This is a genomic window from Olsenella sp. KH1P3, assembly GCF_900167315.1.
Classification (GTDB): Bacteria; Actinomycetota; Coriobacteriia; order Coriobacteriales; family Atopobiaceae; genus Olsenella_J; species Olsenella_J umbonata_A.
On the sequence record NZ_FUWQ01000001.1, the window covers coordinates 1 to 112442 of the forward strand.

Below are 112442 nucleotides of genomic sequence, written 5' to 3' on the forward strand. Positions count from 1 at the left end.
GTGGCTTTCGACCTCGTGGCGGCGTCGTACAAAGTTCTTCGGGTCATGAAAGAAGCCTCCCTTTTCTCATGTCCAAGAAAAGGGAGGCGGTTCAAAGGGGAGGGGGGCTGAGCCGTTGCCGTCTGTGAGGTCAGGCGATGGCGCCTGGTTCCTTACATGCGGTCGTGGCAGGTACGGGCGATGACGTCAAGCTGCTGCTCGTGCGTGAGGTCGATGAACTTCACGGCGTAGCCGGAGACGCGGATTGTGAAGTTGGCGTACTCGGGCTTCTCGGGGTGCTCCATCGCGTCCTTGAGCTTCTCGATGCCGAAGACGTTGACGTTGAGGTGGTGGGCACCATTGGCGAAGTAGCCGTCCATGACGTTGACCAGGTTGGTGACGCGCTGGTCCTCGTCGTTGCCCAGGGCGCTGGGGTTGATGGTCTGCGTGTTGGAGATGCCGTCGAGCGCGTACTCATAGGGGAGCTTGGCCACGGAGTTGAGGCTGGCGAGCAGGCCGTTCTTCTCGGCTCCGTAGGCGGGGTTGGCACCAGGGGCGAACGGGGTGAAGGGCTTGCGGCCGTCGGGCATGCCGGCGGTTGCCTTGCCGTAGACCACGTTGGAGGTGATGGTCAGGATCGAGGTGGTCGGCTCGGAGTTGCGATAGGTGTGGTGCTTCTTGATCTTGCTCATGAAGGTCTTCAGCAGCCAGACCGCAATCTCGTCGGCACGGTCGTCGTCGTTTCCATAGCGGGGGAAGTCACCCTCGGTCTCGAACTCGCCAGCGATGCCGTACTCGTCGCGGATGCACTTGACCTTGGCGTACTTGATGGCGCTCAGGGAGTCGACGACGTGGCTGAAGCCCGCGATGCCCGTGGCGAAGGTGCGACGGACGTCGGTGTCGATGAGGGCCATCTCGGCAGCCTCGTAGTAGTACTTGTCGTGCATGTACTGGATGAGGTTGAGGATGTTGACGTAGAGGTCAGCCAGCCAGTCCATCATGAGGTCGAACTTATGCATGACCTCGTCGTAGTCGAGGTACTCGGAGGTGATGGGGGCAAACTCGGGACCAACCTGCATGGGGAGGCCGGTCTTCTTGTCCTTGAACTTCGCGTCACGGCCGCCGTTGATGGCGTAGAGGAGGCACTTGGCCAGGTTGGCGCGAGCGCCGAAGAACTGCATCTCCTTGCCGGTCTGCGTTGCGGAGACGCAGCAGCAGATGCTGTAGTCGTCACCCCAGACGGGACGCATGACGTCGTCGTTCTCGTACTGGATGGAAGACGTGTCGATGGAGATCTTGGCGGCGTAGTCGCGGAAGTTCTTGGGCAGGCGCTTGCTGTAGAGAACCGTGAGGTTGGGCTCGGGAGAGGGACCCATGTTCTCGAGCGTGTGCAGGAAGCGGTAGTCGTTCTTGGTGACCATGTGACGGCCGTCCTGGCCAAGGCCAGCGACCTCGAGCGTTGCCCAGACGGGGTCGCCGGAGAAGAGCTCGTTGTAGGAGGGAATGCGCGCGAACTTGACCATGCGGAACTTCAGGACCATGTGGTCGACGAGCTCCTGGGCCTCGGTCTCGGTAATCTTGCCGGCCTTGAGGTCACGCTCGATGTAGATGTCGAGGAAGGTGGAGATGCGGCCGACGGACATTGCGGCGCCGTTCTGCGTCTTGATTGCGGCAAGGTAGCCGAAGTACAGCCACTGGAAGGCCTCGTGCGCGTTGGTCGCAGGCTTGGAGATGTCGTAGCCGTAGACCTCGGCCATGGCCTTCATGCCCTGAAGGGCGCGGATCTGCTCGGCGATCTCCTCGCGCAGGCGAATGACGTCGTCGGTCATGGTGCCGTCGCCGCAGTTGAGCTTGTCCTGCTGCTTCTGGGCAATCAGGCGATCGATGCCGTAGAGGGCAACGCGACGATAGTCGCCGACGATGCGGCCACGGCCGTAGGTGTCGGGGAGGCCGGTGATGATGTGGGAGTGACGGGCGGCGCGCATCTCGGGCGTGTACGCATCGAAGACGGCCTGGTTGTGCGTCTTGTGGTACTCGTTGAAGATCTGGTTGAACTTGTCGTTGACGTGATAGCCGTAGTTCTCGGCAGCCTGTTGGGCCATCTTGATGCCGCCATAGGGCATGAACGCGCGCTTGAGGGGCTTGTCGGTCTGGAGGCCGACGACCTTCTCGAGGTCCTTCATCGACTCGTCAATGTAGCCGGGGCCATAGGCGGTCAGGCCAGAAACGACCTCGGTCTCACAGTCCAGGACGCCGCCCTTTGCGCGCTCCTGGGCCTGGAGCTCCTGCACCTTACCCCAGAGCTTGTCAGTTGCCTCAGTGGGACCGGCCAGGAAGGAGTCGTCGCCGTCATAGGCGGTGTAGTTCCTCTGGATGAAGTCTCGGACATTGATGTCGTCGACCCAGTGCCCACCAACAAAGCCGTTCCACTCATCACGTAGATCCATGCATGCCTCCTTGGCACTTGTCATGTGGAGCTAGTCTGCGCAGCCGCGCAGAATCGCCTCCGCGTTTTTCACTCTATCTGCGGTGGGAGGTTCGACATCTTCCAGCGTGTAGGGGATGCCCAGCTCCTCCCACTTGTAGACGCCCAGCGTGTGGTATGGCAGGACCTCGATGCGCTCGACGTTCTCGAGCCCTGCTATGAAGTCCCTGGTTCGGTGCAGGTACTCGTCGACGTCGGTGATGCCGGGAACGAGCACGTGCCTGATCCAGACAGGCTTCTTGATGGAAGAGAGGTAGCGCAGGCAGTCAAGGATGTTGGCGTTGTCGTGGCCGGTGAGTGCCTTGTGCTCTGCGGGGTCGATGTGCTTGATGTCTGCCAGGATGAGGTCGGTGACCTCCATGAGCCGCTCGAACTTCGAGAAGAACGTGCCCTCGCGCGTGAAGGGGGCAAGCGAGCTGTCGAGGCAGGTGTTGATTCCGCGCTCTTGGGCCTTTGAGAAGAGCTCGAGCACGAAGTCGATCTGCATGAGGGCCTCGCCGCCGCTGACGGTGATGCCGCCCTCGCTGCCCCAGTAGTTGCGATAGCGCTCGGCCGCATCGAGCAGCTCGTCGGCGCTCTTCATGTCACCCTTGTTGAAGCCCCAGCTGTCGACGTTGTGGCAGTAGCGGCAGCGCATGGGGCAGCCCTGCAGGAAGATGAGGTAGCGAACGCCGGGGCCATCGGCCGAGCCGAACGACTCTGTCGAATGGATCCTACCGAGCATGGGCGTCACCTCTTTCGGGCCGATCAATTTCCATTGGTCAATCTAGCCTGAGGTGACGGGTAGTTCCTTGATTAGAATCAAGTAACGCTAACGATTCTTGAACGAGCAGCTCAGATGGGGTGCCCTTTGTGAGGAAGACGCTGAGGGTTTGCCGTCTGCCGAAATCATACTTGCATTTCTAGTATGAATCGTCAGTACTGCGCGATGCGTCCGCAATCGCTCTCAGCAGGCAATTCCTGGCTCTTCTCGGTGACTAATCGCTGAGCATCGAGATGGACTTGAGCCCCTCTCGGTCGACGACTTTGAGGCGCCCGCGTCCAAGGCGGGTGACATAGCCCTCCTGCTCCAGTGAGCTGAAGTTGCGCGAGACCGTCTCGGGCCTGAGCCCGATGGAGCGCGCGATGTCGTCGAGCTTGAGCATGATCTCCGAGCCGATGCAGCGGGCGTCGCGGTGGAGGAGGTACTCGGCAAGGCGTTGCTTGGGATCGCGGATGCTGAGCATCGTGATCTTCTCCTCGGCGTCGTCGAGCTCGGTCTCGATCATGCGGATGAGTCCCATGGCGACGTCGGGATGACTGGCGATCATGGCCTCGAAGTCGGTGCGATGGATGCTGCAGAGCTCGACCTTGCTCAGGCAGGCCACGGAGTAGTGGTAGCTGTGGTCCTTGAGGAACATGCCGTGCCAGATGGCCTGCCCCTCGTGGAGCACGTCGAGCACGTGTTCCTCGCCGGTCGCGTCGATGTGGAAGGTCTTGATGCGACCGGAGCGCAGGATGAGTATCGACTCGATGGGATCACCCTCGCGGACCAGGATGGAGCCATTGGGGTGCGTGGAGCGGCGCGCGTTGGAGATGAGCTCGTGCTTCGCCTCGAGAGGGAGGCCGGCGAACAGGCGGATGTTGCCCATGCACGCTGTTGCGTCCACGGCGAACGGGCAGTGCGTGCTCTCTGCGCAGTGATGCATTGTCGAAGCGGATTTCGTCATCGCCATCAACCCTCCCTGCGGCAGCGCGTTATGCAGGCTGCCACAGTTTCTAATGATAGCGGAGCCGACGTGGGGTGCGTGCCTTCCACGTCGGCTCTGTTGGGACATCTCGTATTCGGCCGGCTTCGCGCGACTAGCCTTCCATCTCGCCAAGGCGAGCCCTTCGGCTGCGACGGGCCTTGAGGTACTCGAGATACATTGCGATGTAGCTCATGACGCCCACGAATGCCGACAGGAAGGCGGCCGTCGAGGCGATGTCTGCCCAGGCGATTTTCTCCCATCCAACGACCTGGAACTCTGCCGCGGCTTCGGACAGGGTCAGGAGCGCGAAGAAGGCGATTGCGGACAGGAGGGCGAGAAGGGCAAAGTATGCGCGCGGGAACGTCTCGGTCTCGGCGAACCTGTTTCTGTCGACGTAGCCGGCCTTGGTGAATCGCGAGCAAGCCCAGGCTCCCGATAGTCCGGTGTAGACCAGAAGGACCATGCTGGGAATCAGGACCAGGGACACGCGTGGCCAGTCGTTCATGAGGTTTGTCCGCGTGGCGAGTCCCTCGAGGTGGAGAGCGTAGTAGGCGAGACAGAGGTTGGCGATCATCAGGAACTTGCCCATCCTCGCGAAGACCTCGTTCTCGTGTGCCTTGATGCGCTCGTCGGTTGGTCCCACGTACGCGCGCCACTTGCTCTTGAGTGTGGTAATCATTTCTCTAGTCCTCCCAAAACAGGTCGTTGAGCGTGACGTCCAACGCCTTGCAGATATCCGTGCACAGCTTGAGCGTGGGGTTGTAGCCCCCGGCCTCGATGAGCCCGATGGTCTGTCTGGTGACGCCGACGGCACGGGCGAGGTCGGCTTGCGACAGGTCCTTGGCCACGCGGGCGGCCCTCATGCGCAGGTTCTTCTTTCCCTCCACGTCTTCACCTCCAAACGCAATTGATATCTTACGTGATGTAAGAAATATATTGCATCGATTGGTGTATGTCAACTATATCTTGCATTATGGAAAGAATGTCTGTCGCGCTTGTGACCTCGCGTTTGGGTTGGGGCACGCGGCATGCCGCTCGAAAGAACGTGGCCTGCCGACGCCAGGGGGGCGTCGGCAGGCCGTGGGCTGCGCCTATGAGGTCCGCCCGGGAGCGGTCCAATGGGCGGGCTAGTAGCCCAGCTCGTCGTTGACCAAGATGACGTTCATGCGACCGGTGTGGCGCGAGTGGCGCGTGATGAGGAAGTTGCAGCAGATGGTGTCCGCCGACTTGCAGTTGGCACAGGTTCCGGTCTTGCGACAGGGCGTGTCGAGGTCGAAGCGCTGGGCGTTGATGGGGGCGGCGACGTTGCGGGCGCGCGCGACGGCGCTGTCGAGGTCGCCGCAGACCTTGTTCATGCCAACGACGAAGACGACCTTCCTGGGGCCTTGGGCGATCATCGAGACGCGGTTGGAGTTGCCGTCGATGTTGACCAGGATTCCGTCGCTGGTGAGGGCGTTGCAGCTGGCCAGAAAGACGTCGGCCGCATAGCCTGCGAGCATGGCCTCGCGCGGGTCGTCGTACTTGTCGCGGTCGATGAAGTGGTACTTCTCGCCTTGGACCGCGTCGACGAGGCCGATCTCGCGTGCGCTCATGCATCCGCCCATGGTGATGGTGCTTCCTTCGGGTATGAGCTCGAGCGCCTTCTTGAGGGCCTCCTGGCGGTTGGCGGCGTAGAAGCCGCTGATGTTTCGGCGCTCGAGGCCCTTGATGACGGTCTGGGCCAAAAGCTCGTTGCGCTTGAACAGGTTCTGATCCATGGTTTCCTCTCCCTTGGATGCGCGTTGGACGGGCAAGGCGGCGCGGGGCCGCGTCTTCCTACGCTGGTTGTACCCAAAAAAGCCCCAGGCGCAAGCCCGGGGCATGACGTGGTGCGCTACTCGAAGTCCTCGTCGGGCACCCACTCGACCAGGCAGTCGTCAAGGCCCTTGATGAGCGACTCCTTGTCCATGTGGCGGCCGATGAAGCAGAGCTTGGTCATGCGGTCTCCGCACTCGGGGTCCCAGTCCTTCAGGAGCTCGGGGTTCTCCCTGAGGATCCTCTCGCGCTCGCCGTCGGGTGCGGATGCGACGAACAGGCCGTTCTGCGTCAGGTGGACCTGGTGGCCCGCCTGCTCCAGGACGTAGCACATGTCCGGGTCTTGCTCGAACCAGCACATGCCCTTGGAACGAATGATGCTTTCCGGCCAAGTGCTGACGTAGTCGGAGAGCTTGTCGAGGTCAAACGGGGTGCGACGCTGGTAGATGAAGGTCTCGATGCCGTACTCGAGTACCTCGGGGTCGTCGTGCTCCTCCGGGTGCTCCATGGCGTCCATCCAGGCGGCGGAGTTGTAGGCACGGTTGAAGTCGAAGCGCCCGGTGTCAAGAAGCTCGCTCATGGGAACCTGCGCGTGCTCTGCCTCGACGATGACGGCGTCCTTCTGAAGGCTGCGGACGATGGCCTTGAGCTCGGCGATCTGGTCCGGTGTGACAGTGTCGGTCTTGTTGAGGACGAGGGTTGTGCAGAACTCGATCTGCTGGATCAGGAGCGACTCGATGTCGTCTTCGTCCACGTCCTTCTCGACGAGGTCCTTGCCGCCGTGGAACTCGTCGAACATGCGGGCGCAGTCGACGACGGCGACGATGTTGTCCAGGGCGAGCGGAGCCTGGCCTCCGCTCTTGCTTTGGTCGCAGAACGAGCTGATGGTGTATGCGATGGGGATCGGCTCGCAGATGCCCGAGGCCTCGATGATGATGTAGTCGAAGTCTCCGCTCTTCGCGATGCCGTCGAGCTGCTTGGCGAGGTCTGCAGAGAGGGTGCAGCAGATGCATCCGTTGGTGAGGGGGATGAGCGAGTCGGTCTCGGACAGTCCGCCCTCGGCAATCAGGCTGGCGTCGACGTTGACCTCGCCGATGTCGTTGACGATCACTGCAGCGCGGATGCCCTCGTCGTTGGCGAGGATGTTGTTGAGGAGCGTGGTCTTGCCTGCTCCCAGATAGCCGGTGAGCATGATGATCTTTACCGGCTGCTTGCTGTTGGGCATGCGCCCTCCTTTGCCTTGATGGTATTGCCGCGAACATATATAGCCCCTATCGCGCTCCCGTAGTCATCGCGGCGGAGCTTCTACACGCTAACAGCGTTTGTCGATGTGCAGATTGTGTCGAGGTAAACGGCATTTGTTGAACGCCTGCTCAACCATTCGTATAGTTGAGCGTCGATTCAACTATCAGGATGGGAGCTGCATGTCCAAGGTGAGCGAGGTTCGAGGGCTGGTGCGGGAGGGATGCTGCCAGCCCGTGCATCCCGAGGCCGTCGACTGCGTGCGTGCCGCGATGCCCCGCGACACGGTGCTTGACGGGCTCGAGCAGCTCTTCAACGTGTTGGGTGACCGCACGCGCATTCGCATCCTGCTTGCCGTCTCGCAGCGCGAGATGTGCGTGCAGGACGTCGCGGCGCTGCTGGGGATGACCAAGAGCGCCGTCAGCCACCAGCTTGCGAACCTCAAGGACGCACGCCTCATCTCGTGCAGGCGAGAAGGGCGCGTCGTCTACTACTTCAGCGCGGACGACCACGTGAATCGCCTGATCGAGCTGGGGCTCGAGCATGCTGCCGGCAGCTGCCATGCGCCGCGCGCCATCTAGGGACAAGACGAAAGAGGAACTAATACCATGGCACTTCTCATCACCTTCCTTGCGGGAATCTCTATGGCGGTTGGCGCCGTCGTGGTGAAGTTCTCGAACAACCCGGAACGCGTCAGCCACATGTCGGTTGCGGTCGCGCTTGGTGCCATGGGAGCTCTTGTGGTGCTCGACCTTGGCCCCGAGGCAATCGAGGCGACGGCGTACCATGGCGCGGTTCCCGCGATTCTGGTGGTTATCGTTGGGGCCGCGTTTCTGCTGGCGCTCGACCGCTTCATTCCCGACCACGACGACGAGGATGCCCACAGTCGCCATGCCTCGCAGGACGACATCGCCATCCACATCGGCATCATGACGGTCCTCGCCCTGGTCATCCACAACCTCGTCGAGGGCATGACCATCTACGCGCTGTCGAGCGCCGACGTCGCGCAGGGCGCGTCCTATGCGCTGGGCGTGGGTCTGCACAACGTGCCCATGGGCATGCTCGTTTTCTCGACGCTTCGCCACGAAAGGCGCCGCGCGAAGGCCATCGCGCTGAGCGGCGCAATGCTGTCGACGCTCTTGGGCGGGGCCGTCATGGCGCTCATGAGCCCCATCATGACCGAGCCCGTCAGGGGCATGCTCACCTGCCTGGCCCTGGGCATGATCCTCTACATCGCCCTTGCCGAGTTGCTTCCGCGCGTGCTCAAGAATCGTCCCGTCTGGCTTTCGGGCATAAGCCTCACCGTCGGGGTCGCCCTCGTCTTCCTGGCGACGCGCATCGCATAGGAAACGCAACGGAACGCGCATCGCAATCGCTTGCGTGGTACCTTCTTCGTGTCGCACATCAACCGAAGGAAGGTATGTATGAGCTACAGGAATTCCAAGGTGGTCATCGTCGGGGCGGGCAAGGTTGGCTCCACCACAGCGTTTAGCATCATTAGCCAGGGGCTTTGCGAGGACGTCTGCCTGATTGACGTCAACCGCGAGCATGCCGTGGGCGAGGCCCTCGATATGAGCGATTCCATCTTCTTCATGCACCGCAACGTGAGCGTCCACGCGGGTGACTACGACGACTGCGCCGATGCCGACATCGTCATCATCACGGCTGCGGCGCCCATGCCCAAGGACTCGACCGACCGTCTGGAGATGCTCAAGCCGTCTCTGGGCGTGGTGCGCGAGGTGGTTCAGAAGGTTATGGCATCCGGCTTCGGCGGCATCTTCCTCGTGGTGTCGAACCCCGTCGACATCATGACCTATTACACGTGGAAGGTCTCGGGCCTACCTGCCCAGCGCGTCATCGGCAGCGGAACCTACCTGGACACTGCGCGCCTCTCCCGTGCGCTCTCCGAGATGTACGACCTGGCGCCCGCGAGCGTCGAGGCCTACGTCCTGGGCGAGCACGGCGACTCCGAGATCGTCAGCTGGAACAGCGCGACCATCGGCGGCAAGCGCGTGGACGCGGTCATGCGCGACAACGCCGACCGCACCGCCGGCGTGACCCGCGAGGACCTTCGCAAGCGCACGGTGCAGGCGGGATGGGACATCTTCAGCCGCAAGGGCAACACCTGCTATGGCATCGCGGCCTCCGCGACGGCCATCTGCAAGACCATCCTGTTCGACGAGAACCGCATCGTGCCCGTCTCGGTGTACGTCGAGGGCCAGTACGGCATCGACGGCATCTACCTTTCTGTGCCGACCATCGTCGACCACACGGGTGCCAAGGAGATCGTTGAGATCGACCTCGAGAAGGACGAGCTCGACGCGCTGAGGAAGTCTGCGGACCTCCTTGGCGCGTTCTACGACCGGCTCGACGCCTAGCTGTGGACAACGTGGCCGCGAGGCCTCGTTACTTGGCCTCTGCCTCAGGCGCCTGGCTCTTCTCCAAGAAGGCCAGGTGCCTCTTTTCGTCTCCCGCTAGCTCGTGCAGAACCGAAGCGGCCATGGGTACGGTCACCAGTCCGGTGATGAGGTCGGTCATTGGCTGGGAGATCTGTACGCCGGTGAGTCCCAGCGCATGCGAGAGGACCAGGACGACGGGCCCCAGCACCAGGCCCAGCCTGCAGGCGCCCAGAATGGTCGCTCGCCACATCTTGCCTGAGGTCTGGAGCAGGAAGTTGGTGATCATGGCCGCGCCCGTCAGCGGCATGGTGAAGCTCACCAGACGCAGCGTGAGCGTTCCCACCCTGACGACCTCGGGGTCGTTGCGGAAGAACCAGATGAGCTCGGGCGCAAAGACGCAGGTGAGGGTGCCGATGCACAGCACCGTGCCGAAGGCCACCTTGAGCGAGAAGAAGTAGCCCTCGCGGATGCGGTCGTACTTCCTCGCACCCAGATTGAAGCCGATGACTGGCTGGAAGCCCTGCCCGATGGCAATCTGGACGTAGTTGCCGAAGCCCGTGATGCGCTGAACGATGGCGATTGCCGCTACGGCCGCGTCGCCGAAGGGCTTGGCCGCGTTGTTGAGCAAGGTGGTTGCGACACCTAGCATGACCTGTCGCACGAACGAGGGGAAGCCGCCGTTGAAGACCTCGCGCGCCAGCGCGGGCGTGAGCTGCACGTAGCGGGGCGAGAGCTTGGTCAGGCCGCTCTTGATCATGGCGCGCAGGAGCAGGCAGAAGCCTATGAACTCGCAGATGATGGTCGACAGGGCGCTGCCCGCGATGCCCAGGCCCACACCGAACACGAGGATGGGCGTCAGCAGCATGTTCAGCACGGCGCCGGTCATGATCGCGTACATGGAGTGGGATGCCTCGCCCTCGAAGCGCATCTGCATGTTGAGCATGAGCGACGCGCACATCCAGGGCGCGCCGATCAGGATGATGCCGATGAAGGTCTTCGCGTAGGGGAGGATCGTCTGGGTCGAGCCCGAGATCAGGCAGAGGGGCTCCAAGAAGACATGGCCAAGAATCGCTATCAGGAGGCCAAGGAGAAGTGCCGCGGCCAGGCCCGTCGAGCTCATCACGTTCGCACGCTCGTTCTGCTTGGAGCCTAGGTAGCGCGAGATGGCGTTGCCGGTGCCCTGACCCAGGAAGAACCCGGCGGCCTGGATCGTGGTCATGGCCACGAAGGAGACCCCGACGGCGCCCGAGGCGGCCGTGTTGATGTGCCCCACGAAGAACGTGTCGGAGATGTTGTAGATGGCCGTCACGAGGTTTGATGCAAGGGCGGGAAGCGCAAGCGATATGACAAGGGGCTTTACGGGTCGCTCGGTCATTTCCTGATACTTGGTGCCGTACTTCTGCATGCATCCCTCGGTTCTGTTCCTGCCTCACTCTCGCTTCGACTTATACACCACCCTTGTTCGAGGCGGCCTACGGCGCGAACGCCATGCACCTCTCGTCCACAATGCCGGTGGGCGCCGCCGCGCGCTTCTGGGGCGGAGGCGTTTTTTTGGGAACGGGGTCTCGTGGCGGGGTTGGTGGGTACCCTAGTGGTTAGGGCCGCCTTTGCGGCGAAGAAACGCTCGCCACGGGAGGTTGCGGGTCATGCCAGACAGAATCGTTACGCTCGCCTACATCGGCAACGGGAAGAGCACCAATCGCTACCACGCCCCGTTCGTCCTGGACAGGCCCGACGAGTTCCGCATTAAGACCATTCAGGCCAGGCACGTCGACCATTCCTCCTGGGATGCCTTGCCTGGCGTTCGCTACACCACCAACGTGGAGGACGTCCTGGGCGATCCCGAGGTGGACGTAGTCGAGGTGACCACTCCCTCCGCCCTGCACTACGAGATGGCGAAGATGGTCCTTGAGGCCGGGAAGAGCGTCGTCGTCGACAAGCCCTTCGCCGCGAGCTACGACCAGGCGGCCGAGCTCTTCGAGCTGGCGAGCGAGCGCGGCCTCATGGTCCAGTGCTATCAGAACCGCCGCTTCGACTCGGACTACCTCACGGCGAGGGCGGTCGTTGCGTCGGGCAGGCTGGGGCGCGTCTTCGAGGTGGTGACGAGCTACGACTACTATCGCCCCTGGCAGAAGGAGGGGCAGCGTCTTGACGTGGTGACCAGCGCCGCCTTCGAGCATGCCACGCACTGCGTCGACCAGCTCATCGACTGGTTCGGGATTCCAGACCGCAGCCATGCCGACCTGCGCCAGCTGCAGGGCGCGGGCATGGCAAACGACTACTTCGACTTCGACCTGTACTACGACGACCGGGGCCTCAAGTGCACGGCCCACTCCAACTACCTGAGCGCAATCCAGCGGCCGAGCTTCGAGGTCTATGGGACTAAGGGCTGCTTCATCAAGGTTCAGAAAGACCAGCAGGAGCGTGACCTCAAGCACTTCTATCTGCCCGTTGGCCATGACGACTTTGGCTTGGACGCTCCAGAGCAGTACGGTCTGCTCCGCTGCTACGACGACGAGGGGGCCTTCCACGAGGAGCGCGTCCCCACGGTGCGCAGCAGCTATGCGCGCTGGTATGACGCCCTGTACCGGACCGTGGTCGAGGGTTCCCCGCAGCTCGTGAAGCCCGAGGAGACCTTGGCCCAGATGCGAATCCTGGAAGACGGCGTCAGCCGGTTGAGCTAAGGCGGAAGGGCCAAAAAAGGGGCCTCCCGAAGATCTCTTCGGGAGGCCCCTGCCGTTCAGGCCTGCGGGCCCGCGATTAGTGGTGGAAGAGACGCATGCCGGTGAAGGCCATGGCCATGCCGTACTTGTCGGCGGTCTCGATCACGTTGTCGTCGCGGATGGAGCCACCTGGCTCGGCGATGTACTTGACACCGGACTTGTGGGCGCGCTCGACGTTGTCGCCGAAGGGGAAGAACGCGTCGGATCCCAGGGTGACGTCGTCGAGCTTGGCGATCCAGGCCTTCTTCTCGTCCATGGTGAGGACCTCGGGCTTGGTCGCGAACCACTTCTGCCACTCGCCCTCGGCCAGCACGTCGTCGTGCTCCTCCGAGATGTAGACGTCGATGGAGTTGTCGCGGTTGGCGCGGCGGATGCCGTCGACGAACTGCAGACCCAGCACCTTGGGGTGCTGGCGCAGCCACCAGGTGTCGGCCTTGTTGCCGGCGAGGCGGGTGCAGTGGACGCGGCTCTGCTGGCCGGCGCCGACGCCGATGGTCTGGCCGCCCTTCACGTAGCAGACGGAGTTGGACTGCGTGTACTTGAGGGTGATGAGGCTCACGATCATGTCGATCTTGGCGGACTCGGGGATCTCCTTGTTCTTGGTCACGACGTTGGAGAGGAGCTCGTCGTCGATCTTGAAGAAGTTATGCCCCTGCTCGAAGGTGATGCCGAAGACATCCTTGGTCTCAATCTCGGCGCAGACGTAGTCGGGGTCGATCTGGACGACGTTGTACCTGCCGCCCTTCTTGGAGCGCAGGATCTCGAGCGCCTCGTCGGTGTAGCCCGGCGCGATGATGCCGTCGGAGACCTCGTGCTTGATGTAGCGGGCGACGCGTGCGTCGCAGACGTCGGACAGGGCCGCCCAGTCGCCGTAGGAACTCATGCGGTCCGCGCCACGAGCGCGGATGTAGGCGCAGGCGATGGGGGAGAGCTCGCCCTCGTCGTCGACGAAGTAGATCTTCTTGTCGGTCTCGGTCAGGGGCAGGCCGACTGCGGCGCCGGCGGGCGAGACGTGCTTGAAGGACGCGGCTGCGGGAAGGCCGGTGGCCTCCTTGAGCTCGCGCACCAGCTGCCAGGAGTTGAGGGCGTCCAGGAAGTTGATGTAGCCGGGCTTGCCGGACAGGACGGTGACGGGCAGGTCGGAGCCGTCCTTCATGAAGATGCGGGAGGGCTTCTGGTTGGGGTTGCATCCGTACTTGAGCTGAAGCTCGTTCACGATGGCTCCTTTCGCGTGGGGGCTAGTCGCCCAAGTTCTTGTTGTAGATGCGGACGTCTTCGCCGACCTTGGCGTAGAGCGAGACCTTGTTGTCCTCGTTGAGCGCGGCCCAGACCTCGTCGGGCTCGGGCATGCTCACCTCGACGGGTTCGCCGGCGAAGGTCGGCAGCGGGCTGCCGTCTCCCTGGTAGGTGCTGATGAAGTAGCCACGGTCCTTCTCGACGCCCTCGTAGGCGAAGAAGTTGCGCTGGCAGCGGTTGGAGCCGTCGTGCTGGTTCTTGAGGATGGAGATCTCGAACGAGCCGTCGGCGTTGATGATCGCGCTGATGCGCGGCGTCCAGTTGGGCTCGTCGGGCTCGTACTCGCGGGCCATGCAGCCGTCGCGGAAACTGCCCCTCTGGACGATGGTGTCGGTCTGGTCGCCGTTGGTCACGACCAGCGCGTCGCCCATGGTGCGCACGGGGTGGTAGATAATGAGCGAGGGGTCCTCGAGCCTTGAGGGGTCGTGCGCCTCGGTCATGATGCCGTCCTCGGTCTTGGTGAAGACGCGGTTGCGGCTGTTTGCGCTGCGGCCCATGATCCAGTAGTAGACGCGGTCCTTGCCGACGACGATGCCGCGGCCGGGGTAGGGGTTGGTTCTCAAGAGCTCGATCAGGTCCTGCATGGTCTCCCTTTCCTGACGACGCATTCCAGGAGTGCCTGCATAAAAAGAGGCAAGGCACCTCTTGTGGATGCGCTTGCCCAGACGGTCGGCGGTATGGTCTCACGCTGCTTCCCCGTGGTGATCCACGATTATCCGTCAGTAACAGCGCGTTCCTAACAACAAGACTTTAGCACGCCGGCGGCGTGCCGCTCCCCCCGAATGAGGGCGCGGCCACGAGCTCTCCAGGAACGGGCGGCTTTCGCCCGTTCGACCATGCGCCCGCTATACTTGCAGGGATTTGAGGACGGCATGGGCCGCCCGCCTCCGGCTCCGCCGGTGCGCGGGGCGAGGCAAAAACGGAGGAGAAGGGCCTGCATGACGGGAAAGACGCACATTATGGTCGGGACGGCTGCGGCGCTGGCACTCGTGCCGCTCTCGCTGCCCGTCGCCTCGTGTCTCCCCTTTGCGATCGGCGGCGTCATGGGCTCCCTGGCGCCGGACACCGACATCGGCACGAGCGAGGGGAGCCGAGAGCTTCGTCGCGTCTGGGCGGGACTGTTCGTGGCCCTGGCCTCCGCGCTCGTGGCCGACGCCGTGCTTGGCACGGGCGTCTGCGACTACGCCCGCACGCACGTGGGCCTCGAGCAGCTTGCTGGTCTGGCGACGCTCGTGGCCGTGTTCGCGCTGGGGCGTGCCTCGGGCCATCGCGGCTTCTCGCACTCCGTGGTGGCGCTCGCGGCGTCGACCCTCGCGCTCAGGCTCGCCTATCCGCTGCTTGCGACTCCCTTTGCGATGGGATATGCGTCCCATCTGCTGCTCGATCTGCTGAACAAGAAGGACCAGCGCCTGTTCTGGCCCCTGGGCCGCGGCGTCTCGCTGGGCGCGTGCAAGGCCAGCGGCGTCGCCGACGCGCTGCTGTGCCTGGCGGGCTTTCTTGTCTGCCTCGTGCTGGTGCTGCTGCACCTGGACATCCTGCCGGGGGCCCTGGGAAGCCTGGCTGGCCTGCGGCTGCGCTAGGCCTACGCCCCGCGGGGGCCCGGAACATCTTCCTGGCGCAGCGTCCAGGCAAGCGCCTTGCGCATGCGCCGCGCAAAGCCCGTGAAGTGGTTTCCCGAGTTGAGGTCGAAGGTTGTCCGCACGCCGCGCTCCTCGACGAGCGATCGTATGCGGATCGTGTCGTCCTGCACCGAGCGCATCGTGCGATTGGGCACCTTCCTCTCGCGGTTTCCCACCGAGAAGTACATGCGCTCCACCGTCGGCGCGAGCTTGTGGTCGCGCACGTAGTCGACGAAGCCCGGGTACCAGAGCGACCCGGAGACGCTGGCCGTGCGCCTGAACAGGCTGGTGTTGAAGGCCGCCCAGGTGGCGAAGAGGCCTGCCAGGGAGTAGCCGGCGAGCACCAGCATCGGCCCGTCACCGGAATCCGCGGCGAGGGCCGCGAGCGCGCGCGGGACTACGTCCTCGGTCAGCAGCCTCAGGTGGTCGCGGGCTTCTCCGCCGTAGTCGGCCTGCCCCGCACGCGTGGCGGATGCGGGCCAGGGCGTGAGCTCGCGATCCCACGCGAGTCCGCTGACGGTCACGAGCGAGAAGGGCGCGCAACGTGGCAGGGGGTCGCCCCCGGTCCCGGGCTTGGCCGGGCTGCGACACGCGTTCCAGACGGTGGCACCATCGTCCTCGAACTCGTTCAGGAAGACGATGGGCACGCCCGGCGCGTCGGAGCGCCTGATCGTGACCGTCTTGTTCCCGCACGAAAACGCGTCGCTCACGTCGTTGCCTGCCATCGCCATCATCCGTCCCAATCGCCTGCGCCTGCGCGGGCGTGTCGGCCGCCCGCACGTCCATCACTGATAAGGTTGTGCTAGTTGGGGCGTCCGCGCAAGGGTGCGGCCGCAGTTTGCCATGACGGGAGGAGAAGGGCGTGGGGCAGTCTGCGACACGGGGGCCTTCGGGCCAAACGGGTTCGAGGCAGGCCGTCGTGGGCATGCTTGCCCACGTTGACGCGGGCAAGACCACGCTCGCCGAGGCCCTGCTGTACCGGGCGGGCGCCATTCGCAAGCTCGGGCGCGTCGACCATGGCGACTCGTTCCTGGACGCGAGCAGCATGGAGCGCGAGCGGGGGATCACGATCTTCTCGTCCCAGGCGGTGCTTGACCACGATGGGGTGCACCTCATGCTGGTCGACACGCCCGGCCACGTCGACTTTGGCGCCGAGGCCGAACGCACGCTCCAGGTGTTGGACTGCGCCGTGCTGGTGGTCGGCGCCAACGACGGCGTGCGGGGGCACACCCTCACGCTTTGGCGTCTGCTCGAGCGCTACGGCGTCCCCACCGTCATCTTCGTGAACAAGTGCGATCTGGAGAGCCCGGACCGCGAGGCGACCATGGTCTCGCTGCGCGACCGCCTGAGCCAGGGCTGCGTGGATTGCGCCTGCCTGTTTGATACCGAGGCGCAGGAGGCGATGGCCATCCTGGACGAGTCCGCGCTTGACGAGTACCTGGATGCGGGCGTGCTCTCGGTCGCAACAGTGCGCAGGCTGGTGGCCGAGCGTAGGGCGCACCCCGTCTTCTTCGGGTCGGCCCTGCGCCTGGAGGGGGTTGACGAGTTTCTGGATGGCCTCTGCGGCCTGGTCGCGCCGCGGGAGCACCCCAAGGAGTTCGCAGCACGCGTGTACAAGGTCACCCACGAGGCGCGCGGCGAGCGTGTCTCGTGGCTCAAGGTGACGGGCGGCTGCCTGCGCACGCGCGACCTGGTAAAAGGTGTGGGCCGTCGCGACGGGCGATCGTGGGCAGACAAGGTCAGCCAGCTCAGGATCTACTCGGGCGCCAAGTTCGACTCCGTGGACCGTGTGGGGGCCGGTCAGGTGTGCGCTGCGTGCGGCCTGGCCCATGCACTGCCGGGCGACGCCCTGGGTGCGGAGCCCCAGGGGAGCGAGCCGACGCTCGCGCCGGTCCTTAGCTACAGCGTCGAGCCCGGCCAGGTCGACGCCCATCGCGTGCACGAGGCCCTTGCTCGGCTGGCGGAGGAGGACCCGCTTTTGGGCGTCGTCTGGAACGAGCAGCTCCAGGAGGTGCGTCTGCAGCTCATGGGGCCCATCCAGCTCGAGGTGGTGCGCCAGGAGCTGGAGGAGCGCTTTGGCATGAAGGTGGGCTTTGGGCCGGGCAGCATCATGTACCGCGAGACGATCGCCGAGGCCGTGCGGGGCGTGGGCCACTTCGAGCCGCTGCGCCACTACGCGGAGGTGCAGCTGCTGATCGAGCCCCTGCCGCGCGGGTCGGGCGTGGTCTTCGGCACGCGCGCCAGCGAGGACGACCTTGACCGAAACTGGCAGCGCCTCATCCTGACCAATGCGATGGAGCGGCCCCACCTGGGCGTCCTTACGGGTTCGCCCCTGACCGACGTGCGCGTCACGCTGCTGGGAGGCAGGGCCCACTCCAAGCACACCGAGGGAGGCGACTTCAGACAGGCGACCTATCGCGCCGTGCGCCAGGCCCTGATGGGCGCAAGGTCCGTGCTGCTGGAGCCTTGGTACCGCTTCTCTCTCGAGCTGCCGCAGGACCAGCTGGGGCGGGGCATGTCCGACCTGCAGCGCATGGGCGCGAGCTTCGGGGCGCCCGCGATGTGCGGGGGCTTCGCGGCCCTCGAGGGGCGCGTCCCCGCCTCGGAGTGCCAGGAGTACGCGATCCAGGTGAGCGCCTACAGTAGCGGACGCGGGCACTTCTCGCTCGCCTTTGACGGATACGACGAGTGCCACGACGCCGACCGCGTGGTCGAGGAGGCCTCCTACGATCCCGAGGCCGACCTTCCCAACACGCCGGACTCCGTCTTCTGCGCGCATGGGGCGGGTTACACCGTCAAGTGGCGCGACGTGCCCGAACACGCCCACGTGCAGATCGACCCCGCGCGACTCAGACCGTGGCGCGCGGCGGATGCCGCGTTCTTCTCGTCCGGCGCATAGCCACGGCGGAGAAGCGCCTGGCCCCTTGCTCCTACCCGGCGTCCATCCCCGGGAAGCCAATCTGGCGAAGTGCCTCGTACAGCACGATGCCGGCGGAGTTCGCCAGGTTGAGCGCGCTGATGCGGTAGTCGTCGGGATCGACGAAGTTGCCGCAGATGTCGCGCCGCATCAGGGCGTCGTGCCGAAGGACGCTCGAGCCTCCGCCCAGCGCGTCGGCTCGCTCGCTCCACTCCTCGCGGTTGGTGAGGGTCTGGTCGTCGGGAAGCATGGGTATGCGCTCGCAGCTGTCGGGCAGGTCGGCGAGCAGCCGTTCGGGCAGGCCCGCGCTCTCCTTTCCGAACACCAGGAAGTCACCCTCGCGGTATTGGGCCTGCACGTAGGTCTTGCGGGCCTTCTTGGTGAGTAGGTGCAGCCTGCGCGCCCCCTCAGCCGAGATGTCGCCTTCCCTGTCCGCGAGTCCGTTGCGCTGGAGGAAGTCCTGCCAGTTGTGGTAGGTGGTCACGTCGAGGCTCTCCCAGTAGGCGAGGCCGGCGCGCTTGAGCTTCTTGTCGTCCACGCTGAACCCCAGGGGCTCGATCAGGTGCAGGCGGGCCCCGGTCACCACGCAGGTGCGGCCGATGGCACCGGTGTTGGAGGGGATCTCGGGCTCGAAGAGGACGATGTTAAACAACTTATCCAGCTTTCCAGAACATGCGCGCCGCGCGCGACTCCTGACGTATCGTATGCAGTATTGCATGAAATGGCCGCGACGCGGGCTGGGCCGGACGCGCGGCGCAAAAGACGAGGGGGCTACGTGAGGAAAGTGACCGAGGGCTCCATTCCCTTTATGGACTACCGGACCCACTATCGCATCGTGGGTGACCTGAAGGCCGGGCGGGCCCCGCTCGTGTGCCTGCACGGCGGGCCGGGCTCGACCCGCGCGTACTTTGAGCTGCTGGACGCGCTTGCTGACGACGGACGCGCCGTCATCTCGTACGACCAGCTGGGATGCGGAGAGTCCTACCTCGAGGGCCACCCCGAGCTCTGGTGTGCCCAGACCTGGCTTTCCGAGCTCGAGAACCTCATCGACTCGCTCGGCCTTGGCGAGTACCACCTGCTGGGCCAGTCGTGGGGTGGCATGATGGCCATCCAATATGCCGTCGAGAGGCGCCCGTGCCGCTGCCGCTCGATCGTCATCAGCAGCGGCCATCCCTCCTCCAGGCTCTGGAGCGACGAGGGGTGGCGCATGGCGCGCGAGCTTCCCGAAGACGAGTACGAGGCGCTTGTGCGCGCCAGCGAGAGCGGCGACTACGACGACGAGGGCTATCGTCGTACCATCGCCCACTACATGCAGCTGCACTGTGCGGACCAGGTTCCTTCCGACGACGCCCCGGAGTGCCTGCGCCGCCCGAGCAGGAAGGGGGCCGAGTCGTACCTGGTGGCCTGGGGGCCGGACGAGCTGACGCCGACCGGCACCCTGCGCGATTGGGAGTATCGCGACCGCCTGGGCGAGGTCGACCTCCCCACGCTCATCGTCAGCGGCACGAGCGACCTCTGCACACCGCTTGTGGCCAAGACCATGTTCGACGGCATCCCGCATGCGCGCTGGGAGCTCATGGCAAACTGCCGCCACATGTGCTTTGCCGACGACAACCCGCGCTATCTGGAACTTGTGGGAGCCTGGCTTTCCGAGCATGACTAAGGCGCCCATGTCAGATAATGGGCAGTCGTGAGAGAGCGCGGCGCCGGCGAAGGCGGCGCTCGCGGAGTTGAGGCCCTACAAGTTGGCCCGGTCGAAAGGACTATCCCATGATCAAGGATCTGGTTAAGGACGAGGCAATCCTCTCCCAGAAGTGCGAGAAGGCCACCGCAGAGGACGCCGAGCTTGCCCAGGATCTCGTGGACACCATGAAGTCGCTCGAGGATTGTGGCTGCCTTGCCGCCAATCAGATTGGCGTCGCCAAGGCCGTCGTCGCCTACCTGGACGAAAACGAGCAGGCGCACGTCATGTACAACCCCAGGATCATGATGGGCCTGGGTGCTCAGAAGGTCCAGGAGAGCTGCATGACCCTGGACGAGCCCTCCAAGGTGACTCGCTATGCGAAGGTGAAGGTCGCCTACGACGAGCTGGTCGACGGCGAGCTCAAGAGCAAGAAGCGTGACTTCATCGGCTGGACCGCGCAGATGATCCAGCACATGTGCGACCACTGCCGCGGCAAGCTGGTCTAAGGACCAGACAGACAGATTGAACCTTTGGAGGCCTTCGGGTCTCCTTTTTTGTGTCGCGCGGCATAAGGCTGCGGGGGGGGGTGCGGCCTCCTGCCGTCCTGGGGGGCGACGTGCCGCAGTGGTGGAAAATGATGGCATGAGGTGGTCAAACGCTGAAATGGACGGAGGCGCCCCAGTCTCACCCGCGAACGGTAGCAATTATTTACATAGGTTGTTAAACGTAAAAGAACATGTCAAATATGTATTAGAATTAATGAATAACGCGAGATGAGGTGCACGCAGCGAAAGAAATCGTTTTCAGAATTTATCGTCACGATAGTTTACCTATCGCTAGCTGCAGCGATAAGTTGTGGCGAAGATGCAGACGAGACGTGTAGGTCGCGTGTTCGAGGGAGACAGTAACGTGTTTTCGTGTAAAAATCTCTCACGACGTTTGAAATTGCTGGTTGCATTCTGACATTTACCCTGCGCTATTGCAGGGTTTCTTTTTGCAGGAGGAACATCCATGGCTTTTGGTATGAATGGTCTAGGCAAGCGACCTGTGAGCTCATATATCAAGGAGGACCTCTGGTGCGCGCGTGGCAGCGAGCGCATTCACAGCGTTCTCTTCGCACCGCGCGCCATGAACGGGTATGCGCCCGTCGTCGTCTGCGCGCACGCCTTTGGCGGCAGCTATCGTGACACCGTTGACTACGCCGAGAGCATGGCGCGCAACGGCTACGTCGCGGTCTCCATCGACCTCCGCGGTGGCTCCTCTCACTCCACCAGCGATGGCGATGTCATGAACGCCTCTGTCGCCACGATGGCGCAGGACATCGAGAGCGTCGTGCGCGCTCTTGTCATGCGCAGCGACGTCGACGTCGACAACATCTATCTGATGGGCCAGGGCGAGGGCGCCGTCGCCGCGACGCGCGTCGCCACCTCTGGTGCGGCTGACATCCGCGGCATGGTGCTTTGCTACCCCACCTTCAACCTCCAGGACCTCATGGTCAAGGCATTCGGTACCGCTAGCAAGATTCCCGAGAGCTTCGATCTCTGGCAGGTTGCCGGTCGTGCCTTCGGTCTCGATGCCATCAGCAACGATCCCTATGCCGGCATGGAGTCCTACGAGGGGCGCACGATCATCTTCCACGGCGACAGGGACAAGATTGCGCCGTTTGCCTATTCCCACAAGGCTGCGAGGCTGCTGCCCAACGCTCGCATCGAGGTCCTTTCCAAGGTCGCCCACGGGTTCTTCGGCATTGCCGCCCGCACCGTGGTCGAGGAGAGCCTGAACATGATTGAGGCTACGCGCGTCAGGAAGGCTTCCGCCGCTGCATAGCGTTTGCTGACGCAAGAAATTGAACTGCTATCTATATGGCACCCCATACGACGGCATGGGGTGCCATATTTGTATCTAGCTGCTGCTTCTTTTGATCGCTGGTCCTGCCATCCTGCATCATGTGAACAATCGTGGTGCCTTTAGAACGTCGCCGACGAGCGATGGTAGTGAACTTGTTCAATTTGTTCAATTTTGGTTTGAAGCAACTGTGACAAGAGGTATGAATCAAGTTCACTGCAAGTATATGTTGGCGCGTTGGTGTGATATTGGATGCGCCTTATCCTGCGACGACTTAGAATCAGCTAAGTTATCTGCGGAAATGCACATTATGACAATCACTGCGGCGAGCATGTGGACAGATGCTGAGGCAATGCCAGGCTGCCTATCGTAAATGACCGTTCGCAAGAAACATTTGCACGCAATTGAACTCAATGGGCTCCCGTGCGCTCTGGGCATGCTATTCTCAAATGAACTTGAACTGACTTTGAACTATCTCGGTTCCCGACCTTTGGAGGGCGAACATGGAGACGACGTTTGCAGACAGGCTCAGAAGTTCGATGGAGTCCAACGGCTTCAAGCAGATCGATCTGATTCGACTTGCCGAGGAGCGTGGGCAGAAGCTCGGAAAAAGCCAGATCAGTCAGTACCTAAGCGGAAAGACCGAGCCGCGTCCCGGAATCATGGAGCTGCTGGCTGACATTCTTTCCGTGAGCGAGGACTGGCTCGCGGGGGATGGCTACGGCTCTTCGTCTTACGCATCCTCTTCGTCGCTCTCCTATGCCACGCCGTCCATGGGGTCCGCGGGCGATGACGCCTCCCAGACCGACTCCGTCACGGGTTCGCAGGAAGGCGCCACGTCGAAGTCGAGTCCTTCTCCCGCGCCGCGTCCTCAGGCGCCCAGGCGCTCTCGCTCTCGCAGGGCATCCCGCCAACCCGAGATGGAGAACGGCGTGCGCATGTTCACCAAGTCTCACAAGCTCGACAACGTCTTGTACGACGTCCGCGGCCCCGTGCTCGACGAGGCGAATCGCATGGAGGACCAGGGCGTCCACGTGCTCAAGCTGAACATCGGCAACCCGGCGCCCTTTGGCTTCCGCACTCCCGACGAGGTCGTAAAGGACATGCAGGACCAGCTGAGGGACTGCGAGGGCTATTCCGACAGCCGCGGCCTCTTCTCGGCGCGCAAGGCCATCATGCAGTACGACCAGCTCAAGGGCATCCCCAACGTGGACGTGGAGGACATCTACACCGGAAACGGCGCCTCCGAGCTCATCAACCTTGCCATGTCGGCATTCCTGGACGACGGGGACGAGATCCTGATTCCCAGCCCCGACTACCCGCTGTGGACGGCTTCCGCGACGCTGGCCGGCGGTCGCGTGATCCACTACGTCTGCGACGAGCAGGCCAACTGGTACCCCGACATCGACGACATCCGCTCGAAGATCACCCCGCGTACCAAGGGCATCGTCATCATCAATCCTAACAACCCCACGGGCGCCCTGTATCCCAAGGAGGTCCTCGAGGAGATCGTCCAGGTGGCGCGCGAGCACCAGCTGGTGATCTTCTCGGACGAGATCTACGATCGCCTGGTGATGGACGGCAAGGAGCACGTCTCCATCGCGAGCCTCGCGCCCGACCTGTTCTGCATCACGTTCAACGGCCTCTCCAAGAGCCACATGATCGCGGGCTACCGCATCGGCTGGATGAGCCTCTCCGGCAACAAGCGCATCGCGAGGGACCTCATCGATGGCATCAACATGCTGTCGAACATGCGCCTGTGCTCTAACGTCCCCGCGCAGTCCGTCGTCCAGACCTGCCTGGGCGGCATCCAGCGCGCCAAGAACTATCTGGTTCCCGGTGGTCGCATCTACGACCAGCGCGAGTACGTCTACGATCGCCTGTCGCAGATGGAGGGCGTCACGGTCAACAAGCCGGACGCCGCGTTCTACATGTTCCCGCGCCTTGACCCCCAGAAGTTCAACATCCGCGACGACGACCAGTTCGCCCTCGATCTCCTCAAAGAGAAGCACGTCCTGATCGTGGGCGGCAAGGGGTTCAACTGGATGACGCCGGGCTACTTCCGCGTGGTCTACCTGCCGCGCATGCACACGCTCGAGGACGCGATGGACAACCTTGAGGACTTCCTGCGCTATTACAGGCAGTAGGGACTCGCGTACGGCGAGAGCGAAAGGCGGTTCCTCGGCAATGAGCGCACGCCCTTCTCCCCAAAATGGGGGGAGAAGGGCGTGTCGCGTTTGGCTTGAAAATTTCAGGAAGGCGTGCCTAGCGCTACTGCAGCGTGTCGCCGCCGGTCAGAATCTCGAGGAAGTCGCGCAGGGTATCCTGGTCGGTGTCGGTCGTCTTGAAGTTGAACTCGGGGTTCTTGGTCTTGAGCGCACGGTACTGCGACATGAACTCCCCGATGATCTGTCCCGTGGTGGGTGGGGTGTAGACGATGGAGTTCGCGCCGGCTTCGATGGTGGCCAGGATCGATTCGTCGGAGTTGCCGCCCGTCGCGATGATGGGGACCTTGGGGAACTCCTCACGAATCTGACGGACGACCTCGGGGGTCTTGGCGCCGGCCGCGACGTTGAGGATCGAGACGCCGGCATCCAGGCGGCCCTGGATGTCCTCGCCCTCGTCGGCGACGGTCGCGACGATGGGAATGTCGATCAGCCTGCGGATCAGGCGGATGTTCGAGTTGCTCATGGGCGTGTTCACCACGACGCCAAAGGCACCCTGGGCCTCGGCGTCCTGCGCGATGACGGCCGAGCGAACCCCCTTGGTCACGCCGCCTCCGACTCCCACGAAGACGGGGGCCATGGCGGAGTTGATGACGGCCTGCGAGATGGTCTGCTGCGGGGTGAACGGGTAGACGGCCAGGACCGCGTCGGCGTTGCAGTTGCGGATGATGGCGACGTCGGTCGAGAAGATGATCGTCTTGATGCGACGACCCATGACGACCATGCCCTTTGCCTTGTAGATGGTCTCGGGAAGCCTGAGCGCGTGAGCGCGCAGCGTGCCGGAGATGCGAGGGATGTGGTCGTCGGTGTTGGGCGTGCCCATTTAGGCCTCCTTAGCGACGTGCGGGATACGGCTTCGTTTCGGCCCAAGAATGATAGTTCCCATTCGGCGGCGCTGTAAAGCCTTCTTTTACGACAATGTGCCAGACGCATAATGGCTCTGGTGGGAAGCGACGCCATCGGTGTGGCCCGCGGCGTGCGCCGCACGTGCGACGGGTGTGGGGTGGGGTATAAGGAACGAAGGAGACGCTGTCCCGTCGCTCGAATGGCGGGCGCGGGTTCAAAGCTTTGGAAGGGGAGCCCATGAACGTCATCTTGGTCAACGGAAGCCCTCACAGGAGGGGATGCACCGCTCGCGCGCTGCAGGAGGTCGCCGTTCCGCTCAAGGATGCCGGCATCGACGTCGTTGACTTCTGGATAGGCTCGAGGGAGCTCGGCGGATGCAAGGCCTGTGGTTATTGCTCCACGGCCGGCAAGTGCGTCATGGAAGACAAGGTGAACGAGTTCAACGAGCTCGCCCTCGACGCCGACGGCTTCGTGTTCGGATCGCCCGTCTACTACGCCTCTATGGCCGGACAGATGCGCTCGTTCATGGATCGAGTATTCTATTCGTCCAACGACCCCCGTCGCTTTCACATGAAGCCTGCCGCCGGCATTTCGAACTCCCGTCGCGCGGGCAGCGTGACCACGTACGACCAGTTCAACAAGTACTTCGGAATCAGCAACATGCTCATCGTGTCCGGAAGCTACTGGAACGAGACGCACGGGTTCACTCCCGATGACGTCGAGAAGGACATAGAGGGCTTGCGCACGATGCGCGCCATCGGATTGAACATGGCATACGTGCTGAGGGCGAAGGAGGCTGCGGCCGCCGCGGGCATCCAAGTGCCCGAGCGGCTGTCTGGTCCCAGCACAAGCTTTATGGATGGCAAGTAGGAGCCGGCCTACTCCCAGGTCTTCCAGACGTCGGGCTCGAACCCCACGGTCGCCTTCTTGCCGTTGCGTACGATGGGCGTGCGCATGACCTGCTGGTTTTCGAGCAGGACGTCGACAAGCATGGACTTCGGCGTGTGCTGCACCAGGGCGAGTGCATAGCCGTCCTTGCACTGTGGGTTCAGAAGCTGGGCGATTCCGCCGACGGCAGACGCGACGGAGTTCAGCTCTCCCTTCGAGAGCCCCTTTTCGCGCATGTCGATGTACTGGAACTTGATGCGGCGCTCTTTGAACCAGCGCTCGGCCTTCTTGGAGTCGTTGCTCTTCTTGCTGCCGAAAATCTGAACGTTCATCGTGACTCCAATCTTGTCTTGTGACCCGGTCGCGCGTCGGCTACCTGCGCCTGCTCTTGAACGTCTGGTCGAGGGCGACGTGGCCGCAGCTGCAACGAGCCAGATAATCAGGCTGCGTCCCAGACTCCCGTGCAGAAGTCGACGCCAAGGCAGAGGGCGGTCGCGGCGATTCAGAGCACTGCCTTCCGGCCGTTGGCTTCGGTGGATGCCCTGCCCGCGCGGCTTTGGTCATCCTGCTCCAGAATCATGATGCACTCCTTGTTCGGCGCGCCTGCTACAAACGTATCAGACTATCCCCGTGTCGTGCGGGGCCGGCGCGCCGGGGCTCCCGTCTGGACACGAACGTAGCTCCCGGTGCCCGGTTGCCGCCGCCAACCGGGCCCGACTTTTTGACAACCAGCGGTTGCGTCCGTCAAAGTCGCAGCTAGATACCTATACTAGTGGCAAAGGCTTTAGCCTCGGATTAAGGGGTGGTGGCGCATGCCGTTCGATTTCCAGGAGGTTTGGGAGGCTCGCGAGCGCATTCGCGGCTACGTGCGGAAGACCCCGCTCGAGGAATCCTATTACCTGGGAACGGGCCTGGGCGGCAGGTTCCCGAAGACCGGGCGCCGCTACTTCTTCAAGCTCGAGTGCCTTCAGCGCGCGAAGAGCTTCAAGATTCGTGGTGCCCTGAACAAGATGCTGACGCTCACGCCCGGGGAGGTCCGCCGCGGGGTGGCTGCGGTCTCGTCGGGAAACCACGGCAGCTCGGTCGCATACGCCGCGTCCATCTTGGGCATCAAGGCGCCCAAGATCATCGTGCCCTCAACCACGCCTCAGTCGAAGCTGGACAAGATTCGCTACTTCGGCGGCGACGTCCTTCTGATGGGAGACAACTACGACGGCGCGCACGTTCAGGGGCTCGCCTACATCCGCGAGCATGGGCTTACGCTGATTGACTCGTGCGACGAGGATCCGAAGGTCTACGGCGGGCAGGGCACGGTGGGCCTCGAGATTATGGAGCAGAACCCCGACATCGACACCATCATCTGTCCCATGGGTGGCGGAAGCCTGGCCACGGGTGTGGCGACGGCCGCCAAGCACGCAAGGCCCGGCGTGCGCGTCTTCGGCGTGCAGACGGAGGCCTCGCCAGCCTTCGTGGCATCGTATCGCGATGGCGTGATGTACGAGGAGTACCCGACCATTGGCGAGACCATCTGTGACGCGACGGTTGGCGGCGTCGGCAGGCTTGCCTACGAGCTCGACCGCGATCTTCTGGACGGCATACTCGTTGAGCCGGAGGAGACCGTGCGCCGCGCGGTCGCGTTCATGGCACGGGGCGAGAAGTTCCTATGTGAGGGGGCTGGCTGCCTCGCCGTGGCTGCAGTCATGAATCATGCCGAACAGATTGGCGGAAGGAACGTCGCCCTGGTCGTGAGCGGCGGAAACATCGACGGAGATGCCCTCGCGCGCGTGCTGAACGAGTTCCCCGACGCCTAGTGGGATTCCCTGCGCACGGAGCGTCACTGCCCGCTAGCCCCTCGGGGTGAAGATGGGAAGGCTTTCGACCTTTCGGTCTCCCGTGGGACGGCTGCGCATGGCCAGACCGCGCTCGTTCTCCTCCTCGCACATGAACTCCGGCATCCTGCCGTCCGCGGTGGCTCGGGCAATCTGTGCGATGGCGTCGGCCACGGCGTCGTCGGCCGACGCGCCGATGTGCCAGCGGGCGGCCCTTGCCACCTCGTCCGTCGCGTTCGCAACAGCCACGGAGTTGGGGTACAGGTCAATCAGCTCGAGGTCGTTCTCGGCATCGCCGAAGACCGCGACCTCCTCGGGCTCGAGCCCCAGGTGCCTGCGCAGGACCTCGGCGCCCATGGCCTTGCTCCAGTTTTCGGGGGCGATGTCGAGCAGGGGAACCTGCGGGCCGGGCGAGAAGAACCTCAACCCCCCGACGTGCTCGCTCAGGCGCCGGCGCATGGCCTCCATGCGCTCGGGGTCCGCCAGGACGCGGATGTTCGCCTTTACGACGGGTGCGTCGGGCAGCGTGGTGCAGACGGTTATCTCGTCGCCGCCCTGCGAGACGGCGTGGCGCGCGTCCGTGGGGTCGGAGGAGATGACGAACCTCTGGGCGTGCTCGCGCTCGACTCCCAAGGTGAGGCACATGACGAAGTCGGGCTCGTCCCTCAGGAGGTCGGCGACCTTCTGCAGGCCTGCCGGGTCAAGGGTCTCGCGATGCAGGATTTTGCCGTCCGCGCGCACGACCTGGCCGTTCGAGAAGGCTGCCGTTGCGCAGCAGCGCTCGTCTCCGTCGAACGCGCTGAGGACGCCCGCGAAGACGCGCCCGGTGATCGCCGAGAAGTGAACGCCCGCGTCAAGTGCCGCGTGGATGCCGTCTAGCGCGTGGTCGGTCGCGTGCTCCAGGCCAAAGTGGATGAGGGTCTCGTCTAGGTCGCTCAAGATGAGCTTGATCACGTTCTTCTCCTCTGCTTCTTCGGTGTGACGAGGCTCATTATGGGCGAAGATGAACTTTTGCCTCACGACAACGGCCTGCGTGCGCTATCTCCATGGACAGAACTATTAAAATGTCAGTCAAAACGTCAATTCCCCTGCCAGCAAAAGGAGAGTCGCATGAAGGCTCAGATGTTCACCCTCGAGAGCAAGGACCTGCAGAAAAGCTTCGACGTCGCCGTGTTTGGTGAATCGGGCACGCCCGTGTTGGTCTTCCCGGAGGGGGATTCGTCGTTTGCCAGCTGGCAGGAGGCAGGCATGATCGACGGCCTTGCGAGCCTGATGGACGACGGCGCGGTCCAGCTGTTCTGCGTCGACTCCGCCGACGACCTTGGCTGGTACTCGCGCTTTGCCATCGACGAGTACCGCGTGGACAACATCGAGGGCTACCTCTCGTTCGTTAAGGACGGGCTCGTGCCGTTCGTCCGTGCGCACGCGGCCTCGCCTGCGGCGCCTGTCGCGCTTGGTGCCGGCATGGGCGCCCTCAATGCGACGCTCGCCGTGCTGCGTGACCCCGCGTCCTTTGGTGGCCTACTCGCGCTCTCCGGAAGCTACGACGTTCGCGCCTTCGTGAACGGTGAGCCCTCGGCCCTCTGGGAGAAGGTCTCGCCCCTCTCGCTGGTGGACGCTCTTGGACCGCGCGCCAAGGCGACTCAGGAGCTCAAGAGGCTTCGCCTGGCGTTCGTCTGCGGTCAGGAGCAGAGCGAGTCGGGCATCGCCTCCCAGAAGACGCTCGAGGAGGCGCTTGCCCAGAAGGGGGTCAAGGCGACCTTCGAGTACTGGGGTTATGACGTCTCGCACAGCTGGGGCTGGTGGCTCGAGGAGACTAGGCAGCTGCTTCCCGCGATCCTGAGCCCGGGTGGGCTGGAGGAGCGCAGGGTCTCGGCCCGCGTCGCATATGCGGCAAACGAGGACGAGCATGCCCGTGCCGCGCTGACGGATGCGCGCGAGCGCCTGGCCGCAGCCCGCGACGCACTCAAGATTGCCATCAAGGACGCCGAGGCCACTGCGGCGCGCGTCCAGCGCGAGGACGCCTCTGTCGAGCAGAAGCGCGGGCGCGAGGCCGACCTGATGGCCAAGGCCGCGAAGCTCTGGGAGGAGCGCGACCGGGTGGCCGCCCTCCTTGCGGAGGCCGAGGGCAAGGCGCGTGACGTCCAGGGCCAGGCAGATGCTGCCGCACACGACCGCGCCGACGCCGAGTGGATTGCCGGCGAGGCGAAGGCCGCGGTCGAGCACGCAACCCAGAACAGGCTGTCCGCAGAGGCGAGGATCGCCGAGTGCGAGGCGGCCGTCGAAGCGGCCCAGGCGGCGAGTGCCGCTGCGGCCAGCGCGCTGAGCGCGGTCAGGGCCGAGGCGGACGCAGAGGTCGCCGCCGCGAAGAGGCCCGCGGCCAAGAAGGCCGCCGCGAAGAGGCCCGCGGCCAAGAAGGCCGCCTCGAAGAAGCCCGCGGCCAAGAAGGCAGCCACGAAGAAGCCCGCGGCCAAGAAGGCCGCCACGACCAAGAAGACAACCGGCACCTCGGGCGCCAAGGGCGGCAAGGCTTCGCCCAAGGCAGCCAGGGGCGCAAAGTAGCGCGCCCGCTCGAGTGAGGAAGAGACGATGCTGAGGCAAAAGAGGCTGCGACTCGTCTCCCGGAGCTTCCGGGACGTCTACCGCCTGCTGAGGGCGTCGTTTCCGGCGACCGAGATGCTGCCCTTCTGGCGGCTGCGGCTCAACACCATCCGAAGCTCGGTCCTCCTGCTTGCGTTCTACGAGGACGAGACGTTCGTGGGCTTCGTCTACCTGGTCAACTGCGACGACGGCATGTACATGCCCTACCTCGCGGTGAGCGACACCTGCAGGTCGCAGGGCTTTGGCAGGAAGATGATGACGCAGGTCAAGATGATCGCCTGCGAGAAGCCCGTGGTCGCCATTGTCGAGGAGCCCGACGAGGATGCGCGCAACTCGGAGCAGCGACGCAGGCGCAACGCGTTCTTCAGGAGAAACGGGATGCGAGACACCGGCATCAGGACCATCGAGCCGGACGGACTCCACTGCGTGATCTCGACCGATCCCGACCTGGCTCCCGACAGGGTGCGCCGGCTCATCCTGCTCCTGTCTGGCGGCCTCTACAGGCCGACCTTCGCGTGCCAGGACTCGGATTGGACGCTTCACCCTGAGGAGATGCATGCATCCGGTCGCCGATAGGGGGGCTGCCGTTTGGGGCGGTCATTTGACCGTCGCACAGACGCATTTGCCCTAAGGGGAGAGAAGTGCCCTCGAGGTGATAACATATCGTAGAGCGAGGCAGCTTCCCTTTGGAAACGAAAGAGGTGGACCATGGCTGATGCGGTCGGGCAAGGCTACGTTGAGTTTCGCAACGGCAATCGTCCCAACAGGGCGGACCTGCCCTCGTGTCCTGTGCAGGTCTGCGCCCAGTTGATGGGAACGAAGTGGAAGATCCTCATTCTGCGTGACCTTCTGGAAGGTACGAAGCGCTTCGGCGAGCTGCGCAAGTCGGTGACAGGCATCTCGCAGAAGGTGCTGACTGGCAACCTTCGCGAGCTTGAGGACGCGGGACTGGTCGCGCGGCGCGTGTACCCGGAGGTTCCGCCTCGCGTCGAGTATCTCCTTACCGAGACGGGCGAGAGCATCAGGCCCGTTATCGAGAGCATGCGTTTGTGGGGCGAGTCCTACCTCGCGTCGTCCTTGCGGGACTAGCTCCCGATCGGGCCGTTGGCCGCCGTGTCCGACCGGAGCTCCTGCGCCTCGGCGTGGCCGAGCAGCCAGAGGGACGTGACGACCAACACGATCAGGCCCAGTGCCAGCATCTCGTTGGGGTTGAGACCGAAGAGCGACATGAAGGTGTTGATGGTGCCGTGGAGGATGGCGCAGTAGGTCGCCGAACCCGTCGTCGCGTACAGGGAGCAAAGCGGGAACGACAGCGCTATTGCCATGAGGGCGAACGCCCAGAAGGGCGTCGAGAGGTGCGGGTCCCCTGGCGTGAACCAGAACGGCAGGTGCCAGATTGCCCAGGTGGCGCCCGTCCCCATGGTCGAGAGAAGCCACGATCCCGTTATGTGCTCGAGCAGGGGCTGCATGGTTGCCCTCCAGCCGACCTCCTCGTTTCCGCCCGCCCAGACCGTCGCCGCGAGCCAGATGAGGGGGAGCAGCGCGGGCGAGACGTTTGGGTTGATGCGAAACCCGGCGGAAAGGGCGAGCGTTGCGACGATGATGACGGCGAACATGATGAGGCGGTTTGCCGTCTTGGGCCGCGCGCTAAAGAACAGCCTGTGAAGCGTCGACTTGTCGCGCCAGGGAAGGGCCGCGATTGCGCCGATGGCGGGCCCGAACCCGCCTACAAGCCAGAGCGTGCTCGGCAGCGGGTCTGCTATGGATGCGACGCCGAGGTTCGAGATGATGGCCCTGAGGCCCCAGCACGACCAGGTTATGGCGAAGGAGGTGGCTATATAACGGGCAAGTCGCGCCGGGCTTTTGAGTTCGGGCGTGGAACGCATGCACTTCTCCGTGGTGATGGTTGGGGACCTATGCGATTGACTTGATTGTCGGGAACGGCTTGAACTTGGGCGCGGGAATGACGTGGCGTGCGATGACGCGCTCCATCCAGACCATGTCGTACCAGCGGCCGAACTTGTTCTGGCATCCGTCGAAGCGACCGACCATGCGGTATCCCATGCGCTCGTGGAAGCGGATACTCGCGTCGGTCAGGTATGGGTCGTCCTGCGCCTGGGTGGCAGAGATGCACGCGCACATGTTGGTGACGTTCATCGAGGTCAGAATCTTGACCAGCCTGTCGTGCAGCGCGCGTCCCACGCCCCTGCCGCGTGCATCCCGGCTGACGTAGATCGAGGTCTCTACCGACTGGTCGTACGCCGCCCTGGTATTGAGGGGGCTGACGTAGGAGTATCCCAGGATGCGTCCCTGACTGTCGACGCCTGCGAGATCAGATTCGTCAGAGACGGCGACGAGGTAGGGATAGCGCTCGAGCGTGTGGGCGATGCGCCCGCGGAACTCGTCTTCTGTGGGTACCTCGTACTCCGCCGTGATGGCCGTTCCCTCGACGTAGGGCGCATATATCGCTAGGAGCTCCGGCGCGTCATCCACCGTGGCGACTCTGATGTGCATTCTTCTCCGATCGACAATAAGCAACCTACACATGATATGCCACGAGCGAAAGATTCGTGGGGATGCGCGTCGGGATGAAACAAAGGAGTCGGGTGCGGCGGGGGGCGGGAGGTGCGCGGTGCCGGCAGGCGCGGTCTCCCCACCTGTGTCATCATGTTGTTCGTTAGCTATGAACGTCGTCTTGTTCTCTTGGGAGGTGGGGCCATGTTTTGGTCACTTGTCAGTCTCTTGCTCCTGGCTGCGGCCCTTAGGGTCATCTACAGCCTTATAAGGGCTTTCTTCGCGTGGCTTGGGCGTGGCAAGCCCATCGAGCGCGCCGCCGTGAACCGCGATTTGCCCGAAGACGTTCGCAAGGCGGCCGCCGGACTCGACTACTACTACCGCCTCAAGGGATACCGAGAAGAGATTGGCAAGCCCACCAGGCTTACGCGCGCGCAACTGAAGGTCATTGCCAGGGCCGAGCGCCTGGTCCGAAACGACCGCGTGAACCACATGATGATAGGCTGGTACCAGCTTGTCATACTGTTTCTGGTGGGATCGGTCGCGGGCCTCGCCCTAGAAGAGGTCTGGATGTTCATCACGACGGGCCTCACCGAGGGGCGCTACGGTCTTGTGTGGGGGCCCTTCTCGCCTTTGTACGGAGTGGGCTGCGCGCTGCTGACCATCATCTCGCTCAAGCTGCGCCGCAGGAATGCGACGTGGTGGCAGACGTTTCTTGCCGCGATGATCGTCGGCGGGCTTCTGGAGCAGATCACGGGATGGGGAATGGAGACCCTCATGGGCGCCGTCTCGTGGGACTACTCGGCCGTGCCGGGCGCCATCACCAAGTGGGTGGCGGTGCCGTTCCTGTTGTTCTGGGGAATCCTGGGGCTGATCTGGGCCGACGTCGTGACGCCGTGGCTGCTTGACCTGATTGGCGAGCCGACGACGAGGCGCCAGGTGGTGTTCGTGCTGATTCTTGCCGTCTACCTGGGTCTGGACGTGTTTATGACCACGGTGTGCTTTGCGAGGCGCGCGGCACGAGATCACGGCATCCCGCCGGCCAACGGGTTTGAGGTATGGATAGACACGCACTACTCGAACGAGTTCATGAGCAACCGCTTCGAGAACATGGTCATAGAGGGCGAGGACTAGTCGGATGTCCCCCTCGTGCCCCGGGACGGTTCCTGCGAGTTGTCTCTGCCGATGCCGTAGTTTTGACATATGTTAAAAAACGTTTCCATTTAGGCGCGCGCCCAAGACTCAAGTGACCCGCGAGCTGCAATTTGGCTACTATTTTCATATCGGAGTGTGCGAGTGGACGCCCCACGATCCGCTCGCCGTGTAGCGAGGAGTGGATTGAGTATGCGCAAGACTAAGACTTTCGAGGGCAAGCGTCACGTGTACGATACCGCCAAGGCCGAGGCCGTCGGAAACCGCTGCTTCGGAGAGTTCGGCGATCCGGCCGGCTATGAGGAGACGCTGTACAAGACCAAGGGCGGCCTGTACTTTATCGACGGTGTCGGCGGTCCCGATTCTCCGTATCCCCAGGAGGACATTCGTCCCCTGACCAAGGCGGAGGGCGAGTCCTTCTAGCCGTTGACCCCATGCTTTGACTGTCTACGGACTGGGCGCCTGCCGCCCAGTCCGCGTTTTGTATTATGGTTAGCTGCGAAACCGGCGCGTGCGAATCGACTGCCTCCGCCAGGCGGCGTGCGCTCGCGCGTATAGCGCGTCAGCAATAAGGAGCGAGCTTTCATGGCAGACGAGCGCAGAGACGTTATCTCTTGGGACGAGTTCTTCATGCGTGTCGCGATTGCGGCGCAGCTTCGCAGCAAGGATCCCAACACGCAGGTGGGGGCCTGCATCGCCGACACGGACCACCGCATCCTCACGGTCGGCTACAACGGGACGCCTCACGCCATATCGGACGCCGAGTTCCCCTGGGGCACCACCGACGACCCCCTGAACGACAAGCACAGCTACGTCGTCCATGCCGAGGCGAACGCCATCTTGAACTTTCGCGGCAGCCTGAAGGACATGCAGGACGCGACGGTCTATGTCACGCTGTTTCCCTGTCACGAGTGCGCGAAGCTCTTGGTTCAGGTGGGAATCGGCGAGGTCGTCTACCTGGATGACAAGTACGACGGAACGGTCGACAACCAGATCAGCAAGCGCGTTCTCGATTCCTGCGGCGTCAACTATCGCAAGGTCGAGATGACCCACGGCCTTGGCTAGGGACCCTTCTTCCGTTTGCGGCCTCGGTGCAGGTGAGGGGCGAGGTGCTATCATGCGCGTGCTGATGCTGGGCAACAGCCTGACGACCGCCCATGACCTGCCTCGGCTGCTCTTGGCACGACTGTCAGAGCGCTGCGGCGCCAAGGTGGAGGTCGTCGTCCACGCGCGCGGGGGAGCGAGGCTGTCCGAGCACCTCAACCCGAAGACCAAAAACGGGGCGCGTACGCTTCGCGCGCTCGGTCGGCTGTGCGGCGAGCGGCAGGCTGGCCTTGACTTCGTGGTGCTCCAGGAGATGTCGCATGCCCCGGCGACGACGCCCGAGGCATATCTGCGCGCGGCGTCCGGGCTGTGCGAGCTGGCGCGATCTGCGGGTGCGCGTCCCGTCATCTATGGCACCTGGGCCTACGAGAGGGATTCTGCGGCGCTCGCGAGGCTGGTGGAAAGGCATCCGGAGGCCTGCGGGCGAGCCTGCATCCACTGCCCCCATAGCGACGTCCGCCGTGAGGGGCCTGGCGTCACGGACGGCTTTGCGCCCTGCATGGGGATGCACGGGCTGATGCACAGGGCCTTCGCTGCGGCCGCGCGTGAGGGCGGGGCGGTGCTGGCAGACGTTGGCTCTGCGTTTGTCGAGTACCATGGCGTCGGTTCGCCCTATTCGTCCGATGGGGTCCATCCCAGCGAGGTGGGGGCACTTCTTGCCGCGGACGTGATCGCGCGTGCGATTGCCGGCGCATGGCGCAACCCGCCGGCGTCTGGGGGGCTGTCCCAAGGGGCTTCGGAGCCGCTAAACGTTAAGAGGGGCCGCCGCACCAGGTGATGCGACGGCCCGCTTTGGCGCCTGGCGCGTTGCGTCGGGGCTAGGCGAGGTTGTAGAAGGCGTTCTTCCCGAGGTACTCGGAGGAGTCGCCGAGCCCATCCTCGATGCGGAGGAGCTGGTTGTACTTCGCCACGCGGTCGGTGCGGGCGGGGGCGCCGGTCTTGATCTGTCCGGCGTTGGTCGCGACGGCGAGGTCGGCGATGGTGGTGTCCTCGGTCTCGCCGGAGCGGTGCGAGACGATGGCGGTGTAGCCAGCGCGCTTTGCCATCTCGATGGCCTCAAGGGTCTCGGTGAGCGAGCCAATCTGGTTGACCTTGATTAGGATGGCGTTTGCGGCGCCCAGCTGGATGCCCTTGGCAAGGCGCTTGGTGTTGGTGACGAAGAGGTCGTCGCCCACGAGCTGGACCTTCTTGCCAATGCGTTGGGTGAGCTTCACCCAACCGTCCCAGTCCTCCTCTGCGAGGCCGTCTTCGATGGAGATGATGGGGTAGGTGGAGACGAGCTTATCCCAGTAGTCGACCATCTGTTCGCTCGAGAGGGTGCGTCCTTCTCCCTTGAGCTCGTACATGCCGGTCTCCTTGTTGTAGACCTCGGAGGTCGCGGGGTCCATGGCGAACATGAAGTCGACGCCTGGCTCGAACCCGGCCTCCCTGACGGCCTTCATGAGGTACTCGAACGGCTCAGCGTTGGTCTTGAGGTCAGGGGCGAAGCCACCCTCGTCACCGACGCCGGTGTTGAGGCCGGCCGCCTTGAGGACGCCCTTGAGCGTGTGGTAGACCTGCGAGCACCAGCGCAGCGCGGTGCTGAAGTCGGGTGCGCCGACGGGCATGATCATGAACTCCTGGAAGTCCACGTTGTTGTCGGCGTGAACGCCGCCGTTGAGGACGTTCATCATGGGGACGGGAAGGGTGTGGCCGCCCACGCCGCCAAGGTACGCGTAGAGGGGCTGGCCTGCACTCTGGGCGCCGGCGCGCGCGACGGCGAGGGAGGCGCCCAGGATGGCGTTGGCGCCGAAGTTGCCCTTGTTGGGGGTGCCGTCGGCGGCGATCATTGCGTAGTCGGCACCTCGCTGGTCGGTGGCCTCGCGACCCACCAGAAGCTCGCGGATCTCGTTGTTGACGTGGCCGACGGCGGTCTGGACGCCCTTGCCCTGATAGCGCTTTGCGTCGTCGTCGCGCAGCTCGACGGCCTCGAACTCTCCGGTGGACGCGCCGGAGGGAACGATGGCACGGCCGAAGGAGCCGTCTTCCAGGGTTACCTCGACCTCGACGGTGGGGTTGGCGCGGGAGTCCAGTACCTCTCGCGCATAGACGCTTGCGATCTTGCTCATGTGATGCCCCTTTCGGATGCTTGGCATGGCTCGCTTTAAGTAAGCCACGGTTTACTTACATAAGTATACCCAAGCTAACTTCCTTTCGCGCGCATGGAGAGAAATGCGTCCCGCGCGACCCAATGACCACGTTGCGGTAGACAATGGAGAAGGACGTACCGTGCGAGGTTGGGGAGGCGCGATGGCTGAGCGAGAGCTGCAGGTGGGCAAGATCTACCGGCATTTCAAGGGAGACCACTACCTGGTAGAGGGAGTTGCGCGGCACAGCGAGACCGGCGAGGAGCTGGTGATCTACCGAAAGCTTTACGGCGACTGCTCGCTCTGGGTGCGCCCCAGGCAGATGTTCATGGGTGAGGTCGATCGCCAGAAGTACCCGGACGCCAGGCAGCGCTACCGCTTCGAGCTCCAGGAGATCCCGAGCGTCGCGGGACATTAGTTGGGGCCGGTCTTGCGGCCGGCCCCCATGGTCTGATCTGGGCTACTCGGAGTCCATCATGTCTCGAACGAGGAACTTCGTGCCCGACGCCTCGATCGCCTCGCGCGGCCCGAAGACCACCAGCGAGCGGGAGTCGTGCAGACCCGCTAGGGAGGCCGCGGCACCGCGAACGTCCTCGGCGCTCACCGCAAGCTCCTGGTCGCGAACGTCGGCGCGCCAGGTCGCGGGCCTTCCGATGAAGTGCTCGCCGTCCTGCCTGCGGGCGATGGCTCGGCTCTTGGCCGGTGCGTCGTGCGCCGCGACGACGGACACGACGTAGCCGTCAAGCTCCGTCGGCGAGGGATTCCAGCCCCTGAGGTAGGACTCGGCGGCCTCGTAGCGGTCGAGCGTCGCGTCGACGTTGGGGTCGCGATACGACCAGAACTGGTCGAGCTGCGAGACGGTGTGGCGGAAGCCCGTGCCGTAGGCGCCGCCCTTGACGCGAACCTCGTTCCACAGGTAGTCGAACGAGAGGGCGCGCGCCGCGACCTGCCAAGTGCCCACGCTGGCCACCTTGGGCCGTGCGCCGGCGCCCTCGGCCACGTAGCTCACGTTCGAGGGGATGACGAACGCCTCGTCATCGGCGACGGGCTCGGGAACCTGGAGCGAGCGCCTCTGCCCCTGGAAGGACTTGAGGCCCAGCGCGCCCGCGGACTTCCAGAACGCCTCGAGGTCCTCGCGCGACCCAGTGAAGCTGACCAGCACGTGGTCGCTGGTGAAGATGCGCCTCGAGAGGTCGTCGAGCCTTGCGCGCAGATCGTCCTTGCGCGCGTCCCAGTTGGCGAGCAGGTCCTTCAGGAAGAAGTAGAAGTCGATGCCACCAAGCGCCTCGGCCACGACGGCCGACTTCGCGTAGTGCGCGGTCAGGCGCTTCATGGCGGCCGCGTGCCCGGAGCCGACGAAATACTGCGAGAGGGCGATGCGCTTCTGGGTCAGCAGGGCAAGCATGCGATCGGTGTCTGAGAACTGCGTGCTCGACCAGACCTCGCTAGGAATGGTCGCCGCGGAGTCGATGCGCTCCGAAAGCGCGCTGGTGCCGACCACGAGATAGGGACGGGCGTCATCCAGGTCATCGTCTGCGGCGTAGGTCTCGCTGAAGAAGTCGAGGTTGCCCAGGTTCTTCTCGACCAGGGTGTCGAGCTCTGCGGCGCTGCGGCTTGCGGTGTCCAGGTTGCCCAGCAGCGCCGAGAGGACGCCGACGTAGGGAAGGTCCTCGAAGGCGAGGTCGTCCAGTCCGAAGTAGTGGTAGACATAGTCGATCTTGTGCGTGGGCAGGGCGTGGTAGAGGCAGGGGAGAGGTGCCTCGACCTTCGTCGCGTGCGCCTCCTCGGGTGCGTCCTCGATGTCGGCGACCGTGAGCTGGGGGAGCTTGGCGAGGTCCTCGGGAGAGTCGGGGGCCTCCTGCTCCGCGCGAAGCGCCGCGACCTCGCTCGCGACGTGGTCGAGCTCGGCCTCGCTCATGTGCGACCTGAGCTCGGCAAGCTCGGCCGCCTCTTCCGTCGCGGAGCCCTCCTGGACGGGCACCAGGTCGACGAGGGCGTTGTGGGAGCTCTCGCAAACGAGCTCGCGCAGGAGCCTCTCGAAGTACCCGTCGTCGAGCCCGGCGCGCATTGAGTCCATCGCGTCCTCGTAGCGCAGGTAGTCGACGGGGCGTTCGTCGTCGTAGAGCCAGCTGGCCAGCGACTGCATCGAGAGGGCAACGCCGTCTCCGTACGAGCCCCAGTCGTTCTCGCGCAGGTTGAACTCGCACTGCGCGAGCGACGCGCTCAGGCGCTCGCGGTCGATGCCCGAGTCTGCCATCTGGGCGCAGGCCGACTCGACAAGCTCGCGGAACCGCTGCGCGACGCCGGGCTTGGCGCCCTTGAGGACGAACAGGACCTGCGGCTGAAGCTCGCTGTCGATCAGCGTCGCGCTGAAGTCGTCGCCCAGGCCGGAGTCGAGCACGACGCGCTTGAGGGGAGACTCGTTGGAGCCGGCGAGCGTGTCCAGAAGGACGTCGGTGGCAAGCACGCGCTCGCGCTGGTCTGCGGTGCCGATGACATAGGCGAGCCCGACGCTGGCGTTCTCCGGCGCGGTCGCCATCTCGATCCGCTTGAGCGCGGGCGTGACGGGGCGCTGCAGGACCAGAGGGTTGGGCGCGCCCGCCGTACGGACGGGCGCCTGTGCGAAGCGCTCGCCGATAAAGGCGAGCTCCCGGTCGATGTCCAGGTTGCCGTACAGGATGGTGTAGCTGTTCGCCAGGTTGTAGTGGCGCGCATGCGCGTCGAGGAAGCCCTCGTAGCTCAGCGTGGGAATGGCACGCGGGTTACCGCCTGACTCGAAGCCGTATGCGCTGTCCGGGAACAGCTGGGAGCCGATTGCCTGGAACAGCACGTCGTCGGGATCGCTCAGGGCGCCCTTCATCTCGTTGAAGACGACGCCGTTGTAGCTCAGGGGACCGTACTTCTCGTCCGCTCCCTCCTCTGCGGGGGCGAGCTCAAGGTGCCAGCCCTCCTGCTCGAAGATGCGCGGGCGCTTGTAGATGGCGGGCTGCAGGACGGCGTCGAGGTAGACGTCCATGAGGTTCTCGAGGTCGGCCGTGTTCGTCGACGCCACGGGATACATTGTCTTGTCGGGGAAGGTCAGGGCGTTCAGGAAGGTCTGCATCGAGGTCTTCAGCAGGTTCACGAATGGCTCCTTGACCGGGAAGCGCTCGCTTCCGCAGAGCACCGAGTGCTCGAGGATGTGGAACACGCCGGTGTTATCCGCCGGGGGAGTCTTGAAGGCTATCGAGAAGGACTTGTTGTTGTCGTCGATGGCGAGCCACAGCGCGCGGGCCCCCGTCGCGTCGTGGCGCATGACATAGGCCATGCCGGAGAGCTCGGGCAGAGGCTCGACCTTGGTCACGGTGAAGCCGGCATGGTGCGTGCCGACGGCAAGCGCGGGGTCTGCTGCGGTGTAGGGGACGGTCTGTGGGGTGTCGCTCATGTGCGCTCCTTTGGGGCGGTGGTGTCATGTTCCAGGCACCAGATTCTGTGCCTCGTGTCGATTCGTTTCTGACGCTAACTTTACCCGTCTTGTGTGATTCAATGCTCTGTGCATGACACATCGTACAAGTCCACAGAACGACCCATCCAACTGCGGATGGACAGGAGAGTTGGGTAAGAGTGAGCGAAACCGCCATCGTCGGGAAGACCGAAGTCGACAAAGATATTGATGCATCTTCGGATGTCTTGGGCGAGGCCGAAGGCACGCCTGCGGCAGAGTCTGCCGAAAAGCCTAGGAAGGTGTCCGACGGCCTGGTGCGTGGCATCGTCTTCACGGTCCTGGGCGGTGCGATGTGGGGCATGAACGGGACGATCTCAAAGGTCCTGATGGACGGCTACGGCGTGGCCCCGCTGTGGCTCGCCTGCGTGCGCGAGCTCTCGGCGTGCTGGCTCTTTCTGATCGCGGCGGGAGTCCACTCGCCCAATCGCCTCAGGGGCGCCCTCTCCGACGGCCGGTCGCTCCTGTCGATTCTGAGCATCGCGCTATTCTCGATCCTCTTCTCGCAGGTTGCCTATCTTGAGGCCATCCACTGGACCAACTCGGCGACGGCGACCATCCTGCAGAGCCTCGAGGTCGTGCTGGTCATGGTCTACGTGTGCCTCGTCAACCGCCGAAGCCCGCGAAAGAGGGAGATCGCCGGCCTGATGCTGGCGCTCGCCGGAACCTTCCTCGTTGCGACGGGCGGAGACCCCAGCAAACTCCAGCTTCCGGTCGAGGGACTGGCGTGGGGCTTGGGCTGCGCCGCCGCGGCTGCCGTTTTGGCCATCCAGCCCATCCGCATGATCGACCGATGGGGCAACTTCACCGTAAACGGCCTGGCCTTCCTGTTCTCCGGCCTGATTCTTGCGGCGTTTGTCCAGCCATGGGCCAACGTGCCCCAGATCGATCCCGCGGGCATCGCCCTTTTGTGCTGCTCCATCCTGATGGGGACCTTCGGCGCCTATGCGCTGTTTCTGCAGGGGACCAAGATGGTAGGGTCCGTCCGCGGCTCTATGCTGGCGACCACCGAGCCCATGATGGCGACGCTGAGCTCGATCGTCTGGTTGGGTGCGGTGTTCAGCCCTGCCGACCTCCTTGGATTTGCGATGATCATCGTGATGGTGTTCCTCACCGCATAGCCCCCGCTCCGTCCGCCCCGCAGATGTCGGGCACGTGAGGCCGGCAAACATACGCTAAACGAGAAGGGCGACCCCAGCGGGCCGCCCTTCGTCATGCATGGACAAGGCGCTACGAGCTGCGTCGCTACTTGAGTACCAGCGTGTCGCACTTGGCGTTGCGCGTGAGGAAGGTCGAGATGGACCCCAGAAGTGCGTACTTGATGGACGATAGCCCGCGCGCTCCGCAGATGATGAGCTCGGGCTTGATCTCGTCGATCATCTCGTCCTTCAGGGTCTCGCGAATGCGGCCCGCCTTGACGACCACCTCGATCTTGGGAATCTTGCCCGTTGCCTCTGCCCTGGAGATCTGGTCCTCAATCGAGGCGCGGAAGTCCTTCTCGAGCGAGGCGACAAGGTCCATGGGGTAGGTGCCGGCGGTCTCGAGGGCCGTGGAGTCAATCACGTGTCCGACGTAGAGCTCCGCGTTGTTGTTGGCGGCAACGATGATTGCGCGGTCAAGAACCTCATGCTGCGCGTCGGTTCCGTCGAGGGCGACGAAGATCTTGTCGTATCCCAGGTCCTGAAAGCTTGTCATGGGGACACCTCCTGTTTCGGATGTAGGGTCACCGGCTTGGTTTGAGTCTACCCATGACTCTGGCAACGTAGATGAGCAGCGCTTTATCTTTTTGTGAACGGTTTCTCACGCGAGCGTTGCGCGCGATTGCCCCGCGCCTGCGACGGTTTTCTTGTGGGCCGAGCCCCCGTGATGGCGGACGCTCGCATAATGATGCAAGCACCGAATCGCAAGCACGCTGTCGTCCGGCCGTCGCACCGCGATGGCCGTCCGCTCGCTAGGAGGTTTTTGTTTTGGAACTCGTCGAGCTGCTCAAGGCCGCCCTGTACGGCCTGGTCGAGGGCATAACCGAGTGGCTGCCCATCTCGAGCACCGGTCACATGCTGCTGCTGAAGCCCTTCGTCACTCTGGACGTCAGCAAGGACTTCTGGGATATGTTCCTGGTGGTCATACAGCTGGGCGCCATCCTCGCCGTGTGCGTGTTGTTCTTCTACCAGCTGAATCCCCTCTCGCCCGGGAAGACGCCGGACGAGCGCAGGGGCACCTGGGGGCTGTGGGCGAAGATCGTCGTCGCGTGCCTTCCCGCCGCCGCCATCGGCATCCCGCTGGATGACTGGATGGAGGACCACCTGGGCGGCCCCCTCGTCATCGCGACGACGCTGATTGCCTACGGCGTGGCGTTCGTCGTTATCGAAAACCTGCGCTCCCGCAGGGCCCGGAGGGTGGCGCAGGAGATCTCTTCCGCGGCTGCCCCCAGACACATGAGCGTGAGCTCCGCCGCGCCGGAACGCTCCCTGGCAGAGCTTGCCGACACCGACGCGCGCGTGCAGGACATATCGGAGCTCGACTGGAAGACCGCCATCGGCATCGGCCTCTTCCAGGTGCTCTCGATGGTCCCGGGCACCTCGCGCTCCGGCTCGACTATCATCGGCGGCCTGATTCTGGGCTGCTCGCGCACGGTTGCGGCCGAGTTCACCTTCTACCTCGCCGTCCCCGTCATGGTCGGCGCCAGCGGACTTCGCCTGGTCAAGTTCTTCCTCAAGGGCAATTCATTCACGGGGGCCGAGGCTGCCATTCTGGGCGTCGGCTGCCTGGTGGCCTTCCTGGTCTCGATTGCCGCCGTCCGCTTCCTCATGGGCTTCATCAAGAAGCATGACTTTAAGCCCTTCGGCTGGTACCGAATCCTCCTGGGCATCGCGGTCATCGTCTACTTCGCCCTGAATCCCATCGCCTAGGGACCGCAGCGCATGGCCTTGTTACGCCTTCGCCGCACTCTGGCCCGCAGACCCCTGCGAGTCCGCGTGCGGCGATATACTCTCACAAACCAATGAGTGGAGAAGAACACAGATGGCCGAGCTCATAGACATCTACGACGACAACCGCCAGCCTACGGGCGAGCGCGTCGAGCGAAAGGGCGCCTTCCTGGGCGAGGGGCAGTACATGCTCTATGTGCTTGCCATCCTTGAGGACCTCGACGGACGCGTGCTCATAACACGTCGCACGCTGGACAAGAAGTGGGCCGCCGGCTGGTGGGAGGTCACCGGCGGCGGCGTGAGTGCCGGCGAGACCTCGGCCCAGGCCATTGCGCGCGAGGTGCGCGAGGAGGTTGGCCTGAGCGTGGACGATCTCGTCAAAAAGCCCATACACGGCTACAAGAACATCGATCTCCCGCGGGGCGACAACTACTTTGTCGATATCTATCACCTGCGCTTTGACTTCTCGCTAGCCGACGTTAGCCTGCAGGCGCGCGAGGCCATCGACGCGCGACTTTTGACATGGGACGAGATTGCGCAGCTTGACCAACAGGGAATATTCCTCCATTATCGACGGTTGCAAGATGCGCTGGCTGCCGAGAGGGAGGCTGCGCGCGCGTAGTGCCGGCGGTTGCCGGTGTCGATGGACGCGAGCGAGGATTTGGTTGATGGAAGCATATCTGCCCATGGTGGTCATTCTTGCGGCGGGTCTCGCCGTTGCCGCCATGTACCTGATCATGGGCAGTACGGTCAGGCGCGCTAGGGCTGCCCGGGAGGAATACTCCGACTACGTCAGCAGAGAGCTCACGTTCTACAGCGGAGACATCCTCGAGCGCGGCATCACGCACGACCCCTGGGGCAGCCACGAGTACCTCGTGTACATCGACCGAGGCAACGGCTCGGTTCATGTTTGCGCGGAGTGGCACCGCGGGCACGCGAAGGGACTCCTATCCTGTTTGGCGACCTATGAGGCAAAGCTGGCTTCCTCCGTCGAGTCGTATCGAAGCCTTGACCACCAGACTGTCGAGCGGTCTGCCTACAATGCCTGGGTGACGGGGTCGCGTTCGTAGCACATGAGGGGGAACACCATGGGTTGTACCAGCATTCTGTTTGTCTGCCATGGCAACATCTGCCGCTCGACCATGGCGGAGTTCGTCATGAGGCACCTTGTCGAGCAGGCTGGTCTTGCCGACTCCATTCGCGTCGACTCCGCGGCGACCAGCAAAGAGGAGTTGGGGAACGACGTGCACCCTGGCACGCGCGGCAAGCTCGGCCAGATGGGAGTTCCCTGTGGCCACCATGTCTCCCGACAGATGGGGCCGGCAGACTACGAGTCGTTCGACTACATCGTGGGCATGGACCAGGACAACATGGATGGCATCTACCGTCTCCTCCTGGGCGAGAAGGGCTACGGATGGAGCTGGGATCCGGTGTCCGGCGCCGAGATCTCTCGTGCCGATCCCGAGGAGAAGGTCTCGCGTCTTCTCTCGTGGGCGGGGGTCGACCGAGACGTTGCCGATCCGTGGTATACGGGCAACTTCGACGTTACCTACGACGACGTGCTTCTGGGCTGCACCGCATTGCTGAAGGAGATAACGAATTAGGAGCGTAACGAAGTAGGAGCGGTGGCTTCGACTGTGCCCGCAACAGATGCCAAATGCAGAGAGCCTCCACACGGACTAATTCGGGGGAGGCCCTCTATTGATGGTCGCGCTGTCGTTACGCCTTGCTTGCGGCGGCCTGCGCGTCGACCGTCGGCTCCTCCTGCGGGGCCTCTACCCTGCGGAAGGCCAGGCGGAACGCGAGCCTGACTACGGGGCCGCACACCACGAACTGCCAGAGGAATGCGGCGGGCAGGTTCATGGCCCAGGTCTGCGCGAAGGTCGCCAGGCTGGGCTGCTTGAACAGGAACGTCGCGATGAGGCTCATGAGGGGGCACATGAGCGAGCAGATGCAGAACGAGATCGCGTAGGTGATGAACTGCGTTCGGTCGGACGGACGCATGAACGAGAAGGCGAGCATGGGGGCGATGCGTCCCACGACGAAGAGCTCCAGCACGAAGGCGACAGGCCACATGATCTTGAGCTCTCCCAGGGCCATGACGAACACCTCGTTGGTCATGGCGCCAAGGTTGAGGGCGATGTTGTAGCAGATCATGCCGTACACCATCAGGAGTGCCATGAGCGCGGTGAATACTGCGTTTTCGAATTTGTTCTTCGGCATTGCTTGAGCAGTCCTTTCTTTTGTCGCAGGGAGCCTGGACACAAAAAACGGCTGACCGAGGATCTTTCATCTCGATCAGCCAAGCTGTCTGCGACTACCAATAATTGAAGGAAACCCTAGCAGAGAAGTGCGCGTCTTCGTAAGCGCGTTCACAAATACGCGATAAGTGCCGGCGCCTCAAAGGCCTATTTCGAGCTGACGTAGCTTTGGTCGATGGTAATCACGCAGTTGTATGTGGGGTGCTTCTCGCGGACCATGCCGTTGATGGTGCCGCGCAGCTCGTCGTCGGACATCTCGAGCTCGTGGGGTCGGACGCAGTCGAAGATAACGTTGGTGTGCGTGGGACCGGGGACGGTGCGCAGGTCGTGGATCGTGAGTTTGGGGTGAATCATCGTCACCTGCTGGGCGATCCAGTTCCTGAGGTTCGTGACCTTGGGGTCGTCCGTTACGATGGGATCATAGTGGAGGACGACATGCAGGTTGTCCTGCGATAGGAATTCCTGCTCGATGTTGTCGATGGTGTCGTGACTCTCCATGGGGTCGACCTCCGCAGCCATCTCGACGTGGGCGCTGGCGAACTGGCGACCGGGTCCGTAGTCGTGGACCATGAGGTCATGGGTTCCCAGCACGCCGGGGTAGCTCAGGATCTTGTCGTGGATGTGCCTGACGAGCGCCGGGTCCGGGGCCTCGCCCAGCAGCGGGTTCAGCGTGTCGCGAACCAGCCCCACGCCGCTTGCGACGATGAAGGCGCCGACCACCAGACCGGCCCAGCCATCGAGGTCGAATCCCGTCAGCGCCGAGACGACGGCCGCCCCCAGGACCGCCGCCGTGGTGATGACGTCGTTGCGCGAGTCGACCGACGTCGCCTCGAGCGCGACGGAGTCAATGCGTTGGGCGAGCACGTGGTTGAAGTGAGCCATCCAAAGCTTTACCAGCATCGACCCAATGAGGATCCCAACAATGACGGGGGAGAAGTCCGTTGGCGACGGCTCGGCAATCTTCTGGGCCGACGTCTTGATCAGCTCGATGCCGATGAACATGATCAGCACGCTCACTGCCACGCCGGCAAGGTACTCTATGCGCCCGTGGCCATAGGGGTGCTCCTCGTCTGCGGGCTTGCTGGCCAGGCGAAACCCAATCAGGCTGATGATGTTGCTGGAGGCGTCCGACAGGTTGTTGACGGCGTCGGCTACGATGGAGACCGAGCCGGACAGCACGCCGACGACCCCCTTGCCGACGCACAGCAAGACGTTGCAGACGATGCAGACGATGCTGGCGAAGGTGCCGTACGAGTTGCGCACGGCGGGCAGCTCGGTCTGGTCCGCGTTTGGGACGAACGTGCGAATGAATGCCTCGAGCATACGAAGACTTCCTTCGGGCGGGTCCTCGGCGGACCCATTGGCGATGTTCAAATGCCGCTAGGGGAAAACCACTAGTGGGGTTGAGTCTACCCACTTTTGGGTGCTTGCACTCATCCTCTGGAACTCTCCCCGCGAGCGAGTAAGTGTCGGAAACCCGCGCTAGACTCTTGTAGTCAAACACAAGCCCAGGGAGAAGTACATGCAATCTGACCAGCAGCAACTGTTCTCGTTCGGCACCCCTGCTCAGGACCGCGAGCCTCAGGTCGCGACTGTGCCCGCGGCTCCCGCCGTCGAACCCGAAGCCGCGCCTGCGGCCGCGCCCGTGGTGGACCTCACCACGCTCAACCCGGCCCAGCGCCAGGCGGCCGAGTGCACGCACGGGCCGCTGCTGGTCTTGGCGGGCGCCGGCTCGGGCAAGACCCGCGTGCTCACCTACCGCATCGCGCACATGATCAACGACGAGGGCGTCCGTCCCTGGCAGATCCTGGCCATCACCTTCACCAACAAGGCCGCGGCCGAGATGCGCGAGCGTCTGGGCAAGATCCTTCCCGACGGCACGCGCGGCATGTGGATATGCACCTTCCACGCCATGTGCGTGAGGATGCTGCGCGAGGACGGCGAGCTTTTGGGCTACCAGGGCAACTTCACCATCTACGATGACGATGACTCGAAGCGCCTGGTCAAGTCCATCATGAGCGACCTCAACATCGACCAGAAGCAGTGCCCCATCAACTCGATCCGCTCCAAGATCAGCCAGGCCAAGAACGGCCTCGTCTATCCGGACGAGATGGAGGGCTCCGCCAAGTCGCCCGTCGAGCACGCTGCCGCGCGCGTCTACCGTGCCCTCCAGCAGCGCCTCGAGCGCGCCAACGCCATGGACTTCGACGACCTGCTGGTCAAGACGTATGAACTTCTCTCCAAGTACCCGGAGGTGCTTGACCACTACCAGGAGCGCTTCCGCCAGATCAGCGTCGACGAGTACCAGGACACCAACGGCGTTCAGTACGCCATCACCAACCTGCTCGCGCGCAAGTACCAGAACCTCATGGTCGTCGGCGATGACGACCAGTCCATCTACAGCTGGCGTGGCGCCGACATCAAGAACATCCTGAGCTTCCGCAAGGACTATCCCAACGCGACGGTGGTCAAGCTCGAGCAGAACTACCGCTCGACCGGCCACATCCTCAACGCGGCCAACGCGGTCGTGCGCCACAACATGCGCCGCGAGGCGAAGCGCCTGTTCACCGATAGGGGAGACGGCGAGAAGGTCCAGCTCTTCCAGGCGGCGGACGAGCGCGACGAGGGGCGCTGGATTGGCTCCGAGATCGAGAAGCTGCACGATGCGGGCACCAGCTATGACAGCATCGCGGTCTTCTACCGCACCAACGCGCAGTCCCGTACGCTCGAAGACATGTTCCTGCGCGCGGGCGTCCCCTACAAGATCGTGGGCGGCACGCGATTCTTCGACCGCGCGGAGATCCGTGACGTGACGGCCTACCTCAAGCTGGTCGTCAACCCTGACGACGACGTGAGCGCGCTGCGCGTCATCAACACCCCGCGCCGCGGCATCGGCACCACCAGCGTCAACAAGATCCGAGACTACGCCGCCCAGGCGGGAATCTCGTTCTTCTCGGCCGCCCAGGCCTGCGCGACCGAGTCGGGGATCCTCTCGACCAAGTGCCGCAACGCGCTTGTCGAGTTCACCAACACCATCGAGACCGCACGCCACATGGACGGCGAGCTCTCGCGCGTGGTCGAGGCCATCATCGACCGCACCGGCCTCATCAGGTCGCTCCAGGCGGAAAACTCGGTCGAGGCGGACAGCCGCGTCGAGAACATCCGAGAGTTCTTCAGCGTCGCGCAGGAGTTCGACGAGACGCACGACGACGTGGCCGAGACGCTCGAGAGTCTGCGACAGCTGCGCGAGGCCGGCATGGCCGACGCCCAGGCGGACGAGGTCCCCGAGGTCTCCGTGCCCCAGGGCTACTTTGCCGACGCGCTGGTGACTCCTCCCGCGGCCCCGGGCGCCCAGGCGAGCCTCGCCACGCCCGAGATGGCGCGCCCGGAGGTCGCCGCCGAGAAGCTCCCCGCCTTCATGGAGTGGCTCGCCCTGCGTTCCGACCTCGACTCCCTTGCGGGCCAGTCGAGCGCCATCACGATGATGACCATCCACTCCGCCAAGGGCCTCGAGTTCCCCGTCGTCTTCGTCGCCGGTATGGAGGAGGGCATCTTCCCGCACCGTGCGCACGAGGAGGACCCCGCCTCGATCGAGGAGGAAAGGCGCCTGGCCTACGTCGCCATCACGCGCGCCGAAAAGAAGCTCTACCTCACCTACGCGGTCACGCGCCGCATGTTCGGGTCGGCCCAGGCCAACCCGCGCAGCCGCTTCGTGAACGAGATTCCCGAGCAGGAGATCAACGCCATCGGCGTCGGGTCGTCGGGCTTCTCGGGCGTCGGCTGGGAAAAGCGCGGTGACCGCCACGGCACCTATGGCTCGGGTCGCGGCTCGGAGGTCTACGGCGGCCACGTCTTCGGCAGCCGCACGCGCTCCACCGGAGGCGCTCGCCCAAGTGCCGGTCGTCCCGCCTCGACGGGAACGGGGTTCCCCTCCTGGCCGGGAAGGCCCACCGGCTCCACGGCCACCCGTTCCTCCGCCGGCGCCTCGGGCGCGGCGAGTGCGCCCGTCAAGCGCGACCGCAGCAAGGAGGCCGAGTCCTTCTCGGCGGGGGACCGCGTCTCGCACAAGACGTTCGGTCCCGGCGTGGTCAAGGCGGCCTCGGGCGACACCATCGAGGTCTACTTCACGCGCACGGGCAAGACCAAGAAGCTCATGAAGGGCTTTGCCCCCATCGTCAAGGTCCAGTAGGGAGAAGTGCATGGACTTCCTAGGCTCAGAGATCGTCTGGAAGTGCGCGTTTCTGGCAGTCGTCGCGGTTGCGGCAGCGCTGGCCGCCCGCCTGCTCTCGAGGATGCTCAGGCGCATGCTCGACGCGTCACGGGTGCCCTCGGCGTCCATCTTCGTCAACCTGGCGAAGGGCGTCGTGTGGGCCTTCGCGCTCCTGGCGGTGCTCCAGCCCGTCTTCGGCGTCCAGCCGACCGCCTTCGTGACCGCCCTGGGCGTCTCGTCCGTCGTGATCTCGTTTGGCCTGCAGGACACGGTCTCCAACGTGGTTGGCGGACTCAATCTGATGGTCAGCAAGGCCGTCGTGCCTGACGACGTCGTGAGCGTCAACGGGGTGTCGGGCGTGGTGACCGACGTCAACTGGCGCGCCACGGTCGTGCGCACGCGCGGAGGCACCACCGTCGTAATCCCCAACTCGGTGCTCAACAAGAACGCCGTCACCAAGCTCGTACCGTGGGACGCAAGTGACTGCGCGGTCAAGCTGGTCGTGCGCGCCGACGCGGACCTCGCCGAGGTCGAGCGCACCATCCGCAGCAAAGCCCACAAGGCGCTGCGCGACGTCTTGGTTCCTGGACACACGGTGGAGGTCTACTTTACCGAGCTCACCTCGATGGGCATTCGTTGTACGGTACACCTGCACGTCAAGGGCGGTATCGGCCTTGACGCGCAAAGGGACAAGCTGGTGCGCGCGCTTGCCGGAAGCAGCTGGCTGGCATCGGCTACGCTTGCCCTCGAAGAGGAATAGCGCGTCCACAATCGTCGCGACTGGCTCGGCCGGCGCGGGACAGACGTAAGGAGGACCATGAGGTTCACGCATACCAAGATCGGCATCATCGGCGCCATGGAGGTCGAGGTCGAATACCTCAAGGAGCAGCTTGAGGACGTTAGGGTCACCAAGCGCGCCAACATGGAGTTCAACGAGGGCGTCCTCGGCGGCGTCCCCGTCGTCGTGGTCAAGTGCGGCATCGGCAAGATCAATGCCGGCATCTGCGCGCAGGTTCTCTGCGACCTGTATGACGTCACGCACGTCATCAACACGGGCGTTGCGGGCTCGCTCGACAGTGCCATCAACATCGGCGACGTGGTCGTGTCTGTCGATGCCGTTCACCACGACTTTGACCTGACCAACGTGGGCTACGAGCCGGGCCAGGTGCCTGACATCGACGTACTGGCGTTTCCGGCCGACCCCGAGCTCCGTGCGGCCGCCGTCGAGGCGGTGCGCAGCGCGGCTCCCGAGATCGGCGTGTTCGAGGGCCGCGTCGCGTCGGGGGACCAGTTCGTTCACACCGACGAGGAAAAGCGTCGCATCGTCAGCGCCTTCGGCGGCCGCTGCTGCGAGATGGAGGGTGCCTCCATCGCTCATGCCTGCTACCTCAACGGCGTCCCGTTCGTAATCGTTCGCGCCATCTCCGACAAGGCCGATGGCAGCTCGAGCGTCGACTACCCCACGTTCGAGAAGGTCGCGGCGCGCCACTGCGCGCAGATCGTCGAGCACATGCTCGCGAAGTTCGTCCGGCGCTAGACGCACACTCTTCTCGCCCGGCGTTTCGTCTTCCAGAAGAAAGGGTCATCCATGGAGAAGATCGCAAGCTTCACTATCGACCACATCAAGCTCGAGCCTGGCGTCTACGTGAGCCGCATCGACAAGGATGCGGCGACCGGTGCCGTCGTGACCACCTTCGACCTGCGCATGACCGCTCCCAACCGCGAGCCGGTCATGAACACCGCCGAGCTGCATACCATCGAGCACCTCTGCGCGACGTTCCTCCGCAACGACGAGGAGTGGTCGAGCCGTGTGGTTTACTTTGGTCCCATGGGCTGCCGTACTGGCTGCTACCTCGTGCTCTTCGGCCAGTACGAGTCCAAGGACGTCATTGGTCTGGTGACGCGCATGTTCGAGTTCGTGCGCGACTTTGAGGGCGAGATTCCCGGCGCCAAGCCTGACGAGTGCGGGAACTACCTCGACCAGAACCTGGGCATGGCAAACTGGCTTGCCCGTCGCTACCTGGACAGCACGCTCTACGGCATCGACGAGGCACACATGACCTATCCGACCAAGGACTAGGTCGCCTCGCATTCACGCAAGCGCAAGCTAGGGGGCGCCGCCCGTCGACAGTGACGAGCGGCGCTCTGCTTGCGGGCGATGGGGCCCGTTGGCTAGACGGCGGCGTTCTGCACGCCGACGCCCACGATGTTGGGGCCGGTGTGGACGACGAGGTCTGCCTTGATGTCGCGGGTGAACATCTGGGCCACGTGCGGAATCGCCTCGCGCAGGCGCTGCTCGAGCGGCTTGTAGAGGGCCTTGGTCGCGGTGGAGCAGCACAGGCCGATGCGCACGGACTCGTATTGGGCGGCGTTGTCGGCGACGAGCTTGACAATCGTGTCGAGGCAGCGGTCCCATCCGCGGGCCTTCTTGGCGATGGTGTAGTAGCCCTCCTCGTTGCAGGTGAGGACGGGCTTGATGTTGAGCGCGTTGCCGATGCGATAGATGTGCTTGTTGATGCGCCCGCCCCTGTACAGGTTGTCCAGCGACCTGACGCCGAAGTAGATGTCGGTCTGGGCGACCACGACCTGGAGGCGCGCGTCGAGCTCCTCGAAGGGGGCTCCCCGCTCGATGTAGTCGACTGCGCGCTCGACCACCATGCCTGCGACGAGGCCGATCGAGCGGGTGTCGACTACCAAGGTGGGGATGACATCCGTCATCTGGTCGGCGATCATCTGGGCGGTCTGGTTGGTTGCCGATAGCGCGGATGCGATGGTGACGATGACGGCCCTCTGGTAGCCGTCCTCACGTGCCTGCTCGAGCGCGTTTTTGATCTGCTCGGGCGAGGGGAGAGAAGTGCGGGGGATTTCCTCCTCGAAGCGAGCGACGACCTCGTCCGCCGTGATGTCCACACCGCTTTGGAACGACGAGCCGTCCGAGTAGTTGATGCGCAGCGGCACGACGCGGATGTCGTGCTCGACGCAGTACTCGCGGTCAAGGTCGGTACCCGAATCGGTGATGATGGCAATGCGCTGGTCGTTCATGCTTCCCCTCCGAAGCCGTCTCATCCGTGATCGCGTGCGGCGACGCCTGAGGTATTGGTACCCCAAAAGCATCCGGGCCACACCTCCGAGGGGCCAGCGTCGCAAAAAGCATGTCGCACAGCGCCTGGCCAGGGCTCGAGCGTAACGCTTCCCCGGGTGGTCTGGTCCCCTTTGCGAAGGAGGCGTTGTTTGGGCGACGGAACACCGCATTGACCATGCCCATGCCGTATTCTCTTAGTAGGACAAAAGTGCCGCGGCCCAGCAGGTCACTTGGGGACCTGGCCGCGAGCTGGGAGGAGAGCATCGTAGCATGAGCGAGGTACGAAAAAAGAAGATGGGCAAGCGCAGGCGGTATGGCCGTCGCAGCTCCAAGCAGACGAAGAAGTCCGCGATCATTCGCGAGGACGCCGTCGTCAGCAGGCTTGCGGTCAGGAGCGTCGTGTCGACCGTCACGTCGAACGGCACCATATCCGCGGCCGTAATGGTGGGGGCCGCTCTCCTTGCGGTGGTGGTTGCGAACTCGCCTCTCTTTGAGCCGGTGCACCATTTCCTGTCGATGCCGCTCGGCCTCGACATCGGTTCCGTCCACATGGGAATCTCGCTCGAGGGCTTCGTGAACGACTTTCTGATGTCCATCTTCTTCCTGCTGGTGGGCATCGAGCTCAAGTACGAGATGACCGTGGGCCAGCTGCGCAAGCCTCGCCAGGCCGCGCTGCCCATGCTCGCGGCGGTCGGCGGCGTCGCCGTTCCCGCCCTCATCTTCCTGTTCTTCAACCATGCCGGAGCCGCCAACGGCTGGGCCATCCCCATCGCCACCGACATCGCCTTCGCCCTGGGCGTTATGTCCCTTCTGGGCGACCGTGTTGCCCCCGAGACCAAGGTGTTCTTCCAGACCCTGGCAATCGCCGACGACATCCTGGCCATCGTGGTCCTGGCGGTCTTCTACGGGCAGAGCCCCAACGTTGCGTGGTGCGCGCTCTCCCTGCTCGTGATCCTGGTGCTTGCCGGAATCCATCGCGCCCGCGTCTACACGGCAAAGTACTACGTGCTCATCGGTCTGGTGCTGTGGTTCTGCATGTACAATTCGGGCATCCACGCCACGCTTGCCGGCGTCATCCTGGCGTTCTTCCTGCCTGCGAAGTCCGACGTGCGCCTGAGCAACCTGCGCGACTGGCTCAACAGCAAGGCGCGCGACCTCGAGGACGACTACGACGACACGGCGCACGTCCTGGGCCAGCACGACTTCACTGAGGCGGCCAACCAGGTCGAGCGCGTGATGCATCACGTGACGCCGCCCCTGCAGCGCGTCGAGCGCTACATCGCGACCATGGTCAACTTCTTCATCCTCCCGGTGTTCGCCTTCGTGAACGCACAGGTTCGTCTGGTTGGCGCCGACCTGGGCATGATCGTGCACGACCCCGTCACCCAGGGCGCTTACCTCGGCGCGGTGGTCGGCAAGCCCATCGGCATCATCCTGGTGACGCTGCTGCTGGTGAAGATCGGCTTTGCCAAGCTCCCGAGACACGTCACCTGGGACCAGATCATCGCGGTGGGCATCATGGGAGGCATGGGCTTCACCATGTCCATCCTCATCGCGGGGCTCGCGTTCCCCAACCCGGCCGAGGTCATGGCTGCCAAGTGCGCCATCCTTGCGGGCTCCTTCACGGCGGCCCTCCTGGGCATCCTGTTCGTACGCGTGCATGACCTCATAAAGGTTGGCGCGACGCCGAAGGGGCGGGCCCAGAAGGAGGCTTCCGGCGAGGGGGCCGCGGCCAAGCAGACCGAGCTGCCCGCGCGCAAGGAGGTCGACCTTTCCCCGAACGACGACTTCTTCGACGAATAGCGAAGAGGGCGAGAAGGACATGCGTCCTTCTCGCCCTCTTTTCCTATCCCGCGTTCTTGTCTTGCCCGCGGCCCCTCACTCTACGGTTCCGTAGACGTAGGCCCATCCGTGAGCCGTGATGATCGAGTTCATCTGGTCGCACAGGGTGGCGCGCTTGTATTTGCCGCCGGGCAGGAGGTCGATCACCTCGCGCAGGTCGTCGTTGAGGTCGTCGATCTCTGCGCGCTCGATGGCTTCGAGCTTGGTGACGTAGCCCGAGGGCTTGCGTGCGTAGAGCTCGTTCACGAGCGTCTGAAGGTCGCCGTACTCGGGCGCGGGCGTGCTGCCCGAGGGTGCGGGTGTCCTGGTGGCCATGGCTTTCCAATCTCTCTGGGTACGCATTCGATTGTAGCGGGTCTGCGGCTACGTGCCTGCCCGCATGGGGCCACGAGCCGCCGCGCGCGGGCTGGGCGCGTCGGCTGAATGCGAGCTTTCCTGATGCTGCGCACCGGCGTGTTGCATATGCGCCTTGATGCCTTCCATCTGATTACCGTATGTTTGTTCGCGCGGGTATGGGGATATACTCACTCATACAACTATGTAATCGGGAGGTAGCATGGCTAACGTGTACGAAGACATGACGACTGAGGCGCTCGATGCCGAGATCGAGCACCTTCAAAAGCAGGCTGACGAGATTCGCGCGCAGAACGTCTCGCTCGATATGGCTCGCGGCAAGCCGTCGGCAGAGCAGACGGCGCTCGCACGTCCGATGCTCGACCTCCTGACCTCCGAGACCAAGCTGGAAGACGGCGCGGCCATCGTCGACAACTACGGAACGCCCGACGGACTTCCCTCTGCCCGTGCCCTTGCGGCCCAGATTCTGGGCGTCGAACCCGCGAACATCGTGGTTTCAGGCTCGTCCAGCCTCAACCTCATGCACGACGTCGTGACCCATGGTTTCACGAACGGCGTCGCCGGCAACAAGCCCTGGTGCCAGCAGGGCCAGGTCAAGTGGCTGTGCCCGGCCCCCGGCTATGACCGCCACTTCACCGTGACGGCCCACCTGGGAATCAAGAACATCCCCGTCCCCATGCATGAGGACGGTCCCGACATGGACATGGTGCAGCGCCTTGTCGAGAGCGACCCCTCGGTCAAGGGCATCTGGTGCGTCCCCAAGTACGCCAACCCGACGGGCGTCACCTACTCTGACGAGGTGGTGCGTCGCTTCGCGTCGCTCAAGCCCGCCGCCCCCGACTTCCGCATCTACTGGGACAACGCCTACTGCGTCCATGGCTTCGGCGAGAAGGACGACGCGCTTCTGAATGTCTTTGACGCCCTGGCCGACGTCGGCGCGACCGACCTCGTGTATGAGTTCGGCTCTACCGCAAAGGTGACCTTCCCCAGCTCCGGCATCGCGTTCGTCACCGCCTCCGCCTCTGACATGGCCGAGGTCCGCAAGGCCTTCGGCGTGTCGCGCGTCAGTCCCGAGAAGTTCTCGCAGCTCGCCCATGTCCTGTTCCTCAAGGACCTCGATGGCGTCAAGGCCCACATGGCAAAGCACGCGGCAATCGTCGCGCCTCGATTCGCGCTGGTCGAGCAGAAGCTTACCGACGGTCTGGCCGACCTCGGCATCGCCAAGTGGACCCACCCCCACGGCGGCTACTTCGTGTCGTTTGACGGCCCCGAGGGCTCTGCCCGCAAGATCGTGGCCCTCATGTCCGAGCTTGGGGTAAAGCTCACGCCGGCGGGCGCCACTTGGCCCTATGGCGACGACCCGCACGACACCAACATCCGAATTGCCCCCACCTATCCGTCCCTCGAAGAGCTGGGGCAGGCGCTCGACATCTTCGTCATCGCGGTGAGGCTCGTCTCGGCCCGCCTCGCACGGGCTAAGCGCGCCTAGCGCGGAGGGGTCAGTGCACATCTGCGCTCGCCCGAAGCGGAGCTTGACGCGCGACGAGTTTTTGTAGAATGTGCAGCTGTGTGAATGGGTTAAGAAAGGTGTCTCTTATGGCTAGCTCCAAAAACGGTCGCCGCGCGAAGTTCTCGTCCTCTGCCAAGGTCCTGCGCCCTGGCGAGAAGCGCCCCAAGAAGTCCGAAGCCAAGGCCAAGGCCAAGGGCGAGGGCAACAATGGCGTCAGCGTGTTCGACCTCGATGCCGGGGAACCTGCGTCTCGAAAGAAGCAGTCTTCCAAGCAGCGCTGGATGGCCGTTCTCGTTGTTGTGTTCGGCGTCGTGATGGCCATCTCGATGATGCTGCCGTCGCTGTCGGCCATCTTTGCGAACAGCGGGTCTACCGCGAGCCAGGAGCAGAGCCAGACCTCTGACGACGGCGGGTCGGATGATGGCTCCTCCAAGCAGTACGACACCAGCACCATGGATGGCCTCGACGCCGCCTTCACTGACGTCGCCAAGCCGCTCGAGGACAAGCTCGCGAGCGATCCCCAGAATCTTGCCGCCCTTCTCAACCTGGGTAACACCTATATGAACTGGGGCTACAACGCAAGCCAGCTCGCCGTGAAGAACGGCGTCCCCACCGAGACCGACGCCAGGCACGTCCTGGACATCTTCGCGAAGGCTATCGGGTACTACGACCAGTACCTCGCCCTCAATGACTCCGCCTCGGTCAAGGTCAACCGCGCGTTGTGCGAGCTGTACTCGGCCCAGTCCGACCAGGCCATCGCCGACCTCACCCAGACCACGATCGACAACCCAGACTACGGTCCCGCTTGGGCCAACCTTGGCCTTGCGTATGAGGCTACCGGAGACCAGGGCAAGGCGAAGGAGGCCTACGAGAAGGCCAAGGAGGTCGACGCCAACGACGAGTACGGCGCCAAGTCCTTCGCGGGCAAGAGGCTCGTCGCCATGCAGCAGAAGCAGAATCAGGAGACCGAGCAGACGCTCGGCATCGGCCAGACCTCGCAGGGTCTTTCCGACGCGCTCAATGGCGCCGGATCTCTCTAGCGCGGCTCTGCCAATAGGAAAGCGAGAAGAATGAGCATCAAGATCAACGCCGTCGAAAGCGGCAAGACCATTACCGTCCACGCCGAGGGAGAGGTCGACGTGTCCAACGCCTCCGAGCTCCGTGACGCGATCGATGCGGCGCTCAAGAAGGCGCCGGAGCGCATTGTGGTCGACCTCGCCGAGGTTCCCTATATCGACTCCACCGGCATCGGCGTCCTTGTGGGCGCTGCCCACCACGGACGCGACGAGGGCGTGGCCCTCAGCGTCACCAACCAGCAGAAGAACGTCGCGCGCGTTCTGGGCATGCTGGGGGTCGAGGGCGAGCTGGGCGCAGGCGACTTTGCCGAGTAGGCGTCCGGCGCAATTCGTTCATCGTTTGTAAGTAAGTGACTACACCGCGGGAGGTGTGCGCGTGTTTGGTATTGGCGAGACAGAGCTCGTGATCATCGTGGTCTTCGGCTTCTTGCTGTTCGGCCCCGACAAGCTTCCTGGCATGGGCAGGACGATTGGGCGTATGCTCAGGCAGTTCAGGGAGGCACAGGAAGGCTTTACCGAGGTCGTTCAGACCGAGGTGATGGATCCTCTCAACCAGGCCATGAACGAGCCGCTCGATGACAAGCAGCGCGCACGTGCCAAGGCCCGCGCCGATGCGTTCGACGAGGATGCCGACCTCGACGACGACGCCGAGGAGACTTCCACCAAGAAGACCGAGACCTTCGCGGAGCGCAAGGCGCGCCTCGCAAAGGAGAAGGCCGAGCGCGAGGCGGCTGAGGCCGCCGCGGAGGCCAAGGATGCTGACGGCTCCGAGCAGGTGGGCTCCGACGGCGCTGACTCTGATGCCGACGCCGACGATGCCGCTCCCGCCGCAGAGGCTCCCGAGCCGGCAGAGCCCGCCAAGCCTGACACGAGTGCGGCCGCGCTCTACGCCATGATGCCGAAGGCGCACGCGCCCAAGGCCAAGGAGGATGAGGCTGACGCAGAGAGCCAGGACGCAGAGGGAGGCGAGCAGTAATGCCTATCGGACCAGCACGTATGCCCCTTATGGATCACCTTGGCGAGCTGAGGCGCCGCCTCACGATCATCGTGGTCTCACTGATTATCACGGCCGTAGTCGTCTATGCCGCTACGCCCACGCTGATCGACATCATGATCGACCCCATCCGCTCCTCGCTTCCCGAGGGCACCTCGCTCACGGTCCTGTCCGTCTTGGGCGGCTTCACGATCCGCTTCAAGGTCGCGCTCTTCTTCGGCATGATCATCTGCACGCCGATCATCATCTGGGAGGTCATGGCCTTCTTCCTTCCTGCGCTTAAGCCCAACGAGCGCAAGTGGGTCGTGCCCACGGTTGCGGCCATGGTCGCCCTGTTCTTCCTGGGTATGATCTTCTGCTACTTCATCATCCAGAACGCTGCGGTCGGCTGGATGATTGACCAGTCGACCGAGTTCGCCGGCGTCATCGCCGACGCCGTCGACTACCTAAACATCATGATGATGCTCGAGATTGGCTTCGGCCTTGCCTTCCAGCTTCCCCTTGTCATCTTCTACCTGTCCATTCTGCACCTGGTTCCGTACAAGACCTTCCGCTCCCAGTGGCGCTACATCTACGTCGGACTGATGATCCTCTCCGGCGTCGTCACCCCGGACGCCTCACCCGTGACCATGGTCCTCATGTTCGCGGCGCTCATCTCGCTCTACGAGGTCGCGCTTGCGGTTGCGCGCTACGTGCTCATAGCACGCGATGGCAAGGAGTCGCTCAAGTGGACCAGAGAAGAGTACTCGGACCACAAGTACGAGCAGGAAATGGCAAACATGTAAGCTTCGATTGGCGCCGAGAGGCGCCAATCGGGTATAAGAGGAACCATAAGGAATTGATTCGACAAGAAGGTTTGGTGTCCCGTTGAAGCTTGTAGTCACCGAGAAGAACGATGCTGCCCAGCAGATTGCGAGGCTCCTTGCAAATGCAGGTAAGCCCAAGCAGGACAAGGTGTATGACACCCCCGTCTATCGCTTTACGGTCGATGGCGAGGAGTGGGTCAACATCGGTCTGAGGGGTCACATCCTGGCCCCCGACTTTGCCCGCGAGCTTCACTACAGCAAGAAGGAAGGCTGGACCGCCGTTACCGCTGAGGGCGAGATTCTGCCCGCTAGCCTACCCGATACCCTGGCGCGTCCTCCCTACGACACCAAACGCAAGCCCTTCCTCAAGGATGGCGTTGACATCAAGGGATGGAAGGTCCCCAGCCTGCCGTATCTCATCTGGGCTCCCATCGAGAAGCAGCCAGCCGAGAAGGGCATCATTCGCGCGCTCAAGAACCTTGCCAAGAAGGCGGACTCCATCGTTATCGCGACGGACTTCGACCGCGAGGGCGAGCTCATCGGATCCGACGCCCTGCGCCAGATGCGCGAGGTCGCGCCCGACACGCCCGTCTCGCGCGCCCGCTACTCCGCCTTCACCAAGCCTGAGATCGAGCATGCCTTCAACAATCTGGTCGATCTCGACCAGAACCTCGCCGATGCCGGCGAGTCCCGCCAGTACATCGACCTCATCTGGGGCGCCGTCCTGACGCGCTACCTCACGATGGCCCGCTTCGGTGGCCTCGGCAACGTGCGCTCGGCAGGCCGCGTCCAGACGCCGACGCTTGCCATCGTGGTCGAGAAGGAGCGTGAGCGCAACGCGTTCGTCCCCGAGGACTACTGGGTGCTCTCCGGCGCGCTCGCCCCCAAGGGCTCCGACGACGACGGCTTCAAAGTCACGCATGCCACGGCTCGCTTTACCGACGAGCAGAAGGCGAACGCCGCCTTCGACCACGTGCGCGACGCAAAGGTTGCCACCGTCACCAATGTCGAGCGCAAGAGCCGCACCAACAAGCCGCCCGTGCCGTTCAACACCACGTCGCTGCAGACCGCCGCGGCAGCTGAGGGCATCGGCCCCGCACGCACCATGCGTCTTGCCGAGTCCCTCTACATGGACGGTCTCATCTCGTACCCGCGCGTCGACAACACGGTCTATCCCAAGTCGCTCGACCTCAAGGATGTTGTCAAGACGCTCTCGGCCGTGCCTCAGTACCGTCCCGTCTGCACGGACCTCCTGTCGAAGGCGAGCCTGACCGCAACCCGCGGTAAGCAGGAGACGACGGACCACCCGCCCATCTACCCCACCGGCGCAGCCGATCCCGACAAGCTCGAGGGTCCCGCCTGGAGGCTCTACAACCTGATTGCCCGCCGCTTCCTGGCGACGCTCTCCGAGCCGTCGGTCACCGAGAGCACCAAGTTCTCCTTCGACGTGGAAGGCGAGCCCTTCTCCGCTTCGGGCACCGTCCTCGTCAAGCCGGGATTCCGAGCGATCTACCCCTACGGAATGAAGAAGGACGAGCAGCTTCCTGCCCTCGAGGTGGGGGACTCCTGCGACGTTCGCAAGATGGACCTCGAGGCCAAGCAGACCGAGCCTCCGGCGCGCTACAGCCAGGGTCGTCTCATCGCCGAGATGGAGAAGAGGGGTCTGGGCACGAAGTCCACGCGTGCCTCCATCATCCAGCGACTCTACGATGTCAAGTACCTCAAGAACGACCCGTGCGAGCCCAGCCAGCTGGGCATGGCCATCATCGACGCCCTCACGAAGTACGCGCCTCACATCACGAGCCCCGATATGACGGCCGTCCTCGAGTCTGACATGACCAGGGTGGCCGCCGGCGAGGACACGCAGGACGACGTCGTCAGGCACTCGCGCACGCTGCTGTCCGGCATGATCGACGCCCTCATCGAGCACAAGGACGACCTGGGCGACGCCATCGCCGACGCCGTCACCGCCGACGCCAAGGTGGGCGTCTGTCCCAAGTGCGGCAGGGACCTCGTCATGAAGACCTCCGCCAAGAACCGCTCGAGCTTCATCGGCTGCATGGGCTGGCCCGACTGCGACGTGACCTATCCCGTCCCCAGCCGCGTGAAGGTCATCCCCATCGAAGGGGAGCAGGGTGTCTGCCCCGTCTGCGGCGCGCCCCGGATTAAGTGCCAGCCCTTCCGCAGCCGCGCGTACGAGATCTGCGTCAACCCCGCCTGCGAGACCAACCGTGAGCCCGACGTCAAGGTGGGCGAGTGTCCCGTCTGCGCCGCCGCCGGCAAGCACGGCGACCTCATCGCCCACAAGAGCGAGCGCACGGGCAAGCGCTTCATTCGCTGCGAGAACTACGACGTCTGCAGCGTCAGCTACCCGCTGCCCCAGCGCGGCGAGCTCCACGCTACGGGCGAGACGTGCCCGGATTGTGGTGCCCCCATCGTCGAGGTCGTCACCCAGCGTGGCCCGTGGCGCATCTGCGTTAACATGGACTGCCCCGGCAAGGAGAAGAAGGCCGCGGCCAAGGGCCGTGGCACGAGCCGCAAGACCAAGGGCGGCTCCAAGGGCACGGCCAAGAGTTCGTCGAAGAGCACCTCGAAGAGTGCCTCCAAGGGCGGCAAGCGCTCCTCCAAGTAGTCGGGTTCTGAGGGGAGAAGGACTTGAGCTCTGCTGCTGACACAACCAGGGGTGCGTTTGTAACGCTCGAGGGCGTCGACGGTGCCGGGAAGACCACCCAGGCCGACGCGCTCGCACGCTCTCTCGAGGCCATGGGTCGCGAGGTGGTGCGCCTGCGAGAGCCTGGGGGAACGCCGATTTCCGAGAAGATCCGAGCCATCCTGCTCGACCCCGACAACGTCGCCATGACGGACGAGTGCGAGCTTCTGCTCTATGAGGCTTCCCGCGCGCAGCTGGTGAGGCAAACCGTCGTGCCTGCCCTCAAGCGCGGTGCCGTCGTGCTGTGCGACAGGTTCTACGATTCCACCTATGCATACCAGGCAGGCGGGCGACAGCTTGACGAGACGCTGGTCGACCGCTGTAACGAGCTCGGCAGCTGCGGCGTCAAGCCCGACGCCACCGTCGTGTTCGACATCGATCCCGCCCGCGCCTTCGCACGAGCCACCAAGGACGGTGCCGATCGACTCGAGGAGGAGGGGCTCGCGTTCCAGCGTCGCGTTCGCGAGGCCTACCTGAGGCTCGCCGAGCGCGAGGGCGGGCGCCTGCGCGTGATCGACGCCTCGGGAAGCCCGGATGAGGTCTTCTTGCGCCTGCGCGATGCGCTCTCGGATGTTCTTTTGGTGACAGACGACGCAAGGGGCGCCTTCGAAAGGGGTGTCGGCGATGTCCGCTAACGTCTCTGCGGCCGCGGCCCCCAAGGCCCTCGAGGCCCTGGCACAGCAGCCCCGCGTACAGAGGTTCTTCTCGGCTGCGGTGGCCGAGGGGCGCCTGAGCCACGCCTACCTGTTCGTCGGTGCGCCGGGCTCGGGCATGAAGGAGGCGGCCTGCGCCATCGCGCAGTGCGTGGTCTGCCCCAATGGCGGAGACGCCAGCTGCGACGAGTGCATTCGTGTCGCGCACCGCACGCACCCCGACGTCCGATGGCTCTCCCCGCAGAGCGTCTCGGGCTATCTGGTCTCGCAGGTGCGTGATCTCATCGAGGACGTCTCGCTGGCGCCCGTGCGTGCATCGTCGAAGGTCTACGTTCTCGACGACGTTGGCATGCTTCGGGGGACGGCTGCAAACGCCCTGCTCAAGACTATTGAGGAGCCGCCGGCGGGCGTCGTGTTCATCCTCATTGCGCGTACCGTGGCGAGCGTCCTGCCCACCATCGTCTCGCGCTGCCAGGTCATTCCCTTCTCGATCGTTTCGCCGGACGCGGCCGAGAAGGCCGTCGAGCTTGCCTGTGGCGCGACGGCCACCGAGGCCAGGATCGCGCTCTCCGTGGCGCAGACCCCGGAGCGTGCGGCGGAGTTCCTGAAGTCGATGGATCGCCGACAGGTCCGCAGGATCGTCGTCAGGGTCCTGGGCGAGCTTGAGCGTGACGACTCCTGGGACGTGCTCAAGGCGGCCAAGGAGATAGTCGAGGCAGTTCGCGTTCCGCTTGGCGACCTGAGGGACGCTCAGGAGAAGGCTCTCGACGAGAACTCCGACTACCTTGCCAAGTCGGCCATGAAGCGAATCGAGGACGCGAACAAGCGCGAGCTAACCGCGCGCGAGCGTTCGGGTATGATGGAGGCGCTTGCGGCCGCGGACTCGCTTCTGAGGGACGTCCTGCTGCGCTGCGAGGGCGTCTCGACCCCAATCGTAAACGAGGACGCCGCCGACGTGGTCGATCGCATAGCGGCCTCGTCGTGCACCGAAGCAACCGTCAGGGCGCTCGACGCCATCACGCGCGCGTCTCACAACCTGACCAGAAACGTATCGCCACAGCTGACCCTCGAGGTCATGCTTCTTTCCGTCAAGGAGGCACTTGCATGCCCACCGTCATCTCGGTGAAGTTCAAATATGCTGCTCATGACCTGTGGTTTGACCCCAGGGACACTGGCGCCCAGGAGGGTGACCACCTGATCTGCGCGACGGAGCGCGGCCAGGAGATCGGCCTTGCCACGATGGACGCGCGCGAGGTGAGCGAAGAGCACCTGTGCGAGGTCATCGGCGAGGGCGGCAAGCTCAAGGCCGTCGATCGCATTGCGACCGATGCCGACCTCTCGCGCGCGGAGATGCTTGCCCAGAGGGGCGAGGACGCATTCCCCACCTTCCGCGCGCTCGTGCACGAGTCGGAGCTCGACATGAAGCCCATCGGCGTCGAGTACCTCTTTGGCGGCGGCAAGGTCGTGTGCTACTTCTCGGCGGAGGAGCGCGTCGACTTCCGCCAGCTCGTTCGTGACCTGAGCCGTGAGCTTCACGAGCGCATCGACATGCGTCAGATTGGCGTTCGCGAGGAGGCCGCCATCGTCGGCGGCTTTGCGCACTGCGGGCAGGAGCTCTGCTGCTCGCGCTTTGGCACGCAGTTCGAGCCGGTCTCGATTCGCATGGCCAAGGAGCAGGACCTGCCCCTCAACTCATCCAAGATCTCTGGCGCCTGTGGTCGCCTCATGTGCTGCCTGCGCTACGAGTTCGAGGCCTACCGCGACTTCAAGCAGCGTGCGCCCAAGCGCAACGCCGTAATCGAGACGCCCCTTGGCAAGGCGAAGATCGTCGAGTATGACACGCCCAAGGAGCAGATCTGCCTTCGCCTTGAGAACGGCAAGCAGGTGCGCGTGCCGCTAGCCGACATGGAGGCCTCCGAGGCCGCCCACAAGAAGAGCCGCGATTTGGGCTGCGCCTGCCGTCCCGACACCGTGACCCGCCAGGCGCTCGAGAGGCTCGATTCGCCTGACGTGCAGATGGCGCTGGCCGAGCTCGACCGCCAGATGGGCGTCACTCCTGCAGAGACCTTCGACGCCGCCGACATCTTCGTCGAATCGAAGCCCAAGCGCCGCCGCTCGCGCAAGTCGCAGGACGAGACCGGGTCCAACGACCAGTCGGGCGCATCTAGGCGCGCGCGCAAGTCGGGCGAGGAGGGCGCTTCCGAGGCTCCCGCACGCCCGCGTCGTCGTCGCAAGAAGAGCACCGTTGCTTCCGCCGCTGCCGATCAACAGGGAACGGCCGAGAAGAGCCAGCAGCCCAAGGAGGCTAGGTCCCACCGCAGGCGTCGTCACCACTCCGCCTCGGGCGACCAGGCCTCGCAGGCGTCGCGCGCGCAGCAGCGCAGTGACGGTAAGGGCCGCGGCGAGCAGGGCACGTCTGGTTCCCAGGGCGCTCCCAAGAGGCGACGTCGCCCTGGAGACCACGGTGGGCAACAGACGACTCAGACCGCCCACAAGGGTTCGGGACAGGGTAGCAAGCGCCAGCAGCCGCAGCCTGCGGAGGGCGCCGAGAAGCCCAAGAGGCGTCGTCGCCATCGCGGCCATGGAAGGGGCTCGCAGGGTGACGGAAACGCCAACGGCGGTGGCAAGGGCGCGTCCCCTGCCGAATAGGCCGGCTCGTCCGATTGTGCCCTGACCGCAACGACATAAGGCCTCGCGGGACGTTCTGCGTGGCTGCGAGGGAGGTCGCCTTTGCGGGCGGCCTCCCTCTTCGTGTCTGCTCGCGGGACTCCACACCCCCGTTGTGGCGCCGTCTTGAATTCATGTCCTTCTCGTCTGCAATACTACGAACATATGTTCTTATATGAGGTGGCGTCGCGAGGCGGATGCTCGTGCGCCGCGCTTCGGGAGGGCGAGGACCATGGGTTACGACGACAGAAGGAAGCACTACGTCAGGGTCGTCTCGTCGACCGACGTCGACGGACGCGTCGTCCCGCTCTGCATCGTGTGGGACGACGACACACGCTACGAGGTCGACCGAGTGCTGGGGGTGCGCCATGCGTACTCTCGCCGAACCGGTGCGAAGGGGCTGCGCTACAGCATCCAGGTCGACGGCAGGCAGACCTACCTGTACTACGAGGATCCCCGCTGGTTTGTGGAGGCGAAGGTCAGGCCGAGCTACCTGGGCTAGGCATGGCACAATGGTTGCGTACAGACGGGTGCGCGCCGCGGACGGCCGCGGCGCGCGGATGCGGAGCGGACATGTTTGGACTCAAGACGGAAGCAAGCTTTGACGGCGCACACTTTCTGGCCGACTACTATGGCAAGTGCGAGAACCTCCACGGCCATCGTTGGCGTGTGGTCGCCTATGCCCGCCAGGAGTCCCTTCAGACGGAGGGAACGATGCGCGACATGGTGCTGGACTTTGGCGTCTTCAAAAAGGCGCTGCGTTCCATCGTCGGCGAGTTCGACCACATGTTCCTGGTGGAGGAGGGCACCCTCAAACAGGCGACCGTCGACGCGCTGGAGGGTGAGGGCTTCACCCTCAAGATGCTTCCGTTCCGCACCACCGCGGAAAACCTGGCGCGCTACTTCTACGGACGCCTGGAGCAGGAGGGCATCCCCGTCGCGCAGGTCGACGTGTACGAGACGCCGCTCAACTGCGCCAGCTACTTTGGAGAATAGCGTCCGCTAACCCTCGTTGCCCAGGATGGGGTGCTCGTCGTCCGCGCTTGCGAAGTTCTGGGGAATCAGGACGTGCTCGAAGCGCGTGAGCCACTTGCTGAAGAGGTGGACCATGGTGCCGGTAAGCGCGGCCATCACAATGGTGCCCTCGCGGATGCAGAGCAGCCTGTGGAAGGCTACCAGGTTCATGGCGAGCGCCGTCGCCGCCATGCTGGAGTCCGTAATGACGCGGATGCGGCCAAAGTCACTGTGGGTGACCTGCGTGAGCACACGGCAGAGGCCGTCTGCGGCCATAAGTCCCACGTGACTGATGAGCTGCAGGTACGATCCGAAGGCCTGGCTTGCGATGGCGAGGGCCAGGATCACGACCTGCAGAGGATAAACGCTGGGGCTGAGCCACGAGATGATGAGCATCGCGGCGTCGACGAAGCTTCCAAATATCGCGCACAGCACCAGCTGCTGGGCGATGTCGAACCAGTTGCACTTGGAACGCAGAATCAGGACTTGCGCCAGGGCGAGAAGCGCGTTGAATCCTCCGACGTAGGCACCATAGCTCGCCTGCGGCAGGAGAGTGCTGAGCGTGTAGGGTATGGCCGAGAGGGGTGACGTCCCAAGTCCCGCTTTGGTGCTGAAGGCGACTCCCAATGCGATGAAGAAGAGTCCCGAAACCATGATGACGTAGCGCTTTACTCTCTCGGCAATGCTCATATAGCTCCTCTCTACATTCAATTGTTTTTTAAACGTTAACAAATCAAAGCTCTAAAAAATGGAGCAAGTATGTGGTCTTTCTCTTCATACAATGCATTGATTTATGTGTTTTGGTGACATAAAAGGGGCGCCGGACACTGTCCGGCGCCCCTGCGTTTCTCTTGCGGAAGGCGCATGCCTTCCCACGTTTGGCGCTAGCTACATGCAGGTGTAGCCGCCGTCGACGGGCAGCTGAACGCCCGTGACGTAGGACGAGGCGGGAGACGCCAGGAAGAGGGTGGCGGTGTCGAGCTCGCCCTCGTTGCCGTAGCGTTCCTCGGGGATCATCGTCTTGGCGTTCTGCTGGAAGAACTCGGAGTCGAGCGTCTCCTGCGTGAGTGGCGTGTAGAAGTAGCCCGGGCAGATGGAGTTGACGGTGATGTTGTACTTGCCCCACTCGGCCGCGAGTGCGCGCGTCAGGTTGACGACGCCGCCTTTTGCCGCGTGATAGGGTGCGGAGCCCGCAACCTTGTTGCCCACCAGGCCGTACATGGAAGCGATGTTGATGATGCGGCCGTAGTTGGCGGGAATCATGGCCTTCTTGGCAACCGCGCGCGCAACGCGGAAGGTGCCGAACAGGTCGATCTGCATCTCGTTGCCGAACTGGTCGTCGGTGATGTCCTCTGCGGGGGCGACGGCGCCGGTGCCGGCGTTGTTGACGAGGATGTCGATGCGCCCGAACTTCTCGTAGACGGCGTCTACCATCTGGTTAACGACGTCGGTGTCGGTGATGTCGCACTTGTAGTACCAGGTGGGAACGCCAAACTCTGCGGCGATCTCCTCTGCGACCTCCTGAACCTTGTTCTCGCGGCGAGCGGTTGCCACGATGGTCGCACCCTGAGAAGCGAGCGCCTTTGCCATCTGGACGCCCAGGCCTCCAGAGCAGCCGGTGACGATGGCGACGTGGTCCTTGAGGTCGAAGTAGTTACGATCCATGGATAATGCCTCCTTGCTGATTGCCGACCAATGATGGCACGATTGTGTCAACGCTCACAGGCTACCCGTAGGTCTTTCATTCATTCACGGGGATTCTGGTGGGCGAGCTGCTTTGCCCTACGGGCGCAAACGCTGCCTGCAATGTGATGTTTTGATGACACGTCCGTTCAAAAAAGGCTCCGTCTGGTGGCGACCGCGCATTACTTGCCTCATCGAGTGCGTATACTCGAACTACTCAATTCGTGGTCGCAGGGGGGGATGGCTATGGCTTCGCGGGCGCTGCACGGCGTGAATCTGTCTGGTTGGCTCACGCTGCGCATGTGGGTCACCCCCTCCCTGTATGTCGATTCGGGCGCCTTGGACGAGGGCGAGCTGGTGCGGTCCATCGGGAAGGACGAGTACCGCGAGCGCATCGACCGTCACCGCGCGTCGTTCATCACCCAGTCGGACTTCGTCCAGATCGCGTCCAGGGGATTCAACTGCGTGCGCCTCCCGGTGCCCTGGTATGTCTTTGGCGAGGCCGGTCCCAACCCCGGTCCCTACATCGGCTGCATCGAGCTCGTGGACGAGGCCTTCGACTGGGCCGACGAGATCGGGCTCAAGATCATTCTGGACCTCGACATCAAGCCCGGGGCAGAGGACGCGACCGACTCCATCGTCCGGGGCCACGACGACTTCTCGCACTACAAAGATGACATGGTCAGCGTCATAGCGGCCCTTGCGAAGCGCTACGGTACCCGCGCGGCGTTCAGAGGGCTCGAGGTTGCCGACGCGCCAAAGCTCCAACTGCGACGCGGCCTCAGCGTCGAGCCGGGCGTTCCCCTCCACCGCCTGCGCAACTACTACCGTGAAGCCTACGACGCCGTCCGCCAGGAGGCGGGAGAAGACCCCGCCGTCGTCATCCACGACGGCGGTCGGGTGAACGCGTGGGACGGCTTCATGGCGCCCAGGCGCTACAGGAACGTGTGGATCGACTCCGCGCTGTTCCACTACAGCGACAACATCAAGAGTGCGGGTCCTGCGGCCATCCGCGAGCTCTCGCGTCGCTCGCGCGAGTCCATCAAGTCGCTGGCGCGCAGCGGCCTGCCCGTGATGGTTGGCAGCTGGTCCGGGGCCATGCCCTTCTCTGATACCATATCGACGCCCGAGGGACGCATCGCCCTCGAGCGCATCTATATCTCAGAGCAGATCTCGTCGTTCTCGTCCTGCGCGGGATGGTTCTTCCAGACGTGGAAGACCTCCGGGCGCCTGGATGGATGGGACGCGCGAGTCTCGCTCGCGTCGTTTGAGCGGAGGATGCTCGCGTGACGGTACAAGCGGAGCCCAGCTGTGGCGTGCTTTCCATTGTCGGGACCCCCATTGGCAACCTTGGTGACGCCTCGCCCCGCGTGGTCGAGACGCTTTCGTCCGCCGACCTGCTTCTGTGCGAGGACACGCGCGTCACCAGCAAGCTGCTGACCCGCTTCGACATTCACGTCTCGCTCGAGCGCGCGGACGAGAACGTCCTGGCGCAGAAGGTCGACTCCGTCCTGAGGCGCCTCGAGTCAGGCCAGCGAGTGGCGTTCGTGTCCGACGCGGGCATGCCGGGCGTGTCCGATCCCGGCCAGCGCCTGGTTGACGCCGCGCTGGACCACGGCGTCAAAGTTGAGGTCATCCCCGGCCCGTCTGCGGTCACGTGCGCGCTCGTCGCTTCGGGACTGCCCATGGACCACTTCTTCTTCGAGGGCTTCCTGCCCCGCAAGGCTGGCGCGATGACCGCGCGCCTCGAGGCGCTGGCGATGGTGCCCGGCGCGCTGGTCGTCTACGAGTCACCCCGCCGCGCGGCCGCAACGCTCGAGCGCATCGCCCAGGTCTTTCCCCAGCGCAAGGTTGCTTTGGTCCGCGAGCTCACAAAGCTGCACGAGGAGGTCGTTCGCGGGACTTCGCCCGAGGTCTCGAAGGAGATTGGCGCGCGCGAGTCGCTCAAGGGGGAGTGCGTCATCGTCATCGGCGCCCCTGGCGCTGTCGAGCTCGACGCACGTGCCCGGCAGGTCTCCGCCGCTCCCGCCTCGCTCGAGGAGGCCATCACCGAGGGGCTCGAGGCCGGTGAGCACAAGAGCGCGCTGGCAAAGCGCCTGGCAAAGCTCTTCTCGATGAGCAAGGCCGAGGCCTACGACGCCATTCTTGCCCAGGAGCAGGCCTCCTACAAGTAGACCCAGCGCCCTGCGCCGTTCGGCTGACAGGCGTCTTCGGGCTTCTGCGCCGCGAACTATGATGGGTCAAAGGCCCGCGTCACGCCGCCCATAAGGGATGACTCGCTCATGTGCGTGGGCACGGCTTCCACGGGTGAGGAGCTCCCATGCTCGACGGTGACAGGATTTGGATGGCCCAGGGAGAAAAACCCTGCTACCTGCTTCTTAGCCAGGCGAACCGGCACGGCTTGATCGCCGGCGCGTCCGGCACGGGAAAGACCGTCACGCTCAAGGTCATGGCGGAGGGCTTCTCGCAGGCGGGCGTGCCCGTCTTCGTGGCCGACGTGAAGGGCGATGTCACGGGTATGGCCGAGGCTGGCCAGATGAGCGACTTCATCCGCAAGCGCTGCGAGGACAGCTTCGGGCTTGCCCCCGAGCGCGTCTCGTTCGAGGGATGCCCCGTGCGCGTGTGGGACCCGCTGGGTGGCGAGGGCATCCCGGTCCGCGTCACCGTGAGCCAGATGGGTCCCATGCTTCTTGGAAGGCTGCTCGGCCTTACCGACGTGCAGCAGGGCGTGCTCAACATCGTCTTTCGCGTGGCTGACGACCAGGGTCTCCTCCTGATAGACCTCAAGGACCTGCGTGCGATGCTGGGCTTTGTGGCCGAGCATCGCGGCGAGTACACTGTGACCTACGGCAATGTCTCGACCCAGTCGGTCGGCGCCATCCAGCGCGCCCTGATTGCGGTTGAGGACCAGGGAGGCGACGTCTTCTTCGGCGAGCCCTACCTCGATCTGGATGATTGGTTCCAGTGCGACCCGCGCGGCCGCGGCTACGTGAACATCCTCAACGCGGCCAGGATCGTCCAGACGCCGCAGGTGTACGCGATGTTCCTGCTCTGGATGCTCTCGACGCTGTTCGAGACGCTCCCCGAGGTGGGGGACCCCGACAAGCCGCGCTTCGTGTTCTTCTTCGACGAGGCTCACCTGCTCTTCGACGACATGCCCAAGCGGCTTGGCGACAAGATCGTGCAGGTTGTCAAGCTTATCCGCTCGAAGGGCGTGGGCGTGTACTTCATCACGCAGAGCCCCAGTGACGTTCCGGGCGAGGTGCTCGCACAGCTCTCGAACCGCGTCCAGCACGGGCTCAGGGCATACACGCCGGCCGAGCAGAAGGTCGTTCGCGCGGCCGCCGCGTCGTTCAGGGCCAACCCTTCGTTTGACAGCGCGGCTGCGCTGCAGGAGATCGGCACCGGCGAGGCCTTGGTGAGCTTTCTGGACGAGAAGGGCACGCCCTCGGTTGTCGAGAGCGCCCGGGTGCTGTTTCCCCAGTGCAAGATGGACGCGGCCGACCCCGAGGTTCTGCGCGGCGCGGTGACGGCGCAGTCTGACCTGATGGGCAAGTACGGAACCGCCATAGACAGGCAGTCGGCCTTCGAGGACATCAACGGCATGAAGGCCGAGGAGGCGGAGTCCCAGCGGCTCGCCGCCGAGCGCGTCGAGCTCGAGAGGGAGCGGGCCGAGTTCGAGAAGGAGCGCGCCAAGGTAGCCGAGAGGGAAGAGAAGGAGCGCCAGAAGGCCGCCGAGAAGGCCGAGCGCGCCCAGGAGCGCGAGATGGAGCGCCAGCGCAAGGAGCTCGAGCGCCAGCAGCGGACCCTTGAGCGACAGCAGGAGCGCAGGGATGCCCAGATACGTCGTACGGCCGGCTCCATCCTGGGCGCCATCGGACGCGAGGCGTCGCGCCAGCTGGTGCGTGGCATCTTCGGGACGCTTCGGCTCTAGCGCGCCGGAACGACGGCATTTGGCGCGGTGGCCCATTTTTTGAACTTGTACACGATTTTTTAGTTATCTTGTACATGAACGGTGTTTGACGCCTTCTCGTTGCAATTGGGGTGCGTGGTACGTGTCTGAGCGTGTGACAGCAAGTGGAATGTCGGCAGGAGGCTCGCCTTCTGCGTCGGGGCGTGCGGACGGCTCTTCATTCGTTCCGCGCTACGTTACGGTTGCCGACTTTCTCCGCAGGATGATCTACAACCATGAGCTCGAGCCGGGGGAGAGGATTCCCTCGGAGCATCAGCTGATGGACAAGTTCGACATCGCGCGTGGCACCGCCCGCCATGCCATAAAGATCCTCGCGGAGGAGGGCCTGCTCAAGCAGGCGCACGGCCGTGGCACCTTCGTCTCGGAGCCAGACATCACGCACAACGTCGGGAGCTTCCCCCTTTCGCTCGCACAATCCCTCACCGAGCAGGGCAAGTCCTTCAAGACGCACGTGGTGAGGGCGAAAGTCGAGGTCCCGCCTCCTGCGATGCAGATAGCCCTTGACATCAAGCCGGGCTACGGCGCCTTCTACATCGAGCGCGTGCGCATTGTCGACGGGGAGCCCATGCTCTGCCAGGAAAACTGGATCTCCACCGTCGAGTGTCCCGGCATCGCCTCGCACGACTTCGAGCACGAGACGATGTTCGATGCCATCGAGCACTGCTCGGGACGCAAGATCAAGAAGTCGAATATGACATACAGCGCCCGAAGCGCTGGTCCCAAGTACGCATCGATATTGGACTGCGACGAGACCACGGCCATCCTCGTTCTTGAGCAAGTTGTCATGCTGAGTGACAACCGTCCCGTCTCGTGGGGAAGGACCTGGCTCAAGCCTGGACAGACAGTTACGGGTACAACGGCAGTCTAGCTGCGATGATTCAGAATAACAGCAGGTATGAGGGCAAGTTCGCCAAGAAGGACTTGTCCTCATTTTTGTAGACAGAATCTACCGCTGGGGAACAGATGGCTACCGTTGGGGCGGTTGGCATGGCTAGATGTCAGGTAAATTTCAACTAATAAAAATCTGGAAGTATTAGATATGAATTACTGTTTATGTGGCTGTTTACAAATTGATTTGTGATATCCGAATACACGCATGCGCATCACCAAGGTGACTGACGGCCCCCATGACTTGTACAACTTGAGTTGAACAACTTTATGATGAGTTTGTGATGTTCAGTTCGTTACATGGGAGTTCGGTATGGAAACAATCGTTCTGCGTCGCCCGTTTTTCGTCGTCAATCCCAAGTCGTACCTTTACGGCGAGGAGCTGCGCAAGCTCGCCAAGAAGACCGACGAGCTGTGCGAGAGGTACAACTTCCAGAGCCTCTTCACCGCTCAGCTGATCGACCTTGCCTGGGTGGCAGAGAATTGCCCGCACCTCATTCCCTGCGCGCAGAACATGGAGAGCCTCAAGCCTGGCCGCGGCATGGGGCACATCCTTCCCGAGGCGCTTGCTGCAGCTGGCGTTAAGGCAACCTTCCTCAACCACGCCGAGAATCCGATGACCGTCGGCGAGCTCGCCAAGACGATCAAGCGTGCGCGCGAGGTCGGCATCCTCACCTGCGTCTGCGCCGACTCCGTCGACGAGGCTCGCGCCATCGCCGAGCTTCATCCCGACATCATGACCTGCGAGCTCAACGAGCTCATCGGCACCGGCAAGATTGCGGGTCCCGACTACATCCGTCAGTCAACCGAGGCCGTGAAGTCCGTCTCGCCCGAAACCATGGTCCTTCAGGCCGCCGGCATCTCTTCCGGCCAGGACGTCTACGACGCCATCATCTACGGCGGCGACGCGACGGGCGGCACCTCCGGCATCGTCGCGGCAGACGACCCGTTTGCCGTCCTCGAAGAGATGTTCGAGGCGCTCGACCGCGTCCGCAACGACATTCAAAAGGAGGCCTAGGCCATGGCAGTCTACAAGGATCGCGTTGTTGTCGAGACCCTCGAGGGAAAGCCCACCTACGTCGACGTGACCGATCAGGTTCGCGAGATCGTTAAGGCCAGCGGCATCAAGGAGGGCGTGGTCAACTGCATCTCCCAGCACACCACCTGCGCGGTGTTCACCGAGGAGTTCGACCACGACTACAACCCCGCGGGCGACACCTTCCTCCAGGTCGACCTCAACAACGGCCTCCAGAGGGTCTTCCCCGAGCAGCATGACTGGACCACCTACAACTATCCGGGAATGCGCCACTTCGACGAGGTCGAGTCCTGGCCCAACGTCGACTCCTACCTTCCCGGCGGCGACCGACGCTATCTCTGGAACGGTGACGGCCACCTGCGCAGCACCCTCATCGGTGGCAGCGTCACCCTCGAGGTTGAGAACGGCGAACTCCAGATGAATGGTCTCGCGAGCATCTTCTTCGTCGACTACGACCGCACGCGCGAGCGCACCCGCAAGCTTCGCGTGATCGTACTCGGAGAGTAGTACCGCGCTTTCCCGCGGTTGCGACTGCGGAATGCGTGTGAGCCTACTAATTGGACAAGTGACGAACGTTTGTAGAGAGGAGGAAGAAATGGTCAACATTCTTCTGGCATGCGGCTCTGGTATCGCAACTTCTACGGCGGTGGCCGCAAAGATCAAGGACCTGCTTAACGACAACGGCTACAGTGGCAAGTTCAACATCACCACCTGCTCCATAGCCGACGCCGTCGGCAAGTCCGCCAGCGCGGACCTGGTCATTGCCACCACGGTCAAGCCCGGCGGAATCGACTGCCCCTTCATTTCGGGCATTCCCTTCCTGACCGGCATGGGCCGCGCTTCTGCCGAGAAACAGGTTCTTGATTTCATGGCGCAGAACGCCTAGCGCCGCCGAAGTCTAAGGGGGGCGGGGGCGTGCAGCGTCCTCGCCATGAGTAGAAGGCTTTCTATCATGGATGCAATCGTTGCTTTCTTTACTGGCTTGTCCAGCTTGGGCGTCTCGGTCGTCATGCCGATCGTCCTCACGATTATCGGTTGCCTGTTTGGATGCGGTTTCGGCAAGAGCCTTAAGGCTGGCCTCACGGTCGGCATCGGCTTCATCGGCCTTAACCTTGTCATCAACCAGCTCATGGGCACCGACCTCGCCGGCGCGGTTACCGCAATGGTAACGCGCTTCGGCCTCTCCCTGTCCGTCATCGACGTCGGATGGCCCGCGGCCTCCGCAATCGCCATGGGCTCGGTCGTCGGCACCATCATCATCCCGCTCGGCCTGCTCGTTAACATCGTGATGCTGGTCACCAACACCACGCAGACGGCTGACGTCGATATCTGGAACTACTGGCACTTCGCCTTCACGGGCGCTCTCGTTGCCATCATCACCAACAACGTTGCCTTCGGCATCGCTGCCGCCATCATCAATGAGGTCATCGTCCTCATCATCGGCGACGTCACCGCTCCGCTCGTCGAGGAGTCCCTCGGCCTTCCCGGCGTCTCCATCCCTCACGGCTTTGCCGGCGCCTACGCGCCCATCGCCTGGGCCATGGACAAGCTCCTCGATAAGATTCCCGGCCTGAACAAGATCGACATCAACGTCGAGAACATGCAGAAGAAGTTCGGCGTCTTCGGCGACCCGATTCTCCTCGGCTCCATCATCGGCCTCATCATCGGCATCCTCGCCGGCTATGGCTTCCTGCCTGGCGTCGACGCCGAGGGCGCTGCCATCCCGTCCTTCCTCGGCACCGCCGTCTACATGGGCGCCGTCATGGTGCTCATCCCGAAGATGGCCGCACTCCTGATGGAGGGCCTGCTCCCCATCTCCGACGCCGCCTCCACCTTCATCTCCGAGCACTTCCAGAACCGTGGCAAGATCTACATCGGCCTCGACTCCGCAGTCGGTACCGGTCACCCCGTGACCCTGACGATGGCGCTCATTCTCGTCCCGTTCTGCATCGCCCTGTCCTTCGTTCTTCCTGGCAACAAGGTCATGCCCCTTGCTGACCTCGCCTGCATTCCCTACATGCTCGTTCTCGTGACCCCCATCGTTCACCAGAATGGCTTCCGCGGCATCCTCTGCGGCATCGTCGTCCTGGCGGTTGGCCTCTACATCGCGACCGACCTCTCGCCGCTCATCACCCAGGCTGCCGCAAACGTCAACTTTGACATGGGTGGCGCGGCCGCCATCTCCTCCATCTGCGATGGCGCAAACCCGCTCACATGGGTCATCGTTCGCCTTGGCCAGCTCGGCAACGGCATCGGCCTTGCCGTCCCCGGCGTCGCAGTCCTCGCCCTGGCTCTCTGGAACCGCAAGCGCATCATCGCTGAGGCTGCCGAGATTCACGAGGAGGCTGCCGAGGCCAACGCCAAGTAGCGAAGGGACTCGCTACATCGTTCGGTTTTGATCACTCGTCCGTTTCACTTGCTCCAGCAGAGGCGGGACTCTGTACAGGAGTCCCGCCTCTTTCTTTATGGGAGATCGAATGAAGAGATACAGGTATGACCAGGCGAAGTTCAACGTCTCCGTGACCGCTACGGGAGCGTTCTGCCTGGCACTATGCGTCATCTCCATCTTGAGCATCATTGGTGTCATCTCGCTGATCCCTGCGGCGCTCGGCGTCCTCATCTTGATCGTCGCGGGCTATCAGACGTGGAACACCTTCGTTGCCATCGCCAACCCGCAGGACGTCATCGTCGACGACGACTCGATTTCCTTCTGCGCGTTCGGCAGGACTGACCGCTATGCCTTCGAGGACATCAAGTCCTTCAACGTTCGAGAGGTCGGTGGGGACGCGAAGGTGTACGTCCGCGTCAACGGCGGCGGCCTCCTACGTGGCAGGTATTGGCTGCAGCTGCTCTATATGAACGATGGCAAGGAGCTCTTCCAGTGGATCGAGGACTTCGAGTACAAGCTCGATCCCAACAGCCTCAAGGCTCGCGCGCGCCGTTCGAGCGAGGAATACCGCACGGTCCACGGGGACTCGAACGGCAAGGTCCCCGCCCGCAAGAAAAAGAAGACAAAGCGCGGCTAGGCTTCGCGCCGCCGTGCCGAGATAGAGACAGTTTTCGACCATCTACCTGTTAGGGGAACGACATGATTGTGAACCTTCGCGACATCTGCGCCATTGCCGAGCAGAACAACATGGCAATCGCGTCATTCAACGTCCCGAGCCTCGAGGCGACGCGTGCGGCGCTCGACGCCGCGGAAGAGACGGGCTTTCCCGTCATCCTGAGCCACGCCGAGGGGCATGAGCCCTTTGCTCCTCTCGACTACATCGGACCCGCCATCGTTGCCCTGGCAGAGCGCTCGAGCGCCATGGTCTGCGTGCACCTCGACCACTGCGAGAACCTCTCGTACATGCGCCGTGCGCTCGAGATGGGCTTCACCGGAGCCATGTTTGACGGCTCGATGCTCCCGTACGACCAGAACGTTGCCAACTCCGCCCGCGCTGCCGATATGGTTTCGGCCTTCGACTGCGGCCTCGAGTGCGAGCTCGGCTCCATGGGCACGCGCGAGAACGGTGTCGGCCACGAGAACGACCACGTCTCCGAGGCGGTCTACACCGATCCTGACCAGGCGAAGGACTTCATCGCGAGCACGGGACTCGACATCCTGGCCTGTTCCTTCGGCACGTCGCACGGCATCTACAAGGGCGAGCCACACCTCTCGTACGACGTGCTCGAGCAGATCCGCGAGCGCGCCAACGTCCCTCTGGTCATGCATGGAGGCTCCGGCGTCTCCGACGAGGACTACCACCACTCCATCGACGCCGGCATCCGCAAGATTAACTACTACACCTACGGCGTGAAGTACGCGGGCGACGCCGTGCGCGACGTCATCGCCGACTACGAGGCCAAGAACCCGGGCGAGGCCGTCGTGTACTGGCACGACATGACGATGGCCGCGTACGAGCGCATGTACGAGGACTTCAAGCACGTAATCGAGGTATTTGCAAACGGTGCCAGGCCCATTGCCTAGGCCGGCGCAATCAGGAGGTTACACATGGCACAGGTAGACACTTCTCTCTTCAGGCCCGAGCTTGTCTTCTTTGACTTCGAGGCTACTGACGAGTGGGACTTCTTCAAGCAGATGCAGCGGAAGCTGCAGGATATGGGCTACGTCAAGGAGGGCTGGTACGACGCCATCACGCAGCGCGAGAAGAGCTTCCCTACGGGGCTCCAGTTCGAGAAGATCGGCATCGCCATTCCTCACGTCGATCCCGAGAACATCGTCAAGCCCTACATCGCGGTCATCAAGCCCAAGACGACGATCGACTTCGCGCCCATGGCCGACATGGTGGACCATCCCGTCCACACGGAGCTGATCATCAACCTCGGACTCCTCGCCCACGCTGAGGACCAGGTTGCCGTGCTCCAGGCTATGATGGGCATCTTCATGGACGAGGAGGCTACGGCCGATATCATGAGCCGGGACAGCGCAGAGGGCATTATCGAGGCCATCACCAAGCGCTGCTAGGCTCGGCGCCACCGCACCAGATTCCTCCGCCGGACGCCCCGCTCGCCGGACGTGGTGCACCCGACCCGCCCCCGCGCCCGGAGACTTCGCTTCACCTTTCGACTGGTTGTTCCCTCAGCAAGCACAATGTGGCCCCCCATCGCAGCCAGCCTGCACGACCCCGTGCACACCCCATCGCGGTCCCTCCTCCATGGGCCGCGACCCGCGCGACCCCATCCGCGCGGGATTGCATCGACGCACCATCGCCTCAGGAACCGGGGAGAAGAGCATGTCTCTTCTCCCCGGTTCCGCCTTTGATTGTTGATGTCCGCCGTGAGTGAACGTCGCGCCAACCAATGCGACAGACCGCATACTTGATGTCGCGACATAGTGACAGGTATAAGAGAGCGCGCGACCCCCATCGGTATGTGCTGCACGACATGGGCTAGGATAACGATGCGACATAGTGTCGCACGCGTGTCGCGACACTGTCGTACGGTGTGTTTTCTTACTGCGGAGGAGAGCATGTTGGCTGATGTAGACGAAGAGTTCATCGACAAGGTGGCCGACATCGTGCAGCGGCACTTGCGTGTCAGCAAACTGAACGGGTTCGTGAGTGAGTTGCTGCACCGCTCGTATGATGTTCCTTGTGTGCCAATGTGCAAGGCGTTATAATAACGTTGTTATTACAACATGAAACGGAGGCGCCATGTCCGCATCGTCTGTAACCATTCGGGTTGACTCTGACATCAAGGAGAATGCCGCACGTATTGCGGAGCACTTTGGCTTTGACCTTTCTTCCGTTACGCGCGCTTTCTATAAGCAGATGATTCGCGAAAACAGAATTCCCCTCAATCTTTCTGACCCAGAGCCCAACGCGGCTTCCTTGGAGTCGATTCGCGAGGCTGATGAGATTATTGCTGCCGGCGGTGCCGGATATGGTTCGGCCTCTGAGATGTTTGAATCGATGGGCCTGTAATATGCTCGGCGCGCGGTACACCTCAAGATTCAATCGCGATGTTAAGGCGCTTGTGAGGAAACACCGCGACATCGCTCCGCTTGGCGAGGTGATCAATCTAGTTCTTGCTGATACCGATGAGTCGAAGCGAGTTTTAAAGCAGCGGCATAACATGCACTCCCTTAGGGGGTCGTGGTCGGGCAGCAATGAGTGCCACGTCGCAAACGCTGGAGACTGGCTTGTAATTTGGAAGACCGGTAACGGCCTTGCCGTTTTTCAGAGAACCGGATCTCACGATGAGTTATTCAAATGAATCGATGACCTTGGGATCTGCGCTTATATATCGATGAGTAATTAGATCATTGTTTGGCCTCACGTGAACCCGGGGTCAGCTTCTTGTTAAAGGTGGTCCCCGGAGTTCTTGTACGTCTCTTTTCTATAGAAGGGGAGGTCTCATGAGCGCACATGGCAGAATAGGCGAGCTCGACCGCATGACGGCGGAGCGCACCCAGTCGACCCATGACGCTCGTCTTGTCCCGGACGCAACTGTCGACGAGCTTGATCCTGAGCTCTTGTCCGGCTTTCTCGCTCGCGAGCGCGCCACCTCATCGCACGTCTTTAAAAATCTCACGGACGAGGATGTCCTCCTCGCGTTCGGCGCCGCCAAGCGCGACGACGCCGGCACCGTCCGACCTACGCTCGCTGGTCTCATGGCCCTCGGTCGCCACCCTCAGGCCCACTTCTCCAGCGCCAACATTGTCTTCATCGCTTTCTGGGGCCCGAAGTCCGATCCGCTTGCGGGTGGTCGCTTCCTCGACTCCCGCACTGTCATCGGTCCCATCCCCGTGATGGTCGCCGAGACCCTCGCGTCCGTCCGCCGCAACATGCGCATTGCTTCCTACGTCGGCGGCTCGCGCATAGACGTGCCCGAGTATCCCGAGGTCGCCGTCCGAGAGGCCGTGGCGAACGCCCTCATGCACCGCGACTACTCGCCCGAGGCGCTCGGTTCCCAGGTGCAGGTCAACATGTTCGCCGATCGTATCGAGATCATCAGCCCGGGCGGGCTCTTTGGCATGGTCACGGTCGACAACATCGGCACCTACGGCGCCTCCTCCAGCCGCAACCAGTTCCTCTCGCGCATCCTCGAGAGTGTGCCCTACCCCGAGGGCTACCCCGAGCGCGGCTTCATCGTCGGGAACAGGGGCGCAGGTTTCGCGCGAATCCAGGAGTCGCTCAGTCGTCAGGGCATGCGCTCCGCGCACTTGAAGTCAGGTTCTTCGCGCTTCTGCCTGACCATGTGGAAGGGAGATGCCGCCGAGATGGGCGCGGCCGTGCAGCGAGCCGTATGCTTGCGCAAGGGCTTCGGGTAGCGGGCGACGTACGTCTCCTGTGATGGGGAAGCCTAGGCGAGGCTCGAGTTTCGAACGTGGATCTCCATGGGGTAGTCGACGCTCTCGTGGGGGACATCCTCGCCCTCGATGAGGTCGACCGCCTTGCGCGCGACGTCTCGGCCGAGGGCGAGGTAGTCGAAGCCAACGCTGGTGAGGGAGACCATCGGGAGGCTTCCCTCCTCGTAGTTGCCGAAACCCGCGAGCCTCACGTCCTTGGGCGCACTCATGCCGTGCTCGCCGAGGTAGCGCAGGACGCCGAGGCAGATGGTGTCGGAGGCTCCCACGATGAAGTCGGTTCCATTTGCGAGCGCCTGCTCGGCGAGGTGGTACCCCGCCTCTCGCTCGTAGCCGCACTCCAGGTACTCGACGCCGACTCCGGCGCTGCCGCACGCGTCCACGAAGCCGTGCCACCTCTCGAGGCCGGCGCGATCGTATCCTGGGAAGCCGAGGTAAACCAGGTGCTTTGGCTTCTGCTCGATGACATGCTCCGCCATCAGCCGCCCGCCTGCGTAGTCGTCCACCTTCGCAAAGGGGAAGGCATCGCTTCTCTGACCCAAGACGATGATGGGGACATCTGCTCCCAGCATGAAGCGGGCGTGTTCGTCGGTGAGCTGTGCGGTCCCGAAGATGATGGCGTCGACGCCCTGGCGGACCAAGGCCTGCATACCGGCGAGCTTGTGGTCCTCGTCGTGGTTGTCGATGACGATGAAGGGGAGGTAGTCAAGCTCGTGGAGCCTGTCGTTGATGCCGCGCAGGATTCGGGTGACCGCGCGCGCGTCGATGCCGTCCACGAGGACGCCCACCAGCCTGCTGCGCTGTGAGCGAAGCTTCGAGGCGGAGGCGTTGAGGACGTAGCCGGTGCTCTCGATGACGCGCGCGATCTTCTCGGCGCTCTTCTTCGAGACGCTCCCTCCCGTAAGGTAGCGGGAGACGGTGCTTTTGGATACGCCAGCGAGGCGTGCGATGTCATTGATGGTCATGGGCTCTCCTGATCGTCCGAGGCCATAATACCATAGCCTCTGGGAACGTTCCCAATGAGGCCTTGACATCCCTACCCGCAACGGCGATGATAGCCATTAATGGGAACGTTCCCATTTTGTAAGAGCGATCAGGCGCCACGGCGCAGTGAGGAGTGGGGAAGAGGCATGGCAAGCGAGCGCGAGCTGTCGTACATCGCGTCCGTCAAGGACGAGGACGTCTACGCATACCGCATGCGAAAGGAGCTGCGGTACCGGACGTACTGCAACGAGCTCCGGGTCAACGACACGAGCGTGAAGCGTTCGGTGTGGACCGACGCGGGCTGGCTCGACCTCTACTTCTACTACCCTCGCGAGCGCACGAGCGACGTGGTGGTCTTCAACTTCCACGGCGGCGGCTTCTGCCTTGGCTACTGGGAGCTCGACGTCCCGTACTGCAGGCTCATGGCCGACCGGTCCGGGGCGGTCGTCGTCAACGTGGACTACCCCTGCTCGCCCGAGCATAAGTACCCGATGACGTACACCGCCAGCTACGACGCCATGGTCTGGTGCCACCGCCATGCGGAGGAGCTCGACATCGCGCGCGGCCGCTTCATGACCGTGGGCTCCTCGGCGGGCGGCAACATCGCCGCGGCGATGGTTCAGATGGCGTCCCGCCAGGGCGACTTCCCCATCGTCGGTTTCGCGATGAACTACCCCGTGCTTCGCATGAGCCTCTCCCGCGAGGCCCTCGACTCGAGTCGCGCGATCGCCAACGAACGGAGCCTGCAGTACATTGCCTGGGAGTATGCCGACCTGAACCAGATGGGGGAGCCCCTTGCGTCTCCCACCGAGGCCGGCCCGGAGGTGTGCTGGCCCGACATGCTCCTCAACGTCGCGGGCTTCGACTCGCTCAAGGGCGAGGCCGATGACTTCCGGGACCTGCTCGTCTCCCGGGGGACCCATGTCGACTACAAGAACTACCCGCAGGCCGAGCACGGCTTCACCCACGCGGACCTCAACGAGTACCGCCCGGACGACTCCTCCGACGCATGGGGTCGAATCGCTCGGTTTATCAAGGCGCACTAAGGGGCGGGGCAGACGTCCCCGCAGACAAGGAGAAGACGATGCAGTACCTCGAGTTCCCGCTCCGCGATGACGGCACGGCCACGCTCTGCGCGTACGTCCTAGACCCCGCGATCCGCCTCCAGCGCAAAAAGAAGCGCCCTGCCATGCTGGTCTGTCCCGGCGGCGCCTACCTCACGCTGGCGACCAAGGAGGGAGAGCCGGTCGCGGCCCGGTGGATGGGCCTCGGCTACCAGTCGTTCGTCGTCCGCTACAAGCACTACGTCGTGCGTCGGGCCGAGGAGACGGGAGGCGACCCGGAGGTCGACGAGGCGTCTCGCGTCCCCGAGCAGCTCGTCGACCTCATGAAGGCCATGCGCATCGTTCACGAGCACGCCCGGGAATGGGACATAGACGAGAGCCGGGTCTTTTGCATGGGCTTCTCGGCGGGTGCCCATCTGGCGGGAAGCCTGGCGGAGCGCTTCGACGACCCGCAGCTCCTCGCCAGGGCTGGCGCCACTGCGGGTCAGGCGCGTCCTGCGGGCGTGGTCATGGGCTACCCCATGATCAGCGCGCGCCCGCTCCTGAGGGGCGCGGACGAGGTTCCCGAGCAGATGCTGCCCACCCTGGGGATGATCTCCCGGGGCATCTTTGGTACGGACGCACCGACGCCGGAGCAGGTCGAGGACATCGACCTAAGGCTTCACGTGCGAGAGGACATGCCCCGCGTCTTCGTGTGGCACACCATGCAGGACGTCGTGGTCGACCCCTGTGACACGCTTGCGTTCGTCGCGGCGCTGCAGGCGGCGCGCGTTCCGTGCGAGCTGCACCTCTACGAGAGGGGACCCCACGGCACGAGCCTGTGCGACGCCACGAGCGCTGCGGTCGAAGACGACGTCTGGCCGGACAACGCCGCGTGGGTCGAGGCGTGCCGCCGCTGGCTCGAGCTTGGTGCCCCCGAGGGGGACTACAGCCACGAATAGGGGAGGAAACCCCTGCTGAGAGTGCGTGGCGAAATAATGGGAACGTTCCCCAAAAAGTTGTTGACACTGCTGGTCAAGAAACATATAAATGACATGGGAACGTTCCCACAATAGCAGTTTGGTTCAGTACCGGTTCGTTGTCTTGGTTCGCAAAGGAGTCACACGATGGCAGGCAAGGATTACTGCGCGTTGGCAGAGAGGATCGTGGAGCAGGTGGGTGGTGCGGACAACATCACCAAGGTGCTCCACTGCGCCACTCGCCTTCGCTTCAACCTACGAGACATGGCGAAGGCCGACAAGGACGCCCTCAAGGCGATTGACGGAGTCCTGGGTGTGGTCGACGCCAACGCCCAGCTTCAGGTGGTCATCGGTCCCGACGTCGATCGCGTCTACGATGCCGTCCTGGCCGGCACGGGCCTCGAGGGCGCGGGTGAGGTGGACGAGAACCTCGACGCTCCCAAGGAGCGCCTGACGCCCAAGGGCGTCGGGATGGCCATCCTCGACGGCCTCTCCGGCACGATGGGCCCCGCCATCCCCGCGATTGTCGCCTGCGCCTTCTTCAAGATGATCACGAGCCTGCTCGGCCCGGACTTCCTGAACCTGCTGCCCGCCGACAGCGACCTCATGAAGCTCTTCACCTTCGTGGGTGACGCCGCCTTCTACTTCTTCCCCTGCGTCGTCGGCTACACGGCTGCCGTTAAGTTCAACGTCACGCCCGTCCTGGGCATCGTGATGGGCGCCATTCTCATCCACCCGACCTTCGTGGCCATGGCCACCGAGGGCACTCCGTTCACCGTCTTCGGCATCCCCTGCAACGTGCAGAACTACTCGAGCACGATCATCCCGGTCATCCTTTCCGTGTGGGTGATGGGTTACATCGAGAGGTTCCTCAACGCCAAGATGCCCAGCTCCATCCGCGGCGTCTTCGCCCCGGCGATCACCATCCTCGTGATGCTGCCGATCTCGCTGTGCGTGCTCGGGCCTGCCGGCGCGTTCCTGGGCGGCTACCTCGTGGGCGGCCTGCTGGCGCTCCAGAACGTCATCGGCCCCCTCGGCATCGCGATCATCGCCGGCCTCTATCCCATCCTCGTCATGACCGGCATGCACATGGTGCTCATCGTCACCCTCTTCCAGGTCTTCGCGACCCAGGGCTACGACGGCTTCGGCGGCCCCGCGCTCGTCTTCGCGAGTTTCTCCGTGATGGGCGTCGCCATCGGCGCAATGCTGCGCATCAAGAACAAGGAGCAGAAGGCGCTCGCGGCTGAGTACGCCATCACCGCGATCCTCGCGGGAACCTCCGAGCCGACCATCTACGGCATCTGCACCCGCTACAAGAGGCCCTTCATCGGCCTCATCGCCGGTGGCTTCACGGGCGGCCTCGTCGCGGGCATCCTCGGCGTCGTCTCCGCAAGCCTGGTGCCCTCTTCCAACGTGGTCTGCGCCTTGGCCTTCGCCGGCGGCACCCAGTTCAACCTCATCGCCGGCTGGGGATGCGCAATCCTCTCCGCCGTGGTTGCCGCAGCTGTGACCTACTTCACCGGGTTTGACTCCGACTCCGAGGCGTTCGACGTCGAGTAGCCGAGCGACCCAAAAACATTGCCCCCCCCTTTGGCGGCGCCCCGCAGATTCTTGCGGGGTGCCGTTTTCGTCTCGAGGGCAATGAGCCGTGGGCGCAGTGGCGTCGTCACCAACCCTGTCCGCTACGCAAGCGCCTCCACCGGCGGCAGCCCCTTTGGGTCGAACGTCTTGATTTGATATGTCATCTCCAGGTTCAGCCAGAACTGCGGGCTCGTTCCCAGCGCCTTGCCCAGCAGGTACGCCATCTCGACACTGACGGTGCGGCGGCCGTGCACGATGTCGGAGATGGCCGACTGCGGCTTGTGGATCGCCTTGGCAAGCCGGTACTGCGAGATGCCCCTCGGCTCGAGGAACTCCTCGAGCAGGACCTCGCCGGGGGTGGATGCGTAGTCGCGAGCGCTGGCCATGAGACCCTCCTTCATCGGTAATGCTTCTGCCATACAGAAGTATAGTCCTGTATAGTCCTCGCGGCGGCGTGGCCGGTTCGGACTGGCTCGTGCGCCTGTACGTGATCGCCTTCGTGCCGATGTCCGTCAACTACGTGCTGCTGAACCACTTCAACGTCGTGCAGCGCCGCGCGATGGCGCTGACGCTCATCGCGCTCGAGAACATCGTGCTGTACCTGCCGCTGATCTGGGTGCTCACGCACGCGCTGGGCCTGGTGGGCGCCGTGGCGTCGTTCGTGTGCGCCGAGGCGCTGACGACGGTCGTCACGCCGCTCGTCGTCGGCGACGACGCCCGCCCGCTCAAGCAGCAGAACGGCACCCTGCTCGGCCTCTTCGACGACATCGACCTCGTCGACGAGACCGTGACGCTCGCGCCCGGCGAGTCCCTCCTCGTCTTCACCGACGGCGTGACCGAGGCGGTCGACAAGAACAAGGCCTTCCTCGGCGACGCGGCCTTCGCCGAGCGCCTCTCCGCTCGCGCCCCCTTCGCCTCGGCCCAGTCCGTGGTCGACGCCACGACCCAGATCGTCGACGCCCACGCCGCCGGCCACGAGCAGTTCGACGACCTCACGGCCCTCGCCCTCACCCACACAAACGTCCATACCGACACCGAAGACAACGCGCCGTCACCCACCGTCACGGCAGCCCCCGCCGCCGAGAAGAGCCTCCCCGTTGTCGGTGCCCACGAGGTGCCTGCGGACATCACCTCGATGGACATCGTCAAGGAGGCCATCTTCGCCACCGGCGTGGACGGCCCCCTCAAGTGCCGCACGACCCTGGCGGTGGAGGAGGCCTTCGCGAACGTCGTGTCGTACTCGGGCGCCACACATGCCTGGTACGCGGTGGAGGAGTTGCCCGCGGGACTCAGCGTGACCCTCATCGACGACGGCGACCCCTTCGGCCTCACCACGGCCGAGGCGCCCGACCCCGAGTTCGAGGACCTTGAGTTCGGCGGTATGGGCTTGCGCATCGTGCGCCAGCTGGCGACCGATGTGCGCTACCGCTACAAGGACGGGCTCAATGTGCTTGTGATCGAGGTGGAGCAGTAGGATAGTGCAGTTTTCAATTATGCGATCGTATCGACGATGACGGATTTTGGTTATTTTCCCAGTGATGTCTATAAGAGTCGATATGGAACGATACTTGCATAGCGGTTAAGAATCATAGGCGAGAGGTCCTGTTGGCTGACAAACCAACGCACCCCTGACGCGCCGTTACGTTTCGGTTGCCAGCCCTCTGCTGATCTCAGATTGCTGTCGGTGCGGTGAGATCGTTGAATGGCTCATACAGGACAATAAATTCGCTGAATGGATTGCCGTAGATGGCCTCAGTTCGTTTGGCTAAGATTTGATGCAAGCCCGAATTAACGAAGCGAGTGTTGTCGATGGATGAAATTACTCTTTAACCAGAGCCAGGCATTCTCATTGAGAGCCTTAGGGATATCGGGTACTCATTTAATAGCGCGCTCGCGGATATTATCGATAACTCTATTACGGCGAATGCCGATTCAGTTTGGGTGATGGCAATTCCGTCGGATGAATGCCGGGTTGCCATTATTGACGATGGGGACGGTCTGGTTCGCGATGAGCTTATGCGAGCCATGAAGCTGGGTAGTTCTGATCCAAGGCAACAGCGCGGTCTTAATGATTTGGGAAGATTTGGCCTAGGGCTAAAGACGGCTTCTTTTTCCCAATGCCGGAGGCTGACCGTTGCCTCTAGATGTAATGGTGTGACCGCTGCCTTCACATGGGACTTGGATTTGGTTGTTGAACAAAACAAGTGGACCGTCATTGAGCGAGACGACGTGAAAGAGATCCCATTTAGTGAAGAGCTTGGTAAATCTGGCACATTGGTTCTTTGGGAGAAGCTAGACAGGCTGGATGGGTCGCAAGAGGGCGGAAAGGCGAATCTGTCACGCGTAATCAGCGAGGCGCAGGATTATCTGTCGTTGGTATTTCATAGATACCTTTCTGGAGAGAAGGGCATTAAACGTATATCAATACATCACCAAGCGCTGCTAGACCCTAAGGCTACATGGCGCCGCGCGTAGACGGTGCTTCCGACGCTGACGCAAGTGAGGCGGGGAAGAGGGGAGAAGAACCCTCTTTCTCGCCTTTTTGCTCTTCTCTCACGGCTGACGCATTTTGTTGTCTAGATAAGGATGGACAATAGCAGACGTGGGGACCTAGGCCGTTTTGCCGTTTCCAGGGGGTGATTGGCACGAGCGCAGCCGACTCGTGGCCTCTCGTTCTGTTCACGCTCTTCGTGTTCGAGCCGATGGCGTGGGGTTTACTTCGTGCTCAGGCTAAGGAGGCGCGACGCGCGCAAGCCGACGCGAGACGAGGGAATTCGCCGCCTGGAGGACGAGTGCGACTTCTGCGAGCCAACGGCCCCGTACAAAAACAGCCGCAGAATGGGACGGTTGAATCGAAGCGGCAGGCACTGAGCCCACCGAGTGCATCCCATGACCCCAGCTATTTGCGGGTTCGTATGCCAATGGCAACGTTGCTGACATAAGCTGTATCGTGTCAAATGATGCTATGAGCACAATGACGGGGTGTACGGGACTACCTTACGGGGGCATGGAATGGGTTTCGAGGAGCGAGAGTACTGGTGCAGGCGCGAGGATAAGAGCATCTACGGGAAGCTGTTCCTTCCCGAGGGGTGGGAGGGGGGTCGGCCGCGTCCTACGGCCATCTTCTCTCACGGTTTGAGCACGAACCACGGAGACATGGAAGCCTACGCGCGGACCGCGGCAGGGCGCGGCATGGTGACCTATGTCTTCGACTTCTGCGGGGGCGGAAACTACAGCAGAAGCGACTGGCAGGACAACATGTCGCTTTTCACCGAGCAGCATGACCTCGAGTCTGTTGCCTGGGAGCTCTCACGCGAGCCGTTTGTGGACGCCAACAACGTGTTCCTCTGCGGATCGAGCCTCGGCGCAGCGGTGACGTTCATGGCCGCACGTGCGAACGCGGACCTGATCCGAGGGTGCGTCCTTCTCTACCCGGCATTCAACCTCTACGATTCGGTGCACGCGGCCTGTCCCAGGCGCGAGCTCATTCCCGAATCCTATCGCGTCATGAAGATGAACGTGAGCGGTGACTTCCTCAGGTCCTGCTACGACTACGACTTCTTCGAGCACGCACCCGCCTTTCCTGGGGACGTGCTTATATTCCACGGGGACTCCGACGAGGTGGTGCCTCTGTCCTATTCCGAGCGCGCGGCGTCGCTTCTGCCCCAGTGTGAGCTTCGCGTCATTCCTGGAGGAGGCCACGGCTTTACCGGCGATCGATACTGGCAGGTCGTGGACCAGGCTGCGGAGTGGCTGTGGTCGCGATTTGCACGTTAGGCTTGTTGGGTGGTGCATCGAACATCGGCCTGTTGTCCGCTGTATAATCTGCATTCGTGTGCGCTGCGCACCTTCCCAAAAATCCGTCATTAGGAGATACGCACCATGGCCGACAAGCCCTCGTTCTACATCACCACGCCCATCTACTACGTCAACGCCGCGCCCCACCTGGGAACTGCGTACTGCACCATGCTGTGCGACGTGCAGGCGCGCTACCGTCGCGCCGCCGGCTATGACGTGAAGTTCCTCACGGGCATGGACGAGCATGGCCAGAAGGTCGAGGAGGCCGGCGCCTCCCACGGCATGAAGCCGCAGGAGTGGTGCGACAGTCAGGAGCCGCTCTTCAAGGACCTGTGGAAGCAGATCGAGATCTCGAACGACGACTTCATCCGCACCACGCAGCAGCGCCAGTACAAGGCTGTTCAGTACCTGTGGGAGCGCATGAAGGAGTCGGGCTACCTGTACAAGGGCAGCTACGATGGCTGGTACTGCGTGCCTGAGGAGACCTACTTCACCGAGAACCAGGTCCGCAAGTCCGACGAGGCGAACGAGACCGTGGGGCAGCACCTCTGCCCCGACTGCGGCCGTCCCCTCGAGCGCGTCCAGGAGGAGTCCTACTTCTTCAAGCTCTCCGCGTTCCAGGACAAGCTGCTCAAGTTCTACGACGAGCACCCCGACTTCGTCCAGCCCGCCTTCCGCATGAACGAGGTTCGCAGCTTCGTCGAGGGCGGCCTGCAGGACCTTTCCGTCTCGCGCACCAGCTTCGACTGGGGCATCCCCGTTCCGTTTGACGGCAAGCACGTCACCTACGTCTGGTTCGACGCACTGCTCAACTACATGACCGCCGTGGGCTACGGCGACGACAGCGACGAGGCCAAGGCCGAGCTCGCCCGTCGCTGGCCCGCGCAGTACCACGTGGTCGGCAAGGACATCATCCGCTTCCACTGCGTTATCTGGCCGGCAATGCTCATGGCCATTGGCGAGGCCCTTCCCTCCCACGTCTTTGCGCACGGCTTCCTGACGGTCCGCAACAGCGAGACCGGCAAGGCCGAGAAGATGTCCAAGTCGCGCGGCAACGCCATCGCTCCTCAGGACGTCATCGACCTTCTGGGCGTCGAGGGCTACCGCTACTACTTCATGACCGACGTTACCCACGGCGAGGACTCGGCCATCAGCTTCGAGCGTATGGAGCAGGTCTACAACGCCGACCTGGCCAACAGCTGGGGCAACCTGGTCAGTCGCGCCCTCAACATGAGCGCCAAGTACTTCGACGGCAAGACCCCCGAGCTCGACGAGGGCTGGGAGCAGCGTGACAACCCGCTGCGCGCCATCGCCCTGGGCATCGAGGGCCGCTATGCCAAGTGCATGGACTCCCTCGACTACGTCGGCGCCAAGGACGTCGTCATGGAGCTCGTTCACGCGGCGAACCACTACATCGAGGATTCCGCGCCCTGGGCGGTCGCGAAGGATCCCGCCCGTGCCGGCGAGCTTCGCGACATCATCGTCAATCTGCTCGAGTCCATTCGAATCTGCGCGCACCTGCTTGCCCCCATCATGCCCGAGACCTCGGTCGAGGTCCTGCGTCGCATGAGCCTCGAGGAAGAGGCCGCAACGGACGACCTTGCGGGCGTCTGCGAGTGGGGCCAGCTCAAGGGCGGTGTTGACGTAACCAAGGGCGATGCGCTCTTCCCGCGGCTCGCTTCCCAGAAGAAATAGCGGCGACGAAAGGCGGTAGGGCGCATGGCACACTCCTGGCTCGCCAACGTTCGCGAGACCAAGGCGGTCTTGGAGGACTTCGGCCTGTACACCAAGCATCGCCTTGGACAGAACTTCCTGGTGAACGACGACGTCATCGGGAAGATCCTCGACCTTGCCCAGTTGGGCGAGAAGGACGTGGTCTTCGAGGTCGGACCCGGCGTTGGGACCCTGACCGTCGCCATGCTCCCGCTCGCGGGGGCGGTCTGCTCCGTCGAGGCGGACCGAACCCTCGAGCCGGTGCTCGCCGAGACCTGCGCCAAGGACTCCGAGCGCTTCGCCCTGATCATGGGCGACGCGCTCAAGGTCGATGGCCAGCACCTGGCCGAGGCCGTCTTGGGTCTCGAGATAGAGGGCCTCGATCCGGCTCCAACCAAGCTCGTCTCGAACCTACCGTATCAGGTGGCGGCCACCATCATCCTGCGCAGCCTGCAGACCATTCCCTCGCTCAGTCGTGAGGTGGTCATGGTCCAGGCCGAGGTCGCCAATCGCATTGCGGCGCGTCCCGGCACGCGTGCCTTTGGCGCGTACACCGCAAAGCTCGCTCTCTACGGCGAGGTGACCGGCCGCTTCGAGGTGGGGCCGGGCAATTTCATGCCGCCTCCCCACGTCGACTCCGCCGTGGTACGCATTGACCGCAGGCCGGCCGTCGACCCACAGACCGGCGAGGTCCTCTCGCCCGAGCGCCTTGCGCACGCAGCTGCGGTGATCGATGCCGCGTTCGCCCAGAAGCGCAAGACCATCCGCAATTCCATGGCCTCGAGCGGCTTCGACAAGGCTGCGCTCGACGCGGCCTTCGAGAGGGCGGGCGTTTCTCCCACGGCTCGCGCGGAGGCGCTCGAGCTCTCCGACTTTATCACGCTTGCGGCCCGGCTCGAGCTTCCCGAGGGGCGCTAGCATGGCCCAGGAGTGCGTCAACCACGATGCCCTTACGCTCGATGACGGCGTGCTGTTCCACAACCGCAAGGGTCGCGCCATCGAGTTGCCCCAGCCCCTCGCGCCCCTTGCGGACACGCATGGCCACCTGACGAGCTTTCGCAAGCATGACGCGTCTATCGCCATCTGCCGCGCCGCCCTCGCGGGCGTTCGCATGCTGGTGGTGCCCATCGATCCCGTCGACGAGTTCCCGCGCAAGTTCGAGGACGCCCCGGCGTTTCTGGACTGGCTCGCACGCCAGGTTGACGAGGCGTCCCGTCGCATCGAGCGCTGCGCGGAGCGGGGCCTCGTGCCCCCCACGTTCGACGAGGGCGCGTTTGGCAAGGTCGCGCCCCTGGTCGAAAACGTCCGTCTCGTAGCGGGCGCCCATCCCTATGGGGCGGCCGAGCTCACGGACGAGGCCCTGTCCCGCATGGACGCCCTTCTTGCCAGCCCGCTCTGCGTGGGCGTGGGAGAGATTGGCGTCGACTTCGGTCCCTACAACGAGCTTCCCGCGGACGTTCAGGAGCGCGCGCTGCGCATCCAGCTGCGCCGCGCCCACGAGCTCGACCTGCCCGTCGAGCTGCACGTGCGCGACAACCCCGAGGACGAGTCCTGCCAGGCACATGCCCTGGTGGCCCGCGTGCTCGAGGAGGAGGGCGTTCCCCGACGGGGCTGCGACCTACACTGCTTCACGCAGGGGCCCGAGGTCATGAGGCCCTTCGTGGACCTAGGCTGCCACATCGCCTTTGGCGGCGCCATGACCTTCAATCGCTCCGAAGACATCCGTCTTGCCGCGGCGGAGTGTCCCTCCGAGCTCCTGTTCGTCGAGACCGACTCTCCTTATATGGCGCCCGTGCCGCTACGCGGCGAAGAGTGCGAGCCGGCCATGGTCGCATTCAGCGCGGGCCGTCTGGCCGATGTGAGGGCGGAGGCCGGCCACACGCGTCAGGCTACCTATGACGCGCTGTGGAGAAACGCCCGCGACTTCTTCGAGCCGCGCCGTTAGCCGCTCCACGCGCTGGGTAGAACTCCACTAACCAGCGACCCCCATCGCAGGCTTGAGGGACATCATGCGCAGCTTTGGCCAGATGGCCGGACGTCTTGGCAACGACATGCTCGAGCTGCTGTACCCGACGCGCTGCGTGGGCTGTGACCTTCCCGGCGAGCTCCTGTGCGCAGAATGCCGCGACTCCCTGGAATGGATCGACCAACGCTGGGCCTGCCCCGTATGCGGGGCACCCTTCGGCTGGCTCACCTGCACGGAGTGCGGTGGCGCGTGGGAGACACGCGCCACCGTCTGCGCGCTTTCGTTTTGCGGGACGGCCGCGCGCATGGTCGCAATCTACAAGGACCATGGCGAGAAGCGCCTGGCCCCCATCATAGCGGCGGCTATGGCATGCGCGCTGGACGAGGCCTCCGCATGGGCCGCCCCAGACGGGGAGCCGCGCTTCTCGGCAGAGGGCGCCGATGCGCTCTGCTTCGTGCCGGCGACGAAGATCGCCTATGCCAGGAGGGGATTCGACCACATGGAGGGCGTCTCTCGTGTCCTCGCCCGCGAGCTCGGCCTGCCACTTGCCGATATCCTCGTGCGTGGTAAGGCACGCGACCAGCGCGAACTTGGGCGAGAGGAAAGGACGCGAAACCTTGCGGGCACCGTCGAGGTGATCGACGACGTGTGCGGTCTTGACCTGCTGTTGGTTGACGATGTCGTCACGACGGGCTCGAGCGTGCGCGAGTGCGCCCGAAGCCTTCTGGGACGCGGCGCGAGGTCGGTCACGGCCTGCGCCCTCGCTCGCGTATGGTGAGAGCGCAGGTGCTTCCAACTTGGTATACTTGCAGCAAGTCTTATCCAGGTCTGTGGTTGCGGAGGTGATCTCCTCCTAGTTCATGGCAGACGAGGCCAAAAGGATCCACGTAAGTTCGGGCGTGCGCGCCCGAGCGAGCATGGCTCGTCCTAGAAGTAAGACGCACCGCCCGCAACTCTTGAGGCATACGGCCTCACGGGCGAGAGGGCCAGTAGTGGGGGGCCGTGTAGCCCCGAAGCGACCGTCCCAGTGTGCGAGTGTGGGGTCAAATACCAGGTCAGCTGGATAAGACGCTCTATACGCATAAGAGTGAAGGTAGACAGCATGAGAATAAACGGCGCCCGCGTCACCCTACTCGCAGCTTCAGCGGCAGCGCTCACGCTCGGTCTTTCGGCATGTGACGTTCCATTTGTCACACAGACCCCCTCGGTCGAGCAGGCAAAGGTCCAACAGACCGAATCCCTCTCTGCAAAGGTCGACTCGTCATCGCTGGTCGAGGATGGCTACCTCACGGTAGGTCTGCGCACGTCACGCACGACCGCGCCGTTCTGCATCACCGGCGACGACGATGCCGTCATGGGCATGGACGTCGACGTCGCTTCGGCCCTGGCCGACCAGCTTGGCCTCAAGGTCAAGTTCGTGCAGGTTACCAGTGCAAGCAAGTCGCTCGGGCAGACTTGCGACATCGTCATGGACATGAGCGACAGCAGTGACGGGGACGTGAAGGTCGTCGGCTCCTATGCGGAGTCGACCACCGCGTTCTTCCGCAAGGGGAATGACGGCGTCGTTAAGGTCGACGACCTGTCCTCCAAGGTCGTCGGCATCCAGGGCGGATCGGTCTCCCAGAAGGCGCTTCAGGACACTGGCCTGGTGGTTCAGGAGAAGACCTTCGACAACCTGAACAAGGCCTTCGACGCGCTCGCGGCCGGCAACGTCGACTACGTGCTGTGCGACGCCTACTCGGGTGCATATCTCTCGGCCCACTTCAACGGCATCAGTTTCTGCGGCACCCTCGACGAGCCTGTCGTGCAGGGCGTCGCCGTGTCGTCGAGCAACGAGTCGCTCCAGAGCGCGGTCTCCGAGGCGCTCTCTGCCATCCAGTCGAACGGCCAGGTCGACGTCATCCGCTGCAGGTGGGTTGGCGGAATGACCACCATCACCTCTGACCAGCAGATCAAGGACATTCCTGCCAAGCAGCAGGAGGAGGCACAGCCCGCGGATGCGACTGACGCGGACAATCCCGGCGACGGCTCGACCGCTGGCTCGAACGCGGCCATCATCTAAGTCGCTAGCACTTCTCTCCCATTAAAATGTTCGCCATTCGTCGAAAGGAAGAATGATTTAGTGGCAAGAGAATGGGTATGAGAAGAACGCGCAGCTCCTAACGGAGGAAAACGCGAGTTTAGGAGGAACCTATGGTAGACATCAAGATCTCAGGGCGTAAGGTCTCGGTTACCGATTCCATGCGCGAGCATGTGAACGAGAAGATCGGCGAAGCCCTTAAGGTATTTGACATCAAGCCTATGTCCTGCGACGTGGTTCTGCGTGTTGACAGAAAGCGCACTGATCCCGACCGCAAGAAGTGCGAGGTCACCGTCTACGTTCGCGACAATGTCGTTCGCGTCGAGGCCTCCGACAACGACATGTACGGCGCAATCGACACCGCCGCCATCAAGGTCAGTCGCCAGCTCCGCAAGTACAAGACGCGCATCATCGACCACAAGCACCACTCCGCTCGCGAAGACGTCAGAATCTCCCTTGAGCCCGTCGCGGACCTGGCCGAGCTGATTGACGACGAGGACGACGCCCTCGTCCGCGAGAAGTTCGTCGACCTCAGGCCCATGAGCGAGGAGGAGGCCCTGGTCCAGACCGACCTGCTCGGTCACGATTTCTATGTTTTCGAAAATGCGGCCACTGGTCTCATCAACGTAATCTATCACCGTCATAATGGGGGTTACGGAATCATCAAGCCCAAGTTCGAGTTTGAGGACGAGGCTTAAAGCACATTAAGGACAGTTAATGGGTCAAGGCAATCCCACAACTGATGAGTCTCAGGTTTCGGCCGGCGCCAGTGGCGCCGGCCGCGCCTATCATCAGAAGAGCAATGTAAAGATCATCGTCGACTCCACCGCTGACTACGCCCCCGAGGTCGTTCGTCAGCTCGGCGTCGAGGTCATCCCGTTCACCTACGTCACGCCCGAGGGCGAGAAGGTGGACGACATGTGGCAGACGTCCGATCCGCATGAGTTCTACGAGCACATGCGCAAGAACCCGGACGAGCACTACACCACCTGCGCCGTCACTCCCGGTCGCTACTTCGACGTGTTCGAGCGTGCGGCCAAGGAGGGCGTCCCGACCATCTACATGGGCCTTACCGAGGGACTTTCCTCCTCCATCAACTCGGCGCGCCAGGCTGCGGAGATGATCCGCGAGAAGTACCCGGACTTTGAGATCTACGTTCTGGACAACAAGGTTGACTCCGCCGCTGGCGAGCTTCTGGCGATTGAGGTCGTCCACCAGGCCGAGAGCGGCCTTTCCGCGCGGGAGCTGTTCGAGTGGGCGGAGGACGCCCGCAACTTCATCCACGGCTACTTCACCCTGGACAGCTTCGACGCGCTCGCGGCGGGCGGGCGCATTCCTCCCGCGGCGGCGACCGTGGGCGGCAAGCTCGACATCAAGCCCGAGCTCTCGTACGACCTCAACGGCGCGCTGACGCTGCGTGGCATGTGCCGCGGCCGCAAGAAGGCGCTCAAGGCCATCATGCAGGACTTCCGCGACAACTACGCTCATGACCCCTCGCTTCCCCTTGCCATCGTCTCGACGGATGCCGAGAAGGACGCGGACTGGCTTGAGCGCGAGGTCCGCAAGGAGAAGGGCTGCGAGGACGTTGCAATCATCCGCAGCACCGTTTCGCCCATCCTGGGCTCCCACGTGGGCCCCGGCATGGTCGCCCTCGTGTTCTGGGGCGTCGACCGTCGCGAGAAGATCTCTCTGACCGACCGCATCGCCCGCAAGGTCAAGCGCGGCGAGTAGCGCGACTAGCAGAAAAGGACTTGATCTTATGGCAGTAGTGCGCGTGCATGACGTTGCGTTCATCGGCACCGGCATCATGGGTGCCCCCATCTGCGAGCACATCATGGAGGCCGGCTATTCGCTGACCGTCTACAACCGAAGCAAGGAGAAGGCCGAGCATCTCATCGAGAAGGGTGCCGCGTGGGCCGATTCTCCCGCGGCGGCTGCGGCCAAGGCCGACGTCGTCTTCACCATGCTAGGCTTTCCCGATGACGTCGAGGAGGTCTACTTCGGCAAGAACGGCCTGCTCGAGGGCAGCAAGAAGGGCGCGTGGCTCGTCGACCTGACCACCAGCGCGCCCGAGCTTGCACGTGAGCTCCATGACGCGGCCGAGGTCATGGACAAGCACTCGTTCGACTGCCCCGTCACCGGCGGCCAGTCGGGTGCCCAGGACGGCACGCTGACCCTCATGGTTGGCGCCGACGAGCAGTCGACGGCGATCCTCAGGCCTTTGCTCGAGTCCTTCTCGTCCAAGATCTACTACTTCGGCAAGGCTGGCGACGGCCAGGCGGCCAAGCTCTGCAACCAGGTCTCCCTGGCCTCCTGTATGGTCGGCTACGCCGACGCGCTTGCGCTGGCGAAGCAGTCCGGCCTTGACCTTGACCAGATCGTCGACGTGATGTGCGACGGCATGGGCGGCTCGGTGGCGATGGAGCGCCTGGCGCCCAAGTCCGTGGAGGGCGACTTCCGACCGGGCTTCCTGTCCGAGCACATGCGCAAGGACATCGCGCTCGCGCTGCGCCACGCCGAGGACCTCGACCTGAAGCTCCCCGGCGCAGAGACCGCGTTCAACCTGTATGACGTGCTGTGCCAGATCGGCGGAAAGCGTCTGGGCACCCAGGCCATCTCCGTCCTCTACGAGGACGAGGCCGAGGCGGCCGCGGCGGGGCTTGACTGGTCCCTTATCGAGCCTGCGGCCGATGACGCGCACGAGCACCACCACTGTCACCATCACCATCACGGGGAGGAGTAGACTTGGTCGCTTTCTCGATGGCAATCGTCGCAATTCTCCTCTTGCTCTTCGGCATCATCCTTGGCGTGCGAATTGGTGGCGAGCTGGCTCGCTCGTGCGTGACCAAGAAGGAATATTGGACTGCCAACCTCAAGATCATTGGGGTTGGCGTCGTTGTATCTGCAATCGTCTCCGCAACGGGCTGGATCATGCTCGCGGGCATTCCCGTTGGTGGCATGGCTGGGGCCATCGCGGCGCTCAAGATGGACTTCGGCGAGAGCGTCGGTCCCTGGAAGTTCCACGACACCTTCTTCAGGGTCAACAAGGACCAGGTCAGGCGCGCAGGCAACGCCAACGCCGAAGCCGTTCGCCGCGCGCGTCGCGACGGCACTCCCGAGCCTGAGATCATCAGCGTCCAAGATGATGCGGATGACGCGAACAAAGGAGAATAGGAGGGGCGCATGAGCGAGAACAGCCAAAGCTCCCTTGCGGTCCTAATTGACTATGAGAACCTTGCCCTGGGAACGGGCAAGAGGAAGAGGAACGGCCACCAGGAGCCTGGTCCCAGGCCGGACGTGAAGCGCATCCTGGAGCGTCTGGTTGACAAGGGGAGGATCGCCGCGAAGCGCGCGTATTGCGACTGGCAGCGCTTCGATGACGCCATCACGCCCCTGCACGAGCTCGGAATCGAGCTAATCGAGATCCCCGACAGGGCGTTTACCGGCAAGAACTCGGCCGACATCCGTCTCTCGGTCGACGCGATGGAGATGGCGCTCACAAAGGAGCACATCGACACCTTCGCGATTCTCTCGGGGGACTCGGACTTCTCGCCGCTCGTTGCCAAGCTCAAGGAGTTTGGCAAGACGGTCATCGGTGTGGGCATGAAGCAGGCCACGAGCTCGCTTCTGACCGAGGTCTGCGACGAGTTCATCTTCTACGAGGACATCGTTTCCGCCGGCGGCGTGCCGGACTTCTCGCCCAAGGTGTCCAAGGACAAGCACCCTTGCTACAAGCTCCTGTTCGAGACTATTGACGCCCTCCAGGGCGAGAGCGACTCCGCGATCCTGGCATCGCGCCTGAAGGACACCATGAAGCGCAAGCGTCCGCAGTTCAGCGAGAGGAGCTATGGCTACCGCTCGTTCTCGATGCTCCTGCGCGAGGCATCCAAGCTTGGTTTTATCGACATCCACCAGGACCCCAAGAGCGGAACCGTCATGGTGGACGGTTTCTGCGAATAGCACTGAGAAAGGAACGACATGGCAGAAGACAGCAACAGGGAAGAGCAGGCGCTCTCCGCGCTTATGGACCAGCTTGCGGGCTCCAACCGCCGTCGTCGCCAGGAGGCGGCGCGACTTGTCGCGGCGATTGCCGCGGCCAGCCCCGACCAGCTTCTTGACTACACCGACGATCTGCTCGAGGCGCTCGAGCGTCCCGAGGCCCAGACCCGTTGGCAGGTGCTCGACACCCTCACTCTCATGGCTGCGGTAGACAGCGACAAGGTCGCGGAGGCCTTCGACGGTGCGGAGGCATCGCTGTTTGACGACAGCTCCGCCGCGGTGCGCCTGTCTGCCTTCAAGTTCCTCGCGCGCCTTGGTGCCTCCTCGCCCGAGAACGCGGACAAGGTCTGGCCGCTGCTCGACGAGGCGATTCAGTGCTACCACGGCGACCCCGAGTACCACGACATGCTCGTGGCGCTCCTGGACTTCGCCAAGGGCTCCATCTCGCCCGCCGTGGCCTCGGCGCTCCGCGACCGCGTCGCATTCGACGCGGAGAACGGACACGGATACGTCAAGGGCTTCTCCGCGGAGATTATCGCGGCCCTCGCGGAGTAGCGTCTGACCGTCGGGGTAGGTTCAGAACCTGTTAAGCGATGACCGTTCCTCGTGGCACTTACCGCCGCGCAGGTCGTGCCCGCATCGTTTGTAGTAGCATTTTTTCAGCATGTGTTAGTGAGTAAGCGTATGTCTTGCAGGGCAGGACATTTGGAGGTAGGTATCATGGCGGAGCCCAACACTCCCGATAACGATGAGCTCGAGACGAACGAGGTCGAGACCGTCGACCAGGACGCTTCTATCGATGAGAAGGACGAGCAGTCCTCCGTCGAGGCTGATTCGACCAAGGAGGAGTCGCCTTCCAAGAAGGATGATGACTCCAAGAAGGATCAGCCCAAGAAGAAGGAGAAGAGGAGCAAGAAGAACCGCGAGCGCAAGCAGGCCGAGGCCTCGAAGTCCAAGCCCAAGCCGGTCAAGATGCGCTCCGGCCTCTCCACGCCTATCTGGGTCGTCATCGCCCTGGTCTGCGCCATCGCGGGTGGGCTCATCGGCCACTTTGCGTTTGGCGGCGCCTCGGGTTCCGCGCTGAGCGGCAGGACCTCCGTCTCCGAGGGTGAGCTCGACACCACCATCGCAACCTACACCTACAACGGCCAGACCACCTCGGTCTCCATTCGCGACGTCATCAATGCCTCCTCCACGCTCGAGGCCTCCAAAAACGATGATGGAACGTACAAGATTCCCTCGGCCGACAACGCGCTCTCCTACGTCCGCAACGAGATCGTGATGAAGGAGGCCGAGAACCGCGGCATCAACGTTTCTGACGACGACGTCGCGGCCTACGCCGAGGAGACCCTTGGCTCCAGCGACTTCGACAGCATCGCGTCCAGCTACAACATGGACTCCGATACCGTCAAGAGCCTCATCAGGGACTCCGCCACGATGAAGGCCCTTCGCGACCAGGTGGTCACCACGCAGAGCGCCACTGCGCCTACCGCTCCCACGCAGCCCGCTGACGGCAACACCGAGGCCACGTCTGCCGATTACGCCAAGTACATCATCGATCTCGCCGGCGACGAGTGGGATGCCCAGAACAACACCTGGAAGTCGACGGACGGCGTCTACGCCTCCGCGCTCTCGAGTTACACGATCACCAACGACTCCGCGTCCTACGCTGCCGCACAGGCCGCCTACTATGTTGCCTACCAGCAGTACTCCACGACGCAGTCTGCCGTTTCCAGCGAGTGGACCGACTTCGTCAACGGCCTCCTCTGCAACGGCAACGTCACGCTCTCCTCGCTCGTTGCCTAGGCAATGGCCTGAGCGATAACCGGTGCCTATCATGGGGCGGGACCACGTGTCCCGCCCCTTTTCTTACGTGTGGAGGTAGCCAATGCGAGTGATTGTCAGCGAGTGCCTGCGAGGAACGGCGTGTCGCTACGATGGGGGAGCCAAGCCGGTCGATGCCGTGCAGGAGCTATGTCAGAAGGTGGACGTGGTCGGCGTCTGCCCCGAGCTTGCCAGCGGCCTTCCCGTGCCGCGACCGCCCGCGGAGCAGCGTGACGGGCGCGTGTGGCTCAAGGGTGGCACCGACGTCACACGGGAGTTCGAGGCTGGATCCCAGAGGTCGCTCCTCAAGGCTCGGGCCTCTGGCGCCCGACTTGCCGTCCTCAAGGCGAAAAGTCCCTCGTGCGGGGTACATGTCATCTACGATGGGACCTATACAGGACAGTTGACCAAGGGGGAGGGTGTCTTTGCCCGTCTCCTTGAGAATGAGGGGGTCTGCGTGGTAACCGAGGACATCGTTAAGAGCTGCAAGCCTTCCGTCGAGCACCCTATTGCCATCGTGCTGGGAACGGGATTGGGACAGCTGGCCTCTCTGGTCAAGCCCGTGCGCCGCATTGACTATCATGACATCAAGGGCTTCCCGCGGGATGCGCGACCGGTTCCCGGGCACAAGTTCGAGGCGACCATAGGCACCATCGACGACGTTCCCGTAGTGGTTTATCCTGGGCGCCCTCACCTTTACCAAGGCTACTCTGCTTCCGAGGTCACGTCCCTGGTGCGTCACGCGCATTCGCTCGGCTGCAGGGACATCATCTTCAGCTGCGCAACGGGCTATATCGCCGGGAACGCCAAGGCGGGCCTCGGAATCCTGGCCGACCAGATCAACCTCACGGGCGTCAATCCCCTTGCGGACTGGGACGAGGTCCGAGAGGTCGACAGCCCCTTCGTCGACATGACGGATGCCTATGCGCCCTATCTGCGCGCTGTCGCGCGAGGCGTTGCGGACGATCTGGGGATAGAGATCGACGAGGGCGTCTATTGTGGCGTGCTTGGACCGACGTTCGAGACCAAGGCAGAGGCCAACATGATGCGCGTGATGGGTGTCTCGTACGTCGGCATGTCGACGGCGAACGAGGTCATCATGGCTCGCGCGTTGGGCATGAACGTGCTTGGCCTGACCCTGGCCGCCAACGAGAGCGGTGCCGACACGGTCACTCACGAGGAGGTCCTTCAGAAGGCCGCCGCAAAGGCGGATGACTTCGAGCGGCTAGTCCGGGGTATCATCCACATGCTGTAGGGAACGGCTGCGCCGTACTTGCGATCGAGCCAATCGCAGGAGTCCGAGCGGCGTATGTGGAAGTTATTAAAGAAGATGCCAACTTTTGCTTGAGTGAGGGAACGACTTCGATTAATATCTATTCCGCTGCGCAAGCAGTTGGAGTCGCCAGCATAGCTCAGTTGGTAGAGCACCGCTCTCGTAAAGCGGGGGTCATCAGTTCAAGTCTGATTGCTGGCTCCAGTGTTGACCTCAGGCCGGGACACATCGTGTCCCGGCCTTTTTCTTTGCGAGCGAGCACGATTCCTGTCGACCGTCTCAGGCATGCGCCGTGCGGGCAATTGCTGCGCCCCTGGTCAGTTTGCGAGTCCGAGCGCATAACGACTTGATATGGTGCTCCTCTATTAACGGCCCATGCGACATGAGGACATGAGGCCGAAACGCGCGCATCCCAACATAAAAAACAAGCATCACGACATGACGTATGGCACCTGGTCGTGATGGAACAAATTGTCAGGATTTGCTTGCGAGGAGGTCGTCATATGGGCAGCGCAGCAGTTGGAATGGGCGGAACCATTCCCACGGAAGACAAGAAGAGCGTCTGGGTGATGGAGAAGGGCGAGGTTCGCAAGCCCGGGCTCGCACATTTCGTCATGATGGCCCTCTTCTCTGGCGTCGGCGTTGTGGTCGGTGCGTTTGGAAGCATGGCGGTGTCGCTTGGTCCCGTCTCGGCGTTCTGGCCCGGACAGGCGATCCAGAGCGTGGGAACCATTTGGTATGGCGGATGGGGTGCGCTTGCGGGATCGCTCTTCCCGCTCATTGCGAACTCCATCGCGGGGTCCGCGGCACTTCCGATCTCAATCGCATACATTCCCGGCAACTTCGCCCAGTCCGTCATCGGTGCCCTTGCATTCCGCAAGTTTGACTGTGACCCGCGCCTTCGAAGCGCGAAGGATTGGGTTGTCTTCCTCGTCTTCGGCGTCTTCCTCGCAAATGCCGTGGGCGCGTTCGAGGGCGTGTGCGTACTCTATCTCTTTGGGATGGTTACCGTCGACATCATTCCGGTGAGCTTTGTGGGCTGGTGGCTTGGAAACTCCATTGCGTCGGCCATTCTTGGCGTCATCATGCTCAAGTTCCTGAGCCCGCTCGTGCTGAAGACGAAGACGTTCTGCAAGAAGATGTGGGCATAGGCGATGGCGGCGGAAAACGTCGTCGGAACGGTCCATGGCGCCAGCTCGTTCACCGGTACCGAACGCGCACGCTCGGCGGAACGTCGCCGTGAAGTCCCGAGGATGTGCAAGACGGTCCTGGGCTTCGTTCCCACGCAATCCCCGGTCTATGCGTTTCACCCAACAACCAGGCTTGTCTACTATCTCTTCATGAGCATTTTGCCGCTCGTGTTTCAGACTCCCGAGCTTGAGTTGCTGCTGATGGGCGTCTCGCTGGGGCTGTATCTCTGGAGTGGCGTCCCCCTCAAGAACCTGAGGGTGTATGTCAGGATGATGGTCCTCGTCCTGTGCTTTATCAGCTTCTCCTACATTGCCTTTCCCTCCGTTGCGGCAGGAGAGGTGCCGCTCGCAATCGGCCCGCTCCACGTGTTCCGGAGCTCGCTGCTGAGGGGCCTACTGATATACACTCGCGTCCTCGCACTTCTCTTTGCGACGATCGTCTACTTCTCCACCAACAGGGAGAGGGACGTCTTGGTGTCGTTTCGCTGCCTGCACGTCCCGTTTGTGGTGAGCTACTTCATCGGCCTCGTCCTTCGCAGTGCCGGAACGTTCCTCGATGACTACGCCGTCGTCAAGGAGGCCGAAAAGGCGCGAATGGCCTTGCCGACCTGGCAGGCATCGTGTTCTCTGACCCAGATTCCCAGTTCACGACCATGAGCGTCATGGAGGAAATTGCCTTTGGCCTGGAGAACCTTGGGGTAAAGGTGGATGAGATCGGAAGAAGGATTGAGTGGGTGGCGGGCCTTTGCCACCTGGAGGACCTTCTTGATAAGCCTCCCTTTGACCTGTCCGGTGGCCAGAAGCAGCGCGTGGCAATCGCCTCCGTTCTCGCCACGAAGCCGCGGATGATCATCCTCGACGAGCCCACCAGCATGTTGGACCCAAAGAGCAAGGACGAGGTGTTCGACATTCTAAAGACGATCAAGCGTGACCTGAGCATGACCGTGATCGTCGTAGAGCACAACATCGAGAAGATTGCCGAGCTTGCGGACGAGGTGGTCCTGATGGGTGACGGAAAGATCTTGAGCCACGCCTCGACCCCCGAGTTCTTTAGGAACGCGGCCCTCTTGGAAGAGAGCGGGCTCCAAATCCCCGAGACCATTCGGCTTGAATACGACCTGTACAAGAAGCTGGGCATCGATCGCGTTGCGCCCGTGAGGTTCGACGAGGCCATAGTCGAGATAAAGGCACTTCTCCGCGCCGGGATGCCGACGTCGCGCGATGCCGTCCGGGAGGCAATCTGATGGGCGAGAAGATCGTTGAGATAATGGACCTGACGTTCGCGTACCCAGATGGTACCGTAGCTTTGGAGAACATCAATCTGAGCCTGGAGAGGGGGTCGATCACCGCCCTTATCGGGCAGAATGGCTGTGGGAAGACCACGCTGTCCAAGCTCGTGAACGGGATTCTCAGGCCAACGAGTGGGTCCATCGTCGTCGGAGGGCTTGACGTCTCTGGTGGATGCCCGATCAAGGACCTTGTTCTCAACATTGGGTATGTATTCCAAAACCCCGACCACCAGCTGTTTAACAGCACCGTCTACGACGAGATCGCGTATGCCCCGCGCAACGTCGGCCTTGGGGGCGAAGAGGTCGACTCTCGCGTCAGGGAGGCTGCGAGGATTTCCGGAGTGAGCGAGAGCCTGTTCGAGGAGTCTCCCATGCTGCTCTCGCGTGGTCTTCGCCAGAGGGTCGCGATTGCCTCCATTCTTTCGCTCAGGCCCAAGCTCATCATCGTCGACGAGCCGACAACTGGCCAGGACCGCTCCCAGTCGCTTGAGGTCATGGAGTTCCTCAAGGGGCTCAACGAGACGGCGGGAAACAGCATCCTCATCATCACCCACGAGATGGACATTGTTGCCCAGTACGCGAGCAGGATTATCGTCATGAAGCGTGGGGCAATCTTGATGAGCGGAACACCAGCCGAGGTGTTCTCGAGACCGGACCTGCTGATGGAGGGGTTCGTAAAGCCGCCTCTGGCCACCCGGGTCGCCCAGGCTCTTGATCCTTCGGGGGCGAAGGGCGCCGTTATCAACTACGAGGGCCTTCTTTCGGCATTCGCATGACACGGAGGCAGTCCTCTTGGCGCACCGGAGGTACTCTTCGTCGATTTGACGTGGACTTTTTTTGTTCTGCAGTAACCTAATCTTTTCGGAAATGAAACGGTGCGATAGTTGTCCTTATTAACTAGTCGGCATGGCTGTATGTTTGATGCCCGATAGTTTTGACGCACCTGTAGGTCACCTCGGCGACGGAGTCCATTTTGAAGAAGCTAGAAGAGCGCATTCTGAGCGATGCACAGGTCCTCTCTGACGAAATTCTTAAGGTCGGCAGCTTTCTGAACCAGGAGATCGATACCGACCTCCTCCAAGAGATGGCTCAGGAGATCGCCGACATCTACAAGGACTGTGGCGTCAACAAGGTCATGACTATTGAGGCGAGCGGCATTGCCATCGCCGTTGCCGTCGGCATGGCTATGGGCGTGCCCGTAGTGTTTGCCAAGAAGCACAAGACGAGCAACCTGGACGGCGGCGTCTACTCGACCGTCGTCCATTCGTTTACCCACAACACGGACTACTCCGTGATGATCAGCCGTGACTACCTTACGGCGGACGACCGCGTCCTTCTGGTCGACGACTTCCTCGCTAGGGGCAAGGCCATGCGCGGCCTTATGGACCTGTGCGACCAGGCGGGCGCCACCAAGGTCGGCGCTGCCATTCAGATTGAGAAGTGCTTTGGCGGCGCGGGTGACGAGCTGCGCTCCGAGGGCTTCCGCGTCGAGTCCCTGGCAATGATCGAGTCGATGGGGAAGGACAAGATCACCTTCCGCTCGTAGCCTGGCCACATCGAAGGGCGTCTGACCTATGGCGCTTCATCCCGAATGACTTACTGCAGAGACCCCGGAGCGCTTGCGCTCCGGGGTCTTTTTGTTTGGGCGCTTCTCGGCGCCTTGGCGTGTCGGGGGATTGGGCGCCTGTTCGAGTCGTCCGCTACCCCTGGTCAGAAAAGCGATCGGGACGGTTGTAGAAACGGGTCATCGAGGCGTTTGCATGTTCGCTGACCTGCTTCTGAACCCAAGCGTCGCGCACTTGCGTTATGGCGAGCATCTCGTCGGCTATGTCTGCCGGGTTCGTGGGGCGCGCCTGCCTGAGGTAGGCGCACATCTTGCGCATGGCTTCCTCGCTCCTGAGCTCGCCGGCCATCACCTGCGCGAGCTCTTCGGGAAATCCCAGCTCGACCGTGGCCGTCACCAATGCGGCGAACGCCGAGATCCTGCCTCGGTCGTATGAATCCGTCGGTCTCGTTGTCATCTTCGGCTCGCCTTTCGCCGTCTCTTCTTGGCTGCGACATACAGTGTAGGCAACCGGTTGCCGTCTGCCGAAAATGACTTGCAGAATAATGCGACCGCGTGGACAAATGTGGTAGTCAATGTGCCCTTTGGCTCATATAATTCAATTTACTGCACTATCTGATGCCCTCTCTTGCGTCGTTGGTGGGTGACGTCATGGGGATGCTGGTCAGGCACAAGTACCGCATTCTGTCCGTGGTGCTCATGCTCACCGCGGCCTTCCTCGCACTATGCTTCTGGTTCGAGAACTCCCACATGATGCAGATCTCGAACAATGCCGTCACCCTTCAGAAGAGCTTTCTGAAAGAGACGGTCAACAACGTCATTCGCGACATCGATAACGAGCGAGAAACTCGCAATGCCTACTATTTGCAGATTCTCTCGGGCATGAGCCATGGGCTCGATGCCGCCATGGCCGATTCGCCCGACCAGCAGACGTTCTGTGACACGGTGAACGGCTTCTTTGGACGCGACTCAGATGTGAACGTATCGCATGTCGTGGTCGACCTTAAGACGGGACAGGTCCTCTGCGACGAGGACAAGGTTCTTTCGGACGGCTATTCGTCCGTTGACGGCCTGCATCGGGAGTTTGAGGTCTGCCTTGACTTCCGCCGCGGTGACTACATGCTAGTCTTCGGCCTCTCACGCAAGACGGCCGAGCGCCTGCTGGCAGGCAGCCTCCACGATCGCCTGCATCGCTACGTGTTCGACGATCAGAGCTACATCTGGGTCAATGCGGTGGTCAACTTCGATGGGGGAGACGACTACGCCATACGCCTCATCCACCCCTACCTTTCCGACACGGAGGGCATGCTCCTCTCGACAAACATGACCGACGCCGTGGGGGACACGCCCTACCTGACCGAGCTCGAGGGCATAAAGGAGCACGGGGAGCTGTTCAGCTCGTACTACTTCCAGCGCCCGCAGGACGGCCAGCCCGCGCGTAAGATCACCTACTCGAAGCTGTATCGCGACTACGGCTGGATCATCTCGATGGGCTCCTACTACGAGGACATCGAGGGGGAGGTGAACGAGGGCGCCGCCTATATGGGGCCGCTGCGGGTCGATGTTTTGATCGTTGTCCTTCTGGCCGTGTACTTCGTCGTCGTGGCAGCCCTTCTGGTGCTGTTCTACAACGACCGCGCGAAGTCTCGCTCGCTCATACAGAACATGCAGCGCCTCTTGGCGATCGACGCGGCCACAGGCGCGAACTCGCGCCGCTACCTCGAGAGGGCGCTGGACCAGGACCTCGAGCGCTGCCGTAGGGGAGAGCGGCCCGCGCTTATCATGCTGATGGATATCGATGACTTCCACGGGCACCTGCATCACGGGAGCAAGTCCCACGACATCATTCTCAACGAGGTCTCGACTGCCTGCTCGAAGCTCCTGCGCAACGACGACTGCCTTGCGCACTACGATGCCGATCTGTTCTTCTTCGTTCTACATGAAGATGTGCCCGAGCAGGCACATGAGGTGTTCGCTCACATCCAGAAGGCAATCTCGGACATCCCCAGTGACGTCCTTGGGTTCGAGAATGACCTAACCGTCTCGGCGGGCGCCTCGTGCGTCTCGTCTTCCGACACGTCCTTCAAAGAGGTTGTCGAGCGGTGCGAGCGAGCGGTCGAAGTCGCCAAGGACGAGGGTGAGAACAACCTGGCAATCTTCCTCAAGGGCTCGGCGGAACCCTCCCTGGTCCAGAGTGCCCGGTCGTTCCAGAAGGGCGTGTACCTGTGCGAACATCTTGCGGAGGCAATACGGGACGAGAGGATCAAGGTCTACTATCAGCCAATCATACGCGCGAAGACCGAGCGAGTCTGTTGCGAGGAGGCCCTCTCGCGTTGGGATGACGAGCGCTACGGCTTCATGTCTCCCGGCGTGTTCGTTCCGCTCCTCGAGCAGGCACGCCTTATCTATCTGCTTGACCTTTATGTCGTGGAGCGTGTGCTGAAGGACTTCGCCGTCTGCCGTGCCGCCGGCACGAGCCTGATCCCGGTGTCGATCAACCTCTCGCGCTACGACTTTGAGGAATGCGACATGGTTGAGGCCGTGTCCGAGCTTTGCGATCGCTACGGTATCGATCGGCGCCTGCTGGTCATTGAGGTTACCGAGTCCGCGCTCGCCGCAGACGAAGAGGCTATGGGCGAGGCCATCAAGCGCTTCCACGACGCGGGCTTCAGCGTGTGGATGGATGACTTTGGCTCGGGCTTCTCTTCCCTCGAGATTCTGCGTAAGTTCGACTTTGACTTGATAAAGCTCGACATGAGCTTCGTCCTCGAGGACTTTTCGAGCGAGAAGAACCTGGCCATCCTTCAGAACTCTATCAACATGGCCCACGACCTTGGAATTGAGGCCCTTTCCGAGGGGGTCGAGCAGCGGGAACAGGCCGACCGTCTGCGCGCCATGGGCATCGATCGCATGCAGGGATACCTGTACGACTCCCCGCGCGACCTTGGGTACATACTCACACGGGCAAGAACGCGGACGGGGCTCCCGTTCGAGGGAGAAAGCCGGTAGGGGCCTGCGCATTATTTCGCTCGAGGAAAATAGTCGGGTTCTTCTGACTACGTATTGCGAGCAATTGGGTAGGATTCATCCAAACGAGCATACAGACCTATCGTTCCAGGGAAAGGGATAGCCATGTCTTACAACCCGCTCGAGAAGATCGTCCTCAATAGGCGCCAGGCCATCACCCTGGGCCTCGGCAGCGTTGCTGCTTTGGGCCTCGCCGCCTGCGACACCAGCGCCCCCGCGCCCGATGACTCCGACGGCGCCAAGTCTGACGCCTCCTCCAGCGACATCGACGCCGCGGCATTTGACAAGCTGGTTGCGGAGGGCAAGGTCGCGGACGACGCGACGATCAACGCAAGCGAGTGGGCGGCCAAGGTCAAGGCTGCCGGCACCCTGCGCGTCGGTGGCGTCGAGACCTCTACGCTCTTCTCGCTTCGCAACGCCGACGACAACACGCTACGTGGCTTCGACGCTGGCCTCTACCAGCTTCTGACCCGCTACATCCTGGGCGACGAGAAGAAGTTCGAGCTGACCAAGGTCACCTCGGACACGCGCGAGTCCGTCCTCACCAACGACACCGTCGACGCTGTCTTCGCGACCTACTCCATCAACGACAAGCGCAAGGAGGTCATCTCCTTCGCTGGTCCGTACTACAGCTCGCAGCAGGCGATTCTTGTCGCAGAGGGCAACGACGACATCAAGGGTCTCGATGACCTCGCCGGCAAGAGCGTCGCCGTCCAGTCCGGCTCGACCGGACCCGAGATCGTGGCCGAGTACGCCCCTGAGGCTAAGACCCAGGAGTTCAGCACTGACGAGGAGGCGCGCTCCGCACTCGAGCAGGGTCGCGTCGACGCCTACGTCATCGACCAGACGATGCAGATGGGTGCCATCGTCAAGAACCCGGGCAAGTACAAGATCGTCGGTGACCCCTTTGGTCCCGAGGATCCCTATGGCGTCGGCCTGCCCAAGGACTCCGATGGCGTCGACTTCGTCAACGACTTCCTGAAGCAGGTCGAGGATGACGGCACCTGGGCCAAGCTCTGGAAGATTGCCATTGGCGACCGAACCAACCTCGAGTCGGCTCCCGAGCCTCCCGCGATTGGCGCATAAGGTCGACTTTTCGCGTGCAAGCCAGCCTCTTGGTTACGTTGTTGTTCCATTGAGACTTTCTTGCGGCATCGCATAAGCTTTTGAAGTTATCGTACATAGCGTGCAACCCTGGGGACCCCCGTACGTACGGCACGGGGGTCCCTCTTTCCCCGGGAGGTGAAAATGGGGCTCCAGGAGCTTCTCTCCACATATGGCGACATGTACGTCCAGGCACTGCTTGTGACGTGGCGCATGACCGCCATCGCGTTCGCGGGTGCCATGCTGCTCGCCCTGCTGGTAACCGTCGCACGCGTCTCGCCAATCAAGCCGCTGCGTAAGTTGGGCGACCTCTACGTCCAGATCTTCAGAAACATCCCCGGCGTCTCTCTTCTGATCATCTGCGTGTATGCGCTTCCGCACCTCAAGGTCGTTCTAGACTATGGCGTCTGCGTCATTCTCACCACGACACTCGTTGCGTCGGCCTTTGGCTCCGAGAATTTCATGTCGGGCATCAACACCATCGGCGTGGGACAGGTCGAGGCCGCTCGTTCGCTCGGCCTCTCGTTCGGGCAGATCCTCAGGCAGGTCGTCATCCCGCAGGCACTGCGCTCTGCGGTCCTTCCCATGACCAACCTTCTGATTGCCGTCATGCTCACCACGGCTTTGGGCTCGCAGGTTCCCCTTGATCCTCCCGAGCTCACCGGGTTGGTCTCGTACATCAATACGCGCTCCGTCGGTGGCATCCTGGCGTTCTTCATTTCCGCCATCGGCTACGCGGGCACCGCGTTTGCCATCGGCATCGTCGGCAACCAGATTGACAAGAGAGTGAGGATTCTGCGATGAGCGCAAACGTCATCTCCATGCGCGACGCGCTCTACGAGGAGCCGGGTCCCAAGACCAGGCGTCGCATCCTCGTGGGAACCATCGTGGCATCCATCGCCGTCGCCGCGCTCTTCGTATTCGTCGCGTGGCGCTTCTACGTCACGGGTCAGCTTTCGCCGAAGTACTGGTCGTTCTTCACCAAGGTATCGACCTGGCGCTACCTCGGACAGGGCCTTCTGGGCACGTTCCAGGTTGCGCTCACTGCGGGAGCCATCTCGCTGGTGCTGGGCGTGCTGTTCATGCTGGGGCGCATCAGCAGGAACAAGGTCGGGTCGGCCATTTTCCGCGTGGTCGTCAACTTCTTCCGCGGCATCCCGAGCCTTCTTCTGATCTACTTCTTCTTCCTCGTCATCCCGAGCTATGGCATCAAGATGCCTGCGTTCTGGATGCTCGCGCTGCCCATCTCGCTGACGGCCTCCGGCGTCCTTGCCGAGGTCTTTCGCGCGGGCGTCAACGCGGTTCCCAAGGGCCAGCGCGAGGCGGCGCTCTCGCTGGGCATGAGCGAGGGCAAGGTCATGCGCAAGATCATCCTGCCGCAGGCCATCCGCTTCGTCATTCCCTCGCTCATCTCGCAGCTGGTGGTTGTCGTGAAGGACACCACGGTCGCCTACGTCGTGAGCTTCCCCGACATGCTGCAGAACGCGCGCGTCCTCATCACCAACTACGATGCTTTGGTCTCCACCTACTTCGTGGTCGCCATCATCTACATCCTAATCAACTACGCGATCAACCAGGCTTCTGTTGCCGTCGCCCGTCGTTCGGGCGCCAAGGTTATCGCACGTACCGAGGAAGAGCCCGTCTAGGGCCCCAGAATGGAGAGACATGTCTAACGAGGCCCAGGGCATGCGCCCGATCATCGAGCTCTCTCACGTAGAGAAGCACTTTGGCAAGCTTCACGTCCTTAAGGACATCAACCTGTCCGTCCAGAAGGGTGAGGTCGTCGTCCTCATCGGCCCCTCGGGCTCGGGAAAGTCGACGCTCTGCCGCACCATCAACAGGCTCGAGACCATCGACTCGGGCTCCATCCGTATCGACGGCGAGCTCCTGCCCGAGGAGGGCAAGGAGCTTGCCAAGCTGCGCTCCGAGGTCGGCATGGTGTTCCAGTCGTTCAACCTCTTTGCGCACAAGACCATCCTGCAGAACGTGACCATGGGCCCCATCGAGGTCCTTCACACCCCTAAGGCCCAGGCCGAGGCGGAGGCCAT

At 63.1% G+C, this 112442-nt stretch carries 114 protein-coding genes, 1 tRNA gene and 1 riboswitch (1 of these 116 running past the window's edge); of the genes, 86 read left to right on the forward strand and 29 right to left on the reverse strand.

Going from position 1 to position 112442, the window contains the following annotated elements; translation table 11 throughout:
• Positions 1-152: 152 nt before the first annotated feature.
• From pflB to B5D13_RS00035, 7 genes are all read right to left on the reverse strand, one after another.
• On the reverse strand, positions 153-2426 hold the full coding sequence (gene pflB, locus B5D13_RS00005; protein ID WP_078686251.1) for a formate C-acetyltransferase: 2274 nt from the start codon (positions 2424-2426) through the stop codon (positions 153-155).
• 30 nt (positions 2427-2456) lie between these two features.
• Positions 2457-3188 (reverse strand): pyruvate formate-lyase-activating protein, encoded by a 732-nt coding sequence (gene pflA / locus B5D13_RS00010; protein ID WP_078686252.1) that lies wholly within the window; start codon positions 3186-3188, stop codon positions 2457-2459.
• 253 nt (positions 3189-3441) lie between these two features.
• Positions 3442-4179 carry a Crp/Fnr family transcriptional regulator gene (locus B5D13_RS00015; RefSeq protein ID WP_234970607.1) on the reverse strand — a complete coding sequence of 246 codons (738 nt, stop codon included), beginning with the start codon at positions 4177-4179 and terminating at the stop codon, positions 3442-3444.
• Positions 4180-4306: 127 nt separating this feature from the next.
• The gene (locus B5D13_RS00020; protein ID WP_078686253.1) at positions 4307-4873 is read right to left on the reverse strand and encodes a hypothetical protein; all 567 of its coding nucleotides are present in this window, start codon (positions 4871-4873) and stop codon (positions 4307-4309) included.
• A 4-nt stretch (positions 4874-4877) separates the two neighbouring features.
• Positions 4878-5081, reverse strand: coding sequence for a helix-turn-helix transcriptional regulator (locus tag B5D13_RS00025; protein WP_255375249.1), 204 nt, complete (start codon positions 5079-5081; stop codon positions 4878-4880).
• A gap of 240 nt (positions 5082-5321) precedes the next feature.
• Positions 5322-5951, reverse strand: coding sequence for a lactate utilization protein (locus B5D13_RS00030; RefSeq protein WP_078686254.1), 630 nt, complete (start codon positions 5949-5951; stop codon positions 5322-5324).
• Between the two features lie 116 nt (positions 5952-6067).
• Positions 6068-7213, reverse strand: a complete 1146-nt coding sequence (locus B5D13_RS00035) for a CobW family GTP-binding protein (protein ID WP_078686255.1) — start codon at positions 7211-7213, stop codon at positions 6068-6070.
• A 199-nt stretch (positions 7214-7412) separates the two neighbouring features.
• On the opposite strand from B5D13_RS00035, the gene B5D13_RS00040 reads away from it, so the two are divergent.
• The 3 genes from B5D13_RS00040 (at position 7413) to B5D13_RS00050 (ending at position 9608) form a co-directional block, all read left to right on the forward strand.
• On the forward strand, positions 7413-7811 hold the full coding sequence (locus B5D13_RS00040; protein WP_078686256.1) for an ArsR/SmtB family transcription factor: 399 nt from the start codon (positions 7413-7415) through the stop codon (positions 7809-7811).
• 27 nt (positions 7812-7838) lie between these two features.
• Entirely contained in the window at positions 7839-8576 is a 738-nt protein-coding gene (locus B5D13_RS00045) for a ZIP family metal transporter (protein ID WP_078686257.1), read from the forward strand.
• Positions 8577-8654: 78 nt separating this feature from the next.
• Positions 8655-9608, forward strand: a complete 954-nt coding sequence (locus tag B5D13_RS00050; RefSeq protein WP_078686258.1) for an L-lactate dehydrogenase — start codon at positions 8655-8657, stop codon at positions 9606-9608.
• A 28-nt stretch (positions 9609-9636) separates the two neighbouring features.
• Here B5D13_RS00050 and B5D13_RS00055 read toward each other — a convergent pair whose 3' ends face one another.
• Positions 9637-11034 carry an MATE family efflux transporter gene (locus B5D13_RS00055; RefSeq protein WP_078686259.1) on the reverse strand — a complete coding sequence of 466 codons (1398 nt, stop codon included), beginning with the start codon at positions 11032-11034 and terminating at the stop codon, positions 9637-9639.
• 241 nt (positions 11035-11275) lie between these two features.
• On the opposite strand from B5D13_RS00055, the gene B5D13_RS00060 reads away from it, so the two are divergent.
• On the forward strand, positions 11276-12313 hold the full coding sequence (locus tag B5D13_RS00060) for a Gfo/Idh/MocA family oxidoreductase (protein ID WP_180363860.1): 1038 nt from the start codon (positions 11276-11278) through the stop codon (positions 12311-12313).
• Between the two features lie 76 nt (positions 12314-12389).
• Here the strand turns inward: B5D13_RS00060 and B5D13_RS00065 are convergent, their stop codons facing one another.
• Together B5D13_RS00065 and B5D13_RS00070 are read right to left on the reverse strand one after the other, a co-directional pair.
• Positions 12390-13571, reverse strand: a complete 1182-nt coding sequence (locus B5D13_RS00065) for a phosphoribosylaminoimidazolecarboxamide formyltransferase (RefSeq protein WP_219334841.1) — start codon at positions 13569-13571, stop codon at positions 12390-12392.
• A gap of 19 nt (positions 13572-13590) precedes the next feature.
• Entirely contained in the window at positions 13591-14232 is a 642-nt protein-coding gene (locus B5D13_RS00070) for an IMP cyclohydrolase (RefSeq protein ID WP_078686261.1), read from the reverse strand.
• A gap of 68 nt (positions 14233-14300) precedes the next feature.
• A riboswitch (ZMP/ZTP riboswitch) is annotated at positions 14301-14385 on the reverse strand.
• 201 nt (positions 14386-14586) lie between these two features.
• Between B5D13_RS00070 and B5D13_RS00075 the strand changes: the two genes are divergently transcribed.
• Entirely contained in the window at positions 14587-15228 is a 642-nt protein-coding gene (locus B5D13_RS00075; RefSeq protein WP_159443941.1) for a metal-dependent hydrolase, read from the forward strand.
• 2 nt (positions 15229-15230) lie between these two features.
• Here the strand turns inward: B5D13_RS00075 and B5D13_RS00080 are convergent, their stop codons facing one another.
• Entirely contained in the window at positions 15231-15992 is a 762-nt protein-coding gene (locus B5D13_RS00080) for an alpha/beta hydrolase-fold protein (protein ID WP_143327714.1), read from the reverse strand.
• Positions 15993-16129: 137 nt separating this feature from the next.
• On the opposite strand from B5D13_RS00080, the gene B5D13_RS00085 reads away from it, so the two are divergent.
• Complete coding sequence (locus tag B5D13_RS00085) at positions 16130-18166, forward strand: elongation factor G (RefSeq protein WP_234970608.1); 2037 nt, start codon at positions 16130-16132, stop codon at positions 18164-18166.
• Between the two features lie 31 nt (positions 18167-18197).
• On the opposite strand, the gene B5D13_RS00090 is transcribed toward B5D13_RS00085, so the two are convergent.
• On the reverse strand, positions 18198-18836 hold the full coding sequence (locus tag B5D13_RS00090; RefSeq protein ID WP_180363861.1) for a tRNA (cytidine(34)-2'-O)-methyltransferase: 639 nt from the start codon (positions 18834-18836) through the stop codon (positions 18198-18200).
• A gap of 123 nt (positions 18837-18959) precedes the next feature.
• On the opposite strand from B5D13_RS00090, the gene pepI reads away from it, so the two are divergent.
• The 4 genes from pepI (at position 18960) to B5D13_RS00110 (ending at position 23860) form a co-directional block, all read left to right on the forward strand.
• Positions 18960-19847 carry a proline iminopeptidase gene (gene pepI / locus B5D13_RS00095; protein ID WP_159443942.1) on the forward strand — a complete coding sequence of 296 codons (888 nt, stop codon included), beginning with the start codon at positions 18960-18962 and terminating at the stop codon, positions 19845-19847.
• A gap of 107 nt (positions 19848-19954) precedes the next feature.
• Positions 19955-20374 carry a peptide deformylase gene (locus B5D13_RS00100; RefSeq protein WP_078686265.1) on the forward strand — a complete coding sequence of 140 codons (420 nt, stop codon included), beginning with the start codon at positions 19955-19957 and terminating at the stop codon, positions 20372-20374.
• 505 nt (positions 20375-20879) lie between these two features.
• Positions 20880-21695 carry an alpha/beta hydrolase family protein gene (locus B5D13_RS00105; protein WP_078686266.1) on the forward strand — a complete coding sequence of 272 codons (816 nt, stop codon included), beginning with the start codon at positions 20880-20882 and terminating at the stop codon, positions 21693-21695.
• Positions 21696-22216: 521 nt separating this feature from the next.
• Complete coding sequence (locus B5D13_RS00110) at positions 22217-23860, forward strand: aminotransferase class I/II-fold pyridoxal phosphate-dependent enzyme (protein ID WP_078686267.1); 1644 nt, start codon at positions 22217-22219, stop codon at positions 23858-23860.
• 124 nt (positions 23861-23984) lie between these two features.
• On the opposite strand, the gene B5D13_RS00115 is transcribed toward B5D13_RS00110, so the two are convergent.
• Positions 23985-24761: a beta/alpha barrel domain-containing protein gene (locus B5D13_RS00115; protein ID WP_078686268.1), complete on the reverse strand. Its 777-nt coding sequence runs from the start codon at positions 24759-24761 to the stop codon at positions 23985-23987.
• A 260-nt stretch (positions 24762-25021) separates the two neighbouring features.
• Here B5D13_RS00115 and B5D13_RS00120 point away from each other — a divergent pair, with 260 nt between their 5' ends.
• Entirely contained in the window at positions 25022-25654 is a 633-nt protein-coding gene (locus B5D13_RS00120; RefSeq protein ID WP_078686269.1) for a flavodoxin family protein, read from the forward strand.
• An 8-nt stretch (positions 25655-25662) separates the two neighbouring features.
• On the opposite strand, the gene B5D13_RS00125 is transcribed toward B5D13_RS00120, so the two are convergent.
• Positions 25663-26004 (reverse strand): arsenate reductase family protein, encoded by a 342-nt coding sequence (locus B5D13_RS00125; protein ID WP_078686270.1) that lies wholly within the window; start codon positions 26002-26004, stop codon positions 25663-25665.
• A gap of 480 nt (positions 26005-26484) precedes the next feature.
• On the opposite strand from B5D13_RS00125, the gene B5D13_RS00130 reads away from it, so the two are divergent.
• A complete protein-coding gene (locus B5D13_RS00130; RefSeq protein WP_078686271.1) occupies positions 26485-27483 on the forward strand; it encodes a threonine ammonia-lyase in 999 nt (332 codons plus the stop codon).
• A gap of 33 nt (positions 27484-27516) precedes the next feature.
• Here B5D13_RS00130 and B5D13_RS00135 read toward each other — a convergent pair whose 3' ends face one another.
• Positions 27517-28455, reverse strand: coding sequence for an HAD-IIB family hydrolase (locus tag B5D13_RS00135; RefSeq protein ID WP_159443944.1), 939 nt, complete (start codon positions 28453-28455; stop codon positions 27517-27519).
• A gap of 156 nt (positions 28456-28611) precedes the next feature.
• Here B5D13_RS00135 and B5D13_RS00140 point away from each other — a divergent pair, with 156 nt between their 5' ends.
• The 3 genes from B5D13_RS00140 (at position 28612) to B5D13_RS00150 (ending at position 31191) form a co-directional block, all read left to right on the forward strand.
• On the forward strand, positions 28612-30063 hold the full coding sequence (locus tag B5D13_RS00140) for an alpha/beta hydrolase-fold protein (protein ID WP_159443945.1): 1452 nt from the start codon (positions 28612-28614) through the stop codon (positions 30061-30063).
• 27 nt (positions 30064-30090) lie between these two features.
• Entirely contained in the window at positions 30091-30678 is a 588-nt protein-coding gene (locus B5D13_RS00145) for a GNAT family N-acetyltransferase (RefSeq protein ID WP_078686274.1), read from the forward strand.
• Positions 30679-30810: 132 nt separating this feature from the next.
• A complete protein-coding gene (locus B5D13_RS00150; protein WP_078686275.1) occupies positions 30811-31191 on the forward strand; it encodes a winged helix-turn-helix transcriptional regulator in 381 nt (126 codons plus the stop codon).
• Here the strand turns inward: B5D13_RS00150 and B5D13_RS00155 are convergent.
• Together B5D13_RS00155 and B5D13_RS00160 are read right to left on the reverse strand one after the other, a co-directional pair.
• A complete protein-coding gene (locus B5D13_RS00155) occupies positions 31188-31988 on the reverse strand; it encodes a CPBP family intramembrane glutamic endopeptidase (protein ID WP_078686276.1) in 801 nt (266 codons plus the stop codon). The genes B5D13_RS00150 and B5D13_RS00155 overlap by 4 nt on opposite strands.
• Positions 31989-32016: 28 nt before the next feature.
• Positions 32017-32616, reverse strand: a complete 600-nt coding sequence (locus B5D13_RS00160) for a GNAT family N-acetyltransferase (RefSeq protein WP_078686277.1) — start codon at positions 32614-32616, stop codon at positions 32017-32019.
• 204 nt (positions 32617-32820) lie between these two features.
• Here B5D13_RS00160 and B5D13_RS00165 point away from each other — a divergent pair, with 204 nt between their 5' ends.
• The 4 genes from B5D13_RS00165 to B5D13_RS00180 all read left to right on the forward strand — a co-directional run bounded on the left by B5D13_RS00165 (position 32821) and on the right by B5D13_RS00180 (position 35650).
• On the forward strand, positions 32821-33750 hold the full coding sequence (locus tag B5D13_RS00165) for a putative ABC transporter permease (protein WP_078686278.1): 930 nt from the start codon (positions 32821-32823) through the stop codon (positions 33748-33750).
• A 210-nt stretch (positions 33751-33960) separates the two neighbouring features.
• Entirely contained in the window at positions 33961-34191 is a 231-nt protein-coding gene (locus B5D13_RS00170; protein WP_078686279.1) for a hypothetical protein, read from the forward strand.
• A gap of 162 nt (positions 34192-34353) precedes the next feature.
• Complete coding sequence (locus tag B5D13_RS00175) at positions 34354-34833, forward strand: deoxycytidylate deaminase (protein ID WP_078686280.1); 480 nt, start codon at positions 34354-34356, stop codon at positions 34831-34833.
• A gap of 52 nt (positions 34834-34885) precedes the next feature.
• The gene (locus B5D13_RS00180) at positions 34886-35650 is read left to right on the forward strand and encodes an SGNH/GDSL hydrolase family protein (RefSeq protein WP_180363862.1); all 765 of its coding nucleotides are present in this window, start codon (positions 34886-34888) and stop codon (positions 35648-35650) included.
• A gap of 40 nt (positions 35651-35690) precedes the next feature.
• Here B5D13_RS00180 and eno read toward each other — a convergent pair whose 3' ends face one another.
• Positions 35691-36980 carry a phosphopyruvate hydratase gene (gene eno / locus B5D13_RS00185; RefSeq protein ID WP_078686281.1) on the reverse strand — a complete coding sequence of 430 codons (1290 nt, stop codon included), beginning with the start codon at positions 36978-36980 and terminating at the stop codon, positions 35691-35693.
• Between the two features lie 181 nt (positions 36981-37161).
• Between eno and B5D13_RS00190 the strand changes: the two genes are divergently transcribed.
• Positions 37162-37416: a DUF1653 domain-containing protein gene (locus B5D13_RS00190; protein ID WP_078686282.1), complete on the forward strand. Its 255-nt coding sequence runs from the start codon at positions 37162-37164 to the stop codon at positions 37414-37416.
• Positions 37417-37458: 42 nt separating this feature from the next.
• On the opposite strand, the gene B5D13_RS00195 is transcribed toward B5D13_RS00190, so the two are convergent.
• Positions 37459-40422 carry an insulinase family protein gene (locus B5D13_RS00195; protein WP_078686283.1) on the reverse strand — a complete coding sequence of 988 codons (2964 nt, stop codon included), beginning with the start codon at positions 40420-40422 and terminating at the stop codon, positions 37459-37461.
• Positions 40423-40601: 179 nt separating this feature from the next.
• Here B5D13_RS00195 and B5D13_RS00200 point away from each other — a divergent pair, with 179 nt between their 5' ends.
• On the forward strand, positions 40602-41600 hold the full coding sequence (locus tag B5D13_RS00200; protein WP_234970609.1) for a DMT family transporter: 999 nt from the start codon (positions 40602-40604) through the stop codon (positions 41598-41600).
• Between the two features lie 124 nt (positions 41601-41724).
• Here the strand turns inward: B5D13_RS00200 and B5D13_RS00205 are convergent, their stop codons facing one another.
• On the reverse strand, positions 41725-42174 hold the full coding sequence (locus B5D13_RS00205; protein ID WP_078686284.1) for a universal stress protein: 450 nt from the start codon (positions 42172-42174) through the stop codon (positions 41725-41727).
• A 272-nt stretch (positions 42175-42446) separates the two neighbouring features.
• Here B5D13_RS00205 and B5D13_RS00210 point away from each other — a divergent pair, with 272 nt between their 5' ends.
• The 4 genes from B5D13_RS00210 to B5D13_RS00225 all read left to right on the forward strand — a co-directional run bounded on the left by B5D13_RS00210 (position 42447) and on the right by B5D13_RS00225 (position 45010).
• Positions 42447-43388 carry an undecaprenyl-diphosphate phosphatase gene (locus B5D13_RS00210; RefSeq protein ID WP_078686285.1) on the forward strand — a complete coding sequence of 314 codons (942 nt, stop codon included), beginning with the start codon at positions 42447-42449 and terminating at the stop codon, positions 43386-43388.
• A 112-nt stretch (positions 43389-43500) separates the two neighbouring features.
• Complete coding sequence (locus B5D13_RS00215) at positions 43501-44028, forward strand: NUDIX hydrolase (RefSeq protein ID WP_078686286.1); 528 nt, start codon at positions 43501-43503, stop codon at positions 44026-44028.
• Positions 44029-44074: 46 nt separating this feature from the next.
• On the forward strand, positions 44075-44476 hold the full coding sequence (locus B5D13_RS00220; RefSeq protein ID WP_143327715.1) for a hypothetical protein: 402 nt from the start codon (positions 44075-44077) through the stop codon (positions 44474-44476).
• 18 nt (positions 44477-44494) lie between these two features.
• Positions 44495-45010 carry a low molecular weight protein-tyrosine-phosphatase gene (locus B5D13_RS00225; protein ID WP_078686288.1) on the forward strand — a complete coding sequence of 172 codons (516 nt, stop codon included), beginning with the start codon at positions 44495-44497 and terminating at the stop codon, positions 45008-45010.
• A gap of 115 nt (positions 45011-45125) precedes the next feature.
• Here B5D13_RS00225 and B5D13_RS00230 read toward each other — a convergent pair whose 3' ends face one another.
• Both B5D13_RS00230 and B5D13_RS00235 read right to left on the reverse strand, forming a co-directional pair.
• Positions 45126-45629, reverse strand: a complete 504-nt coding sequence (locus B5D13_RS00230) for a DUF2798 domain-containing protein (protein WP_078686289.1) — start codon at positions 45627-45629, stop codon at positions 45126-45128.
• Between the two features lie 185 nt (positions 45630-45814).
• Positions 45815-46990 (reverse strand): cation diffusion facilitator family transporter, encoded by a 1176-nt coding sequence (locus B5D13_RS00235; RefSeq protein ID WP_078686290.1) that lies wholly within the window; start codon positions 46988-46990, stop codon positions 45815-45817.
• A gap of 199 nt (positions 46991-47189) precedes the next feature.
• Here B5D13_RS00235 and B5D13_RS00240 point away from each other — a divergent pair, with 199 nt between their 5' ends.
• From B5D13_RS00240 to B5D13_RS00255, 4 genes are read left to right on the forward strand one after another with little or no spacing between them, the layout of a single operon-like run.
• Positions 47190-49856, forward strand: a complete 2667-nt coding sequence (locus B5D13_RS00240; protein WP_078686291.1) for an ATP-dependent helicase — start codon at positions 47190-47192, stop codon at positions 49854-49856.
• 10 nt (positions 49857-49866) lie between these two features.
• Positions 49867-50637 (forward strand): mechanosensitive ion channel family protein, encoded by a 771-nt coding sequence (locus B5D13_RS00245; RefSeq protein WP_078686292.1) that lies wholly within the window; start codon positions 49867-49869, stop codon positions 50635-50637.
• Between the two features lie 57 nt (positions 50638-50694).
• The gene (locus B5D13_RS00250; RefSeq protein WP_078686293.1) at positions 50695-51414 is read left to right on the forward strand and encodes a 5'-methylthioadenosine/adenosylhomocysteine nucleosidase; all 720 of its coding nucleotides are present in this window, start codon (positions 50695-50697) and stop codon (positions 51412-51414) included.
• Between the two features lie 51 nt (positions 51415-51465).
• Complete coding sequence (locus tag B5D13_RS00255) at positions 51466-51957, forward strand: S-ribosylhomocysteine lyase (RefSeq protein WP_078686294.1); 492 nt, start codon at positions 51466-51468, stop codon at positions 51955-51957.
• Between the two features lie 92 nt (positions 51958-52049).
• On the opposite strand, the gene B5D13_RS00260 is transcribed toward B5D13_RS00255, so the two are convergent.
• Positions 52050-52919, reverse strand: coding sequence for a DegV family protein (locus B5D13_RS00260; protein WP_078686295.1), 870 nt, complete (start codon positions 52917-52919; stop codon positions 52050-52052).
• A 310-nt stretch (positions 52920-53229) separates the two neighbouring features.
• Between B5D13_RS00260 and nhaA the strand changes: the two genes are divergently transcribed.
• Entirely contained in the window at positions 53230-54762 is a 1533-nt protein-coding gene (gene nhaA, locus B5D13_RS00265) for a Na+/H+ antiporter NhaA (RefSeq protein ID WP_369821278.1), read from the forward strand.
• Positions 54763-54837: 75 nt separating this feature from the next.
• Here nhaA and B5D13_RS00270 read toward each other — a convergent pair whose 3' ends face one another.
• Positions 54838-55116 (reverse strand): hypothetical protein, encoded by a 279-nt coding sequence (locus B5D13_RS00270; RefSeq protein WP_078686296.1) that lies wholly within the window; start codon positions 55114-55116, stop codon positions 54838-54840.
• A 241-nt stretch (positions 55117-55357) separates the two neighbouring features.
• On the opposite strand from B5D13_RS00270, the gene B5D13_RS00275 reads away from it, so the two are divergent.
• The 11 genes from B5D13_RS00275 (at position 55358) to B5D13_RS00325 (ending at position 66567) form a co-directional block, all read left to right on the forward strand.
• On the forward strand, positions 55358-56644 hold the full coding sequence (locus tag B5D13_RS00275) for an aspartate aminotransferase type Ic (protein WP_078686297.1): 1287 nt from the start codon (positions 55358-55360) through the stop codon (positions 56642-56644).
• A 107-nt stretch (positions 56645-56751) separates the two neighbouring features.
• On the forward strand, positions 56752-57705 hold the full coding sequence (locus B5D13_RS00280; RefSeq protein ID WP_159443946.1) for a tetratricopeptide repeat protein: 954 nt from the start codon (positions 56752-56754) through the stop codon (positions 57703-57705).
• Between the two features lie 30 nt (positions 57706-57735).
• Entirely contained in the window at positions 57736-58056 is a 321-nt protein-coding gene (locus B5D13_RS00285) for an STAS domain-containing protein (protein WP_078686299.1), read from the forward strand.
• Positions 58057-58117: 61 nt separating this feature from the next.
• A complete protein-coding gene (locus tag B5D13_RS00290; protein WP_078686300.1) occupies positions 58118-58717 on the forward strand; it encodes a Sec-independent protein translocase subunit TatA/TatB in 600 nt (199 codons plus the stop codon).
• Positions 58717-59520, forward strand: a complete 804-nt coding sequence (gene tatC, locus B5D13_RS00295; RefSeq protein ID WP_078686301.1) for a twin-arginine translocase subunit TatC — start codon at positions 58717-58719, stop codon at positions 59518-59520. The genes B5D13_RS00290 and tatC overlap by 1 nt, the downstream gene beginning before the upstream one ends.
• An 82-nt stretch (positions 59521-59602) precedes the next feature.
• Positions 59603-62173, forward strand: coding sequence for a DNA topoisomerase I (locus B5D13_RS00300; RefSeq protein ID WP_078686302.1), 2571 nt, complete (start codon positions 59603-59605; stop codon positions 62171-62173).
• A gap of 23 nt (positions 62174-62196) precedes the next feature.
• Positions 62197-62886, forward strand: coding sequence for a dTMP kinase (tmk, locus tag B5D13_RS00305; RefSeq protein ID WP_078686303.1), 690 nt, complete (start codon positions 62197-62199; stop codon positions 62884-62886).
• Positions 62876-64030 (forward strand): DNA polymerase III subunit, encoded by a 1155-nt coding sequence (locus B5D13_RS00310; protein WP_078686304.1) that lies wholly within the window; start codon positions 62876-62878, stop codon positions 64028-64030. Before tmk ends, B5D13_RS00310 begins: the two co-directional genes overlap by 11 nt.
• Positions 64009-65553: a regulatory iron-sulfur-containing complex subunit RicT gene (ricT, locus tag B5D13_RS00315; RefSeq protein ID WP_078686305.1), complete on the forward strand. Its 1545-nt coding sequence runs from the start codon at positions 64009-64011 to the stop codon at positions 65551-65553. The genes B5D13_RS00310 and ricT overlap by 22 nt, the downstream gene beginning before the upstream one ends.
• A gap of 250 nt (positions 65554-65803) precedes the next feature.
• Positions 65804-66073, forward strand: coding sequence for a hypothetical protein (locus B5D13_RS00320; protein WP_078686306.1), 270 nt, complete (start codon positions 65804-65806; stop codon positions 66071-66073).
• Positions 66074-66144: 71 nt separating this feature from the next.
• Complete coding sequence (locus tag B5D13_RS00325) at positions 66145-66567, forward strand: 6-pyruvoyl trahydropterin synthase family protein (protein ID WP_078686307.1); 423 nt, start codon at positions 66145-66147, stop codon at positions 66565-66567.
• Positions 66568-66573: 6 nt separating this feature from the next.
• Here the strand turns inward: B5D13_RS00325 and B5D13_RS00330 are convergent, their stop codons facing one another.
• On the reverse strand, positions 66574-67275 hold the full coding sequence (locus B5D13_RS00330) for a YczE/YyaS/YitT family protein (RefSeq protein ID WP_078686308.1): 702 nt from the start codon (positions 67273-67275) through the stop codon (positions 66574-66576).
• A gap of 198 nt (positions 67276-67473) precedes the next feature.
• Positions 67474-68250 carry an SDR family NAD(P)-dependent oxidoreductase gene (locus tag B5D13_RS00335; protein ID WP_078686309.1) on the reverse strand — a complete coding sequence of 259 codons (777 nt, stop codon included), beginning with the start codon at positions 68248-68250 and terminating at the stop codon, positions 67474-67476.
• 264 nt (positions 68251-68514) lie between these two features.
• On the opposite strand from B5D13_RS00335, the gene B5D13_RS00340 reads away from it, so the two are divergent.
• The 15 genes from B5D13_RS00340 to B5D13_RS00405 all read left to right on the forward strand — a co-directional run bounded on the left by B5D13_RS00340 (position 68515) and on the right by B5D13_RS00405 (position 80943).
• On the forward strand, positions 68515-69558 hold the full coding sequence (locus tag B5D13_RS00340) for a glycoside hydrolase family 5 protein (protein ID WP_078686310.1): 1044 nt from the start codon (positions 68515-68517) through the stop codon (positions 69556-69558).
• Complete coding sequence (rsmI, locus tag B5D13_RS00345) at positions 69555-70442, forward strand: 16S rRNA (cytidine(1402)-2'-O)-methyltransferase (protein ID WP_078686311.1); 888 nt, start codon at positions 69555-69557, stop codon at positions 70440-70442. The genes B5D13_RS00340 and rsmI overlap by 4 nt, the downstream gene beginning before the upstream one ends.
• Before the next feature lie 146 nt (positions 70443-70588).
• On the forward strand, positions 70589-72202 hold the full coding sequence (locus B5D13_RS00350; RefSeq protein ID WP_078686312.1) for a helicase HerA-like domain-containing protein: 1614 nt from the start codon (positions 70589-70591) through the stop codon (positions 72200-72202).
• Between the two features lie 148 nt (positions 72203-72350).
• Positions 72351-73109 (forward strand): GntR family transcriptional regulator, encoded by a 759-nt coding sequence (locus B5D13_RS00355; protein ID WP_078686313.1) that lies wholly within the window; start codon positions 72351-72353, stop codon positions 73107-73109.
• Between the two features lie 333 nt (positions 73110-73442).
• Positions 73443-74147 (forward strand): triose-phosphate isomerase, encoded by a 705-nt coding sequence (locus B5D13_RS00360; RefSeq protein WP_078686314.1) that lies wholly within the window; start codon positions 73443-73445, stop codon positions 74145-74147.
• 3 nt (positions 74148-74150) lie between these two features.
• Positions 74151-74672 carry a YjbQ family protein gene (locus B5D13_RS00365; RefSeq protein WP_078686315.1) on the forward strand — a complete coding sequence of 174 codons (522 nt, stop codon included), beginning with the start codon at positions 74151-74153 and terminating at the stop codon, positions 74670-74672.
• A gap of 88 nt (positions 74673-74760) precedes the next feature.
• Positions 74761-75051, forward strand: coding sequence for a PTS sugar transporter subunit IIB (locus B5D13_RS00370; RefSeq protein WP_078686316.1), 291 nt, complete (start codon positions 74761-74763; stop codon positions 75049-75051).
• 66 nt (positions 75052-75117) lie between these two features.
• A complete protein-coding gene (locus B5D13_RS00375) occupies positions 75118-76533 on the forward strand; it encodes a PTS galactitol transporter subunit IIC (protein WP_078686317.1) in 1416 nt (471 codons plus the stop codon).
• Between the two features lie 109 nt (positions 76534-76642).
• Positions 76643-77191 carry a hypothetical protein gene (locus B5D13_RS00380; RefSeq protein WP_180363863.1) on the forward strand — a complete coding sequence of 183 codons (549 nt, stop codon included), beginning with the start codon at positions 76643-76645 and terminating at the stop codon, positions 77189-77191.
• Between the two features lie 62 nt (positions 77192-77253).
• A complete protein-coding gene (locus tag B5D13_RS00385) occupies positions 77254-78138 on the forward strand; it encodes a class II fructose-bisphosphate aldolase (protein WP_078686318.1) in 885 nt (294 codons plus the stop codon).
• 24 nt (positions 78139-78162) lie between these two features.
• Positions 78163-78636: a PTS sugar transporter subunit IIA gene (locus B5D13_RS00390; RefSeq protein ID WP_078686319.1), complete on the forward strand. Its 474-nt coding sequence runs from the start codon at positions 78163-78165 to the stop codon at positions 78634-78636.
• Between the two features lie 507 nt (positions 78637-79143).
• Positions 79144-79290, forward strand: a complete 147-nt coding sequence (locus B5D13_RS08680; RefSeq protein WP_159443947.1) for a hypothetical protein — start codon at positions 79144-79146, stop codon at positions 79288-79290.
• 34 nt (positions 79291-79324) lie between these two features.
• Positions 79325-79594, forward strand: coding sequence for a type II toxin-antitoxin system RelB/DinJ family antitoxin (locus B5D13_RS00395; protein WP_078686320.1), 270 nt, complete (start codon positions 79325-79327; stop codon positions 79592-79594).
• Position 79595: 1 nt separating this feature from the next.
• Positions 79596-79886 (forward strand): type II toxin-antitoxin system RelE/ParE family toxin, encoded by a 291-nt coding sequence (locus B5D13_RS08845; RefSeq protein WP_078686321.1) that lies wholly within the window; start codon positions 79596-79598, stop codon positions 79884-79886.
• Positions 79887-80028: 142 nt separating this feature from the next.
• Positions 80029-80943 carry an ATP-binding protein gene (locus B5D13_RS00405; protein WP_078686322.1) on the forward strand — a complete coding sequence of 305 codons (915 nt, stop codon included), beginning with the start codon at positions 80029-80031 and terminating at the stop codon, positions 80941-80943.
• Between the two features lie 32 nt (positions 80944-80975).
• On the opposite strand, the gene B5D13_RS00410 is transcribed toward B5D13_RS00405, so the two are convergent.
• A complete protein-coding gene (locus B5D13_RS00410; protein ID WP_078686323.1) occupies positions 80976-82013 on the reverse strand; it encodes a LacI family DNA-binding transcriptional regulator in 1038 nt (345 codons plus the stop codon).
• Between the two features lie 96 nt (positions 82014-82109).
• Here B5D13_RS00410 and B5D13_RS00415 point away from each other — a divergent pair, with 96 nt between their 5' ends.
• From B5D13_RS00415 to B5D13_RS00425, 3 genes are all read left to right on the forward strand, one after another.
• Positions 82110-83009, forward strand: a complete 900-nt coding sequence (locus B5D13_RS00415) for an alpha/beta hydrolase fold domain-containing protein (protein WP_159443949.1) — start codon at positions 82110-82112, stop codon at positions 83007-83009.
• Between the two features lie 38 nt (positions 83010-83047).
• Positions 83048-83968 (forward strand): alpha/beta hydrolase, encoded by a 921-nt coding sequence (locus tag B5D13_RS00420; protein ID WP_159443950.1) that lies wholly within the window; start codon positions 83048-83050, stop codon positions 83966-83968.
• A 165-nt stretch (positions 83969-84133) separates the two neighbouring features.
• Complete coding sequence (locus tag B5D13_RS00425; RefSeq protein WP_078686326.1) at positions 84134-85546, forward strand: PTS transporter subunit EIIC; 1413 nt, start codon at positions 84134-84136, stop codon at positions 85544-85546.
• Between the two features lie 122 nt (positions 85547-85668).
• On the opposite strand, the gene B5D13_RS00430 is transcribed toward B5D13_RS00425, so the two are convergent.
• Complete coding sequence (locus tag B5D13_RS00430) at positions 85669-85953, reverse strand: HigA family addiction module antitoxin (RefSeq protein WP_078686327.1); 285 nt, start codon at positions 85951-85953, stop codon at positions 85669-85671.
• A 68-nt stretch (positions 85954-86021) separates the two neighbouring features.
• On the opposite strand from B5D13_RS00430, the gene B5D13_RS00435 reads away from it, so the two are divergent.
• The 22 genes from B5D13_RS00435 to B5D13_RS00540 all read left to right on the forward strand — a co-directional run bounded on the left by B5D13_RS00435 (position 86022) and on the right by B5D13_RS00540 (position 106245).
• Positions 86022-87041: an ATP-binding SpoIIE family protein phosphatase gene (locus B5D13_RS00435; protein ID WP_159443951.1), complete on the forward strand. Its 1020-nt coding sequence runs from the start codon at positions 86022-86024 to the stop codon at positions 87039-87041.
• 392 nt (positions 87042-87433) lie between these two features.
• Complete coding sequence (locus B5D13_RS00440) at positions 87434-88042, forward strand: ATP-binding protein (RefSeq protein ID WP_255375252.1); 609 nt, start codon at positions 87434-87436, stop codon at positions 88040-88042.
• A gap of 537 nt (positions 88043-88579) precedes the next feature.
• On the forward strand, positions 88580-89344 hold the full coding sequence (locus B5D13_RS00445; RefSeq protein WP_078686330.1) for an alpha/beta hydrolase family protein: 765 nt from the start codon (positions 88580-88582) through the stop codon (positions 89342-89344).
• Between the two features lie 105 nt (positions 89345-89449).
• Entirely contained in the window at positions 89450-91060 is a 1611-nt protein-coding gene (gene metG / locus B5D13_RS00450) for a methionine--tRNA ligase (protein WP_078686331.1), read from the forward strand.
• Positions 91061-91084: 24 nt separating this feature from the next.
• Entirely contained in the window at positions 91085-91996 is a 912-nt protein-coding gene (gene rsmA, locus B5D13_RS00455; protein ID WP_078686332.1) for a 16S rRNA (adenine(1518)-N(6)/adenine(1519)-N(6))-dimethyltransferase RsmA, read from the forward strand.
• 1 nt (position 91997) lies between these two features.
• Positions 91998-93023: a TatD family hydrolase gene (locus B5D13_RS00460; protein ID WP_078686333.1), complete on the forward strand. Its 1026-nt coding sequence runs from the start codon at positions 91998-92000 to the stop codon at positions 93021-93023.
• A gap of 64 nt (positions 93024-93087) precedes the next feature.
• Positions 93088-93822, forward strand: coding sequence for a ComF family protein (locus B5D13_RS00465; protein ID WP_078686334.1), 735 nt, complete (start codon positions 93088-93090; stop codon positions 93820-93822).
• Between the two features lie 324 nt (positions 93823-94146).
• Positions 94147-95106 (forward strand): substrate-binding periplasmic protein, encoded by a 960-nt coding sequence (locus tag B5D13_RS00470; RefSeq protein ID WP_078686335.1) that lies wholly within the window; start codon positions 94147-94149, stop codon positions 95104-95106.
• Between the two features lie 131 nt (positions 95107-95237).
• A complete protein-coding gene (gene hpf, locus B5D13_RS00475) occupies positions 95238-95822 on the forward strand; it encodes a ribosome hibernation-promoting factor, HPF/YfiA family (protein ID WP_078686336.1) in 585 nt (194 codons plus the stop codon).
• Positions 95823-95841: 19 nt separating this feature from the next.
• Entirely contained in the window at positions 95842-96855 is a 1014-nt protein-coding gene (locus B5D13_RS00480; RefSeq protein WP_078686337.1) for a DegV family protein, read from the forward strand.
• Positions 96856-96883: 28 nt separating this feature from the next.
• On the forward strand, positions 96884-97867 hold the full coding sequence (locus B5D13_RS00485) for an NAD(P)-dependent oxidoreductase (protein ID WP_078686338.1): 984 nt from the start codon (positions 96884-96886) through the stop codon (positions 97865-97867).
• Between the two features lie 2 nt (positions 97868-97869).
• Positions 97870-98298 carry a hypothetical protein gene (locus tag B5D13_RS00490; RefSeq protein ID WP_234970610.1) on the forward strand — a complete coding sequence of 143 codons (429 nt, stop codon included), beginning with the start codon at positions 97870-97872 and terminating at the stop codon, positions 98296-98298.
• Positions 98299-98307: 9 nt separating this feature from the next.
• Positions 98308-99084, forward strand: a complete 777-nt coding sequence (locus B5D13_RS00495) for an NYN domain-containing protein (RefSeq protein WP_078686339.1) — start codon at positions 98308-98310, stop codon at positions 99082-99084.
• 18 nt (positions 99085-99102) lie between these two features.
• Positions 99103-99678 (forward strand): hypothetical protein, encoded by a 576-nt coding sequence (locus B5D13_RS00500; protein WP_078686340.1) that lies wholly within the window; start codon positions 99103-99105, stop codon positions 99676-99678.
• Between the two features lie 165 nt (positions 99679-99843).
• Positions 99844-100929 carry a putative sulfate/molybdate transporter gene (locus B5D13_RS00505; protein ID WP_234970611.1) on the forward strand — a complete coding sequence of 362 codons (1086 nt, stop codon included), beginning with the start codon at positions 99844-99846 and terminating at the stop codon, positions 100927-100929.
• Positions 100930-101011: 82 nt separating this feature from the next.
• A complete protein-coding gene (locus tag B5D13_RS00510) occupies positions 101012-102202 on the forward strand; it encodes a purine-nucleoside phosphorylase (protein WP_078686341.1) in 1191 nt (396 codons plus the stop codon).
• 146 nt (positions 102203-102348) lie between these two features.
• Positions 102349-102424 (forward strand) — tRNA-Thr (locus B5D13_RS00515).
• A 299-nt stretch (positions 102425-102723) separates the two neighbouring features.
• Complete coding sequence (locus B5D13_RS00520) at positions 102724-103371, forward strand: diguanylate cyclase family protein (RefSeq protein WP_078686342.1); 648 nt, start codon at positions 102724-102726, stop codon at positions 103369-103371.
• Between the two features lie 3 nt (positions 103372-103374).
• Complete coding sequence (locus tag B5D13_RS00525; RefSeq protein WP_078686343.1) at positions 103375-104067, forward strand: energy-coupling factor transporter transmembrane component T family protein; 693 nt, start codon at positions 103375-103377, stop codon at positions 104065-104067.
• On the forward strand, positions 104031-104654 hold the full coding sequence (locus tag B5D13_RS00530; RefSeq protein WP_143327716.1) for an energy-coupling factor ABC transporter ATP-binding protein: 624 nt from the start codon (positions 104031-104033) through the stop codon (positions 104652-104654). The genes B5D13_RS00525 and B5D13_RS00530 overlap by 37 nt, the downstream gene beginning before the upstream one ends.
• Complete coding sequence (locus B5D13_RS00535; RefSeq protein WP_078686345.1) at positions 104654-105475, forward strand: energy-coupling factor ABC transporter ATP-binding protein; 822 nt, start codon at positions 104654-104656, stop codon at positions 105473-105475. The genes B5D13_RS00530 and B5D13_RS00535 overlap by 1 nt, the downstream gene beginning before the upstream one ends.
• Before the next feature lie 197 nt (positions 105476-105672).
• Positions 105673-106245 (forward strand): xanthine phosphoribosyltransferase, encoded by a 573-nt coding sequence (locus B5D13_RS00540; RefSeq protein ID WP_078686346.1) that lies wholly within the window; start codon positions 105673-105675, stop codon positions 106243-106245.
• Between the two features lie 154 nt (positions 106246-106399).
• On the opposite strand, the gene B5D13_RS00545 is transcribed toward B5D13_RS00540, so the two are convergent.
• Complete coding sequence (locus B5D13_RS00545) at positions 106400-106720, reverse strand: hypothetical protein (RefSeq protein WP_078686347.1); 321 nt, start codon at positions 106718-106720, stop codon at positions 106400-106402.
• A gap of 194 nt (positions 106721-106914) precedes the next feature.
• On the opposite strand from B5D13_RS00545, the gene B5D13_RS00550 reads away from it, so the two are divergent.
• The 5 genes from B5D13_RS00550 to B5D13_RS00570 form a co-directional block, all read left to right on the forward strand.
• Complete coding sequence (locus B5D13_RS00550) at positions 106915-109272, forward strand: sensor domain-containing phosphodiesterase (protein WP_159443952.1); 2358 nt, start codon at positions 106915-106917, stop codon at positions 109270-109272.
• 123 nt (positions 109273-109395) lie between these two features.
• Complete coding sequence (locus tag B5D13_RS00555) at positions 109396-110376, forward strand: glutamate ABC transporter substrate-binding protein (protein ID WP_078686349.1); 981 nt, start codon at positions 109396-109398, stop codon at positions 110374-110376.
• 162 nt (positions 110377-110538) lie between these two features.
• Positions 110539-111198: an amino acid ABC transporter permease gene (locus tag B5D13_RS00560; protein ID WP_078686350.1), complete on the forward strand. Its 660-nt coding sequence runs from the start codon at positions 110539-110541 to the stop codon at positions 111196-111198.
• Positions 111195-112040 carry an amino acid ABC transporter permease gene (locus B5D13_RS00565; protein ID WP_078686351.1) on the forward strand — a complete coding sequence of 282 codons (846 nt, stop codon included), beginning with the start codon at positions 111195-111197 and terminating at the stop codon, positions 112038-112040. The genes B5D13_RS00560 and B5D13_RS00565 overlap by 4 nt, the downstream gene beginning before the upstream one ends.
• Before the next feature lie 19 nt (positions 112041-112059).
• A protein-coding gene (locus tag B5D13_RS00570) for an amino acid ABC transporter ATP-binding protein (protein WP_078686352.1) crosses the window boundary here: on the forward strand, positions 112060-112442 show its 5' portion. It continues 376 nt past the right edge of the window; only the first 383 of its 759 coding nucleotides appear in the window; its start codon is at positions 112060-112062; its stop codon lies beyond the right edge, outside the window.

Coding starts and splice junctions, on each gene's coding strand:
- pflB (WP_078686251.1), bottom strand. CDS start 2,426: ATGGATCTACGTGATGAGTGGAACGGCTTTGTTGGTGGGCACTGGGTC.
- pflA (WP_078686252.1), bottom strand. CDS start 3,188: ATGCTCGGTAGGATCCATTCGACAGAGTCGTTCGGCTCGGCCGATGGC.
- B5D13_RS00015 (WP_234970607.1), bottom strand. CDS start 4,179: ATGGCGATGACGAAATCCGCTTCGACAATGCATCACTGCGCAGAGAGC.
- B5D13_RS00020 (WP_078686253.1), bottom strand. CDS start 4,873: ATGATTACCACACTCAAGAGCAAGTGGCGCGCGTACGTGGGACCAACC.
- B5D13_RS00030 (WP_078686254.1), bottom strand. CDS start 5,951: ATGGATCAGAACCTGTTCAAGCGCAACGAGCTTTTGGCCCAGACCGTC.
- B5D13_RS00035 (WP_078686255.1), bottom strand. CDS start 7,213: ATGCCCAACAGCAAGCAGCCGGTAAAGATCATCATGCTCACCGGCTAT.
- B5D13_RS00040 (WP_078686256.1), top strand. CDS start 7,413: ATGTCCAAGGTGAGCGAGGTTCGAGGGCTGGTGCGGGAGGGATGCTGC.
- B5D13_RS00045 (WP_078686257.1), top strand. CDS start 7,839: ATGGCACTTCTCATCACCTTCCTTGCGGGAATCTCTATGGCGGTTGGC.
- B5D13_RS00050 (WP_078686258.1), top strand. CDS start 8,655: ATGAGCTACAGGAATTCCAAGGTGGTCATCGTCGGGGCGGGCAAGGTT.
- B5D13_RS00055 (WP_078686259.1), bottom strand. CDS start 11,034: ATGCAGAAGTACGGCACCAAGTATCAGGAAATGACCGAGCGACCCGTA.
- B5D13_RS00060 (WP_180363860.1), top strand. CDS start 11,276: ATGCCAGACAGAATCGTTACGCTCGCCTACATCGGCAACGGGAAGAGC.
- B5D13_RS00070 (WP_078686261.1), bottom strand. CDS start 14,232: ATGCAGGACCTGATCGAGCTCTTGAGAACCAACCCCTACCCCGGCCGC.
- B5D13_RS00075 (WP_159443941.1), top strand. CDS start 14,587: ATGACGGGAAAGACGCACATTATGGTCGGGACGGCTGCGGCGCTGGCA.
- B5D13_RS00080 (WP_143327714.1), bottom strand. CDS start 15,992: ATGGCAGGCAACGACGTGAGCGACGCGTTTTCGTGCGGGAACAAGACG.
- B5D13_RS00100 (WP_078686265.1), top strand. CDS start 19,955: ATGATCAAGGATCTGGTTAAGGACGAGGCAATCCTCTCCCAGAAGTGC.
- B5D13_RS00105 (WP_078686266.1), top strand. CDS start 20,880: ATGGCTTTTGGTATGAATGGTCTAGGCAAGCGACCTGTGAGCTCATAT.
- B5D13_RS00110 (WP_078686267.1), top strand. CDS start 22,217: ATGGAGACGACGTTTGCAGACAGGCTCAGAAGTTCGATGGAGTCCAAC.
- B5D13_RS00115 (WP_078686268.1), bottom strand. CDS start 24,761: ATGGGCACGCCCAACACCGACGACCACATCCCTCGCATCTCCGGCACG.
- B5D13_RS00120 (WP_078686269.1), top strand. CDS start 25,022: ATGAACGTCATCTTGGTCAACGGAAGCCCTCACAGGAGGGGATGCACC.
- B5D13_RS00125 (WP_078686270.1), bottom strand. CDS start 26,004: ATGAACGTTCAGATTTTCGGCAGCAAGAAGAGCAACGACTCCAAGAAG.
- B5D13_RS00130 (WP_078686271.1), top strand. CDS start 26,485: ATGCCGTTCGATTTCCAGGAGGTTTGGGAGGCTCGCGAGCGCATTCGC.
- B5D13_RS00140 (WP_159443945.1), top strand. CDS start 28,612: ATGAAGGCTCAGATGTTCACCCTCGAGAGCAAGGACCTGCAGAAAAGC.
- B5D13_RS00145 (WP_078686274.1), top strand. CDS start 30,091: ATGCTGAGGCAAAAGAGGCTGCGACTCGTCTCCCGGAGCTTCCGGGAC.
- B5D13_RS00150 (WP_078686275.1), top strand. CDS start 30,811: ATGGCTGATGCGGTCGGGCAAGGCTACGTTGAGTTTCGCAACGGCAAT.
- B5D13_RS00155 (WP_078686276.1), bottom strand. CDS start 31,988: ATGCGTTCCACGCCCGAACTCAAAAGCCCGGCGCGACTTGCCCGTTAT.
- B5D13_RS00160 (WP_078686277.1), bottom strand. CDS start 32,616: ATGCACATCAGAGTCGCCACGGTGGATGACGCGCCGGAGCTCCTAGCG.
- B5D13_RS00165 (WP_078686278.1), top strand. CDS start 32,821: ATGTTTTGGTCACTTGTCAGTCTCTTGCTCCTGGCTGCGGCCCTTAGG.
- B5D13_RS00170 (WP_078686279.1), top strand. CDS start 33,961: ATGCGCAAGACTAAGACTTTCGAGGGCAAGCGTCACGTGTACGATACC.
- B5D13_RS00175 (WP_078686280.1), top strand. CDS start 34,354: ATGGCAGACGAGCGCAGAGACGTTATCTCTTGGGACGAGTTCTTCATG.
- B5D13_RS00180 (WP_180363862.1), top strand. CDS start 34,886: ATGCGCGTGCTGATGCTGGGCAACAGCCTGACGACCGCCCATGACCTG.
- eno (WP_078686281.1), bottom strand. CDS start 36,980: ATGAGCAAGATCGCAAGCGTCTATGCGCGAGAGGTACTGGACTCCCGC.
- B5D13_RS00190 (WP_078686282.1), top strand. CDS start 37,162: ATGGCTGAGCGAGAGCTGCAGGTGGGCAAGATCTACCGGCATTTCAAG.
- B5D13_RS00195 (WP_078686283.1), bottom strand. CDS start 40,422: ATGAGCGACACCCCACAGACCGTCCCCTACACCGCAGCAGACCCCGCG.
- B5D13_RS00205 (WP_078686284.1), bottom strand. CDS start 42,174: ATGACAAGCTTTCAGGACCTGGGATACGACAAGATCTTCGTCGCCCTC.
- B5D13_RS00215 (WP_078686286.1), top strand. CDS start 43,501: ATGGCCGAGCTCATAGACATCTACGACGACAACCGCCAGCCTACGGGC.
- B5D13_RS00220 (WP_143327715.1), top strand. CDS start 44,075: ATGGAAGCATATCTGCCCATGGTGGTCATTCTTGCGGCGGGTCTCGCC.
- B5D13_RS00225 (WP_078686288.1), top strand. CDS start 44,495: ATGGGTTGTACCAGCATTCTGTTTGTCTGCCATGGCAACATCTGCCGC.
- B5D13_RS00230 (WP_078686289.1), bottom strand. CDS start 45,629: ATGCCGAAGAACAAATTCGAAAACGCAGTATTCACCGCGCTCATGGCA.
- B5D13_RS00235 (WP_078686290.1), bottom strand. CDS start 46,990: ATGCTCGAGGCATTCATTCGCACGTTCGTCCCAAACGCGGACCAGACC.
- B5D13_RS00240 (WP_078686291.1), top strand. CDS start 47,190: ATGCAATCTGACCAGCAGCAACTGTTCTCGTTCGGCACCCCTGCTCAG.
- B5D13_RS00245 (WP_078686292.1), top strand. CDS start 49,867: ATGGACTTCCTAGGCTCAGAGATCGTCTGGAAGTGCGCGTTTCTGGCA.
- B5D13_RS00250 (WP_078686293.1), top strand. CDS start 50,695: ATGAGGTTCACGCATACCAAGATCGGCATCATCGGCGCCATGGAGGTC.
- B5D13_RS00255 (WP_078686294.1), top strand. CDS start 51,466: ATGGAGAAGATCGCAAGCTTCACTATCGACCACATCAAGCTCGAGCCT.
- B5D13_RS00260 (WP_078686295.1), bottom strand. CDS start 52,919: ATGAACGACCAGCGCATTGCCATCATCACCGATTCGGGTACCGACCTT.
- nhaA (WP_369821278.1), top strand. CDS start 53,230: ATGAGCGAGGTACGAAAAAAGAAGATGGGCAAGCGCAGGCGGTATGGC.
- B5D13_RS00270 (WP_078686296.1), bottom strand. CDS start 55,116: ATGGCCACCAGGACACCCGCACCCTCGGGCAGCACGCCCGCGCCCGAG.
- B5D13_RS00275 (WP_078686297.1), top strand. CDS start 55,358: ATGGCTAACGTGTACGAAGACATGACGACTGAGGCGCTCGATGCCGAG.
- B5D13_RS00280 (WP_159443946.1), top strand. CDS start 56,752: ATGGCTAGCTCCAAAAACGGTCGCCGCGCGAAGTTCTCGTCCTCTGCC.
- B5D13_RS00285 (WP_078686299.1), top strand. CDS start 57,736: ATGAGCATCAAGATCAACGCCGTCGAAAGCGGCAAGACCATTACCGTC.
- tatC (WP_078686301.1), top strand. CDS start 58,717: ATGCCTATCGGACCAGCACGTATGCCCCTTATGGATCACCTTGGCGAG.
- B5D13_RS00310 (WP_078686304.1), top strand. CDS start 62,876: ATGTCCGCTAACGTCTCTGCGGCCGCGGCCCCCAAGGCCCTCGAGGCC.
- ricT (WP_078686305.1), top strand. CDS start 64,009: ATGCCCACCGTCATCTCGGTGAAGTTCAAATATGCTGCTCATGACCTG.
- B5D13_RS00320 (WP_078686306.1), top strand. CDS start 65,804: ATGGGTTACGACGACAGAAGGAAGCACTACGTCAGGGTCGTCTCGTCG.
- B5D13_RS00325 (WP_078686307.1), top strand. CDS start 66,145: ATGTTTGGACTCAAGACGGAAGCAAGCTTTGACGGCGCACACTTTCTG.
- B5D13_RS00330 (WP_078686308.1), bottom strand. CDS start 67,275: ATGAGCATTGCCGAGAGAGTAAAGCGCTACGTCATCATGGTTTCGGGA.
- B5D13_RS00335 (WP_078686309.1), bottom strand. CDS start 68,250: ATGGATCGTAACTACTTCGACCTCAAGGACCACGTCGCCATCGTCACC.
- B5D13_RS00340 (WP_078686310.1), top strand. CDS start 68,515: ATGGCTTCGCGGGCGCTGCACGGCGTGAATCTGTCTGGTTGGCTCACG.
- B5D13_RS00350 (WP_078686312.1), top strand. CDS start 70,589: ATGCTCGACGGTGACAGGATTTGGATGGCCCAGGGAGAAAAACCCTGC.
- B5D13_RS00355 (WP_078686313.1), top strand. CDS start 72,351: ATGTCGGCAGGAGGCTCGCCTTCTGCGTCGGGGCGTGCGGACGGCTCT.
- B5D13_RS00360 (WP_078686314.1), top strand. CDS start 73,443: ATGGAAACAATCGTTCTGCGTCGCCCGTTTTTCGTCGTCAATCCCAAG.
- B5D13_RS00365 (WP_078686315.1), top strand. CDS start 74,151: ATGGCAGTCTACAAGGATCGCGTTGTTGTCGAGACCCTCGAGGGAAAG.
- B5D13_RS00370 (WP_078686316.1), top strand. CDS start 74,761: ATGGTCAACATTCTTCTGGCATGCGGCTCTGGTATCGCAACTTCTACG.
- B5D13_RS00375 (WP_078686317.1), top strand. CDS start 75,118: ATGGATGCAATCGTTGCTTTCTTTACTGGCTTGTCCAGCTTGGGCGTC.
- B5D13_RS00380 (WP_180363863.1), top strand. CDS start 76,643: ATGAAGAGATACAGGTATGACCAGGCGAAGTTCAACGTCTCCGTGACC.
- B5D13_RS00385 (WP_078686318.1), top strand. CDS start 77,254: ATGATTGTGAACCTTCGCGACATCTGCGCCATTGCCGAGCAGAACAAC.
- B5D13_RS00390 (WP_078686319.1), top strand. CDS start 78,163: ATGGCACAGGTAGACACTTCTCTCTTCAGGCCCGAGCTTGTCTTCTTT.
- B5D13_RS00395 (WP_078686320.1), top strand. CDS start 79,325: ATGTCCGCATCGTCTGTAACCATTCGGGTTGACTCTGACATCAAGGAG.
- B5D13_RS08845 (WP_078686321.1), top strand. CDS start 79,596: ATGCTCGGCGCGCGGTACACCTCAAGATTCAATCGCGATGTTAAGGCG.
- B5D13_RS00405 (WP_078686322.1), top strand. CDS start 80,029: ATGAGCGCACATGGCAGAATAGGCGAGCTCGACCGCATGACGGCGGAG.
- B5D13_RS00410 (WP_078686323.1), bottom strand. CDS start 82,013: ATGTCAAGGCCTCATTGGGAACGTTCCCAGAGGCTATGGTATTATGGC.
- B5D13_RS00415 (WP_159443949.1), top strand. CDS start 82,110: ATGGCAAGCGAGCGCGAGCTGTCGTACATCGCGTCCGTCAAGGACGAG.
- B5D13_RS00420 (WP_159443950.1), top strand. CDS start 83,048: ATGCAGTACCTCGAGTTCCCGCTCCGCGATGACGGCACGGCCACGCTC.
- B5D13_RS00425 (WP_078686326.1), top strand. CDS start 84,134: ATGGCAGGCAAGGATTACTGCGCGTTGGCAGAGAGGATCGTGGAGCAG.
- B5D13_RS00430 (WP_078686327.1), bottom strand. CDS start 85,953: ATGGCCAGCGCTCGCGACTACGCATCCACCCCCGGCGAGGTCCTGCTC.
- B5D13_RS00445 (WP_078686330.1), top strand. CDS start 88,580: ATGGGTTTCGAGGAGCGAGAGTACTGGTGCAGGCGCGAGGATAAGAGC.
- metG (WP_078686331.1), top strand. CDS start 89,450: ATGGCCGACAAGCCCTCGTTCTACATCACCACGCCCATCTACTACGTC.
- rsmA (WP_078686332.1), top strand. CDS start 91,085: ATGGCACACTCCTGGCTCGCCAACGTTCGCGAGACCAAGGCGGTCTTG.
- B5D13_RS00460 (WP_078686333.1), top strand. CDS start 91,998: ATGGCCCAGGAGTGCGTCAACCACGATGCCCTTACGCTCGATGACGGC.
- B5D13_RS00465 (WP_078686334.1), top strand. CDS start 93,088: ATGCGCAGCTTTGGCCAGATGGCCGGACGTCTTGGCAACGACATGCTC.
- B5D13_RS00470 (WP_078686335.1), top strand. CDS start 94,147: ATGAGAATAAACGGCGCCCGCGTCACCCTACTCGCAGCTTCAGCGGCA.
- hpf (WP_078686336.1), top strand. CDS start 95,238: ATGGTAGACATCAAGATCTCAGGGCGTAAGGTCTCGGTTACCGATTCC.
- B5D13_RS00480 (WP_078686337.1), top strand. CDS start 95,842: ATGGGTCAAGGCAATCCCACAACTGATGAGTCTCAGGTTTCGGCCGGC.
- B5D13_RS00485 (WP_078686338.1), top strand. CDS start 96,884: ATGGCAGTAGTGCGCGTGCATGACGTTGCGTTCATCGGCACCGGCATC.
- B5D13_RS00495 (WP_078686339.1), top strand. CDS start 98,308: ATGAGCGAGAACAGCCAAAGCTCCCTTGCGGTCCTAATTGACTATGAG.
- B5D13_RS00500 (WP_078686340.1), top strand. CDS start 99,103: ATGGCAGAAGACAGCAACAGGGAAGAGCAGGCGCTCTCCGCGCTTATG.
- B5D13_RS00505 (WP_234970611.1), top strand. CDS start 99,844: ATGGCGGAGCCCAACACTCCCGATAACGATGAGCTCGAGACGAACGAG.
- B5D13_RS00510 (WP_078686341.1), top strand. CDS start 101,012: ATGCGAGTGATTGTCAGCGAGTGCCTGCGAGGAACGGCGTGTCGCTAC.
- B5D13_RS00520 (WP_078686342.1), top strand. CDS start 102,724: ATGGGCAGCGCAGCAGTTGGAATGGGCGGAACCATTCCCACGGAAGAC.
- B5D13_RS00525 (WP_078686343.1), top strand. CDS start 103,375: ATGGCGGCGGAAAACGTCGTCGGAACGGTCCATGGCGCCAGCTCGTTC.
- B5D13_RS00535 (WP_078686345.1), top strand. CDS start 104,654: ATGGGCGAGAAGATCGTTGAGATAATGGACCTGACGTTCGCGTACCCA.
- B5D13_RS00545 (WP_078686347.1), bottom strand. CDS start 106,720: ATGACAACGAGACCGACGGATTCATACGACCGAGGCAGGATCTCGGCG.
- B5D13_RS00550 (WP_159443952.1), top strand. CDS start 106,915: ATGGGGATGCTGGTCAGGCACAAGTACCGCATTCTGTCCGTGGTGCTC.
- B5D13_RS00555 (WP_078686349.1), top strand. CDS start 109,396: ATGTCTTACAACCCGCTCGAGAAGATCGTCCTCAATAGGCGCCAGGCC.
- B5D13_RS00560 (WP_078686350.1), top strand. CDS start 110,539: ATGGGGCTCCAGGAGCTTCTCTCCACATATGGCGACATGTACGTCCAG.
- B5D13_RS00565 (WP_078686351.1), top strand. CDS start 111,195: ATGAGCGCAAACGTCATCTCCATGCGCGACGCGCTCTACGAGGAGCCG.